Origin of the sequence: Paenibacillus sp. FSL R10-2788, from assembly GCF_038003885.1 — a bacterium.
Taxonomy (GTDB): Bacteria; Bacillota; Bacilli; order Paenibacillales; family Paenibacillaceae; genus Paenibacillus_AQ; species Paenibacillus_AQ odorifer.
Genome location: NZ_JBBOQA010000001.1, coordinates 5,304,215 through 5,419,557, shown reverse-complemented (window position 1 = coordinate 5,419,557; position 115,343 = coordinate 5,304,215). Strand labels below are relative to the sequence as shown.

The 115,343-nt window shown below is 45.7% G+C and carries 99 protein-coding genes and 1 other RNA gene (1 of these 100 cut by a window edge); 85 read left to right on the top strand and 15 right to left on the bottom strand.

The window, feature by feature from the left end; all coding sequences use genetic code 11:
• Positions 1-276: 276 nt before the first annotated feature.
• From NSQ50_RS24155 to NSQ50_RS24140, 4 genes are all read left to right on the top strand, one after another.
• Complete coding sequence (locus NSQ50_RS24155; RefSeq protein WP_256717081.1) at positions 277-2,340, top strand: glycosyl hydrolase 115 family protein; 2,064 nt, start codon at positions 277-279, stop codon at positions 2,338-2,340.
• A gap of 178 nt (positions 2,341-2,518) precedes the next feature.
• Positions 2,519-3,013, top strand: a complete 495-nt coding sequence (locus NSQ50_RS24150; protein ID WP_326058533.1) for an RNA polymerase sigma factor — start codon at positions 2,519-2,521, stop codon at positions 3,011-3,013.
• Positions 3,010-4,128 carry a hypothetical protein gene (locus tag NSQ50_RS24145; protein ID WP_076224573.1) on the top strand — a complete coding sequence of 373 codons (1,119 nt, stop codon included), beginning with the start codon at positions 3,010-3,012 and terminating at the stop codon, positions 4,126-4,128. The genes NSQ50_RS24150 and NSQ50_RS24145 overlap by 4 nt, the downstream gene beginning before the upstream one ends.
• Positions 4,129-4,200: 72 nt before the next feature.
• Entirely contained in the window at positions 4,201-5,217 is a 1,017-nt protein-coding gene (locus tag NSQ50_RS24140) for a LacI family DNA-binding transcriptional regulator (protein ID WP_038572957.1), read from the top strand.
• Positions 5,218-5,696: 479 nt separating this feature from the next.
• On the opposite strand, the gene NSQ50_RS24135 is transcribed toward NSQ50_RS24140, so the two are convergent.
• On the bottom strand, positions 5,697-6,647 hold the full coding sequence (locus tag NSQ50_RS24135) for a sugar kinase (RefSeq protein ID WP_036677538.1): 951 nt from the start codon (positions 6,645-6,647) through the stop codon (positions 5,697-5,699).
• Positions 6,648-6,993: 346 nt separating this feature from the next.
• Here NSQ50_RS24135 and NSQ50_RS24130 point away from each other — a divergent pair, with 346 nt between their 5' ends.
• The 6 genes from NSQ50_RS24130 (at position 6,994) to NSQ50_RS24105 (ending at position 12,071) form a co-directional block, all read left to right on the top strand.
• Positions 6,994-7,635 (top strand): bifunctional 2-keto-4-hydroxyglutarate aldolase/2-keto-3-deoxy-6-phosphogluconate aldolase, encoded by a 642-nt coding sequence (locus NSQ50_RS24130; protein WP_038572952.1) that lies wholly within the window; start codon positions 6,994-6,996, stop codon positions 7,633-7,635.
• Positions 7,636-7,873: 238 nt separating this feature from the next.
• The gene (locus tag NSQ50_RS24125) at positions 7,874-8,110 is read left to right on the top strand and encodes a hypothetical protein (protein ID WP_036677533.1); all 237 of its coding nucleotides are present in this window, start codon (positions 7,874-7,876) and stop codon (positions 8,108-8,110) included.
• A gap of 308 nt (positions 8,111-8,418) precedes the next feature.
• Entirely contained in the window at positions 8,419-8,967 is a 549-nt protein-coding gene (locus NSQ50_RS24120; protein WP_036677530.1) for an RNA polymerase sigma factor, read from the top strand.
• Positions 8,964-10,226 (top strand): anti-sigma factor family protein, encoded by a 1,263-nt coding sequence (locus NSQ50_RS24115; protein WP_076224571.1) that lies wholly within the window; start codon positions 8,964-8,966, stop codon positions 10,224-10,226. The genes NSQ50_RS24120 and NSQ50_RS24115 overlap by 4 nt, the downstream gene beginning before the upstream one ends.
• A gap of 276 nt (positions 10,227-10,502) precedes the next feature.
• Complete coding sequence (holA, locus tag NSQ50_RS24110; RefSeq protein WP_036677525.1) at positions 10,503-11,522, top strand: DNA polymerase III subunit delta; 1,020 nt, start codon at positions 10,503-10,505, stop codon at positions 11,520-11,522.
• Positions 11,523-11,558: 36 nt separating this feature from the next.
• The gene (locus NSQ50_RS24105; RefSeq protein WP_076214790.1) at positions 11,559-12,071 is read left to right on the top strand and encodes a hypothetical protein; all 513 of its coding nucleotides are present in this window, start codon (positions 11,559-11,561) and stop codon (positions 12,069-12,071) included.
• A gap of 159 nt (positions 12,072-12,230) precedes the next feature.
• Here NSQ50_RS24105 and rpsT read toward each other — a convergent pair whose 3' ends face one another.
• A complete protein-coding gene (rpsT, locus tag NSQ50_RS24100) occupies positions 12,231-12,503 on the bottom strand; it encodes a 30S ribosomal protein S20 (RefSeq protein ID WP_036677521.1) in 273 nt (90 codons plus the stop codon).
• Positions 12,504-12,806: 303 nt separating this feature from the next.
• On the opposite strand from rpsT, the gene gpr reads away from it, so the two are divergent.
• The 17 genes from gpr (at position 12,807) to dnaJ (ending at position 33,116) form a co-directional block, all read left to right on the top strand.
• The gene (gpr, locus tag NSQ50_RS24095) at positions 12,807-13,808 is read left to right on the top strand and encodes a GPR endopeptidase (RefSeq protein ID WP_036677518.1); all 1,002 of its coding nucleotides are present in this window, start codon (positions 12,807-12,809) and stop codon (positions 13,806-13,808) included.
• Between the two features lie 156 nt (positions 13,809-13,964).
• Positions 13,965-15,305, top strand: coding sequence for a stage II sporulation protein P (locus tag NSQ50_RS24090; RefSeq protein WP_076224569.1), 1,341 nt, complete (start codon positions 13,965-13,967; stop codon positions 15,303-15,305).
• 35 nt (positions 15,306-15,340) lie between these two features.
• Positions 15,341-15,826: a hypothetical protein gene (locus tag NSQ50_RS24085; protein ID WP_036677514.1), complete on the top strand. Its 486-nt coding sequence runs from the start codon at positions 15,341-15,343 to the stop codon at positions 15,824-15,826.
• 140 nt (positions 15,827-15,966) lie between these two features.
• Positions 15,967-17,781, top strand: a complete 1,815-nt coding sequence (gene lepA / locus NSQ50_RS24080) for a translation elongation factor 4 (RefSeq protein WP_036677511.1) — start codon at positions 15,967-15,969, stop codon at positions 17,779-17,781.
• A 105-nt stretch (positions 17,782-17,886) separates the two neighbouring features.
• Complete coding sequence (locus NSQ50_RS24075; RefSeq protein ID WP_256717080.1) at positions 17,887-18,525, top strand: hypothetical protein; 639 nt, start codon at positions 17,887-17,889, stop codon at positions 18,523-18,525.
• A 60-nt stretch (positions 18,526-18,585) separates the two neighbouring features.
• Positions 18,586-19,692: a sensor histidine kinase gene (locus NSQ50_RS24070; RefSeq protein ID WP_256717079.1), complete on the top strand. Its 1,107-nt coding sequence runs from the start codon at positions 18,586-18,588 to the stop codon at positions 19,690-19,692.
• On the top strand, positions 19,677-20,444 hold the full coding sequence (locus NSQ50_RS24065) for a response regulator transcription factor (RefSeq protein ID WP_036677509.1): 768 nt from the start codon (positions 19,677-19,679) through the stop codon (positions 20,442-20,444). Before NSQ50_RS24070 ends, NSQ50_RS24065 begins: the two co-directional genes overlap by 16 nt.
• A 95-nt stretch (positions 20,445-20,539) precedes the next feature.
• Positions 20,540-21,844: an ABC transporter substrate-binding protein gene (locus tag NSQ50_RS24060; protein WP_076224567.1), complete on the top strand. Its 1,305-nt coding sequence runs from the start codon at positions 20,540-20,542 to the stop codon at positions 21,842-21,844.
• A 91-nt stretch (positions 21,845-21,935) separates the two neighbouring features.
• Positions 21,936-22,820 (top strand): carbohydrate ABC transporter permease, encoded by an 885-nt coding sequence (locus NSQ50_RS24055; RefSeq protein ID WP_232061438.1) that lies wholly within the window; start codon positions 21,936-21,938, stop codon positions 22,818-22,820.
• A gap of 63 nt (positions 22,821-22,883) precedes the next feature.
• Positions 22,884-23,711, top strand: a complete 828-nt coding sequence (locus NSQ50_RS24050; RefSeq protein WP_076105906.1) for a carbohydrate ABC transporter permease — start codon at positions 22,884-22,886, stop codon at positions 23,709-23,711.
• A 19-nt stretch (positions 23,712-23,730) separates the two neighbouring features.
• A complete protein-coding gene (locus NSQ50_RS24045) occupies positions 23,731-26,007 on the top strand; it encodes an FAD-dependent oxidoreductase (RefSeq protein ID WP_076141558.1) in 2,277 nt (758 codons plus the stop codon).
• Between the two features lie 185 nt (positions 26,008-26,192).
• Positions 26,193-27,365 carry a radical SAM family heme chaperone HemW gene (gene hemW / locus NSQ50_RS24040; protein WP_076141559.1) on the top strand — a complete coding sequence of 391 codons (1,173 nt, stop codon included), beginning with the start codon at positions 26,193-26,195 and terminating at the stop codon, positions 27,363-27,365.
• Between the two features lie 93 nt (positions 27,366-27,458).
• A complete protein-coding gene (locus NSQ50_RS24035) occupies positions 27,459-27,950 on the top strand; it encodes an N-acetyltransferase (protein ID WP_051490987.1) in 492 nt (163 codons plus the stop codon).
• Positions 27,951-28,053: 103 nt separating this feature from the next.
• A complete protein-coding gene (gene hrcA / locus NSQ50_RS24030) occupies positions 28,054-29,085 on the top strand; it encodes a heat-inducible transcriptional repressor HrcA (RefSeq protein WP_036677493.1) in 1,032 nt (343 codons plus the stop codon).
• Positions 29,086-29,133: 48 nt separating this feature from the next.
• Positions 29,134-29,715: a nucleotide exchange factor GrpE gene (gene grpE / locus NSQ50_RS24025; protein ID WP_036677491.1), complete on the top strand. Its 582-nt coding sequence runs from the start codon at positions 29,134-29,136 to the stop codon at positions 29,713-29,715.
• Positions 29,716-29,890: 175 nt separating this feature from the next.
• Positions 29,891-31,738, top strand: a complete 1,848-nt coding sequence (dnaK, locus tag NSQ50_RS24020) for a molecular chaperone DnaK (protein WP_036677488.1) — start codon at positions 29,891-29,893, stop codon at positions 31,736-31,738.
• A gap of 253 nt (positions 31,739-31,991) precedes the next feature.
• Entirely contained in the window at positions 31,992-33,116 is a 1,125-nt protein-coding gene (dnaJ, locus tag NSQ50_RS24015; protein WP_038572930.1) for a molecular chaperone DnaJ, read from the top strand.
• Positions 33,117-33,303: 187 nt separating this feature from the next.
• Here the strand turns inward: dnaJ and NSQ50_RS24010 are convergent, their stop codons facing one another.
• The 4 genes from NSQ50_RS24010 to NSQ50_RS23995 form a co-directional block, all read right to left on the bottom strand.
• Positions 33,304-33,498, bottom strand: coding sequence for a hypothetical protein (locus NSQ50_RS24010; RefSeq protein ID WP_155288180.1), 195 nt, complete (start codon positions 33,496-33,498; stop codon positions 33,304-33,306).
• Between the two features lie 762 nt (positions 33,499-34,260).
• Positions 34,261-35,124 carry an IS3 family transposase gene (locus tag NSQ50_RS24005; protein ID WP_339279741.1) on the bottom strand — a complete coding sequence of 288 codons (864 nt, stop codon included), beginning with the start codon at positions 35,122-35,124 and terminating at the stop codon, positions 34,261-34,263.
• A gap of 11 nt (positions 35,125-35,135) precedes the next feature.
• Complete coding sequence (locus NSQ50_RS24000; RefSeq protein WP_036683594.1) at positions 35,136-35,453, bottom strand: transposase; 318 nt, start codon at positions 35,451-35,453, stop codon at positions 35,136-35,138.
• A 523-nt stretch (positions 35,454-35,976) separates the two neighbouring features.
• Positions 35,977-40,521: a S8 family serine peptidase gene (locus NSQ50_RS23995; RefSeq protein ID WP_081386859.1), complete on the bottom strand. Its 4,545-nt coding sequence runs from the start codon at positions 40,519-40,521 to the stop codon at positions 35,977-35,979.
• Between the two features lie 286 nt (positions 40,522-40,807).
• Here NSQ50_RS23995 and NSQ50_RS23990 point away from each other — a divergent pair, with 286 nt between their 5' ends.
• The 4 genes from NSQ50_RS23990 to NSQ50_RS23975 all read left to right on the top strand — a co-directional run bounded on the left by NSQ50_RS23990 (position 40,808) and on the right by NSQ50_RS23975 (position 43,522).
• Positions 40,808-41,167, top strand: a complete 360-nt coding sequence (locus NSQ50_RS23990; RefSeq protein ID WP_036683926.1) for a hypothetical protein — start codon at positions 40,808-40,810, stop codon at positions 41,165-41,167.
• A gap of 38 nt (positions 41,168-41,205) precedes the next feature.
• The gene (locus tag NSQ50_RS23985; RefSeq protein WP_036683923.1) at positions 41,206-41,385 is read left to right on the top strand and encodes a YfhD family protein; all 180 of its coding nucleotides are present in this window, start codon (positions 41,206-41,208) and stop codon (positions 41,383-41,385) included.
• 97 nt (positions 41,386-41,482) lie between these two features.
• A complete protein-coding gene (locus tag NSQ50_RS23980) occupies positions 41,483-41,854 on the top strand; it encodes a hypothetical protein (RefSeq protein WP_036683921.1) in 372 nt (123 codons plus the stop codon).
• 756 nt (positions 41,855-42,610) lie between these two features.
• Positions 42,611-43,522, top strand: a complete 912-nt coding sequence (locus tag NSQ50_RS23975) for a methyl-accepting chemotaxis protein (RefSeq protein ID WP_076222963.1) — start codon at positions 42,611-42,613, stop codon at positions 43,520-43,522.
• A gap of 87 nt (positions 43,523-43,609) precedes the next feature.
• Here NSQ50_RS23975 and NSQ50_RS23970 read toward each other — a convergent pair whose 3' ends face one another.
• Genes NSQ50_RS23970 through NSQ50_RS23960 form a run of 3 tightly spaced genes read right to left on the bottom strand, consistent with a single transcriptional unit; the run spans position 43,610 to position 44,189 of the window.
• The gene (locus NSQ50_RS23970) at positions 43,610-43,738 is read right to left on the bottom strand and encodes a hypothetical protein (protein WP_268748658.1); all 129 of its coding nucleotides are present in this window, start codon (positions 43,736-43,738) and stop codon (positions 43,610-43,612) included.
• On the bottom strand, positions 43,735-44,007 hold the full coding sequence (locus NSQ50_RS23965; protein WP_051491299.1) for a hypothetical protein: 273 nt from the start codon (positions 44,005-44,007) through the stop codon (positions 43,735-43,737). Before NSQ50_RS23965 ends, NSQ50_RS23970 begins: the two co-directional genes overlap by 4 nt.
• 5 nt (positions 44,008-44,012) lie before the next feature.
• Positions 44,013-44,189, bottom strand: coding sequence for a hypothetical protein (locus NSQ50_RS23960; protein WP_155986568.1), 177 nt, complete (start codon positions 44,187-44,189; stop codon positions 44,013-44,015).
• A gap of 154 nt (positions 44,190-44,343) precedes the next feature.
• Between NSQ50_RS23960 and NSQ50_RS23955 the strand changes: the two genes are divergently transcribed.
• The 7 genes from NSQ50_RS23955 to mtaB all read left to right on the top strand — a co-directional run bounded on the left by NSQ50_RS23955 (position 44,344) and on the right by mtaB (position 51,398).
• Positions 44,344-44,904 (top strand): RNA polymerase sigma factor, encoded by a 561-nt coding sequence (locus NSQ50_RS23955; protein WP_036683913.1) that lies wholly within the window; start codon positions 44,344-44,346, stop codon positions 44,902-44,904.
• Positions 44,864-46,540 (top strand): DUF4179 domain-containing protein, encoded by a 1,677-nt coding sequence (locus tag NSQ50_RS23950; protein WP_094902311.1) that lies wholly within the window; start codon positions 44,864-44,866, stop codon positions 46,538-46,540. Before NSQ50_RS23955 ends, NSQ50_RS23950 begins: the two co-directional genes overlap by 41 nt.
• A gap of 104 nt (positions 46,541-46,644) precedes the next feature.
• Positions 46,645-47,223 (top strand): DNA-3-methyladenine glycosylase I, encoded by a 579-nt coding sequence (locus NSQ50_RS23945; RefSeq protein ID WP_036683910.1) that lies wholly within the window; start codon positions 46,645-46,647, stop codon positions 47,221-47,223.
• A gap of 145 nt (positions 47,224-47,368) precedes the next feature.
• Positions 47,369-48,421: a 50S ribosomal protein L11 methyltransferase gene (prmA, locus tag NSQ50_RS23940; RefSeq protein ID WP_036683907.1), complete on the top strand. Its 1,053-nt coding sequence runs from the start codon at positions 47,369-47,371 to the stop codon at positions 48,419-48,421.
• Positions 48,422-48,423: 2 nt separating this feature from the next.
• Complete coding sequence (locus NSQ50_RS23935) at positions 48,424-49,107, top strand: site-2 protease family protein (protein WP_036683904.1); 684 nt, start codon at positions 48,424-48,426, stop codon at positions 49,105-49,107.
• A 179-nt stretch (positions 49,108-49,286) separates the two neighbouring features.
• Positions 49,287-50,051, top strand: a complete 765-nt coding sequence (locus tag NSQ50_RS23930) for an RsmE family RNA methyltransferase (protein WP_036683903.1) — start codon at positions 49,287-49,289, stop codon at positions 50,049-50,051.
• A 3-nt stretch (positions 50,052-50,054) separates the two neighbouring features.
• Positions 50,055-51,398 (top strand): tRNA (N(6)-L-threonylcarbamoyladenosine(37)-C(2))-methylthiotransferase MtaB, encoded by a 1,344-nt coding sequence (gene mtaB, locus NSQ50_RS23925; protein ID WP_036683901.1) that lies wholly within the window; start codon positions 50,055-50,057, stop codon positions 51,396-51,398.
• Positions 51,399-51,738: 340 nt separating this feature from the next.
• Here mtaB and NSQ50_RS23920 read toward each other — a convergent pair whose 3' ends face one another.
• Positions 51,739-52,065, bottom strand: coding sequence for an AzlD domain-containing protein (locus tag NSQ50_RS23920; RefSeq protein WP_036683900.1), 327 nt, complete (start codon positions 52,063-52,065; stop codon positions 51,739-51,741).
• Positions 52,056-52,790: an AzlC family ABC transporter permease gene (locus NSQ50_RS23915; RefSeq protein WP_076222960.1), complete on the bottom strand. Its 735-nt coding sequence runs from the start codon at positions 52,788-52,790 to the stop codon at positions 52,056-52,058. Before NSQ50_RS23915 ends, NSQ50_RS23920 begins: the two co-directional genes overlap by 10 nt.
• A 209-nt stretch (positions 52,791-52,999) precedes the next feature.
• Between NSQ50_RS23915 and NSQ50_RS23910 the strand changes: the two genes are divergently transcribed.
• The 4 genes from NSQ50_RS23910 to NSQ50_RS23895 all read left to right on the top strand — a co-directional run bounded on the left by NSQ50_RS23910 (position 53,000) and on the right by NSQ50_RS23895 (position 58,559).
• A complete protein-coding gene (locus NSQ50_RS23910) occupies positions 53,000-55,231 on the top strand; it encodes an Ig-like domain-containing protein (protein WP_076222958.1) in 2,232 nt (743 codons plus the stop codon).
• A 151-nt stretch (positions 55,232-55,382) separates the two neighbouring features.
• Positions 55,383-55,943, top strand: a complete 561-nt coding sequence (locus NSQ50_RS23905; protein WP_036683889.1) for an ECF-type riboflavin transporter substrate-binding protein — start codon at positions 55,383-55,385, stop codon at positions 55,941-55,943.
• An 82-nt stretch (positions 55,944-56,025) separates the two neighbouring features.
• A complete protein-coding gene (locus NSQ50_RS23900; RefSeq protein WP_076222956.1) occupies positions 56,026-57,732 on the top strand; it encodes an ABC transporter ATP-binding protein in 1,707 nt (568 codons plus the stop codon).
• A complete protein-coding gene (locus NSQ50_RS23895; protein ID WP_076222954.1) occupies positions 57,729-58,559 on the top strand; it encodes an energy-coupling factor transporter transmembrane component T family protein in 831 nt (276 codons plus the stop codon). Before NSQ50_RS23900 ends, NSQ50_RS23895 begins: the two co-directional genes overlap by 4 nt.
• A gap of 54 nt (positions 58,560-58,613) precedes the next feature.
• Here NSQ50_RS23895 and NSQ50_RS23890 read toward each other — a convergent pair whose 3' ends face one another.
• Positions 58,614-59,600, bottom strand: coding sequence for a Na/Pi cotransporter family protein (locus NSQ50_RS23890; protein WP_076222952.1), 987 nt, complete (start codon positions 59,598-59,600; stop codon positions 58,614-58,616).
• Positions 59,601-59,699: 99 nt separating this feature from the next.
• On the opposite strand from NSQ50_RS23890, the gene NSQ50_RS23885 reads away from it, so the two are divergent.
• The 30 genes from NSQ50_RS23885 to rnpB all read left to right on the top strand — a co-directional run bounded on the left by NSQ50_RS23885 (position 59,700) and on the right by rnpB (position 98,156).
• Positions 59,700-61,124, top strand: a complete 1,425-nt coding sequence (locus NSQ50_RS23885) for a class I SAM-dependent rRNA methyltransferase (RefSeq protein ID WP_076222949.1) — start codon at positions 59,700-59,702, stop codon at positions 61,122-61,124.
• A 731-nt stretch (positions 61,125-61,855) separates the two neighbouring features.
• Positions 61,856-65,368, top strand: a complete 3,513-nt coding sequence (gene addB / locus NSQ50_RS23880) for a helicase-exonuclease AddAB subunit AddB (protein ID WP_076222947.1) — start codon at positions 61,856-61,858, stop codon at positions 65,366-65,368.
• Between the two features lie 2 nt (positions 65,369-65,370).
• Entirely contained in the window at positions 65,371-69,414 is a 4,044-nt protein-coding gene (gene addA, locus NSQ50_RS23875; RefSeq protein ID WP_076222995.1) for a helicase-exonuclease AddAB subunit AddA, read from the top strand.
• A 40-nt stretch (positions 69,415-69,454) separates the two neighbouring features.
• Positions 69,455-70,636, top strand: coding sequence for an exonuclease SbcCD subunit D (locus NSQ50_RS23870; RefSeq protein WP_340949768.1), 1,182 nt, complete (start codon positions 69,455-69,457; stop codon positions 70,634-70,636).
• A 1-nt stretch (position 70,637) separates the two neighbouring features.
• Positions 70,638-74,054, top strand: coding sequence for an AAA family ATPase (locus NSQ50_RS23865; protein WP_076222943.1), 3,417 nt, complete (start codon positions 70,638-70,640; stop codon positions 74,052-74,054).
• A 354-nt stretch (positions 74,055-74,408) separates the two neighbouring features.
• Positions 74,409-74,768, top strand: a complete 360-nt coding sequence (locus NSQ50_RS23860) for a histidine triad nucleotide-binding protein (protein ID WP_036683863.1) — start codon at positions 74,409-74,411, stop codon at positions 74,766-74,768.
• Between the two features lie 139 nt (positions 74,769-74,907).
• On the top strand, positions 74,908-75,081 hold the full coding sequence (gene rpsU / locus NSQ50_RS23855; protein ID WP_036657994.1) for a 30S ribosomal protein S21: 174 nt from the start codon (positions 74,908-74,910) through the stop codon (positions 75,079-75,081).
• Positions 75,082-75,096: 15 nt separating this feature from the next.
• Positions 75,097-75,540: a GatB/YqeY domain-containing protein gene (locus NSQ50_RS23850; protein WP_036683862.1), complete on the top strand. Its 444-nt coding sequence runs from the start codon at positions 75,097-75,099 to the stop codon at positions 75,538-75,540.
• 118 nt (positions 75,541-75,658) lie between these two features.
• Complete coding sequence (locus NSQ50_RS23845) at positions 75,659-77,044, top strand: NfeD family protein (protein ID WP_076222940.1); 1,386 nt, start codon at positions 75,659-75,661, stop codon at positions 77,042-77,044.
• Between the two features lie 55 nt (positions 77,045-77,099).
• Positions 77,100-78,104 carry a flotillin-like protein FloA gene (floA, locus tag NSQ50_RS23840; protein WP_036683849.1) on the top strand — a complete coding sequence of 335 codons (1,005 nt, stop codon included), beginning with the start codon at positions 77,100-77,102 and terminating at the stop codon, positions 78,102-78,104.
• An 18-nt stretch (positions 78,105-78,122) separates the two neighbouring features.
• Positions 78,123-78,701 (top strand): hypothetical protein, encoded by a 579-nt coding sequence (locus NSQ50_RS23835; RefSeq protein ID WP_036683847.1) that lies wholly within the window; start codon positions 78,123-78,125, stop codon positions 78,699-78,701.
• Between the two features lie 172 nt (positions 78,702-78,873).
• Positions 78,874-79,167 carry a sporulation protein YqfC gene (gene yqfC / locus NSQ50_RS23830; RefSeq protein ID WP_036683844.1) on the top strand — a complete coding sequence of 98 codons (294 nt, stop codon included), beginning with the start codon at positions 78,874-78,876 and terminating at the stop codon, positions 79,165-79,167.
• The gene (yqfD, locus tag NSQ50_RS23825; protein WP_076222938.1) at positions 79,164-80,345 is read left to right on the top strand and encodes a sporulation protein YqfD; all 1,182 of its coding nucleotides are present in this window, start codon (positions 79,164-79,166) and stop codon (positions 80,343-80,345) included. The genes yqfC and yqfD overlap by 4 nt, the downstream gene beginning before the upstream one ends.
• Before the next feature lie 15 nt (positions 80,346-80,360).
• Complete coding sequence (locus NSQ50_RS23820) at positions 80,361-81,332, top strand: PhoH family protein (protein ID WP_036683834.1); 972 nt, start codon at positions 80,361-80,363, stop codon at positions 81,330-81,332.
• A 14-nt stretch (positions 81,333-81,346) separates the two neighbouring features.
• On the top strand, positions 81,347-83,602 hold the full coding sequence (locus NSQ50_RS23815) for an HD family phosphohydrolase (RefSeq protein WP_036683831.1): 2,256 nt from the start codon (positions 81,347-81,349) through the stop codon (positions 83,600-83,602).
• The gene (gene ybeY / locus NSQ50_RS23810; protein ID WP_036683829.1) at positions 83,599-84,096 is read left to right on the top strand and encodes an rRNA maturation RNase YbeY; all 498 of its coding nucleotides are present in this window, start codon (positions 83,599-83,601) and stop codon (positions 84,094-84,096) included. Before NSQ50_RS23815 ends, ybeY begins: the two co-directional genes overlap by 4 nt.
• Entirely contained in the window at positions 84,096-84,491 is a 396-nt protein-coding gene (locus NSQ50_RS23805; RefSeq protein ID WP_036683827.1) for a diacylglycerol kinase family protein, read from the top strand. Before ybeY ends, NSQ50_RS23805 begins: the two co-directional genes overlap by 1 nt.
• Before the next feature lie 307 nt (positions 84,492-84,798).
• Positions 84,799-85,218 (top strand): cytidine deaminase, encoded by a 420-nt coding sequence (locus tag NSQ50_RS23800; protein WP_076222936.1) that lies wholly within the window; start codon positions 84,799-84,801, stop codon positions 85,216-85,218.
• Positions 85,219-85,892: 674 nt separating this feature from the next.
• The gene (era, locus tag NSQ50_RS23795; protein ID WP_036683823.1) at positions 85,893-86,786 is read left to right on the top strand and encodes a GTPase Era; all 894 of its coding nucleotides are present in this window, start codon (positions 85,893-85,895) and stop codon (positions 86,784-86,786) included.
• Positions 86,787-86,899: 113 nt separating this feature from the next.
• Positions 86,900-87,043 carry a YqzL family protein gene (locus NSQ50_RS23790; protein ID WP_076098533.1) on the top strand — a complete coding sequence of 48 codons (144 nt, stop codon included), beginning with the start codon at positions 86,900-86,902 and terminating at the stop codon, positions 87,041-87,043.
• 36 nt (positions 87,044-87,079) lie between these two features.
• Positions 87,080-87,835, top strand: a complete 756-nt coding sequence (gene recO, locus NSQ50_RS23785) for a DNA repair protein RecO (protein WP_036683821.1) — start codon at positions 87,080-87,082, stop codon at positions 87,833-87,835.
• Positions 87,836-88,255: 420 nt separating this feature from the next.
• The gene (gene glyQ / locus NSQ50_RS23780) at positions 88,256-89,143 is read left to right on the top strand and encodes a glycine--tRNA ligase subunit alpha (RefSeq protein WP_076222934.1); all 888 of its coding nucleotides are present in this window, start codon (positions 88,256-88,258) and stop codon (positions 89,141-89,143) included.
• A complete protein-coding gene (gene glyS / locus NSQ50_RS23775) occupies positions 89,136-91,211 on the top strand; it encodes a glycine--tRNA ligase subunit beta (protein WP_076222932.1) in 2,076 nt (691 codons plus the stop codon). Before glyQ ends, glyS begins: the two co-directional genes overlap by 8 nt.
• Before the next feature lie 162 nt (positions 91,212-91,373).
• Positions 91,374-91,847: a YaiI/YqxD family protein gene (locus NSQ50_RS23770; protein ID WP_036683807.1), complete on the top strand. Its 474-nt coding sequence runs from the start codon at positions 91,374-91,376 to the stop codon at positions 91,845-91,847.
• A 30-nt stretch (positions 91,848-91,877) separates the two neighbouring features.
• On the top strand, positions 91,878-93,713 hold the full coding sequence (gene dnaG / locus NSQ50_RS23765) for a DNA primase (RefSeq protein ID WP_232061436.1): 1,836 nt from the start codon (positions 91,878-91,880) through the stop codon (positions 93,711-93,713).
• A gap of 40 nt (positions 93,714-93,753) precedes the next feature.
• A complete protein-coding gene (gene rpoD, locus NSQ50_RS23760) occupies positions 93,754-94,887 on the top strand; it encodes an RNA polymerase sigma factor RpoD (RefSeq protein WP_036683799.1) in 1,134 nt (377 codons plus the stop codon).
• 110 nt (positions 94,888-94,997) lie between these two features.
• Positions 94,998-95,822 carry a hypothetical protein gene (locus NSQ50_RS23755; protein ID WP_076222929.1) on the top strand — a complete coding sequence of 275 codons (825 nt, stop codon included), beginning with the start codon at positions 94,998-95,000 and terminating at the stop codon, positions 95,820-95,822.
• Complete coding sequence (locus NSQ50_RS23750) at positions 95,798-96,598, top strand: tRNA (adenine(22)-N(1))-methyltransferase (protein WP_244886381.1); 801 nt, start codon at positions 95,798-95,800, stop codon at positions 96,596-96,598. Before NSQ50_RS23755 ends, NSQ50_RS23750 begins: the two co-directional genes overlap by 25 nt.
• Positions 96,574-97,689, top strand: a complete 1,116-nt coding sequence (locus tag NSQ50_RS23745; RefSeq protein ID WP_076098536.1) for a Nif3-like dinuclear metal center hexameric protein — start codon at positions 96,574-96,576, stop codon at positions 97,687-97,689. The genes NSQ50_RS23750 and NSQ50_RS23745 overlap by 25 nt, the downstream gene beginning before the upstream one ends.
• 64 nt (positions 97,690-97,753) lie before the next feature.
• Positions 97,754-98,156, top strand: an RNA gene (gene rnpB, locus NSQ50_RS23740) — RNase P RNA component class A.
• A 1,208-nt stretch (positions 98,157-99,364) separates the two neighbouring features.
• On the opposite strand, the gene NSQ50_RS23735 is transcribed toward rnpB, so the two are convergent.
• Positions 99,365-100,585: an aminotransferase-like domain-containing protein gene (locus tag NSQ50_RS23735; RefSeq protein WP_038572889.1), complete on the bottom strand. Its 1,221-nt coding sequence runs from the start codon at positions 100,583-100,585 to the stop codon at positions 99,365-99,367.
• 93 nt (positions 100,586-100,678) lie between these two features.
• Here NSQ50_RS23735 and pdxR point away from each other — a divergent pair, with 93 nt between their 5' ends.
• Positions 100,679-102,109, top strand: a complete 1,431-nt coding sequence (pdxR, locus tag NSQ50_RS23730; protein ID WP_076222927.1) for a MocR-like pyridoxine biosynthesis transcription factor PdxR — start codon at positions 100,679-100,681, stop codon at positions 102,107-102,109.
• Between the two features lie 5 nt (positions 102,110-102,114).
• On the opposite strand, the gene NSQ50_RS23725 is transcribed toward pdxR, so the two are convergent.
• Positions 102,115-104,049 (bottom strand): S8 family peptidase, encoded by a 1,935-nt coding sequence (locus NSQ50_RS23725; RefSeq protein WP_076222925.1) that lies wholly within the window; start codon positions 104,047-104,049, stop codon positions 102,115-102,117.
• A gap of 316 nt (positions 104,050-104,365) precedes the next feature.
• Between NSQ50_RS23725 and NSQ50_RS23720 the strand changes: the two genes are divergently transcribed.
• The 6 genes from NSQ50_RS23720 to thiI all read left to right on the top strand — a co-directional run bounded on the left by NSQ50_RS23720 (position 104,366) and on the right by thiI (position 109,088).
• Complete coding sequence (locus NSQ50_RS23720) at positions 104,366-104,863, top strand: YpuI family protein (protein WP_036683764.1); 498 nt, start codon at positions 104,366-104,368, stop codon at positions 104,861-104,863.
• Between the two features lie 45 nt (positions 104,864-104,908).
• Positions 104,909-105,250, top strand: a complete 342-nt coding sequence (locus tag NSQ50_RS31660; protein WP_370510525.1) for a DUF1540 domain-containing protein — start codon at positions 104,909-104,911, stop codon at positions 105,248-105,250.
• Between the two features lie 12 nt (positions 105,251-105,262).
• On the top strand, positions 105,263-105,673 hold the full coding sequence (locus NSQ50_RS23710; protein ID WP_038572882.1) for a hypothetical protein: 411 nt from the start codon (positions 105,263-105,265) through the stop codon (positions 105,671-105,673).
• A gap of 186 nt (positions 105,674-105,859) precedes the next feature.
• Complete coding sequence (locus NSQ50_RS23705; RefSeq protein ID WP_076141832.1) at positions 105,860-106,564, top strand: lytic transglycosylase domain-containing protein; 705 nt, start codon at positions 105,860-105,862, stop codon at positions 106,562-106,564.
• Positions 106,565-106,646: 82 nt separating this feature from the next.
• On the top strand, positions 106,647-107,798 hold the full coding sequence (locus NSQ50_RS23700) for a cysteine desulfurase family protein (RefSeq protein WP_076222922.1): 1,152 nt from the start codon (positions 106,647-106,649) through the stop codon (positions 107,796-107,798).
• Between the two features lie 3 nt (positions 107,799-107,801).
• On the top strand, positions 107,802-109,088 hold the full coding sequence (gene thiI / locus NSQ50_RS23695) for a tRNA uracil 4-sulfurtransferase ThiI (RefSeq protein WP_081386858.1): 1,287 nt from the start codon (positions 107,802-107,804) through the stop codon (positions 109,086-109,088).
• Positions 109,089-109,155: 67 nt separating this feature from the next.
• On the opposite strand, the gene NSQ50_RS23690 is transcribed toward thiI, so the two are convergent.
• Positions 109,156-109,848: a TerC family protein gene (locus NSQ50_RS23690; RefSeq protein WP_076141834.1), complete on the bottom strand. Its 693-nt coding sequence runs from the start codon at positions 109,846-109,848 to the stop codon at positions 109,156-109,158.
• Positions 109,849-110,020: 172 nt separating this feature from the next.
• Here NSQ50_RS23690 and NSQ50_RS23685 point away from each other — a divergent pair, with 172 nt between their 5' ends.
• The 6 genes from NSQ50_RS23685 to NSQ50_RS23660 form a co-directional block, all read left to right on the top strand.
• Positions 110,021-110,680, top strand: a complete 660-nt coding sequence (locus tag NSQ50_RS23685; protein ID WP_036683728.1) for a TerC family protein — start codon at positions 110,021-110,023, stop codon at positions 110,678-110,680.
• A 220-nt stretch (positions 110,681-110,900) separates the two neighbouring features.
• Positions 110,901-111,410 carry a hypothetical protein gene (locus tag NSQ50_RS23680; RefSeq protein ID WP_036683726.1) on the top strand — a complete coding sequence of 170 codons (510 nt, stop codon included), beginning with the start codon at positions 110,901-110,903 and terminating at the stop codon, positions 111,408-111,410.
• Between the two features lie 205 nt (positions 111,411-111,615).
• The gene (typA, locus tag NSQ50_RS23675) at positions 111,616-113,457 is read left to right on the top strand and encodes a translational GTPase TypA (protein ID WP_076129029.1); all 1,842 of its coding nucleotides are present in this window, start codon (positions 111,616-111,618) and stop codon (positions 113,455-113,457) included.
• 129 nt (positions 113,458-113,586) lie between these two features.
• Positions 113,587-113,883 carry a YlaH-like family protein gene (locus NSQ50_RS23670; protein ID WP_036683721.1) on the top strand — a complete coding sequence of 99 codons (297 nt, stop codon included), beginning with the start codon at positions 113,587-113,589 and terminating at the stop codon, positions 113,881-113,883.
• A gap of 82 nt (positions 113,884-113,965) precedes the next feature.
• Entirely contained in the window at positions 113,966-115,066 is a 1,101-nt protein-coding gene (locus NSQ50_RS23665) for an LCP family protein (RefSeq protein ID WP_076222920.1), read from the top strand.
• Between the two features lie 101 nt (positions 115,067-115,167).
• On the top strand, positions 115,168-115,343 hold the start of the coding sequence (locus NSQ50_RS23660; protein WP_076222918.1) for a pyridoxamine 5'-phosphate oxidase family protein. It continues 277 nt past the right edge of the window; 176 of the gene's 453 nt are visible here — the first part of the coding sequence; it begins with the start codon at positions 115,168-115,170; the stop codon falls past the right edge of the window.

The window sequence follows — 115,343 nt, the reverse complement described above, 5'->3', positions numbered from 1 at the left end:
TGCAGTAACTGTAGTCCCTGTCTAGCACCAGCTGCTCTATTGCAGTAACTGTTGTAACTGTTGTCCTGTCTAGCACCAACTGCTCTAATACAGTAGCTCCAGCTCCAGTAACCGCCGTCCTATTATTACGCGTGCATGCACAATCTATGTAAACGCTTTATAATAGAGATAGAAGATTCTGGTAAACTCTATGCCTATTTAAACTATGTTTCAAAGCCCGGTGGTGAGAAGCTTATGTCCTCCGTGTTTTGTAGCGAATTAGGAGATGAAGCGATAGTGAATACATATGCAGAATTTAGAGTCACAGCGGAAAGTGTATACGATGTTCAAGTGGAATGTAGTAATCCAATTGGACATGCTTGGCGAATGATCGCCAGAGATCATGAGCAGGTGTTCGGAAAAGCTCCGTTACAAGGAGCAGCAGCTACTGTAATTATTCGTTATGCAACACAGGATGATGGCTGCCCGGAATGGGCAGAGGGTTTTTGTTTGCATTTTGCAGGTAGTGAAGAGGATCGGGTCCTGCATATTATCGGCCGTGATGAATTGGGCATTATTTATGGGATGCTTCATTACAGCCGCCACGTGCTTGGTGTCGATCCCTTCTGGTTCTGGGCGGAGCTTCCTCCTGCTAAGAAAGATGCGATCAATCTGCCTGTTTCTGACTACAACAGCATTCAGCCAAAGGTACGTTACCGAGGTTGGTTCGTGAATGATGAAGTGTGTCTTATTGGCTGGAAGGAGGATTATCCTCCGACGGCGGAGGTATGGGAGCCTGTTTTTGAAGCGCTGCTGCGCTGTGGTGGAAATATGGTAATCCCGGGGACGGATTTGCCGAGAGACGGAGTTCATCATCAGCTTGCGGTAGATATGGGACTGTGGATCACACATCATCATGCGGAGCCGCTTGGCGCGCAAATGTTCCTACGTGCTTTTCCGGGCAAGCTGGCTAGCTATAAAGAATATCCAGAATTGTTTGAACAGCTGTGGAGAGAAGCCATCGAGCGGCAAAAAGATGAAAAAACACTCTGGGTGCTCTCCTTCCGCGGACAGGGCGATAAACCATTTTGGGAGAATGACCCCTCTTTTGATACTCCGGAGAAACGGGGCGATTTGATCTCATTTGTGGTTCGCAAGCAATACGATATGATCTGTGAATATGTGGACCAGCCTGTGTGCTGTATGGCGATGTACGGAGAAATTGCGGAGCTGTATAAACAGGGAAAGATCGAAGTTCCAGAAGGTGTTATTAAAATATGGGCGGATAACGGATACGGCAAAATGGTGTCGCGACGACATGGCCATCTGAATCTGCGCGTACCTGCTCTACCCGAGGCAGGTGATCAAGGCAAAAACGGGGTATATTACCACGTCACCTTCCACGATTTGCAGGCCTCCAATCATCTAACACAATTCCCTACGGATCCGTCCTTTATAGTGGAGGAATTACAGGGTGCATTTGCGGCAGGGGCTAGTGAATATCTGCTGGTGAATTCAGGGAATATTTTGCCTCATCTCTATACATTAGATCTGACAGCAAAGTTGTGGATGGATGGAACAGCAGATGCTGATGAACAGCTTCAGACCTTCGTTAACCGTTTCTACACAGCGCAGCAGGGGCGAATTGCCCAATTGTACAAAAGCTACTTCAAAAACACCATAGTATATGGTCCTAATGCTGACGACCGCGCAGGCGATGAATTCTATCATCATCCGGCAAGGCAGATTATAGGGCATTGGCTGCAAAATAAGACGGAGAGCGATGAACGTCTGCGCTGGGCCGCAGGGGATGTTCCTTTTGTAGAGCAGGTTCGATGGTTCAGGGATCGAGCTGAGCGAGTTGTACTAGTCTGGTATCTGCTGCGAAAGCAGTGCCTAGAGGTGATGGGACTTTTACCCGAAAAAGAGCGAAACAGGCTGCATGTTCAACTGCTAGTTCAAATTGAGCTGCATTGGAGCGGGTGCAGAGGGTTAGCCTCTCTTTGCCAGGCGTATATGTGTTACCAAGAAGAGCGATTTCCAGAGGCGTTTATCGAAGCTTCTCATGCGGTTTGGGATTATAAGGAGGGCCAGCAGGCTCTTTTACGGGCAGAGATCGGTCAGTGGAAGCATTTTTATCGGGCTGATTGGTTGACCAATATTGCCAACACTATAGATCATGTAGAAACAGCCCGCAAATTTTTGCGGATTCAGGGGGATAGTCCGGATATGTTTTTATGGTATAAGGAATATTTGATGCCCGAGACTGAAAAGCATATCTATCTGGAAAATACGCATCGTAATCCGTTACCGGACGATGAGCTTGCACGGCGGCTGGAGGAGAAATTCAGCTCTCTTTAAAATATCCGCACACCACTAGTGAACGCTTAAAACGTTCATCGGTGGTGTTTTTTAATGAATGACCTATTTTTTTATTTTAGAGGGAACTTTTTCAAGTTTGGAAAGTCTTATTAGGCAAGGGGTGAGGCGAAACATGCTAAGCGAAGATATACCATATACAGCAGCGTACGCGCCCGCAATGAGTTTGCGGGAAATGATGGAGGCGCATGGCTCGGATGTGTGGAATTATGCTTTTTTCTTAACTAGAAGTCGAGAGCAGGCAAATGATATCAGCCAAGAAGTATTTTTGAAGGCGTATAAGAATGTTGGGAAATACCGGGGTCAATCTTCGATGAAAACCTGGCTGCTTACAATTACCAGAAATACGGCCTTCAGTTGGAGCAAAAATAGCTTTTGGCGCAGATTCATAGCTTTGGGCGATCAACCTACTACTGTTAATGCTCCTTCTGCGGAAAAAGAAGCTCTCGGCAATCAGTATGCGAACCGTATCTGGGAAATTATTATGACCCTTCCAGAGAAGAACAGAGAGGTGCTTGTGCTAGATATTCAACATGGATTATCCATTGCCGAAATGTCAGATTTGCTGAATGTAGCACAAGGAACCGTGAAATCTCGGCTCGCGCGGGCGAGAGAGAAGGTTAAAGAGGCTATCCAGAAGGAGGAGAGGGAATGAAACGCAACGCGGATGATAGTAATCCAGTGATGATCGGGCAGACGGATTGGTATGTGGAAGCAGGCAAAAGACCTTTCATTGAAGATGGTTTCACGCCTGAGTTAATGATGCGGATCGAACAGGCTGCTGTGAATAAAAATTCAGGTTACAAACGTTATTGGATGAATAAAAATGTGCTTCTAACCAGTCTGGCTACGGTTTTGTTGATAGGTGCGCTTACCTTGCCTATGGGTGTATGGAAAAACACAGGGCCAATCCATTCGCCATCCGTTCAGTCACAAGGCGCAGGCATACTGCCTTCTTCTAGTTCTGCAACTAATGATAAAGCGTTAGAGCCTCCGACAAGTCCAGTAGAATTTGAGATTAGCGGTAAGAAATACTACATGCCTTTGCCAATGAACAGAGATAAGAGCAAAGCGTATGCCGTTGAGACAACAGCGGGAATTCTTTGGTCGCCGCCACCCCCGATGGTTGACTACAAGAAGCCAAAGTACACACATCCTACAGAACCGTTCACTCTTTACCTGAGCTCTAAGGACCAGACGGAGCTATCGGCTTCTTCGGCTACTAGGATTTATACTTTTCCTCTTTATGGGGGAGGGGCAAGTACGTATCAATATTTGAGTGGATTTTTTGGGGCAGGCGATTACGTCCTGTTAATTTCCTTCAAAATGACTCTTGGTGTAGGAATGTATGAGGATGTTAAATTTTCAATGCTTAATGTTAAAAAAGCAGCGGCGGGAGAATCTGTAGTTCCAATAGCGCTTGCATCCTTCGATAATACACTTTTAGAATACAAGTCATTAATCGCTGTTGATAAGGAGCATGGACAACTCGTACTTAGTTACTTAGAATATGCAGGGGATAAAAAGTACAAAGAGAAAACCGTACTTTATGATATGGAGACCATGAGCATTCCAACACCTGCTACAGCAATTGGTTTTAAAGAGATTAAGGGAGAAACATTAATTATGGATTATAAAGTGGGTGGGGAACAACGTAAAGCGGATATTCTTACGAAAGCTGGATTGGGGTGGCTGGATGAGAATTGGGCTTTTTTATCCGAAGAGCAACAAAATAAGCTTTATATGGATTATATGAACAATACTCCCTAGTAGATAAATCACTAAATAAAAGCTATACTTTTTGATAAAGTATTTTCTTTTGAGAAGAGTGGAGCCGAAGCGATGAAGAAGTTAACGATTGATGATGTGGCTCAAAAAGCGGGAGTTTCGAAAAGTACGGTCTCCCAATTTTTGAACAAACGTTTTAAATATATGAGTGAAGCGACGAAAAACCGGATTGAGGCAGTAATTGAGGAGCTTAATTATCAGCCGAATGGTCTGGCGCGCAGTCTGAAGCAGAATCGGACGCATATGGTCGGGATCATCGTAGCCAATATTGACTATACGCTGTCAATCCAATGTATCCGGGCGATTGAGAATGAGCTGCAGCATCACGGAATCCAAGTGATCATATGCAACGCGGATGAGAATGCGGAGAAAGAAAGCAAGTATGTAGAAACCTTAATCGCACGTCAGGTGGACGGGCTGATTATTTTTCCTACAGGGAATAACCCGTCTGCCTATAGCAAGCTGATAGAGGCTGATTTTCCGCTAGTCTTTATGGATCGTCTGGTAGATGGAATCACCACGCAGAGTCTATTGCTGGACAATGAAATGGCGGCAAAGATAGGCGTAGGGCAGCTAATACAGCAAGGTCATGAGCGGATTGCTCTGGTGTCCCTCCCAATTGGGGAGCATGCGATTACCCCTCGGAAAGAGCGGATTAGTGGCTACAAAAAAGCGATGGAAGAAGCGGGCATAACGCTGCGTGAGGAGTATATTTGCAGTGTATCCAAAGAGGAATTAGCTTCGGGGCTGGAACACTTATTAGCACTGCCGGAGCCGCCGACCGCGTTGCTTGCTACGAACGACATCACGCTAGCGGAGATTCTGAAATATGCGAATCGAAATGCCATCTCTATTCCAGAACAGTTGTCGGTCATCGGGATAGATGATGCGGAATTCGCGCAAATATATAATCCGGTCATTACGACAATCCGACAGCCTGCTTACGAGATGGGGATGCAGGCTGCCAAGATTATACTCTCTTGTATCGAGGATAAGGGAGCTTCTGTTCCAATTACATATCGTTTTCCGCCGACCTTGCAGCAAGGGCAGTCGGTGAAGTCTTACAAATAAGTTCGAACTATAAAAAGGGGAGTGCCCAGCAGCTATTTCTTAGCTTGTTGAGCACTCCCCCTTTTATTGGACCTAACTTTATCTAAACACTAAACTTGGGTTTGATTGAGTAATATTTTCGAGCAGGAAGTCGCTATCAGACTCAGCTGATCTTATAAGCAGTATAATCCCATATTTGGAGTACTATCGGACCCCATCGCAGTTATCGGCATGGAAAACATGCTAAATGCCCTTTTTCATAAGGAATAGCGTCACTGGAGTCCGAGACTACGCCGCAAAGGTAAAAAAATCGCAAATAGCGTCTTCTGGGTCCGAAAGCCCCAGGGGTACGTGATTACACTGCTGAAGCATAGCAATAGCAATAGCAATAGCAATAGCATAGCCATAGCACCATAGTATAGCCATAGCAGCCAATCAGCGACCCAAAAAGCAGAGCAGCGCTCCTCCAATAACGGAGAATCGCTGCTCTTTTGCGATTATTAGACTTCTTGTTGCATAAACTTCGCAAGTTCCTCACGGGTGGGAAGTCCGTCCATATCGCCTGGCGACATGACGGCTAACGCACCGATCGCATTGCCGCGTTTGACGGCCTCAGCAATCGGAAGCTTTTCCAGCATCGCACTGATTACGCCAACCGCAAATCCATCACCTGCACCCACCGTATCAACAACCTGCTCCACCTTGAATCCGTCCACGTAACCTTCCCCAGCAGAGGATTTATAGTAAGCGCCTTCAGGGCCAAGCTTGATGACGACTAAGCTTACGCCACGCTCCAGGTAATAGTCAGCAATCTCTTCGGGTGTGCTCAGTCCGGTAAGGATTTTACCTTCACCGAGCCCCGGCAGGAACCAGTCGCAGCGTGTAGCCAGATCATTGATGGTACTCACCATTGTTTCTGTATCCGGCCATAAGCTAGGACGCAGATTAGGATCCAGAGAGATCGTCTTTCCTTTACTCTTCATAAATTCCATAGCGTGAATAGAAAATTCAAGACAGTTCTTGGACAAAGCGGCGGAGATACTTGTAACATGCAGATGTCCTGCGGAATTGAAGTAGGCCTCGTCAAAATCCTCCAAACTAAGCGTGGAGGCCGCGGAGTTTTTGCGGAAGTATTCGACCTTTGGATCGCCGGTAACCACTTTCGATTTGATAAGCATACCTGTTGAATACTCTTTAGTAAAAGTAATATTGTCCGTATTAATGTTCTCATTCTTCATCGCCTGAGCAATGAATGTGCCAAAGTTATCTTCGCCAAGCTTCGTAACATAACCTGTAGGATGATTCAAACGCGACAAGCCTGTAGCCACGTTGCTTTCTGCACCTGCTAATGCTTTGGAGAACGAAAATACTTCATGCAGAGGACCGGCCTCATTCGCATAAAACATCGCCATCGGCTCCCCGAAAGTGACGGCATCCAGCTGTTTACTCATTTTTAGTTCCTCCTAGGGTAATGATTTTATCCCAGTATAATGATTTGTAATTTGAAATTATCACATAAATCGGTTTTGTACAATAAAAGAATGATTTTTAACCAAAAAACTTTTTTCGTAAAAAGAAAATAATGTTTCCATAAACCCTTGTTTTATAAAGGTTTTTATTAGATTTTATTGATTATTTCCACCTGATGTAGTAAAAATGTATTGACTGTTAATCGTATTGTTATTACTATTTCCTTATAGAACAAAACGCAATAATTAGTAAATTTAATAAAAAAGTTTATCTAAAAAAGTATTTCCTGTTTATCTATGATCGTACCAAGAGAAAGGGAGTCTACTGATGAAGAAAATGAAAGTATTACAGAATGTGGCATCCGTCGGGGTTGTAGCGGTTATTCGAGCAGATAGTGCTGAGGAAGCTTTTAAGATGTCCGTTGCTTGTATAGAAGGCGGTCTAAATAATATTGAGGTAACTTTTACTACACCAGACGCGGACGTGGCGATTAAGAGATTGGTTGCAGAGTACGGGAGTCGTGCGGTGATTGGCGCCGGAACTGTCTTGGACCCATTAACAGCTAGAATAGCCATTCTTGCAGGTTCAGAGTTTGTCGTTAGTCCCTCTTTTGAAGTGGAGACAGCTAAGATGTGTAATCTTTACGGCATTCCCTATATGCCTGGTTGCATGACATTAAATGAAATGAAGGAAGCGTTGAAGTACGGCGTGGATGTGCTTAAACTGTTCCCTGGCAGTGCTTTCGGTCCGGATTATGTAAAAGCGGTTAAAGGTCCTATGCCACATGTGAATATTATGCCGACCGGTGGCGTGGATTTGAACAATATGGAGAAGTGGATTGCAAACGGCTGCATGGCTGTGGGCATTGGGGGGAATTTGACTGCACCGGCGAAGAATGGCCGATACGATCAGATTACCGATCTTGCTGCCCAATATGTGGCGAAGTTTAAAGAGATAAAAGGGATTTAATGTATAGTTCGAACGAAGATTGAAATCCAGATTCGCGTTTTTATTTATAGGCTGTGTGGCTGACAGATGTTGGCCATGCAGCCTTTTTATGTTGATTTTCTTTGAGCTGTCCATATTCCTTTTATTCTATGCTTTTTAGAAAGTATAGAATCGGGATAAAGATAATAAACTATATAATAGAAGAGTAGTGATACATGGACTGAACGTCAGGATCTATTATCCAGCCGGGAGTGAGTATATGCCTGCTTATAATGACAAAGCGCTGTATCAAGCAGCGGATGAAGATGATGCTGAGTACGTAGAAATTGAGTCGGCATTCCATGGTTGTAAGGTGACGGAAGGGCAGATCTACAGATTAGAGCGCAATTACAATAACCCTCAATTATTTGAGAATGGAGAAGCTTATGTGGTGGATGATGAGACTAGGGAAAACTACGCGGTCTTCATGCTCTGCAAAATTGCGCTCTATAAATAGAGTTTCTTGCCCGATTCCGGAGGGTAATATTTAAGACAGACGGCTTCATTTCCGACAAGGGGATAGGCCGTTTCTTTTGATGTCATTTTTGTTACTAAGATAGTGAAAAAGAGTATTTGAATGATTGTTGTTTCCCCTGTATGCTTAGTAGGAATTATTGGCTGTGCAATGCGGGATAGCGCGTTGTAACGGCTGGCTTAACATGACGTTCTAAGAAAAGTTTGGTATTCTAAAAATATTAATTACACGGTTGCAACAAATTCGCAGTCTTGCGCGTCAGTAAGATTGCATAGAGAGGGGGAACCTTCGTGGTGGAGCAGGGACTCATCAGAGCCGCTCAAGCGGGCGATCGCGACGCTCTAATCACCCTATTGCGAGAAATTGAAGGACATGTATATAAAACGGCCTTCTACATTTTGCATAATGAACAAGATGCGTTAGATGCATCTCAGGAAGCCTTGATCCGGGTTTATACAAAAATCGGCTCATATGAGGAGAAGGCCCAGTTCAAAACGTGGGTTCAGCGAATCGTCACTAACATTTGCATTGATAAATTCAGAAGAACTAAACCTACAGTTTCTATTGATGAACATGAAATGGTGTTTCAGGATAAACACAATGTGGAACGTGAGGTTCTATCCTCTTATTTAGCTGAGGATATACGTGAAGCAATTGATCAATTGCCCGAGCATCATCGGACAGTCATTGTCCTGCGCTATTTACAGGATTTTTCTTACAACGAGATTGCAGATTGTCTGGATTTGCCCTTGAATACAGTGAAATCATACTTATTTCGGGCTAGACAGCAACTGCAGAATAGACTTCAGGAGTACCAGAAAGGTGGTGTATCGGGATGAAATGCGCGGAGGTGATGGAATGGATGCACCGCTATTTAGACAAAGATTTGAGTCAAGATGAGATTGTTGAGATGTTCCGTCATATCGATAATTGTCCTTCCTGCGCGGAAGTCTTTGAGCGCCTGACACTTCTCTCCAATGAATTGGAGCAGTTGCCAGACGTGAAACCCCCGTTTAGTCTGGTTGACTCTATTTTACCTCAGCTTGCAGAATTGGATCGAAGCAGTCGTGAACAGAGTGCTGTGAGATCTGAGGAGCCGGTTGTTGTCCCATTTTCACGTGAAAGCTCCCGCGGTAAACCTGCCAAGGGAACCTCTATAGCAACACGGACAGGCATTGGAGCTATTGCAGCTGCCGTTCTATTAGGGATCGCAATATTTAATATGCCCGATAAAATGCCTGGGGCAGAAGTAGAACAAAGGATGCAGGATAGTGCTAAAACAGCCAGCGATGATACTAAGGATACAGCAATGGAATCGCAAGCTTCTATTACTGCTAACTCTGATGGAGCTTCTCCTGCCGCTGGTGGAGAGAACGAGGGCGCTGCGCAGTTTAAGACGGATGCACCGGAGATGAACGAAGATAACGCCGCTTTAGATAGAGCGACGGGACCAGTGGACCCTGCCTCGATGCCAAGTGCACCGGCGGATGCAGCTGATGCGGGAGCGGGAGCTGGAGGGCGGTCGATCACTGAACCGCCTCAAAGCGCAGATCCTAAGCCGACAGAGAAGATTGCTCCGCCAAGGCAGGATGTCGCCACGAAATCTCAAAATTCAGATTCTAGCAACGCCAGTAGCAATCAGCTAAAGGTGGATAATAAGGAGCAAACTGCTGATATGAATTCAGACAGCGCAGCCGATTCTGCTCCACCGATGGAGGATTCTTTAAAGTTTCCATATGACTACGGACGGGAAGTTATGAGCTTAAGCAGTTCTGAAGATCCTAATGTGCAGACCTGGACTTCTCCTGATGGTCAGTATGCTATAGAATTTGTTGGGTTGCAGCTTGTAATTTATAAGAAGTCGCCAGAGGGCTCAGCGGAAGAACGGTTAGCCGTAAACTCTTATCCGCTAGAAGGAAATTGGATTTCTGGTGAATGGTCCGCGGACAGCTCGAAGTTTACGTACGTGACAGAAAAAGATGGTGTGAATGTAACCAAGGTGTTCACTGTACAGGAAGCAGCTACTGCTTCTTCAAGTCCGGCTGCATCCCCTGGAGCGACCCCAACGAACACTCCAACCTCATCTTCAACAAATTAAAGTGGGGTTGGAACTTTTTTCGAAGTTTCTGAATATACTATATCAACAGGACAGGAACTAGAAAGTATAGGTTTTGCAGAACATCGGTATGACCGCCGGATGTGGAGTTTCTAGAGCTTCGCACTCCGTCGTTTATATAGATGCGCCGCTTAAACGGAGAGGCTTTGGCCATGGCTGCCAGAGTTTCTCCGTTTTTGCATGCATTTTTGTAGTTTTTTTTGCTACAATAGAACTCTGGACAAAATGGGCTAGATGAATGGAAAAGGAAGTGGCGGGATGGATGCCAAAACGGCGATAAAAGAAATCAAACAAGGGAAGATCTCACCGTTGTATGTTTTATATGGCAGTGAGAAATTTCGAATGAATGAATTCACGGCACTGCTGGAAGAACAGCTGATTGCTAAAGAGGATCGTGATTTCGCAGTTATTCCCTTTGATCTCTCTGAGACGCCGGTGCAGGCTGTGGTAGAAGAAGCGGAGACTGTGCCATTTATGGTAGAACGTAAACTATTGCTGGTGCGGGATGCCTCGTTATTTACAGCGGGCAAAGAAAATGCCAAACTGGAGCATCGTATAGATCTTTTAAGTGACTATTTGCAGCATCCTGTAGACTTCAGTGTAATCGTCTTTATGGTGAATAATGATAAGCTGGATGAGCGTAAAAAAATTGTGAAGACTGTCAAATCAGTGGGCACAGTGTTAGCCTTTAATCCGCTGGGAGCAGAAGAGCTGCTGCGCTGGGTGGAAAAAGGAATTCGTGAGCGGGGTTGTGTAATGGCACCTGGCACGGCAGAAATTCTTATAACGAATGCAGGTACAGGCTTGCAAGGTTTATCTGCAGAGATGGACAAGCTTTGTTTATTCGCTGGTAAGGGCGGCACTGTAGACGCGGGGGCCGTAGAGAGTCTGGTACACCGTGGAACAGAACAAAATGTGTTTACGCTTGTTGAGGATATCGCTAATCTGCGTCTTGATAAGGCGCTTGATACCTTGTATGAGCTGCTGAAGCAGCGTGAGGAACCGATCAAGATCGCAGCGCTGGTTGCGCGGCAGTTCCGCATTATTTTGCAGGTTAAGGATTTATCAGCACATAGTTATTCGCAGGGACAGATTGCGTCACAGATCGGATTGCATCCTTATGCGGTTAAGCTTGCTGGGGAGCAGGCCCATAAGTTCTCCAGTGAACGATTGCGGCAAATCTTAAGTGCATTGGCGGATCTGGATTATAAAATGAAAACAGGGGCTATAGACAAAGTGCTAGGGCTGGAACTGTTCATGCTGCGTTTAGGTGTCTGAGCTAAGAAGGGAAAAAGTATTGGAGATGATCTGACTATGAAAAGAATATTTCAATATTCGGCACTGCTTTTACTCGTTCTACTAATTAGTTCCTGTGGCAAAACGGATACTAATTCATCGTCAGGATCTGCCTCTGAGTCGCCTGCGAATACGAATACGAATACGAATACGAATACGAATACCTCTGCAGATGCACCTTCTTATTTTGGTGAATGGAGTGTACAAAGTATAGTAGGTTCTACACCTGTCTCGGCAGCGGAGGATGAAAAGCTTATTGGAATGCGGGTAACTTATTCGATAGAAAAGGCCTCTTTTGATAAAGATGAAATTATGAGCCCTGAATATAAGGAAGAGAACATCACTAAGGATGACTTTTTTAACGAATACAGAAATGAATTAAGTGACCTTGGGATCGAAACGGAATCGGTTAAGACGGTATCTATAAATAATTGGACGAATCCCGGCAGCAGTTTTATTGTTAAAGACGATCAAACGATGATTTTCTTATGGGATGGTAACTATTATGAAATGAAAAAAGAGAAAAAATAAATGAAAGAAGACCGCCTCTCTGAGGGGGTCTTCTTTCATTTAACAAAACATCTCTTAATAGTAACTAATACTACTTATTATTAATTAATAGACACAAAAAAACCTAACCGTATGAAGCATAGCGGTCAGGTTCTTCAATTGCTCATTATGAATGTCGTCTTAGGCTTGAGCCGTAAGAGCGTTCAATTTCTTCGCCAAGCGGGATTTTTTGCGGGCAGCCGCATTTTTATGAACCAGACCTTTACTTACGGCCTTGTCCAGCTTTTTGGAAGCAGCTAGGAAAGCAGCTTGAGCAGTTTCTACTTCCGTACCAGTCAGAGCTACATCAGCAGTTTTCACAGCTGTACGAAGCGCGGATTTTTGGGAAGCATTCAGTGCACGGCGTTTTTCGTTCGTGTTTACGCGTTTAACCGCGGATTTAATATTTGGCATTGCATTCACCTCCTGTAAGACATTCGAAATCATTATCAAATGATTCACAACTTAAAATAGTTTAGCATGACCGGTAGCAAAAAGCAATACTTAAAGCTTTCAAATTAAACCTCCGTATCCTGCATAAACATTGGCTTTCTCTCGCACACTATCGACAAAAGAGCATGGGCAGAAGCTTGCCAAATGAGGATGAACTCATGGAAGTGTATGCTTACAAAACTAAGCAGCTGCTTTCGAAGTGAGTTTTGTTCGAAGTAATTCATGGAAGTGTATGCTTACAAAACTTTTAGGAGGCTGGACACAATGGAACCGGATCTGCAGCTATATTCTGTGCGCACCGATTTGGCGTTAGAGGCAAAGGAAATGGCTCAAGGCCCACAACGAACGCCAATCCCTGGTGTGAACGAAGAAGTGGAAGAGTCTGATGGGATTAAAGTGACCCGTCTTGGTGTAGCTAATGCTGCCGGATCACAGGCAATAGGACGCGCAATTGGCAACTATGTAACCCTTGAGGTACCCGCTCTGCGTGGCGGAGATACAGGCTTGCAGCAAAAGGTGGCAGAAGTTTTTGCCCGCGAATTTGAGGACTTTTTGATCAGAATTGGGATTGGCAAGGATGCATCTGTGTTGATTGTTGGTCTTGGTAACTGGAATGTTACACCGGATTCACTGGGTCCTTTAGTGGTGGAGAACTCACTCATTACACGGCAGTTCTATGAGCTGGTTCCGGATCAGATCTCCCCTGGTTATCGTAAGGTGAGCGCTATTGCTCCTGGAGTGCTTGGGCTGACTGGAATTGAGTCGAGTGAGGTCGTGCAGGGAATCGTGGATCGCACGAAACCTGAGCTTATTATCGCCATAGATGCGTTGGCATCCCGGTCACTGGAGCGTATCAATACGACGATTCAAATTGCGGACATTGGGATCCATCCCGGTTCGGGGATTGGCAACAAGCGACGTGGATTAACCCAAGAAATTCTGGGTGTTCCTTGTATCGCAATCGGAGTGCCCACTGTCTGCTATGCATCAACTATTGTAAATAATGTGCTGGAGATGATGAAAAATCACTTCGGGCAAGGAGCAAACCATACTAAGGAAATCATGGGGATGCTGGACGATATCTCTGAGCAGGAACGCTTGTCATTAGTGAAGGAAGTGCTTGAACCCCTGGGGCACGATTTGATCGTCACTCCCAAGGAAATCGATGAATTTATTGAAGGGATCGCGAATATCGTGGCCAGTGGTCTGAATGCGGCTTTACATGATGCGGTTGATCCTGAGAATGTTGGCGCGTATACCCACTAACTGAATTATGGTTTGTTAAGCCCGGCGGGATGCTGAATTAAGGTATCCTGTACGGGCTTTATGTCTATTCTCTCATTTTCGGTTCTAGTATTGCTCTTGCACTCATAGATTTGGAGTATAAGAGATTACAGAGGGCTGGAGGAGGACATAACTACAATGAATAAAAAATGGTTTCAGCTTTGGAACATCGGCCGTTTAAGGGGAAAAATGCTGGATGTTTTATCGCTGGGGAGAACGATGCTGCTGTTGGCCGGAGGTTCACTAGTATTTTTTTTGCTGCTTGGAGCCGGTGGATTGGCCGGACAGAAGCTTAGCTCTTCACCCATTCCTTCAATGAAGGGGCTTGCCGCCTCCTTGTCTAGTGGTTTTTTCATGGAGCTGCTGGGGATGGAGGTGCCGCATTTACCGCAGGGTAAAGAGACATCCGCTTTTTCAGGTGAAAAGGTAACTTCTTTCGTATTTCAGTTGCTGACCAGCGTGAATCCAGGCGACCCTAAGAGTCTAGTCTCTCGTGAAGTGCCGGGGATGGCGGCGGATGATCCATTTCTTTTGCGGAAAGGTTCAGGTGGATCTACAGGAGCACCAGTGGATTATCATCCTGGGACTGATGAGCTGGCTGAGGGTAGTAGAGATGCGGAAACTTCTGTTCCGGACGAAGGGGACAAGCAAGAAGATGTTACAACACAGCAGCCTGAAGCGACGGTTGCACCATCTCCTGATCCATCAGCGGCGGAGGAAGGGACGGATAAGAGTAATCCGCAAAGCGGCACAGACAGCACTAAGGATACCTCGATCAAACGGATTCTAATCTATCATTCACATCCTAGAGAAGCCTACAATCCTCTGTTAGGGGCAGCAAATGAAAATCCCAGCTCCGGAGTTTCAACTAAAAATGTAATGCTGGTAGGATCATATATTACGAAAAGACTGGAACAGCTCGGGATTGGTACGGTTCATGCCAAAGAAGATTTTCCGACCAAAGTCACCGACTATAACTGGAACTTTTCCTATAAATATTCCCGGATCTTGGTTAAATCAGCACTCAGCGCAAATGAGGAAATGGATAGTTTTATCGACATTCACCGTGATTCGCAGCGTCATAGCAAAACAACAGCTGTTATTGACGGGAAAAGCTATGCACAGGTCTATTTTATCATTGGACATGCAAATAAAGACTGGAAGAAGAACGAAGAGTTTGCCAATAAGATTCATCAACAGCTTGAAAAGAATTACCCGGGAATATCTCGTGGGATATGGGGAAAAGCTGCGGGTAAAGGCAACAACGGAGAGTACAATCAGACCCTGTCTCCCAATAGTGTTTTGATTGAAGTGGGCGGAATTGATAACTCGGCTGAGGAATTAAAGCGGACGGCTGATATTTTGGCAGATGCTATCGCTGATGTGTACTGGAGCAGTCATGACGCTCAGAAGGTGAACGCACCTGAAAAAGTGGCGAATCCCACTACAACACCAAAGAAATCAAACGGAGCTTCGTAAAATAAATTACCAAGGATCAAAAAGGAGTGGTGTACATGTCGCGTTTTGGAAAAAAACTGGTTATGGTTGGGATTTGGGCAGGGATTGGCATCCTCTTAGGGATGCAGTTCGGCGGAAGCGGTGGGTCAACAGTCTCTAAGATTCTACCCGGCTGGAATGCCAGCCCGACTACGCAGACCAGTCAAGTAACAGGCATGCAGCCACAGCCACAACTGCAAAAGAATGGTGTGACACAGGGTGGGCAGACTTATGTATATGTGCCAATGGTAATCGATCCTGTCACAGGTGCATATACGGCTGTTTCTCCTTTGCCTCAAAATAGCAATACAACGCCAGCCGCAGATCCTCCTCAGCAAGTTGTGGATGATTATAGTACGAAATCTCCGGAGCAAATTTTAATTCCTGAGGAGCAAAAGCCTACAGTCGATGTTCTGGCAGATAAGACGGCAGGTCTCTTGCAGCAGGCTTCCCAGAAGGGAATCCGCTGGGTAGTTTCATTGTTCGCTTCGGCAGAAAATTAACAGCAAATTTAGAAGAAACGGTTATTTCACGGGATCGTGTATAGCTGTTTCTTTTGTTTTGGGCCAGCGCGGGATTGATGGAGTAAGCTTGTACTGTTATAATAAGTGGATTAATATCAGGCTGTCTGTGGGGGTAAGGAATGACTGACGTTCAGAAAAGACAACAACAAATTCGCAATTTCTCGATTATTGCACATATAGACCATGGTAAATCGACACTAGCTGACCGCATTTTGGAATACACGGGGGCACTAACCACGCGTGAAATGCAGGAACAGGTACTCGATCAGATGGATCTGGAGCGCGAACGTGGTATCACAATAAAGCTGCAAGCCGTGCGTTTAACCTATCGTGCAGACGATGGTGTAGAGTATTATCTCAACTTGATTGATACACCGGGGCACGTCGATTTCACCTATGAAGTTTCCCGCAGTCTTGCAGCATGTGAAGGCGCACTGCTGGTCGTGGATGCGGCTCAAGGAATTGAAGCACAGACGCTGGCCAATGTGTATTTAGCACTGGATAACAACTTGGAAATCCTACCTGTGCTCAACAAAATTGATTTGCCAAACGCTGACCCTGACCGGGTAAAGCAGGAGATTGAGGATGTTATCGGGCTGGATACCAGTGAAGCGGTTATGGCATCTGCCAAAGCCGGTATCGGAATCAAGGAAATTCTGGAGCAGGTGGTGAAGCAGGTTCCTGCGCCATCCGGTAATTCAGAAGAGCCGCTTAAAGCATTGATCTTTGACTCTCACTACGATCCTTACAAAGGCGTTATCGTCTATGTGCGCGTAATGGACGGGAAGATCCGTGCGGGTTCGAAGATTAAGATGATGGCAACTGAGAAGACCTTCGAGGTCATTGAAGTTGGCGCATTTATGCCGCGTATGACCATTGTCGATGAATTGAACATCGGTGATGTTGGCTTTATCGTAGCTGGGATCAAGCATGTTGGAGATACCCGTGTCGGTGATACTGTCACTGACGCAAAGAATCCTACTGCTGAGCCGCTTCCGGGTTACCGTAAGATCAACCCGATGGTATATTGCGGGTTGTATCCGATTGAGACCTCCGATTATAACGATCTTCGTGAGGCCTTGGAGAAGCTCCAGCTAAATGATGCTTCGCTAAGCTTTGAGCCGGAAAGCTCAAGCGCGCTTGGATTTGGTTTCCGTTGCGGTTTCCTTGGACTCTTGCATATGGAGATCATTCAAGAGCGGATTGAGCGCGAGTTCAATCTGCCGCTAATCACAACAGCGCCGAGTGTTATTTACCGAATTATGCTGACCAATGGCGAAATGATCCAAATCGACAACCCGTCACATTATCCGGAGATCGGTACGATTGACTATATTGAAGAGCCGTATGTTAAAGCAGCGATCATTGTGCCTAACGACTTCGTGGGTACTGTAATGGAGCTGTGCCAGAACAAACGCGGCGAGTTCGTAAATATGGAATATCTAGATACTAATCGTGTAACGATTACGTACGAGATTCCGCTGTCAGAGATCGTTTATGATTTCTTTGATCAGTTGAAATCCGGTACGAAAGGATATGCTTCTTACGACTATGAAATTTGCGGATACCGTCGTTCGAATCTGGTCAAGATGGATATCTTGCTTAACAATGAGCAGGTCGATGCCTTGTCCTTTATCGTTCACCGCGATCGTGCCTACAACCGCGGACGTATCATTTGTGAGAAATTACGTGGGATTATCCCTCGTCAAATGTTCGAAGTGCCGATTCAAGCCTCTGTGGGTACGAAGGTAGTTGCGCGTGAAACCGTTAAGGCGATGCGCAAAAACGTACTTGCTAAATGTTACGGCGGTGATATTTCCCGTAAACGGAAGCTGCTTGAGAAGCAAAAAGAAGGTAAGAAACGCATGAAGCAAGTGGGTAGTGTAGAAGTACCACAAGAAGCGTTTATGGCAGTACTGAAGATCGACGAGTAAAAAATAGGTAGAGCCGGGAGAGTATCCCGGCTCTATTTTTTTGAGCAGGAGCAGATTACAATAGGGGGAAGGATTGTAAGCACATACAAAGTGAGGGGAGTCCTCGTGAAGCGATTATATTTGAAACTTACGCCAAGTACCTTTAAGAATCGGATTTTATTAGCTTTCTTGCTGTTGGTACTAACACCCATTGCCATACTCGTTCTATATAACTTTAAAGAGACAGAACGAATGCTGCAGGATAATGCGGAAACGAAGAACATAGAGCAGCTTATTGGTATTAAGAATGGTTTTGTTGATCTCATGAGTCTCGTGATGAAAACAGGGTCATTACTCGAACAAGATACGACGATTTTATCGATAATGAAGAATCCCGAGCAATCTGATGAAATCACGAGAAAAAAGCTCGTTGAAAACAAGTTCGGAGCGATTGAAAATACATTCTTCATGAGTGGAGCGACGGTGTATTATACTTTAATCGACCTTCATGGAAACGCATACACTTCCTTTATGCCAAAGGAAACTTTGAGCTACGACGAAATCCAATCAGAGGATTGGGTTCAAGCATTGAAGCGAGAAGGAACGAATCGATATATATGGAATCCGAATGACAAGAATAATGTGGTCCGGGAAAGTACAACAAGTAAGAAAATGCTTAGTCTCTATGAGGTTATGCGTGATAATGATTTGAATATTTATGCCTATGCAAGATTAAGTATCGATTATGAGGAGTGGTTTACTTGATCAACGTTAGGGAGTAAACAGGAAGGGGCTTTATTTCTACTCGATGCCTTGGGGGGAGTGATGCTTAATCCCCTTAAGGATGAGGCTTTTTCCTCTGATATTGCGCAGAGTATTGTGAAGAGTGCCAACCAGCGGCAGACGGGGCGTGCTGCATCCATTGTCAACCCGAAGGAGGAAAGCTTATACACCTACAGCTACATCGAGGAGTTAAATGGCTATGTTGTTAAAAAGGTGCAGCTAGCACAGCTTTTTCTTGAAGTAGACAAGCAGAAACGACGGTTTTTTGGTGGATTTGGAATCATTCTGCTGCTATTTGTTCTATTAACTTATTTCATATCATCGACGATTACAGTACCGCTTAAGAAGCTACAGAAGAAGATGGAAATGACCGCTAAGACGAATCTCAAAATGAAATTACCCGAGCAAGGGCGGGGAGAGATTCTTGCCCTGACTCAGAGTTTCAATATAATGATTCATGATTTAAATGAGCTGTTGCAGCGTCTTCAGCTTGAAGAAAAACAGAAGCAATTCGTTCGGTTTCAGGTATTACTTTCGCAGATGAACCCGCATTTTCTACTAAATACATTGAATACGATAAAGAGCATTGCCTTAGATAAAGATGATGATGAAATTTATGGAATTTGTGTTGCACTAGGAAAAATATTGGAGACAACCTTAAATACTGAAGTGGATTTGATCCTGTTAAAGGATGAAATCGTACTAATAGAATCTTACATGGAGATACAGCGGCAACGTTTTGGACATGGGATTGAAATTCAATATGATATCAACGAGGAGCTGCAATACGCGTTAATCCCTAAATTTTGTCTGCAGCCCTTAATTGAAAATAGCTTGATTCACGGCTTCGGTCAGTCAGTAAAACAAGGGAGAATTGATATCTCCGCTAAGGTGACTGGACAACAGCTGTACCTGCAGGTTAGAGATAACGGCATGGGGATAGAAAGAGCACAGCTGAATAAGGCTACACGGAAACGTAAAGGAATCGGTGTTCAGAATATTAGGGAGAGCTTAGAGCTGTTGTTCAAGAATCAACGGACAGGTATGGACATTGTATCTTCGGATACAGGAACTGAAGTGATCATCCATTTTCCATTCCTTATTTCAAAACCTTACGATGGAGGTAAGCTCACATGTGGAGAACGTTAATTGTGGATGATGAACAACCTGCGGTTAAAAGTATACGGAAGCTATTCTTAAAGGCTGGAATCCCGTTTGAAATTATAGGTGAGGCGGAGAATGGAGAAGTAGGCTTGCAAATGATTCGTGAGCTTCAGCCTGATGTGGTAGTGACGGATATCAATATGCCGGTGATGGATGGGGTGAAGCTTCTTCAAATTGCGCGAGAGGAAGGCTTCGAATGCCGGTTTGTAATGTTGACCGCATTGAGTGAATTTGAATACGCCCGCCAGGCGCTCGTATTTGGGGCTTCGGATTACATTTTGAAGTTATCTTTAGATCTCCAAGGTTTGAAGCAGACCATGGGTAAGGTTCAGGCCGAGCTGGAGCGAATGGTGAAGATGAAGAAAGCCGATAAATGGTTTCCGGAGAAGCAACAAACGGGACCGACAGATCATGTGGAGATGAACAAAATTATAGCTTATATTGAAGAACATTATGCTGAGGACATCTCGCTCAAATCCATGTCAGAGTTGATCCGGATGGATGCCAGCTATATAAGTGACTTATTCAAGAAAAAGACAGGGAAAACGTTGACCAATTATATTCAAGAGCGTCGGATTCAGGCTGGGAAAATGCTGCTTGCAGAAACGAAGCTAACGATTAGCGAGATTGGGCAGCAGGTAGGCTTTGAGAACGATAATTATTTTATAAAAATCTTCAAAAAGTGGTGTGGTGTCACGCCAAATGAATTCCGTAAAGAACCAAAAAACGTTCTATAAGTTCCCAAATGTAGTTCATCCCCCAAAATCCGCTCTGATGATAAAGTTATAGATGTAGAGCACAACACATAATCCTTCCAAGGGGGAAGCTATCTATGAAGAAAAAGTGGTATCCTGCAGTGCTTTCTGTCTTATTAGCAGGTACGATGCTGGCTGGTTGTGGGAGTGGTGGAAGTAATGAGGCGCAGGGCAGTGCAAATGGAGAAACAGCAAAGGAGAAAATAAAGCTCACTATGTGGGGGGCAGTTCCTGCAGAAGCCGGGCCTCAAGCTGTAATTGATAACTGGAATAAAGATCATCCAGACATTCAGGTCGAGTATATCCGTAATGTAAATGACGATGCAGGCAACTTAAAGCTGGACACTGCCTTGATGACCAATCAAAACATAGACCTTTTCATGAACTACGATCTTGCTCATTTACAGAAACGTATGGATGCAGGCGTTGCCTTGGATCTAAGCAAGAAAACAGACTATGACATCGACAGCCAGATCGGCGAGGACGCAGCAATGTGGAAAATCAATGATAAGTACTATGGGATTCCTACAAAGAAAAACATGGCGTTTGTATGGTTGAACAAAGATATGCTGGATGCAGCAGGATTACCGATTCCTGCGGTGGACTGGACTTGGTCAGATCTTGAGGAGTATGCGAAGAAGCTAACGAAGCCTGGTGTGTACGGATTATTGCAGGCAGATTCCTCCTTCTCAACAACGATGGACGGTACGCTGGCTGGAATGGGTGTGAAACAGGCGGATGGTACCTCAAACTTTGGGAATGATCTCTGGAAACAACACCTGGAAATATTGCATAACATGATGTTCGTGGACAAATCCACACCGGAATATGGGGAGCAACTGACCAGTAAAATGCCGGTTGATACCATGTTCCTGCAAGGCAAAGCGGCAATGCTGGCAGCCGGTGAGTTTATTTTTAGAAATGCGAACAACTTGAAGGACTATCCGCATGATTTCAAAACCGCGTTCGCCGCTATTCCAAAAGTGAATAAGGATCAAAAGGATTATAAATATTCGGGCGGTGTGGGTGACATGCTTGCTCTTAATGCAAAGTCCAAGAACCTGGATGCAGCTTGGGAGTTCGCAAAATGGTATGCGGATGGCGGTATGCTGCCAATGGCAAGCGGGGGGCGTATTCCAGCCTCTAAGAGTGTAGACAGTAAGGAAGCGATGAGCCTTCTCTTGAATGGTGTAGAAGACAAATATGATACAGATTCAATGAATAATATTGTATTCGGCAAATTCCCATCCTTCCAGCTAAATGTACCTCAACAAGCCATTGATGCACGTAAAGAAGAGTATGAAAAATACTTCTTAAATAAGCAAGATATTGATACTACGATGAAAAATATGCAAACCCGTTCGCAAGAATTAATGAAATAATGAAATAGTTAGCACAAAAGAGAAGGAGGAAGAATTCTTCGTTCTTCTCTTTCGTGTACCCATTTTTCAGCATACGAAAGGCGGCGATACCGTGAAGCGGAGAAGCTGGATGGACAGACAAGGCTGGATCGGCATGACTTTTATTCTCCCGAATATGATTGGTATTCTCTTATTCTTTGTGATTCCTGCAATCTTTTCCTTTGTCCTGATGTTTACGAATTATCAATTTTCAAATCCAAATTGGCAATTTACCGGGCTGGATAATCTCAAACGGTTGTTCCATGACGATAATTTCTATGCCTCGATCAAATATACGGTGATATTCCTGATATCGGTTCCAGTATCGATGGTGCTCGCTTTTATTGTGGCGCTATTTCTAAACCGCAGTGTGTATCTTAAAGGCGTATTACGTGGAATGTTTTTCTTACCGTATATCTCTAGTGGAGTAGCCGTTGCATTTGTCTGGATGCTGCTATTTCAGCCTTCACAGGGACCCATCAATGAACTGCTTCGCTGGATTGGCATAACATCGCCGCCAGGATGGTTTGCAGATACGGAAACCGCAATGTATGCCATTGATATCGTACAGATCTGGCTGATGCTTGGCTACAATATGATCATATATTTAGCGGCACTACAGGAAATCTCGACAGAACAACTAGAAGCTGCCCGGATCGATGGTGCAAGCACATTCAAAACAACATGGAAAATTGTATGGCCTCTTGTTAGTCCAACAACTTTTTTATTAATGATTACCGGATTAATTATGACGATGAAATCGTTCTCGATTATTCAAGCCATTACGGCTGGAGGACCTAGCGGAAGTACGACGGTCTTATCACTATTCGTTTATAAAACAGCATTCAGTTATTACGATATGGGATACGCTTCAGTTATTTCATGGTTCTTGTTCGCCGTCATTCTCGTTATTACAGTCATTCAGTGGATCGGCCAAAAGCGCTGGGTTCATTACTAAATGAATCCACAAAGTGGAGCTTTGCGGGAGGCCCCGAAACCATAAATTAAAGGAGCAGGCGGTATGAATGAAAAAGCAGGAAACATGAAGGTGAAGCTGCCAGTAACGATCATCATGTTTGTTCTAGGACTATTTATGATTGTGCCTTTTCTATGGATGCTCAGCACATCTTTTCAGACACCTGCCGAGGTGTTTAACGAATGGCTGCCTTCATCTCTCAACTGGAGCAATCATATTCGGGTGTGGACAGGAAGTTATGATTTTGTTCCGTATTATTTAAATTCACTTAAGATATCGATTATTGGAACTGCGGGAGCTGTGTTTCTATCTGCCCTTGCCGCTTACGGATTTTCACGTACTTCGTTTAAAGGGCGTGATGGCCTATTCGTCATATATCTATCCATGATGATGATTCCACCGCAGGTGCTTTTTGTTCCTAAGTTTATCATGTTTAACTGGGTTGGGATTTACAATACGCACTTGGCCCTAATCCTTCCAGCCATGTTCTCGATCTTCGGTGTATTTATGCTTCGGCAGTTCTTCATGGGCATTCCTAAGGAAATTACGGAATCTGCTTTTCTGGATGGAGCCGGGCATTACAAAATATTTTTCCGCTTAATTCTGCCATTAGCGAAGCCGGCAATCGCTACATTTGCTATTCTTGATTTCTCCTGGCAATGGAATGATTATGAGAATGCGCTTGTATTTTTGCAAAGCCCTAAGCTATATACCATTCCGCTTGGATTGCAGAATTTTATTCTTGAGAACAATGTGGATTACAACGGGATGATGGCCGCTTCGTCGGCTGCGATCATTCCAATGATTGTTATCTTCTTCATAGGTCAGAAATATATTATTCAGGGGATTTCTAGCTCGGCTGTGAAAGGCTAACTATAGGAGGGATACTGACATGAGAACAGAAACGGTTAAATCCGATGTGACAGTGGTCGGGGGTGGACTTGCAGGGATGAACGCGGCGATTGCTGCAGCACGTCTTGGGTTAAAGGTAGCACTGGTACAGAATCGTCCTGTACTTGGTGGTAACTCGAGTTCAGAAGTTCGGGTTTGGGTATGTGGTGCAACAGGACATGGTGTAAATCGCTATGCACGTGAGACAGGCATTATGGGTGAGCTATTCATCGAGAATCAATACCGGAACCCGGAAGGGAATCCATATCTATGGGATCTAACCTTGCTCGAAGCGGTGAAGGCAGAATCGAATATCAGCTTGTTCCTAAATACCGATGTACGTGAAGTGGAAGCGGAAGGTGAGGCAGAGGAGCGTACGATTCAGAGTGTGACCGGCTGGATGATGGGATCTGAGCGGTTAATCACGTTCGAGAGCGATGCTTTCATCGATTGTACGGGTGATGGTTTAGTTGGCTTCCTAGCAGGAGCGGATTTCCGATTAGGACGTGAAGCCCGTCATGAATTTAATGAGGAATGGGCACCAGAAGTGCCTGATAATATTACATTAGGCAGTACATTATTATTCTATACACAGGATACTGGAAAACCGGTACGTTATGTTGCACCCTCATTCGCGAAGGATATTACAACAACGTCTATCCCGATCCGCCGGGTCATTCGGAGTGGGGATTCAGGCTGTCACTACTGGTGGATTGAGTGGGGCGGCGAGCTTGATACGGTGGATGAGAATGAACGTATACGTGATGAACTATCCTCTGTTATTTATGGGATTTGGGATTACATTAAAAACTCAGGTCATTTTGATGCCGAAAATATGACGCTGGAGTGGGTTGGCTCAATTCCGGGTAAACGTGAATACAGACGGTTTGTTGGCGATACGATCTTAACGCAAAATGATATTCTTGCGCAGCGTGAATTTGCAGACCGGATTGGATTCGGAGGATGGTCGATTGATCTGCATCCACCGCAAGGGATGTACGCAGAAGAGAGTGGCTCCAAGCATCTGCATGCGGACGGGATCTACCATATTCCATTTGGTTCGCTATATTCGAAGAATGTGCGGAATCTATTCTTCGCGGGTCGTAATATCAGTGCATCTCATGTGGCTTTTGGAACCACACGTGTTATGGCAACCTGTGCGATCATGGGTGAAGCAGCTGGAGCAGGTGCCGCTTTATCCGTCATCAAAGGTGTGACTCCACGTGTAATTCGCGAGCATCATATGCATGAATTACAACAGGTGATGTTGAAGCAAGATGCTTCGATTATTGGATTACGTAACGAAGATCCACTGGACCTCGCCAGAAAAAGCGAGATTCATGCATCCAGCACGTTGAATGGTATCCTGCTGGATCGTCCAGCCGAAGCTTATGAGCTTTCTCATGATGTAGGGATTTTGTTTCCGGTTGAAGGAAGTATCCGTGGGTTAAGGCTGCTTGTGTCAGCAACTATTCAGACGCAGCTGACCGTGGAGATCTGGACGACTGGACGCGCGGAAAATTACGTGCCGGCGGAGTGCAAACAGGTTGATTTTATAACAGTAAAGGCTGGAGAGCAGCAATGGATTGAAGTTCCGATACAAGAGGAGAAATGTAGTCTTATCGGCGAATGTAATATCTTCGCTATTATTCGAGCTAATGAACACCTTCAATTGCATATTTCAGAAACCCCAATCACAGGTGTCATTACATTTGAGCGCGGTGCTAAATCCGTTGTTGATTCAGCGCTGGAAGATCATCAGCCAGATCAGCCGGTGATAGAGTGGAGCATGAAACAACTTGTACGCAGGCATTTCTGCTTTGCAGTAGAAACATCGGCATATGCTGCATCTAAAGTCATTGATGGGTATGTTCGACCTTTCGCGGGACCGCATAGCTGGGTTTCTGAGCCGATGACCGCGGGTAGATCGGAGTGGGTAGAGGCGCGTCTCCCGGATGCTGTTCCAGTCTCCGAAATCCATTTCACCTTTAATGATGATGTCAATGAAGATCTCATCAACTTACATCACCATGAAACGCCATTTCTAGTGATTCCTGAACTGGTAAAGAACTATGATGTAGAGCTGCTCATTGATGGCGCGTGGCAAGTCATGCTCCGTGTCAAAGATAACCATCGCCGGAAAAATGTTCATCGATTAGAGAAGCCTGTCCTTACAGATGCTGTCCGGATCGTTATTCATGAAACTAACGGTGGAGTACATGCCGAACTTGTGGAAATGCGGATTTATCAAGAAGCAACGGCTTTGCCGTCCTTATAGGGACGGTATCCGTTTCTGCGGGAAATACAAAATATATAGGATAACGTAAAACTTATACTTTCTTATATTATAAAATAGAGTTCATTTATAAATGAACGCCCTCGGAGGGAAGCCGTCAGGCTTCCCTTTTCTTGTTTTTTAGATTACACTATTCAAACGATATTTTTATATAAAGGAGACAGCTAATGACAACGAAGACTAATGGCCGTCCCCCTGAGGCTGTATACATTCATATCCCTTTTTGTACCAATAAGTGCTTTTATTGTGATTTTAATTCCTATGTACTCAAGGATCAGCCAGTTATGGATTATCTCGAAGCTTTGGATCGAGAGATGGAGCAGACCGTCAAGAACACCCCTCCGGGTGTTATCAAAACGATCTTCGTCGGCGGAGGCACACCCACTGTTTTAAAACCTGATGAAATGGCTTATTTCTTAAAGTCTGTTCGTACGCATTTCCCAAACTGGGATAAAGATATTGAGTTCTCTATGGAAGCTAACCCTGGAACAACGGATCTGGACAAGCTGACGGTTATGAAAGAAGGTGGCGTGAACCGGGTGAGCTTTGGCGTTCAAGCATTTCAAAACGAGCTGCTCACAGGCATCGGCCGGATTCATAATGTAGATGATGTATACCGGAGCTTAGAGAATGCACGTGCAGTTGGACTAAATAATCTTTCGGTTGACCTGATGTTTGGGCTGCCTAATCAAACTGTTGAGATGTTGGGCGAAAGTATCACCAAGGCGTTGGAGCTGGATCTACCCCACTATTCTATTTACAGCTTGAAGGTGGAGGAGAATACTCTTTTTCACACGCTGTTTAATAAGAACAAACTTCCTCTTCCTAATGAAGAAGATGAATTGCAAATGTACCTCCTGTTGATGTCCTCTATGAAGGAAGCGGGTTACAATCAATACGAGATCAGTAACTTCGCGAAACCAGGAATGGAGAGCCGCCATAATATCACCTACTGGCGTAATGAAGATTATTATGGTCTAGGAGCAGGAGCGCATGGATATGTGGGACGTCAGCGGCATATTAATGTTAAGGGCGTAAATCCATATGTAGAAGCCACACGTAAAGGGCTGCCACGACTGGATGCATACCCAATCTCAGAAGCAGAAGCGATGGAAGACTTTATGATGGTCGGCTTGCGTATGCATGAGGGCGTCTCTAATGAAGCTTTTCAGGCGCAATTCGGGCGTTCAATAGAGGAAGTATTCGAGAAATCCTTGCATAAAATGCTGCATGCAGGGCTGTTGGAACAAGAAGCAGGGGTTTACCGACTCAGCAAGCAAGGAATCTTGTTTGGGAACGATGTTTTTGCTGAATTTGTAGGCGCCCTGACAGAAGTTTAATTTTAAAATACCCCTTGAATTGTAATTCACTCTGTTGTATATTTATTCATATTATCAACAGAGGGGTGAACCAAAGTGCTTGCCAAGACGGAAATGATTCGCCATTCGTCTCCAGCGGGAGACGCACAGGTGATTTGTAGAAATGCTGTGGTAGAAGACGTTGAGCCATTGTATCTAATGATAGAAGAGTATGCCCAGCGCGGCATCATGTTGCCCCGTTCCCGGCAGGCGCTGACACGCCAGATCGATCAATTCGTAGTTGCCGAAATCGAAGGCAGATTCGTAGGCTGTGGTTCACTTTTCAAGCTCGGGAATGATCTCGTAGAGATTCGTTCAATTGGATTGAATGATGAAGGTAAGGGTAAAGGCGTAGGCTCCATGATATTGGCGAAGCTGGTCGAGGAAGCTAGGAACCAGAAAATCCCAAAGGTTATGGCACTAACCTATGCTGTTGATTTTTTTCTTAGAAATGGATTTGAAGTCGTCCAGAAAGAGATTTTCCCCGAAAAAGTATGGACAGATTGCGTGAATTGTAAAAAGCAGCATGCCTGCGATGAAATAGCAGTGCTTAAGATACTGAACTGACTTGACAACGTCAATGTCAGTTTGGTATTTTTGTATTAGTGGTTAGCACTCATCTGAGTCGAGTGCTAACGAATCGGAGCCACAGCCGATAGGAGGGAATAACATGTTAACTGATCGCCAGAGAATGATACTAAATGCAATTGTGGATGATTATATTTCATCGGCAGAGCCAGTAGGATCTCGCAGCATTTCTAAACGGGGAGATGTAGGATACAGTCCGGCTACGATTCGAAATGAAATGGCTGACCTGGAGGATTTAGGTTATCTCGAGCAGCCTCATACATCGGCGGGAAGAATTCCTTCCCATAAAGGATACCGATATTATGTGGATCATTTGGTACCGTGGAATTCCGCCGAAACGGCAGAAATGGGCACGATCCGCGCTTTTTTTGCCGAGAAGCTAAATGCAATGGAGCAGGTAATCCAACATGCGGCGATGATTCTTTCCAATATGACGAATTATACTTCCATCCTGCTGGGACCGGAGGTTTTTCATACTTCATTGCGTCATTTTCAGTTGTTACCACTAGATGATACAACCGCTGTGGCCATTATCGTCACAAGTACGGGGCAAGTTGAGAATCGTACGGTGAACATTCCGCCGGAGATTTCTGTTTCCGAGATGGAGAAAGTGGTTAACCTACTGAATAGTAAACTGGTCAATGTACCACTCTATAAGCTGAAGACTCGGCTCTATTCCGAGCTTGGCGAAGAAATGCAGCGTCACATCTCACATTATGAAGAATTAATGCAGGTGCTGGACACCGCGCTGGAAAGCGATCAAGAGCAGCGCATCTATCTCAGCGGAGCAACGAATATGCTGACACAGCCTGAGTTCAAAGACGTAGACAAGGTGAAGAGTATTCTTGATCTGCTGGAAGAGACACCGACACTGCTCAAAATGCTGGCCCCTACAGTGGGTGGCACAGGTATTCAAGTACGAATAGGAACAGAAAACAATCACGAAGCGTTCGCTAACTGTAGTCTGATCACCGCCACTTATTCACTTGATGGGCAGGCACTAGGAAGCATTGGAATCCTTGGGCCGACCCGTATGGAATATGCAAGAGTGATGGGGATCTTGGGCATTTTATCCCGAGATTTGACAGCGATGCTGGCGCACTGGTATAAGTGAACAGAGTCAACATGATTTCGTGAATGATTTTAAGGAGGTGAAGACAACTTGAAAAAGGAACAAGTTCAAGATTCTAATGAATTCAAAGAGGAATTGATCAATGAGGAGCCTGTGGCTGAAGTAGTCTCAGATGCCGACTCATTTACAGCTGAAAACGTTAGTGAAGGTGCTTCAGATACAGGTGCTGAGGTGAAACGCCTACAGGATCTTGCTGATGAATATCAAGGTCGTGCACTTCGTGCACAAGCTGATTTTGATAACTTCCGTCGTCGTACCCAGAAGGAAAAAGAAGAGTTGGCTCAATATGCTACCTCCAAGCTCCTGACGGAATTGCTTTCCGTGCTGGACAATTTCGAGCGTGCGTTAGTCACTACTCCAGCTAATCCTGAATCCGAAGCTTTCGCGAAGGGCGTTAATATGATTTTCCGTCAGCTGGATGGGGTATTGAAGGCTGAGGGGCTTACAGCTATGGAAACAGTAGGACAGCCTTTTAATCCTGAATACCATCAGGCTATTATGCAGGTTGAGAGCGAGGAGTACGAAGAGGGTATCGTTACAGAAGAGGTTCAAAAAGGATATCTTCTGAAAGATAGAGTTCTTCGTCCGGCCATGGTCAAAGTCAGCATGTAGTCTGTCTATATAGGACGGGCAGTTTCTGCTCGCCATAAAGCAGCAGTGCTTTTGCCTACTATTTATCCGATTGCAGGCTGTTGCCCGGATAGTTTATTATCAATCGAATTTTTTTGATATTTTTATAAATTTATTGAGCTTAGGCTCCATATAACTTTAGAGGAGGCAAATTATTGTGAGTAAAGTTATCGGTATTGACTTAGGAACCACGAACTCTTGCGTTGCCGTTATGGAAGGCGGCGAAGCCGTAGTAATTCCAAACCCAGAAGGCGCGCGTACAACCCCTTCGGTTGTAGGCTTTAAGAAAGACGGCGAGCGTATCGTCGGTGAAACGGCTAAACGCCAAGCGATTACTAACCCTGATCGTACGATCAGCTCTGTTAAACGTCACATGGGTACTAACCACAAAGAAAGCATTGATGGTAAAGACTACTCCCCACAAGAAATTTCGGCAATGATTCTGCAAAAACTGAAATCCGATGCAGAGGCTTATCTTGGCCAAACTGTTACTCAAGCGGTTATCACTGTTCCTGCTTATTTTAATGACAGCCAACGTCAAGCTACCAAAGATGCAGGTAAAATTGCAGGTTTGGAAGTTCTGCGTATTGTGAACGAGCCAACAGCAGCAGCTTTGGCATATGGTCTGGAGAAATCCGAAGATCAAACCATTCTAGTCTATGACCTTGGTGGCGGTACTTTTGACGTATCCATCCTTGAACTTGGTGATGGCTTCTTCGAAGTAAAAGCTACAAGCGGCGACAACAAGCTGGGTGGCGACGACTTTGACCAAGTGGTTATGGATTACCTGGTATCCGAATTCAAAAAAGAGCAAGGCATTGATCTGAGCAAAGATAAATCTGCTGTACAACGTTTGAAAGATGCAGCTGAAAAAGCGAAAAAAGAATTGTCAGGCGTACTGACAACAACTGTATCGCTTCCGTTCATCACTGTGGTTGACGGCGTACCTCAGCACTTAGAGATCAACTTGACTCGGGCGAAATTTGATGAACTGACTGCTGGTCTGGTAGAACGTACTTTGGGACCAACTCGTCAAGCATTGTCTGATGCTGGTATGACACCTGCAGACCTTACTAGAATCGTTCTGGTTGGTGGTTCTACACGTATCCCAGCTGTACAAGATGCTATCAAAAAGCTTACTGGCAAAGAACCACACAAAGGTGTGAATCCGGATGAAGTAGTAGCTCTTGGTGCTGCTGTTCAAGCGGGTGTATTGACTGGTGATGTTAAAGACGTTGTATTGCTTGACGTAACTCCGCTTTCCCTGGGTATTGAAACTGCAGGTGGCGTGTTCACGAAGATGATCGAGCGTAATACTACGATTCCTACAAGCAAATCCCAAGTATTCTCAACCTTTGCTGACAATCAACCTAGCGTAGAGATTCACGTGCTGCAAGGTGAGCGTCAAATGGCAAATGGCAACAAGACACTGGGACGCTTCATGCTGAACGAGATTCCACCAGCACCACGTGGCGTGCCACAAATCGAAGTTTCTTTCGATATTGATGCCAACGGTATCGTAAATGTATCTGCAACAGATAAAGGCACGAACAAGAGCCAAAAAATCACTATCACTTCTTCCAGCGGCCTGAGCGACGCAGAAGTAGAACAAATGATGAAGGATGCCGAGCTTCACGCTGAGGAAGACCGTAAGCGTAAAGAACTGGTAGAAGCGAAGAACGGTGCTGACCAACTCGTGTATTCTACTGAAAAAGTAATTAAAGATCTTGGTGATAAAGCTGATGCTTCTGATGTTGAAAAAGCAAATGAAGCTAAAGATAAAGTTAAAGCAGCACTTGAAACTGACAATCTTGAAGAAATCAATGCAGCTACAGAAGCATTGACTGAGATTGTACAACAGTTGTCCATGAAGCTGTACGAACAAGCTGCTCAAGCTGAGCAAGGTGCTGAAGGTGGCGCTGGAGCCGCTGAAGGCGCTCCTAAAAAAGATAATGTAGTTGACGCTGACTATGAGGTTGTTGACGAAGATAAGAATCAAGGGTAACCTTATACGATAAGTGTAATAGGAAACTGATAAATTCTTATATAGTTAAGAAGGGAAGGTCAAAACCGGGTCATCCCGTGTTTTGACTTTCCTTTTGTAATATCAGATTGCACACTCTTTGCGAATGCGCCTTCTGATATTGTAAGAATAAACATCGCTGAATCTGGATGGTCAGATCCTGAGGTTTTATCGTATAATGGTTTGTTTGACAGGTAATAAGGAATTTGAGTATGTATGCACGGAGGTGAAAGCAGTGGCAGATAAACGCGATTATTATGAAGTGCTTGGCCTAAGTAGAGATGCTTCAGACGATGAGGTGAAAAAAGCGTACCGGAAATTGGCGCGCCAATATCACCCAGACGTGAATAAAGCAGATGACGCTGAAGCTAAGTTTAAGGAAGTAAAAGAAGCTTATGATGTTCTTAGTGATGGACAACAGCGAGCTAGATATGACCAATATGGCCATATTGACCCTAACCAAGGTATGGGCGGCTTCGGAGGCGGCGGTGGTGGCGACTTCGGAGGACTTGGTGATATCTTTGATATGTTCTTCGGAGGCGGCGGACGCCGTGATCCTAACGCACCGCAGCGCGGTGGGGATTTGCAGTATACCATGACCATTGAATTCAAGGAAGCGGTATTCGGCAAAGAAACCGATATTACTATTCCACGTACAGAAACTTGCGATACCTGCTACGGCTCCGGGGCTAAACCGGGCACTAAACCAGAGACTTGTTCCGTATGTCATGGTAGTGGACAACAGGAATTCGTACAGAATACACCGCTTGGACAGATGCGTAATCGTCGTCCTTGTTCACATTGCAGTGGTACAGGTAAGATTATTAAGGAAAAATGTACAACTTGCAGCGGACAGGGTAAAGTTAAAAAGCAACGCAAGATCCATGTGCGTATCCCTGCCGGTGTTGATGACGGTGCACAGCTGCGCATGACTGGCGAAGGTGAAGGCGGCTTACGCGGCGGTCCTGCTGGAGACTTGTATATTGTTATCCGTGTTAAATCGCATGATTTCTTCGTGCGTGAGAACGATGATATTATGTGCGAGGTTCCACTTACGTTTGCACAGGCAGCACTTGGTGATGAGATTGAAATTCCAACCTTAACCGAAAAAGTGAAGCTGAAGATTCCTGCCGGAACGCAAACAGGCACTTTCTTCCGCCTCAAAGGTAAAGGTGTTCCACGTCTGCGTGGATCTGGCCAAGGTGATCAGCATGTACGAGTAATTGTTGTGACACCTAGCAAGCTCAATGAAGAGCAAAAAGAATTGCTACGCCAGTTCGCTTCTCTGAACGGAGAAAACACACATGAACACGAACAGTCCTTCTTTGATCGTGTGAAACGTGCGTTTCGCGGGGACTGATATCCTAACTCATTCATTCAGTAAATGAATAGAAAAAAGACAGCAGAGCAGCGGTCCTCCCGTTATTGGGGGATCGCTGCTCTGTGTTTTTGTTTAGCATGAGATTATAGCAGGGCCAGTTAACTGACCCCATGCAATTCTTTGGTTGAGCTGTAATGCTGGAACCTGGGGAATTTTGCGAGCTTGGCTAACTCGGAAAACCCGGAAAAGCCTGGCAGCTCGTGGTGAACTCGGCAAGCCCGGTAACTCCGGTAACTCCGGTAACTCCGGTAACTCCGGTAAACCCCGCCGAACCTCTGAACCCGAATCCCGTCCCCGAACCCTGAACCGCGAACCCTGAACTGCGAACCGCGAACCCCGAATCCCGAACCCCGAACCGCAAACCGCGAACCGCGAACCGCGAACCGCGAACCCCGAACCCCGAACCCCGAACCCCGAACCCCGAACCCCGAACCCCGAACCCCGAACCCCGAACCCCGAACCCCGAACCCCGAACCCCGAACCCCGAACCCCGAACCGCGAACCGCGAACCGCGAACCGCGAACCGCGAACCGCGAACCGCGAACCGCGAACCCCGAACCCCGAACCCCGAACCGCGAACCCCGAACCCCGAACCCCGAACCCCGAACCCCGAACCCCGAACCCCGAACCCTGTAACCTTGAAACCCCCGACTGGTCTTCATCTTTTTTTAACACACTATCTGTTTTGAATTATCTACGTGGGCATGGTAAATGTCGCATAATCCAGCATTTAAGTGCAACTGCGTCCGATAGCGCCGAGAATAATCATCTGAGTGGATAGGACCCAAAAGATGCTGGAGGCATACGGACCCAGTTGACGCTATTTGCAAATTTATCGCCTTTTGAGCGAAGTTTCGGACTCGAGTGCAGCTATTGCCCAGAAAAGTGCTCATATTTGGTGCTTTTCGTGCTAATAGTGACTATGGGGTCCGTTGGTATGGCAAATGTCGCATAATTCAGCGTTTAAGTGCAACTGTGTCCGATAGCGCTGAGAATAATCATCTGAGTGGATAGGACCCAGAAGACGCTGGAGGCTTGCGGACCCAGATGACGCTATTTGCACATTTTTCTCCTTTTGAGCGAAGTTTCGGACTCCATGGACCTCTGTCAAGAAAGTGGACAGTCACGCAACAGACATTCTAGTCAATTGCTCAGCAAAACGAACTGGAGAAAGATACCCCAGCGCGCCATGCATTCGCTTGCGGTTATAATAAAACTCAATATATTGAAAAAGTGTCTGGTAGGCTTGCTCCTTAGTTTTGAATCGTGGATTACAATAAATGAGCTCCTTTTTCAAAATGCTGTGCCACGACTCGATACAGGCGTTATCATAACAGTTACCTCTGCGGCTCATGCTGGACTCCATGCCATACGCTTTCAACTGCTTCGTGTATTCATGAGAAGTATATTGAGAACCTCTATCGGAGTGATGTAATAGACCCTTTTCCGGTTGTTTAGCTTCGTAAGCATCTTGTAAGGCGCCCGAAATTAAGCTAGTTTCCATATGGTTCTCCAAGCGCCACCCCACGATTTCGCGCGTGCAAAGGTCCATTACACTAGCCAGGTACAAGCGCCCTCCCCGGCAAGGAATGTACGTAATATCGGTAACCCATACTGAATTGGGTTTGAGTGTTTTAAATTGCTGGTTCAGCGTATTTGGGGCAATCGGATGGTCATGATTGGAGTCGGTGGTCTGTACGCGATACGTTTTGGAGACAATGGAGCGAAGCTTCATATGTCGCATGTACACACTCACCGTGCGTTCGGTAACGGTATAACCTTCTTGATGTAGCAGGCGGGTGATCTTCGGACTCCCATACCGCTTTTGATGGTCTGCAAAATGATACTGAATTCGCTTCATTATCGCAGCCTTACGAAGCATATGCGTACTGTTTTTTTCTGTCCGCCACTTGTAGTACCCGCTCCGTGACACATGTAGGGTCATGCACATCTTCTCCAAGAGAAACTCGGAGCGATGTTTTTCAATAAACTGGAATCTCAGTTCCTTGGTTTGCTGAAGATGTGCACTGCTTTTTTTACGATCGCTAATTCCTCTTCCACATCAGCAATCTTGTTATCTTTTTCTTGAAGTTGACGGCTCATTTCTTTCAACTGTGCCTCGAGTTCCCGTACTCGATCCACGCTAGCTGCCGGTTCATTCTTTAGTTCTCGATACTGGCTCATCCATTGATGCAGGGTACTTTTTGGGATGTTGAGCTCTTCCGCCAAGTCGCCCACTGTCTTTGTTTGCTCTTGAATGAACTGCACTGTCTGTTTTTTAAATTCTTCGTTATACCGTTGTCGATGTTCTCCCATGTAAACACACCTCCGTGGACTCATTATCGCCAGTCTGTTAACTACTGTCCACTTTTTATTCTAGCTTCACCAGTGCAGCTATTGCCTAGAAAAGTGCTCATATTTGGTGTTTTTCGTGCTAATAGCGACTATGAGGTCCGTTGGTATGGCAAATGTCGCATAATTCAGCGTTTAAGTGCAACTGTGTCCGATAGCGCTGAGAATAATCATCTGAGTGGATAGGACCCAGAAGACGCTGGAGGCATACGGACCCAGTTGGCGCTATTTGCACATTTTTCTCCTTTTGAGCGAAGTTTCGGACTCCAGTGCAGCTATTGCCCAGAAAAGCGCTTATATTTGGTGTTTTTCGTGCTAATAGCGACTATGGGGTCCGTTAGCATGGCAAATGTCGCATAATCCAGCATTTAAGTGCAACTGTGTCCGATAGTTGCCTCGTATGCGCCGCAGATGTGACCTAAAGCGAGAAAGCCCCAGCAGCCATCTGGCTGCTGGGGCTTTCTTTGAGAGTTCAACTAGATACTGTTTAAGAACGTAGGTCCTCGAACACGCGGCTCAGAATCGTTGCTGCCTGTGCCCGAGTCAGAGTACCTTGTGGATTGAAGTTGTCCGCGCCAACGCCCTTGAGATAACCTTTGCTTACCGCATAGGCTACGGCGTTACGTGCTTCTGCAGCGATGTTGTCGGCATCCTTAAAGCTCAAAGGAGTCTTAGCTACTGTAAGATCAGCACCTAGAGCTTCAGCAATGATAAGAGCTGCTTCTTCGCGAGTCAGCACATCACGTGAACCACTTTGTTTGATACGAGTATTCCAAGTGTCACCTTTTCCAAGTAGACGGTCGAAGAGCGTTAGTAGCTCCGCTTGATTTAAGGTGTCAGTAGGCTTGAAGCTGCCATCGGTTCCTTTGCCGGCAATGATACCATGAGCAGCAAGAACTTCGATATCGCCTTTAGCCCAGTGAGTGCCGATATCCTTGAAGCTTACATTACGGAATGCAACGCTATAAGAGCCGTCGCCAGTAACTGTAAACTGTAGAATACCTTCTTTAGAGAAAGATCCGGGTTGCAGATAGGACCACTTATGATCCTTTGTTTCTGCATAGGCGGCAGTTTTTCGAGCATCACGTAGACTGCTGTCTTTTAGATTAAGCTGAAGGGTAATCGGCTTTCCGGTTGTCCAACCATTTTTAATGGTCAGAATGGAAGAACCAATATTGATCGCAGCTGAGCTTCCTGATAAGACTGCTGTATCGCTAGCATCAGCCAGACTTATCGTAAGCAACAAACCACTGCTGCTAATGAAATCCGGAAGGGTTGCCGCTGGAATAAGAACATTGAACCCACTACCGTTAAGGCTGAGTGCATTCTCCGATTTCTTCAACTGTTCGGCTTGCGCCGGGGTAAGAGTAATAACGACTTGGCTATACTTATTGAAATTCACATCGCTAAGATCAAGTACAGAAGTCTTATCTTTTGCATTCTGGATCGAATTTGTTAATGCAGCATCTAAGATGTTAAACACCGTTGAAGGTTTACCACCAGCTGGATCAGCTGTCTCTACTAGCTTCCCGGATTTCAAAGAAGGTCCAGGAGTGGGAGTGCTGGTTGCTGTAGATACATAGGTCTCAGAAGATGGAGAAGACGTAGGTGATGGTGTCGGTGTTGGCGTTTCTGTTGGATCTGGCGTTGCTGATGGTGTTGGTGTCGGTGTCGGTGTTGGCGTTGGTGTAGGTTTTTCAGGTGTGCTTACAGTTACACTTACTGTTCTCAAACCAGATGGGATAGTTGATGTTGTGGCATCATTCCAAATCTGGACATCATATAGCTCAAAGGAATAATCTCCTGCTGTTGCTGGTTCGAAGGTTATTTGGGCTAGTGAGCCAGAGCCGTGATAAGCACCTCCTGACAGATTGACACTATATTGTGTCAGTTTGTGGCCGTCTCCAAGGTCATACGTTTGTGAATATTCTGTAAGTGGAACACTAGAGAAATGCTCCTCTTGATACGTAACCAGCTGTACGCTTGGCTGGATTACCGGTGTTTCAAGGGAATTATCGTATATGACACCGAATGAAGCCCCATAGACGCCATAAACCTCGTCTGTCACGGAATAATCTAAATCAACGGTCACAGATTGTCCTACTTCAATGGTGGATGCAGAAAGAGCCGGAGTTACTGTGAAAGTACCATCCCCTGTGCTATAAAGCAGCCGCTGAACGTAATCATCGTCGTCTGCACCATTCCCCACTTTATCGACCACATGGACTTTGTACTCATTTAGCCCCTCGTTAACAGGAACATCAATGGTAAAGGCACCGTTATTTGCAATCACACCGCCAAATTTATAAGCATTCCCATCATAATGTTTGCCTTCGGCATATACGGTAAACCAGTTTCCAATAGGGTTTGTATTAGAAATATAATAGGCCATTAGGTCATCATCAATAAAACCACTAATTTGTGCCACGCCAGGATCGGTTGGCGCTTCGCGTTCATACTCCTCAATGGTGATGCCGGAAACTAGCGGCTTCTCGGTATCAATTGTGAACTCGGCCTTTTGTTTCTCGAGCAGTTGCCCATTGGGAAGCACGGGAATGATGTAGTAGTGACCATCTGCTAAAGTAGACTTGGCGGAGGTCTCCAGGTCTGTTAATGTTCCATCCCAATTTGGAACTTCGTATACGCCACGATAGATCTTCTCGTCGATTGCATAAACTTCACCTAAAACTGTTGCAGGAGCATCTTTTGAAGAGGTAACGAAACTTATGCTTTCCAGCTCTTCATTGACAGAAAAGGTAAAGGTGGTGTCGTCTGAGCGACCATCCCCATTAGGTGAAATTTGTGGACTTTCAAAAGAGAGCTGATTAATAGGTGCTACATTATATTGGTCACCTACGACAACGTTAAATGGCAGACGAAGGGTTTCCGTATCAGAGGTAAGTAACAGGATGCCTTCATATGCGCCCTCTTTTGCTGTTTTAGATACATTGAGTGCAAATTGTGCATATTGATCTACACCTGAGGTAACGCTGTGTGGTGCAAAATCAATACTAATATCACTAGGCACTTCTGTCAGCCATTTGGTGGACAGGGTGTATGTTTCTCCATTCCCTTTAAAGTCCTCTACATAGACAGCTTTCGTTACGGTAACACCCTTTGGCTGTAAGCCGAAGGACAAGGAACCTGTGTAATAAGGGATTTCAACAGTACCGGGAAGTCCACTATTAAGGATTTCTCCGACTTTAGCAATGGATTTAGCGTTTATCGACTTCTCCAGATTAATTAAACCTGCACCTTGTTGGTACAAGGAGTAAGAATTCCCATCACGTTTAAAAATAGGATCAGCATTGTTCATCAGCAGGGCTTTAATTTCATTTGGCTTCAGATCAGAGTTTTTACTCAGTAACAAAGCCACAGCTCCTACAACATGTGGGGTTGCCATGCTAGTGCCATTTTTTAAGCCGAAAGCATGGTCATAGTTCCCATCCCAGCTAGGGACTGTCGAGTTGATATTGACTCCGGGCGCTACAACATCAGGTTTTATTAGATAATCTGGCATCCCCGGACCCATAGAACTGAAGTTTGCTAACTGATTTACTTCAAGCGCTATATAGTAACTGATTATATCTTTAGCCGCAGCCATCTGAGTTTTTATTTTTTTGCCATCGGCTTGACTGATTCCGTAGGTAGGAATGTAATCCCCAGGCGCACCAAGGGTGGGGCTGATTTCACCAGGCTCATTATTGGCAATCAGCAAAAGCTTCGCACCAGCAACTTTGGCATTAAGAGATTTGTCTGAGAAGCTCAGCGAGCCCCGATCAACAAGCACTACCTTATCTTTGACATCCAGATTTTTGTAATCGGAAGGACTCCCAAGACCAGCGAAAACGATCTTACTGCCAGCAATATTATCGATTAAATCTGGGGAGTAACTGGCTAATGTCCCGGGAATCTTTTTAACATCGCCAATATCAAAGAAAGGGGTATTTATCGGAGTAGTAGAAGCTCCAACACTAAGCGCGAGTTGGGCACCAGCGGGTTCGCCCAGTGTTCCTGCATCCGGTCCAGCGTTACCGGCGGCAACAATAACATTCACGCCCGATTTTACGGTATTGTCTATCGCGATTGAACTCGCGGAATAGCTTTGGTTGACACTAGAGCCTAGAGAAAGGTTAATAACATCTGCTCCGTCATCGACCGCTTTCTCAATACCCGCAATTACATCTGCTGTGGAACCAGATCCATAGGGACCAAGTACGCGATATGCATACAATTCTACCTCAGGTGCCACATCTAAAATTGTCCCGGCAACGTGTGTACCATGCGAGGTTTCGTAAGGAGTACCTGCTCTTGGAGGGAAGTTAGCATCAGGGGCTGTTTCAGCCGGATCGTCATCCTGATCATATACATCATAGCCGCCTTTATAATTATCTTTTAGCAAAGGGTGATTCTTATCAATACCAGTATCGACAACCGCTACCTGTACATCTTTGCCTGTGTAACCTAAATCATGTAGTTTGTCCGCGCCTATTAGCTTACCGCTGTCTGAATAGGAACGTGTAGCAGGTAATGTCGCCACTTCAACACTGTCTTCTAGTGCATGTACTTCTTCATTCGGATAAATAGCCGCAACGCCTGGAAGCTCTAACAGCTTGTTTACTTGATTGGCTGGCAGCGTAATGGAATACCCGTTAAAAATCTCACTGTATTCAAAACCGATATCGGCATCGATTTTCTGTGTTGAGGAAATAAAGCTTTTATGCTCTGAGATAATTTTACTGCGTTGTGAGGAGACTGAGGATCGTAAAGAATAAGTTTTTGCCTCATTTACATACACGCTGACTGGTTTATTAGTCAATTCCACAATCACTGAAACTGGTGCTGAACCTTTGAGTACTCCAGCATAGTTATGAGGGGTCACACTTTGAGACTGTACATCCGTAACCAGGGTTGAAGATTCAAGGGATGAGTTCGCAAATGCAGCTGATGGAAAAAGAACAGACACAGCCAGTCCGAAGCTTGCCGCTCCAATACCAAATCTTTGAATAGAGTGTTTAAAGGTACGTTTCAAATAAGTTCATCCTCCCAAATGAATTTTTTTGTATTGCATTGTGTGTCTGTGGTTCTCCTCCTCCATATAAAATGTAAAAAATTATGAAAATTAAATTTATTCTACAGCTATAACTTCAAATCGAATATACAACTTTAGTACCATATTGCAGCGAAGCGTTGAGGAAAATGTCGAATTCCCAGTAGATAAGTGGAATATAAGAAAATCAGAGCATAAAACAAGTGAAATTAAGACAATATAAATGAATGCAACAGATATCTGAATTTCAAGCGAGAGCGGGGATAAGATGTCGGAAAGATATATTTTGGCATATTTTAAAAGTCCAGAGGAAGCCGAAGGTGTCGCGCGCAAGCTTCGAGCACTTCGGGCCATTGAAGTTTCCATTGATCGCTTCAGTAGATATGGAGGTACCAGCTTTAGCTCAGGGGTAAATCCGGTGACAGGCAATGTGGCCAGAATGGACTCCATGACTGCTGAGCACGCACACACAGGCATACTTGCAGCTGCGGACACCAGCTCTAGCGGAATGAGTCATGGTGGTAACGGAGGTCCAACGGGGAGAGATATTTTGCTTACGGTTATTGTGCATACGGAGTCCTACGATCAGGCTCTGCGCTTAATTGAAGAAGCAGGCGGGATGGTCTGATCAGGCACTTCATTAAGTAAGAAGAAAGGAGACGAACAATGGATAGAGAAAACTCACAAATCTTCTCCAAGACGGAGAAATTGAAAATGTTATATGAAGCTAAAGCGGAGGATGTAGAATTCTCGGCGGCGGAAGCCGATCTTGATGATATTGAAGCTCAGGATCGCGCACAAGAAGCGGACAAACGTCAGCTGAATGAGATTATGAAGAAAGAATAGCAGCTAAAAAAGCTAAGGCGGATACCTCACTTTGTGGGGTATTTTTGTGTTTGGGCATGTATAATTAGGGCGAAGAGCTTAAGTGTGGGGGGAGAAGATGGATAACGTTATTTTGTGGACAGGATTAGCCTTATTGATCGCACTATTAACCTATTTGAACCAGAAGCAGTTGTACTCTCCAAAAGTAAAACGGGCCTATCGTGAGTTGCGGGAGCTGACAGAGAAGGTTCGTATGGAGCGCTCTGAGGCGAGCGATTTGTATCGATGGGAAGCAGAATTAACCGAACTAGAGAATCATCCGAACGAACTGAATAAATTGGATGCCGAAATTAGGTTTCATCACGCATTTTTGTTATATCTTGAACGTCACTACCCTTCAGACCCAAGGATTATTGGTTTGAAGCAAGCTGACGCATATCAGAAGGATATGGTTTTGGGGATTAAAATAAAAGATTATAAATCCAATTAATAAGATACTTTTGACTGTACGTACAATGGGAGAAGGAATATATTCGCACAGGTCGCAGACAACTGCTGCATGAAGCGAAGGTAGACGTAGCTTGCTGCACCGCAGCCTGGCTGGAGTGCATTTGATTCGGATGAACTGCCATATTTTGCTGCGTGCTCGTAACGAGGGAACGACTGAAATAGTGGTAAAATAAAGTTGATTTGTGGTTGGAATCTGAAAATTGAAATTAGTAACGGGATTGAGAATGATAGAATTTGAAAATGAAATTGAGAGTTGAACCCTAGCTGATATTTGCAGCTGGGTTTTTTTGTTATGAGATCAGAAAAATGAACTAAATTAGGGCAAGCTTTTAGCTTATAAGTAAGGCTACCGCTAAGAAGAATTTGGGCGTCTCATAGTCGACGTAGCTGTAGATGCATTTCTGTTGGAATTGGATATAATTTTCGGCATGATTGAGGTTGGAAAATGATTAATTAGGGAAAACCTCCCTGAAAAACGCTCGAAAAGATAGAAAAAGCCTGATTTCATGAGTTTTTGGGGAGTATTTCCCTAAAAGATAGATCATCCTTCGAATCTTGCACATCATTAGGGAAGTTTTCCCTAATTATCATTATTTTCAATTATATTAACGTCTGCAGATGTTATAAATATTTTAAGTAAAATAGCTAATATCACACTACAAATTAAGGATGTATAATTATTCGAATATACTAACTACGACCAATCAAGTATTGAATTTTTTCAGGGGGAATTAGAATGGGGCTGGTACACTCTCAAGGAGTTACTGATGGGCTTGTTGTTAGATCTTTAGAAAGAAATTTAGCTATTATCCGGTTTGACCTTGATCGCCGAGTTGCTTATGTGAATGAGGTTTTTGCAAATTCCATGGGATATAAAAAAGATGAAATGTACGGAATGCATCATAAAGAGTTCTGTTTTCCACATTTCGCAGATAGCCCAGGTTACGAACGGTTTTGGCAGGATCTTTTTACAGGGAAGAGTTTTCAGGATAAGATCGAACGAATGGATTCGAAAGGAAATGCGGTTTGGCTTGAAGCCACCTACATGCCAGTGTTTGATGAAAGCAATGAACAAGTCATCGGAGTATCTAAAATAGCAACTAATATCACCCAAAGACAAAGCAACATGAGTAATGTTGTACTACGGATGCAAGAGATGGCAGATAGCTTGAATCAAAGAGCAGATTTAGGTATTGAGCGCAGTCAAGAATTATTACGAAGCATCAACAAAATCGCCGAAGTATCGATAGAAAATACACATACTCTAGCTAATCTTGAAAAGCAAGCTGTATCGATTCATAGCATCGTGCAAACGATTCGTGATATTGCTTCGCAAACGCAATTATTAGCCCTAAATGCTGCTATTGAGGCAGCGCATGCCGGGGAGTATGGCCGAGGTTTTGACGTGGTGGCAAAAGAAGTAAGAAAGTTATCTTCCATGGTACAAGATTCGATCATAAAGGTACGGGATAGTGTGGATGCGATCACGCTGGAAATTGGAAAGATCTCTATAGGTACAAATCAAGTGCAAGAAAATATAGAAGATAGTCAGCAGCAGGTTCTGGTGGCGTTGGAGGATTTTTCGAAGATTGCTTCATCTGCACAAAATCTCGACACACAAGCGCGTGAAGTTATGGATATTCTCTAGCAGCAGTATGTATGTTGATAGATTGAATATCAGCAAAAAAGGGTCGGTCTCCTACTTGCGAGAGATAGACCCTTTTAATTGTTGGTATTATCCGATTTTGTTAACAATCAAGGTAGGAATCATATATCTATGATTTATGATGACTCCGTTAACTCCGGTGTTACCAGAAGCACCAGTCGTGCCAGTGACTCCAGTCGCGCCCGTAGCTCCCGTCACTCCAGTAACTCCCGTGTCCCCAATCGCCCCATCAGAGCCAGTCCCACCTTTAGCCCCATCACCCCAGTAGCGCCTGTCGCGCCAGTTGCCCCATCATACCCAAGTAATTCTGCTGTAACTAATCGATGCGGGGCTACTAATCTTTCTGCACTGTCTTTACCCCAAAATGAGAGTTGAATTGGATGATCTGGCAAACTAGCAGTTGTGAAAAAAAATTCGAAAGTATCAAAATCCGCAAAATAATTTTTAGTTATTACTTGATTTGGCATCACATCTAGCAGATCGCATACATATTGAATTCTTTCTCATTCATGTAGTAGCCTTCGATCAGAACTGTGGAAGCAATCTGACCGCTACCATTAGCAATTTTGACCGTGACCTGTTGTGTAAGTCTTGTGTTGTTTTCTGAGTTAACATTGTTTTCTATCGGACCAGTAGTTAAAAGAGTCATTGTCCTTCCTCCATTTGCTTCATTCAGATTATTAAGCCCGTTTGATTTTCCCTATGTCTTTAAGAGTAGCGATAGTTTATGCTCAGAAAAACGAACCTTTTCCAAGGATTGGTTGTCATATAGATATCTCAGTCAAGAAAGGAGGGCGCAAGATTTGGAGAGTAACCGGGAGTTATTTGAAACCTACAATAAAGATGTATACCGGACTTGCTACTATATGGTGCATGACGCGGCGGATGCAGAGGATTTGACTCAGGATGTCTTTATTACAGTATTTCGCAGCAATCGTGAGCACGTGGAGCATATCAAGGCTTGGATTATGAAAATAACGGTCAACCATTGCCTCAATCATTTGAAACGAAAACGAACCTTGCAACAGAAGATAACGGACAACCTTCATTTCTTTAATAAAACGGCAGAAACAGCTGTGGAGCAGCAGATTGAGCAGCGTGAGACGGAGGTCGAGTGGGCGCAATATATGAGCCAGGTCCCTATCAAACTTAGGATGGTGCTCACACTTAGGTATATGCATGATTTCAGTCTGGCTGAAATTTCGGATCTGCTGTCCATTCCACTTGGAACGACCAAATCTAGGCTGCATAAAGGACTAACGGTAATGAGGAGAATCCTGCAGGAGGCTGGGGTTCAAATTGAACTAAAGGAGGGCGAAGCTTTTGAAAAAGTTAGAAAATATGCTGGAGCATCGTTTAAATGAAGATAAAGGCGTGCCTTATCCAGATTTTGAACGCATGTGGGGACGTTTAGAGCAAGAAAACAGTACAATGACTCCCCTACAACTTCGTATGGCCAATGGTAGCGGGAACAGAGGGAGAAACTGGAGTAAAATAGCTGTGGTTGCTTCATTTTCAGTACTTATTGCAGCGGCACCCGTATATGCGGCAGTGCATTATGATTGGGATAATTTGCTCCATGGGAGAGGAGGCGTTCAAGCAGCGCTGGCCCAAAATCTCGGACAACAACTGAACCAGTCGGTGACACAGGATGGAGTAACTCTGAAGCTACATACAGCGATTGTGGATGAGAATCGGACGGTTATCTTATTCACTTTGGATGTAGGAAAACGCTTGGAAAATGAAAATTGGAATGTTAAAGGAATGACTTTGAAGGGCGCAGATGGGGCGAATGGTCCCAGTGAGTTCAGTTATGTGTTATGGGATGAGAAAAATCAACATTACAACGGATATTTCGAGAGTGATTGGACACCGAAAAAGGATACTGTGAATGTGCAATTAGTTGCAGATAATCTGCAAGCCTTTAGCACACAGGAGTTAGATTTACCGCTGGATATCCAATCGCAGGAGACACAAAAGTTTCCTATTGGACAGGAAGGCATGCGCAGCATAGAGGTGAAACCTTTTACCCAAGGACAAGAAAAAATATTATTCTCTTCAGCGATCATTTTTGATCAGCCAGAAACAAAAGAATGGGCCTTTCCAAATATAGTCGCTTACAAAAACGGAACGCTCATAAATTCGCTGGCAGGAGGTGCTTTCGGTACACCGGGAGAAAACGGGGAATATACGTCCCAGCAATATTTTAAGGCGGCTGATATTTCCAGCGGAGAAGTGAATTACAAGCTGCAGTACATGAAACAAGAGAAAAAGGTTGAGGGGCCACTAGCTTTTGATCTTCAATTAAGCAAAAAGCAGATGGAGAGCGGAACCATAAATACTTCATTGAATCTGCCGCTAGAAGAGGGCGAACCTAATTACACGCTGGAGAAAATGGTAGTGACGCCTACTCAAATTCGAATCGCCATTAGAAGTAAAGAGAAAGGCAACAATTTCCCGTATCAAAAGTCTACTCTTGAAGTAGCAGGCAAGACGCTGGAGGGCAATTTCTGGAGATCTCCAGAAGGTGAGCCGGAATTAACAGTGCTTCGTTTTGAGCGGCCAGTTGACCTTGAAATCACAGAAGAGACGCCAATTACCTTTGTTGCTAAATACAAGGTGACTCAGCACGGCAGCTATAAAATTAACAAGGACGAAAAAACACCACTTCTGTTGACGAATATATCTGATAAGAAACAGACGCTTATCCAGCAGCTTAGCGGTTATCCGGTAAAATGGACGTACTATATGCAGGGTGCCGATCTTTATGTAGAGACTGAAAGTGAAGATGCTCGCTTCGGTGGAATTAACCAGACCCATATCGGACTGGGGAAAGAGCGTATTTTAGGTAAACCTCTGACCGTTAATTTCACGGGGGATGGAAACAATAAGGCCATTGATGTTTACAAGGGTTTCAAAGGTACAGAAGCTTCTATTTATATATTCTTCTATACGACTGACGATCCGGATAAAGAAACAAGAGTGCAGCTGCGGCCATAGAAATTTTTTTTTAGGGAGGAACCTTGTGTTCTTCCCTTTTTTTCGTTTACAGTGAGTAGATGCTGAGTGGACTCAGGGAGGATTAGCGTAAAGGAGAGAAAAGGATGGAAATCACTCGCTGTGCTTGGGTTAATGAGGATCCTTTATATATCGCATACCATGATGAAGAGTGGGGTAAACCTCTGTATGATGACCGGAAGCTGTTTGAATTACTTATGCTCGAAGGCATGCAGGCAGGATTAAGCTGGTACACCGTCTTAAAAAAGCGGGCACATTACAGAGAGGTATTTGATGGATTTGATCCGGAAAAGATTGTGCATTATGATGAGCCGAAAATTGCTGAGCTGATGAACGATCCCGGGATTATTAGAAATCGCTTAAAGATTGATTCTATCATTCGTAATGCAAGCGTATATTTGCAAATTAGTGCGGAAACAGGCAGCTTTGCAGATTATCTCTGGAGTTTTGTGGGGGGTGCACCTTCGATTAACCATTGGAAGACACGTGCGGATGTCCCTGCTTCGACGGCTCAGTCTGACGCAATGAGTAAAGCATTAAAAAAGCGAGGCATGAAGTTTGTCGGCTCTACCATATGTTATGCTTTTATACAGGCATCGGGGATGGTAGATGATCATTCGCTCGATTGCTTTTGCAGGAGTAGCACGGGCATGGCAGAGCGTTGATCTGTAGTTTGGCGTTACCCCAAGAAGAAATGTTATACTATGAAGCGAATGCTCACAAAACTAAGTCTATGCTTACGAAGTCAGTTTTGCACGAAGTCAATCAATGAAGCTAACGCTCACAAAACTTTAGGAGGATCACATAAAGATGTTATGGCATGAAGTGACGATACATACAACAGAAGATGCACAAGAAATGATTTCGAATTTTTTATATGAAGCAGGAGCGGGTGGGGTTTCTATTGAAGAATCCGGAACACTCAGTAAAGAGCGGAATACGCGTTACGGTGAATTATACGACCAACCCTTGAATGATATCCCAGAAGGGGAAGCGGTAATCAAAGGTTATTATGCCGATTCCACGGATATGGATGCTGTTATAGAAGAACTGACTCCACGGGTAGCAGAATTGCGTGAGTACGGTATTGATCCGGGCAAATCGCTGATTTCTTGGAAAACCGTAGATGAAGACGAATGGGCGCATGCTTGGAAGCAATATTTTAAACCGCTCAGGGTATCGGAGCGTCTCACGATTAAACCAACTTGGGAGGAATATACGCCTGAGAGCCCCGATGAGGCAATCATTGAGCTGGACCCTGGTATGGCATTTGGTACAGGGACTCACCCTACAACAGCTTTGTGCCTGCGTGCGCTCGAGAAGAATATTAGCGGCGGTGAAGAAGTAATCGATGTTGGTACGGGTTCAGGAATATTGGCTGTAGGTGCGATGCTGCTTGGTGCGAAATCCGTGCTGGCGTTAGATTTGGACCCTGTAGCTGTTGAAAGTGCGCGCGAGAATGTAGCACTGAACAAACTTGAGAAGTTCATTACGGTAAAAGAAAGCGACCTGCTCTCCTTGCTAGGCGGTGAAGGCGTAGCTGACACAGCTGCTGGAGAAATGTGGCCATCCGCTAGACCGGGTCACACTCTTGAGGGAACACCTGCTGAGCAAGTAACAGAGGATAGTCTTGGCGTTACACTCCCAGTGAAGATTGTAGTTGCGAATATTTTGGCAGAAATCATCGTATTGTTTACGGATGACGTGTATCGTGCACTTCAGCCAGGAGGCTTGTATATTACCTCTGGTATTTACAAGGATAAAGAAGGACTTGTGGCTAACGCACTACAAGAGTCCGGCTTTGAGATTATGGAAGTATCCCGTGAAGAAGATTGGGTGGCATTTACAGCCGGAAAGAGGTAAAAATGGATATATTGCAAAGTATAATACGTGTAGATCTGGATCAGCTTCCTTTTCTGCTCATTACGATTTTAATTGCTTTTACAGTACATGAATTCAGTCATGCTTATTTCGCCAATAAGTTCGGTGACCCTACCGCTAGATTATTAGGACGCATGACGCTTAACCCTGCTGTACACTTCGATTTTTTTGGTATTTTACTGCTGCTGGTTGCTGGTTTCGGGTGGGCGCGTCCGGTTCCTGTAAACCGCGATAACTTTAGCCGCCCCCGTCTGATGGGAGTCATTGTGTCTGCTGCGGGCCCAATCAGTAACCTGTTACTAGGGATTATTGGTGCTTTAATATATGGGGTGCTTGCGGCAACTGGTGTATTAGAGTCGATCTCCAATGACCGCGTATTAGAGGCAGTGTATTTGTTCTTTGGCACCTTTATTCAATGGAACTTCTTTCTATTCTTATTCAATCTGATTCCATTGCCTCCGCTGGATGGCTACCGGATTGTGGAGGATATTGCCCCTCGCTCTATTCGGGGCAAATTACAGCAATTTGAGCAATGGGCTGTATTTATCTTTTTATTAATTCTGTTTATTCCAGGGTTACGAACCTATACCATTGATCCTCTTGGCCACTGGGCTAGTGAAATGTCGAGAACATTTGTGCAGCTATTCCTAAGAATGTTTGGCAGCTAAGGTAGGGACTGAAGTCTGGTCAACCCTGCTTAAACATTGTATTATGTAATTTGTTGAAAAATAGGATAGTTAAATTTCGCCTGATCCATAGTTATATTTCTCTAAGAAACGGGTGACGTCTTAATTAAGGCGTCTTTACCGTTTCTTCTTACTGAATTCATGAACAGGATGATGAAGAGATGCAGCGATATTTTGTTACACCGGAGCAGTTTGGTACGGATAACGTTAGAATTGACGGAGAAGATGCAAGGCATATTGCCAAAGTGATGCGCGGTAAGGCTGGGGACAAGCTTATTGTCAGCGATGGCGTCTCCCGTGAAGCGTTAGTGGAGATTGCTCAGATCGAAATAGGAGAAGTGACAGTGAACATCCTGGAAACCCTGGAGATGACGCATGAACCGCGGATAAAAATCACAGTGGCTCAGAGCTTACCCAAGGCTGATAAGATGGAAACTGTCATTCAAAAGTGTACAGAAATTGGAGCCGTTGGTTTTATTCCTTTTCTGTCGGAGCGCACGATTGTACAATACGATGAACGCAAGGAAAGTAAGCGGCTGGACCGCTGGCGTAAAATTTGTAAAGAAGCTGCCGAGCAGGCACACCGGAACATCGTTCCGGCTGTAGGCTCACCGTTATCCTGGAAGCAGCTGCTACAGACTTTTAGTGAGTATGATGCAATTTATTTCTGTTATGAAAAAGAAGAAGGCTTGCAGCTTCGCAGCAGTGTTGCCCCTTGGTTATCCTCGCTTTCACCGCAGGCTGGTGGGAAGGTATTGATTGTGGTAGGTCCTGAAGGGGGCTTTACACCAGAGGAATGCCAAAAGGCAGAAGAAGCTGGTGCAGTTTCCGTAGGACTAGGACGGCGTATTCTGCGCTGTGAGACAGCGGGCATGGTTGCCGCTGCTTGTATTTTATATGAATCTGGAGAAATGGGAGGAGCTTAAGAGATGCCATCCGTAGCATTTTATACTTTAGGTTGTAAAGTGAATTTTTATGACACCGAAGCCATCTGGCAGCTATTCAAAAATGAAGGTTACGAGCAGGTCGATTTCGAGGGACCTGCCGATGTATATCTGATTAATACTTGTACTGTAACTAATACAGGTGACAAAAAAAGCCGTCAAATGATTCGTCGTGCCGTTCGCCGCAATCCGGAGGCTATCGTGGCGGTTACTGGCTGCTATGCACAGACCTCTCCTGGTGAGATTCTTGATATTCCTGGTGTCGATCTTGTTATTGGTAACCAGGACCGCGATCAGATCATGACGCATGTGAAGAACATTGAAGCCTCACGTCAGCCAGTCAACGCTGTTCGTAATATTATGAAGACACGTGAATTCGAAGAGATGGATGTACCTGGCTTTGCGGATCGGACGCGTGCTTTTATGAAGATTCAGGATGGCTGCAACAACTTCTGCACATTCTGCATCATTCCATGGTCACGTGGACTTTCCCGCAGTCGTGATCCCAAAAGCATCGTAACCCAGGCGCATCAATTAGTAGAAGCAGGGTATAAAGAATTTGTTCTCACGGGTATTCATACCGGTGGTTACGGTGATGATCTTGATAATTACCGTCTAGCCGATTTGCTGTGGGATCTAGATAAGGTGGATGGACTGGAGCGGGTACGTATCAGTTCTATCGAAGCCAGCCAGATCGATGAGAAGCTGCTGGAGGTGCTGAACCGTTCCTCTAAAATGTGCCGTCATCTGCATATCCCGCTGCAAGCCGGACATAATGATGTGCTGAAAGCAATGCGCCGTAAATATACGACAGAAGAATATTACGCCAAAATGCAGCTGATCCGTCAGGCGATGCCAGATGTCGGGATTACTACGGATGTTATCGTTGGATTCCCGGGGGAGACCGATGAAATGTTCCGTGCCGGCTACGATTTCATGAAGGCTATTAATTACTCTGAGATGCATGTATTCCCTTACTCCAAGCGGACGGGCACTCCAGCAGCGCGGATGGAGAATCAGATCGACGAAGAAATCAAAAATGTACGCGTGCAGGAACTGATTGATCTTTCAGAAGAAATGCAAATAGCTTATGCTCGTAAATTTGTAGGCCAGACATTAAGTGTTATTCCGGAAAGAGCCGTAAAAGGGGCTCCGGGCCGCAATATCCAGCATGGGTTTAGCGACAACTATTTGCAGGTGTTCTTCGATGGTGAAGATTCACTCCAAGGAGAACTTTGTCAGGTGAAGATAACGGAAGCTGGCGTGAACGAATGCCGCGGCGAGTTGATCGGGGTTAGTCAGACTGGGCTTCAGCAGGCTGTTCGTTAAGCAATAAATATCCGTTAAATAGATATTAGTAAAAAGAAAACAGAGCAGTCATTTTCCCGTTAATGGGGAAGGGCTGCTCTGTTTTTTAGTTGCTGCTGCCTAGACCACCAATTCATAACAATCTCCTGATGCTTTCGGACCCAGATGGCGTTATTTGCAATTTTTTTGCCTTTTATGCTTAGTTTCGGACCCCAGTGCAGCTATTCCTCAGAAAGTGGTTCATAATAGGTGTTTTTCATGACAATAGCGACAATGGTGTCCGTTAGTGTTCCAAAAGTGGGATAAAGCTGTGAATAAGGTCAACTGGGTCCGATAGCGACTTCATACGCGTAGAAGTGGATCAAAAAAACATCCGTAGGATCATGATTGAAACAATCCCCGCCAGTACAGTGCCTAGCAAGCTCCGGGTTTTTATCGCAACCAAAAAAGTAGGCAATGCCGCAAAAAGCTCAATGTTATTAGCTAAAGACGAAAATTTTCCATCATTCAAAAATATCTCCTGACCTATTAATGCCGCCATAACAGAGATAGGAACATAATTTAACCAGCGCATTCCCCATTCTGGCAATTCAAACCGGCTAAGGATCATAAGCGGAACCACCCTGGGAATAAAGGTCACAAAAGCTGCTCCTAGAATGATCAGAAATACATCCCATCTCACTTCCATTTTTCAAACACCATCCCTATCGTTGACGCAATAACTGTAGCGATAATCACTCCAACATTACTGGAGAATAGGAAAGAGCTTCCTACTGCTATGATTACGGCAAGGATTGCGACAACCAAATCTAGTTTGATTTTATTACGGTCAATCATGGAAATTACAAGAATGCCAATAAACATCGCAGGTAAGGCAAACTGCAAACCGAATTGATCAGGGTCTGAGATCCACTGGGCTAAAAAAGCTCCCGCTACATTCGCAAGAAACCAATTTAAATATGCTGTGAGATTTAGACCGTGCATCCATTTTTCACTGATTTGCTGCTTATTCAAAGCTTGATTGATGGCAACTCCAAAGGTCTCATCAGTCAATAAAGAACCAACCAGCATATTTCTCAGTGGGGAAAGATGGCGGAAATAAGGAGAAAGAGCTGCACTAAGCAAAATATGGCGAAGATTCACGATAAATATCGTAATGATAATGGCCGCAGGCGAGCTGCTAACGGCTATCATTCCAGCAGCTATAAACTGAGCGGAGCCCGCGTAAAGAATCAAGCTGATTAAGGCAATCTCAGCAATGCTGAGTCCGGCTGTCTTTTGAACAACGCCTGCTGCAAGTCCGATGCTTAAGTAGCCTAGTAGTGTGGGAATACAATCTTTTACCCCTTTAAGGAAGCTATCTTCCTGTTTAGGAGACGGGATTGCTTCTAGTTGGACGTTCTCTGCACTCATCGTAGCCCCCTTGTTTCAAGAAAGAATTTAGTAGTTAGCATATTACTTCCTAATATTTTGATCAACCTTTACCGTATTATCTAGTCTGAAAGTCCCGAATTTCGCTTTATAGAGCCAGGGGGTAAACACTTAGGGTACAATTGTCGATATAAGTAAAAGAGTGTGGGGATAAACCACCGAACGACATTATAGCCTAAGGGAGAGAACAAATGACTGTGTACAGGAAAATGACGAAAATGCTCCTCATCATGATATTGTTAGCTACTGCGGTTTTTCCGGTAAGTGTCTTTGCAGCGACCGGCGATATCAACTCGATTGAATTCGAAAGCTCAGCTAAAGTAGAGCTTACGGTTGGACAAACGCCAAAGCAACTTAAGGTATATGCGAATGTGGAAGGGTCCTCATCTAAAAGAGATGTGACAGGTGCAGTGGTATGGAATTCTTCTAACACAAACGCTGTAAAGGTAGTAAATGGCCTGCTGACTCCGATAGACAGTGGAAAAGCTATTATTACAGCGACTTATAATCATGCACTTGCTACCATTGAAGTTGAGGTAGCACATCCTGTTAAAGAACTGAAGCTCGAATATAGTTCTGAAGGGAACTACAAATTGGGTGATGATGAGGATAAACTGCTGGTCAAAGCCAATGCGATTGGTGGAGAAACAGCGACTTCTGCTAAGGATGTAACGGCTGATACTACTTGGAGCAGCTCCAACACAAGCGTATTGACCATTGCAGAAGGTAAGATCACTTTGGCTGGTGAAGGTACAGCAACGATCACTGCCAAATACAAGACCTTAACAGCAACCTTTAAGGCTGTAGTGAAATTGCCTTATTCTGAAATTGAGCTTAAACATGACGACAAAATCGTTAAAGAACTAGAGATGCTAGTTGGAGATGCACCTTTGAAATTGGTTGCAGAGACTAAAGAAACTACAAAATCCAGCGCAAATGATATTTCAGCGAAAGCGGAATGGTCCTCTTCTAGTGCTAGTGTAGCTACAGTAGACAAAGGCGAGATCAAAGTGTTGTCTGCTGGTAAAGCTGTAATTACAGTATCCTATCTGGGGATTACACAAACTGTAGACGTATATGTACGTGCTCCTTATGAAGCGCTACTACTTACTCCTACAGGAGATCAATTCCTGTTTATGGGTGAAACCCTGAACGTTAAGGCTGAGGTTCGCGATGCTGCGAATTCTACTCCGAATATTTCAGGCAGCGCAGTATGGACTTCGGATAACCAATTGGCGGCAACCGTTACGCCTGGTAGCGATACCGCGGCAGTGACTGCTAAAGCAGTGGGAACTTCGGTTATTAAAGCAGAGTACAGAGGAATTAATAAAAGCTTTAAGCTGACAGTTTATCCTACGATTACAGAACTGGAAGCCGACAAGACGGAACTGGAGCTTTACACAGATGACACCGTAAGCCTTCCAAAAGTAAACGGTACAAAGCTTGACGGAACAAAGCTAGATCTTAGCAGTGATATCGAGTGGACCTCTGCGGATGATGAGATTGCCACCATTAAAGACGGTAAAATTGTAGCTGAATCGGCAGGTATTGTGAAGGTTATCGGTAAAATAAAATCAGAAAACCCAACGACTTCAAAAACAGCTGTAAGAGAAAAAAGTGTTGAAGTAAAGGTTACAGTGAAAGATAAAGTCCTTGTCTTGCTTGGACCAGAAGAAAATCTGGTGATTGTTACTGGTGAAGAGAAGGCTGTTCCTGAAGTGAAAGCTGTGATGGAAAACGGCAGTGAACTTGATGCTACTGGAACTATGGAATGGGAGCTTACCGGTACGAATGCAATTATCAAGACAACAACTTCCGGTAAGGTAATCAAAGGACTGGTGAAGGGTTCTGCTACTTTAAAGGGAACTTACGCCAATAAAACCATCAGTATCCCAGTTACCATTGAACAAAAGGTTACTAAGCTTGTTGTAGAACCTACTGCTATCGAAATGAACATTAAAGGCTCTAAAGCGATAAAGGTAACGGCTTATTATTCTAATGGTAAAACGGGGAATGTCTCCAGCAGTATGAATTGGCAGTCCTCGAATGAGGCGGTTGCTACGGTTAAAGCTACATCCGTTAAAGCAGTAACAGAAGGTACTGCTACGCTGACAGGATCTTACCAAGGGATTGCTGCTAGTGTCAAAATTACTGTAGTTCCTAAACTGACAAAGCTAACCGTTAATGAAAGCAGACTGAAAATGGCTCCGGGAGCCGTTCAGAATGTAGTCGTGACTGCACAGTATGATACTGGTAAGACTGCTGTTGTTACTGGAAGTGCGGTATGGACCAGCTCCAAGCCTTCTGTAGCGAGAGTATCTGCTAGCGGTCAGATTGTAGCTGTGAGTAAAGGAACGACATCCATTAAAGGAAAGCTAGGCGGCAAGACAGTTACGGTATCAGTGACAGTGACAGTGAAGTAATAGAAAATAGGATCTGAATAATCAACTATGAATCTGCAAAGCCAACATTATGTTGCTTTGCAGATTTTTTTATTTGGATTCTATAGTAATTCCGACTATTCCGATGTATAATCACATAAAACATAATAGATGCGTTGGGGGAGATGAGAACATGGCAAAACAAAAGGTGTTGTCGATCAAGACGATTGTAGCGATTGGTATTGGTTCTGCTTTATTCGTTATATTGGGGAGATTCGGCTCGATTCCTTCGGGTATTCCAAACACTAACATCGAGACTACATACGCATTACTGGCATTGTTCTCCCTATTGTACGGTCCGTTTGCCGGATTATTTATAGGCCTGATCGGGCATACCCTGAAGGATACGATATCTTATGGATCGCCATGGTTCAGTTGGGTCATATCATCTGGCATTGTAGGGCTGGTTATTGGCTTGTTAGTAGCTAGAATCGCTATTCATGACGGGGAATTCGGACGAAAGGAAATAATACGCTTTAATCTGGCTCAGATTGCAGCGAATGCTGTAGCATGGTTCCTTGTAGCCCCGGTGTTGGATATTCTGATCTATGCAGAACCCGTAAATAAAGTATTTACGCAAGGACTGACCGCAGGTGCATTAAATATAGCTTCGGTGGCAGTGATCGGATCTTTACTAGCCATTGCGTATGCTAAGACAAGAACAAAACAGGGCAGCTTAACTAGAGAAGCTTGAGTGGAATACAAATCCAAGCTAAAAAAGCCGGTGGAAATCACCGGCTTTTTTCTCTTCACATTAACCCAGAGGAAGGTCTCGGATGAAAAAAGTAATGATTGAATTTAAGGATTTCAGCTTTCAATATCGGGCGCAGCAGGAACCCACACTGCAGGGGATCAACTTAACGATTATTGAAGGGGAAAAGGTGCTTATCGTGGGGCCTTCAGGTTCTGGGAAAAGTACACTTGCTCATTGTATTAATGGTCTCATTCCTTTTGCTTACAGTGGGGAAATATCAGGTTCATTACGGATTATGGGCCAGGAGCAGAAGGATCTGAGTATTGCAGAGCTGTCCAATCAGCTGGGTACCGTATTGCAGGACCCGGATGGACAATTTGTAGGATTAACGGTTGGTGAGGATATCGCCTTCAGTCTAGAGAACCATGTGGTTCAGCAGACAGAAATGAAGAGTAAAGTGGCGGCTGCCGCAAGAGCGGTGGATATCCATGAATTTCTGGCTTCTTCTCCTCAGGAGTTATCGGGTGGACAAAAGCAAAAAACGACCTTGGCAGGTGTTCTGGTAGGTGATGTGGACATCCTGCTCTTTGATGAACCGCTGGCAAGCTTAGATCCTTATACCGGTATAAAAGCGATTGAGCTTATTGATCGAGTGCATAAAGAGACAGGTAAAACCGTTATTATGATCGAGCATCGTCTTGAAGAGGTGCTGCATCGGGCAGTGGATCGTATTATTGTGATCCATGAAGGACGTATTGTGTCGGATATGCCGGCTGCAGAACTGTTGAGCACAACCCTACTTTCAGAAGTTGGCATTCGGGAACCTCTCTATTTAACGGCTTTAAAGTATGCCGGATGTTCGATTACAGCAAATATGAATCCGCAGCATGTGAACGATATAGAGTTGGAGGCGTGTTCTAATAAACTAAAGATCTGGTATGAGTGCAATCAGTCACGCCAGGATAAGCTGGATAGCCCACCCATCCTTGAGCTTAGCGATATTTCTTTTGGATACGAAAAAAATCAGCAGGTGCTAGATAAGCTCAATCTCTGTGTTCATAAAGGAGAGATGGTCTGTATAGCGGGGCGAAATGGAGCTGGAAAATCTACAGTTTCCAAGCTTATTTGTGGCTTCTATAAACCTACTTCCGGATCGATACGGATGCATGGGCGCGATATTGCTCAGGACACGATTAAGGAGCGGGCAGAGCGGATCGGTTTTGTCATGCAAAATCCCAACCATATGATTTCTAAGACACTTTTATATGACGAGGTCGCTCTAGGACTTAGACTCCGAGGTTGCTCTGAGGAGCTAGTTCGTGAACGTGTCCATCAACTCTTGAAGGTGTGCGGACTTTATGTTTTTCGCAGCTGGCCTATCTCGGCGCTTAGTTATGGCCAGAAGAAACGGGTCACGATTGCCGCCATTCTGGTACTGGAGCCGGAAGTGATCATTTTGGATGAGCCGACTGCTGCTCAGGATTACAGGCATTATAACGAAATGATGGAATTTCTCTTGATGCTGCGGGGGCAGGGGATGACGGTCATTATGATCACGCATGATATGCACTTGATGCTGGAATATGCCGATAGAGCTATAGTGTTAGCTGATGGCGTGAAGCTTGCGGATGATAGCCCTGAGCGAATATTAACGAATACTGATGTGGTAAAAAAAGCGAACTTGAAAGAAACCTCGCTTTTTGCCCTAGCTGTAAAAGCTGAACTGAAACAACCTGAGGAGTTCGTTAGAAGGTTCATTGCGTATGATAGGAGGAGCCGAGGCGGATGAAGGCCAAAATGTTAACATTTACGAAGCAGGATTCACCTATTCACCGTCTTACCGGCGCTACTAAGTTGATTTTATTTGTAGTGTGGTCTGTGACGGGGATGATTACATATGATACAAGATGTCTAATTGTGATGCTGTTATTTAGTTTGCTTGCCTTTAGAATTTCCAAAGTCCAATTTCAGGATTATGCTTTCGTATTATATTTCATCTTGATTTTCTTTTTGCTTAATCATATAGCTATCTTTATCTTTTCTCCTTTGGAGGGCGTACGTGTTTACGGTACACGTCATGATATTATGCACATTGCAGGCCGGTATACGGTAACTTGGGAGCAGCTATTTTATCAATTCAATATTGCCCTCAAATATGCAGTGGTCATTCCAATGGCACTATTGTTTCTTCTAACGACCCATCCCAGTGAATTTGCAGCATCCTTAAACAGAGTTGGAGTGAACTATAAAATTGCATATTCTGTATCGCTGGCTCTGCGGTACATTCCGGATATTCAACGAGATTATGAGAATATATCGTTTTCTGCTCAAGCAAGGGGAATAGATCTTTCCAGAAAAGAAAAGCTGCCTAAGCGGCTAAAAAATATCATTTCGATTCTGATGCCCCTAATTTTGACTAGTATCGAGCGAATTGAAAATATCAGTACCGCTATGGAGCTGCGCGGCTTTGGCACTGAGACAAAACGAACTTGGTATAGCAGTCGCCCGTTCACGAGAGACGATTATTTTGCATTGGCTTTGTTTGCGCTGATTGGAATTTTCTCGACGGTGATCACTTTTTACGACGGTTCGCGGTTTTATAATATTTTCGATTGAAGTATAATAGTACAGTTGTGGAAAGCTGGGGTATAAAAAAACGGTACCTTTAAGCTAAGACTGAAGACGTTTTTCCAGTTTTGTCCATATAGGCAGGTAACATAATGGCAGTGCTAGAAGTGAGCAGACTACGTTGAAAATGGTCTGGGCGTGGGCGATTTGTGAAGCAGGGCCTCCACCAATCCATGCTGCACTTGCTTGTAGCAGCCCGATCATGGGCAAGAATAGTAGTGCACCGCCTACATTAAGCGCAACATGGGACCAAGCGACGAAGACGCCGGATGGCGTGCCGCCGATGGAAGCGATGACCGCTGTGACACAGGTGCCTACGTTGGCGCCTAGCACTATGGCTATACCTAGCTCAGGCGGCATGGCACCCGAGGCGGCAATGCTCATAGCCATAGCTATGACAGCAGCGCTGCTATGGAGCAGGGCTGTTAGGCACGCTCCAGCGGCGAGCCCCCATAGGGCACTTGTAGCGGCATGGTTTAGGAACCAGAGGAATAAGCCACTTTCCTGAAGTATTCCGCCGATAGACTGCATGACAGCGATCCCCCATAGGACGAGGGCGAAGCCTGATATAGCCAGACTGATAAATTGCAGTGGCGGGGATATTTTGTGGCAGAGCTCTGCCACTCGCGATGTAGGCGGCAGTTCGCCTGCAATAACTGCCGCTGCCCACAGACTGAGCGAGGCTGCCAGCAAGGGGGTGGCCATGGTATTGATCTGAAGTCCGATCAATTCTGTAGTTAATGTGGTGCCGATGTTGCTGCCCAAGATAATGCCAAGTGTGCGGGCATAGGTGAGCAGGCCGGCATTGACCATGCCGATAGTCAACACCGTTACAGCAGTACTGCTCTGGAGTAAGGCAGACAACAGGCTGCTGGCAATCATTCCTTTAATAGGTGTTGAGGTAGCTCTATTTAGACTTGTAGTTAATAGAGGGCCTGCTAGCTTGGACAACGCCGTTTCCATCAGCTTCATGCCGGCTAGAAAGATAACAAGACCATATATGATAGGGAACAGCAAATCACTGAACATAGGGCATACTCCTTTGGACGAGGGTTGTACACCAATATATGAATGTATTGCATGGGACATGTATAAAAACATTTTTAGAAAAACAGGGAGTTGAAGTCATTGCCATCGGTTATTTTAGAACGCAATCGCAAAAAAAGACTGGAACAGGGCCATCCATGGGTCTATGCAGGTGAAGTCGCATCGGTAGAAGGAAATCCGGAAGCGGGGGGATTAGTAGATGTCCTTAATCATCAGGGCCGATTTTTGGCCGTGGGATATTACAATCCAGCGTCACAGATTCGGGTAAGAATTGTATCACAGGGACCCCTTGCGATCATGGATACAGCCTTTTTTGCAGAACGTTTTGCGAATTGTCTGCAACACAGAAATCGGTTCCTTCCGGGTGCGGATGCTTATCGCTTGGTTTATGGTGAAGCGGACTTTTTGCCGGGGCTTATTGTAGATCGATTCGGAGATATTTTGGTTGTGCAGCTGCTTACGCTCGGAATGAACAAGCGGCGTGCAGAAATCGTCGAAGCATTGGTGCAGGTTATGGCACCGCGCGGAATCTATGAGCGCAGTGATGTTAGTGTGCGCGAGCTTGAAGGTATGGAGCAGACAACGGGTTTGCTGTATGGGGAGTGTCCACGGCATGTAACTGTGAGTGAGAATGGCCTGAAGCTGGTCGTTGATATTGAAGAAGGCCAGAAGACTGGCTACTTCTTTGACCAACGTGAGAATAGAGCTTCCATTGCTCCGCTCATGAAAGGCTGGGGAGGACGAAGCGGCATTACGCTGCAGGAAATCGAAACTGAGGAGGGTTCGCTACAGACCTTGCCAGTTAATAAGAGCGGTAAACATGTAACGTTCCCTTATTGGGACGGTGCGACAGTGCTGGAATGCTTCTCACATACGGGCAGCTTCACGCTGCATGCCTGCAAGTATGGCGCGAAAAAAGTAACCTGCCTCGATGTTTCAGCGCATGCCATTGAGAGTGCCAAAGTGAATGTGGAGCTGAACGGCTTTAGCGATCGTGTTGAATTCGTAGTGGATGATGCTTTTGCATATCTACGGAATCAGGTTAAAGGACTAGAGGAACGTTCTGAACGGGCGACAGTTGCAAGTGGAACAGAGACGGCAGCAGCTGCTACAAATCCTAAATCCGGAGGCAAAACAGCCAAAACCGACACATCCAAGCCGATGACGGCAGGTGGAGGAAGAACTTGGGATGTAGTCATCCTGGACCCTCCGGCGTTTGCCAAAACCAAAAGTGCAGTAGCTGGCGCTTGCCGTGGTTACAAGGATATCAATCTGCACGGCATGAAGCTGGTGAACGAAGGCGGCTATTTGGTTACCGCAAGCTGTTCTTACCATATGCAGCCAGATCTGTTCCTCGAAACGATTGCCGATGCAGCTAAAGATGCTGGCAAGGTGTTGAGACTTGTGGAATGGCGGGCCGCAGGCAAAGACCACCCACAAATACTTGGCGTTAACGAAGGACACTATCTGAAGTTTGCGATTTTTGAAGTGCGGAGTAAAAAATAAGCCTGAAGGTCAAAAAGGTTTACAGTGCCAAGTAACAAATAGGATAAAAGGGCTGGACGTAGGGTGGCCGTGAGTCGACTGTAAGGCAAGTAGTTGCCAACGGACTCAGATGACTCTATTTAGCGTAAACAGCCTATTATTGAATTCTTACGGACCCCAAAGGCGCTATTGCTCTTAAAACACCCGTAATGCAACACATTTTCGAAGAATAGCGTCAATGGGGTCCGAAAAGTTGCCAAAACAGCACTGAATCCACGAATAACGGCTCCTGGGTCCGTAAGTAATTAATGAAACAAGCCTAGCCGAAAATGTGCAATTTGAACGCTGAATGCCGAATGCCGAACGCTGGATGCTGGATGCTGGACGCTGGACGCTGAATGCCGAACGCTGGATGCTGAACGCTGAACACCGAACAGTCTAACATTGACCCTATGCTCCGACATTGGCAGCTCTAATCTAACGTTGCACATCTGGCATTAAAAACAAACTAAACACTCTAAAAAGCAAGCCGCCAAAATCCGGAGGTTTGCTTTTTTTTATTTGTACTCGTAGCTGTTATCCTTTGTAAAACATTAGAAAATACTAGCAAACACATGTTCCGATTAGTGTGGTTATGATATACTGAAGGGACGAGGAATCACTGAACTTTTTTAATTGGAGTGTAATCAATAGGTGGATATTTCACCTTGTAATTTATATATTTTCTCCGCTACGGAAGGAGTCTATCATTTATGTCGGTAACCTTTTTACTAGGCCGCTCGGGCAGTGGCAAGACAACAAAAATATGGGAATCTATCTCTTCTTCCTTAGAGAAGGAACCGCTTGGTGCGCCGATTATTATTCTTGTGCCAGAGCAAGGTTCTTTTGGAGCAGAACGGGGGCTTTTGACCGTAGGGAATGTGAAGGGAAGCCTTCGGGCGCAGACACTGAGTTTTTCGCGGCTTGCCTATCGTGTGAAGCAGGAAACTGGTGGCAGTGCAAGTCTGCCAATCAGTGATGAAGGTAAGAAAATGTTAATTTACAAAATCATCAGTCGTCGCAAAGAGGAACTGAAATTGTTCGGTGCCTCAGCAGACAGACCGGGTTTTGTGGAACGTCTGAACCAACTGCACACGGAGATGAAGCGTTGCTGTTTGGGTTCCACTGATTTAGAAGAGCAGTTGTCCGTTATGCGAGGAGCTATTGCAAGAAGTCCTATTCTTGAGGGTAAGCTGGATGATTTGCAGCTGGTATTCAGCGATTTAGAGAAGGAAATGTCACGTCTCTATATCGATAAAGAGGATCGTTTAGCAGAACTGGCTGAGCATATTCCTGATTCCTCCTATATTCGCGGGGCGGAGATTTGGGTAGATGGATTCCATGGATTTACTCCGCAGGAATTCGTAGTGCTTCGAGAATTGATGCAGCAAGCTTCGAAGCTGACCGTTTCGCTTACAATTGATCGTCCTTACCCATATGGAGATCAGTTGAATGAGCTTGAATTGTTTCACCCCACTGCGGTTACTTACATTAAACTGCGTGGAATAGCTGAAGAGCTGGGCATTGATGTGTGGGACGAGCTGCTGGAGCCAACGGTTCTTCCGCGTTTTGAAGAAAGTCCAGTACTTGCTCACCTTGAACGGGGATATGATCGCCGGAAGGCCTGGATAGGTGCGGATGAACTGGCAAGAGAGGCTATATCCATAGGCGCCGCAGTTTCGCACAGAGCAGAGGTTGAGGGAGCACTGCGCGAAATGACTAGACTGGCGCGTGATGAAGGTGCAAAATATGGCGAAATGGCTGTATTGATGCGCAATATTGGCGATTACGAGCAGCTGATCCAACCGTTGTTCCAAGATTACGGAGTGCCATTTTTTCTGGACCAGAAGGTAAATGAGCTGCATCATCCGCTAGTGGAATTTATACGTTCCGCGCTGGATGTAGTGCGTCGTCGCTGGCGTTACGAGGATGTATTCCGTTGCGTAAAGACGGAGCTTTTGCTTCCGCTAGACGGTAGTATTACACGTGAGGATATGGATGCTTTAGAAAACTATGTGCTGGCTTGTGGGATTCAAGGGTATCGCTGGACGGATGGCCGCTCATGGAAAGGTATTCCTAGCTTGTCGCTGGAAGGCGGCAGACAGATGGATGATGAACTGCTTGCTACTATGGAACGATGCCGTGCTAGTATAACAGGTCCATTATTTGCTTTTGAGAAACGAATCCAGAAAAGCCGAAGCGGCCTTGAACTATGTACGGCAATGTACAAGCTGCTTGAAGAGACGGATGTTGCACAAAAGCTGGAGAAACTCAGTGTTAAGTCTATGGAGAAGGGCCAACCCGAGAAGGCTAGGGAACATAGCCAGTTGTGGGGTGCGGTACTTGATCTGCTAGATCAGATAGTAGAAATGATGGGCAATGAAAGACTTGAGTTTGAAGTGTTCACCGGAGTTCTAGAGACAGGACTTGCTGAGCTTAAAATGGGACTAGTTCCGCCCGCACTGGATCAAGTATTGGTCGGCAATATGGATCGGACTCGCCCAACAGGGGTTAAATACGCTTTTTTGCTTGGATTTAATGAAGGTGTTGTGCCTGCGCAGTTTAAGGAAGATGGAATTCTCTCGGAAGGTGAACGCTCCGTACTAGAGAATGCTGGAATGGAGCTTGCTCCCGGCGCTTCTCGTAAACTGCTGGACGAGCGGTTTCTGATCTATAATGCGCTAACGACAGGAAGTCGAAAGCTCTGGATTAGCTACGCTACAGCGGATGATGAGGGCAAAGCTCTCCTTCCCTCTGAGGTTATCCGGCATTTGCATAGAATGTTCCCAAGGGTTCAAGAGCATAGTTTGTCAGCACTTCCCCCTGCGGGACTACCGGCAGAAGTCGGAAATCCCATTCATCTCGGTTTCATTGGTCAACCAGAACAGAGTCTTCGCGCATTGATTATGCAGCTGCGGCAGTGGCGCCAGGGGACAGAAATTCCGGAGCTATGGTGGGATGTGTATAACTGGTTTACTAAGAACGAAAATCGTAAATTTCAACTGGAACGTTTGCTAAGCTCACTGTTCTATCGTAATGAGGGAACGAAGCTAAAGCGTGGCACAAGCCTCAGATTGTATGGTGGCTCAACACTGCGGGGCAGTGTGTCCCGGATGGAGAAATTTGTTGCGTGCTCATTTTCCCATTTTGCGTCCTACGGACTAAGACTGAAGGAGCGTCAGCTATATAAGCTGCAAGCACCTGATATTGGACAGCTGTTCCATGCTGCGTTAAGTGATATGGCGATAAGACTGAAACAAGAGGGACGGGGCTGGGGCAGCTTGTCTCCGGATGAATGTCGGCGTGAGGCCAGTGAGACAGTAGAGCGGCTATCTCCGATGTTGCAGGGTGAAATCCTAATGAGCTCCAAACGTTACGGGTACATCTCCCGTAAACTTAAGAATATTGTTGGACGTGCTTCTGTGATTCTGGGCGAGCACGCCCGCCGGGGCAGCTTTGAGCCAGTAGGGCTGGAGCTGGACTTTGGACCGGATAAGGAGTTGCCGCCTTTAAGGATTACGCTGCCAAATGGCTGCGTGATGGAGGTTGTTGGCCGGATTGACCGTGTAGATATGGCCCGTGGAGAGAACGGAATTCTTCTGCGGGTAATTGATTATAAATCGAGCCAAAAGGATCTCAAGCTGCATGAGGTGTATTATGGATTATCGCTGCAAATGCTGACTTATTTGGATGTGCTGCTAACATATTCGGAGCAATGGCTGGGGCAGCCGGCACTTCCAGCCGGCACACTTTATTTCCATGTGCATGATCCGTTGTTGACCTCATCCAATGGGATGAACAAGGAACAGGCTGAGCAAGAGCTGTTGAAACGCTTCAAGATGAAAGGACTACTTACAGCAGATCGTGAGGTTGTCTCCCTGATGGATACCACTTTAGACAAAGGGTATTCTTCTATCGTGCCTGTAGCAGTAAAAGCTGACGGCAGCTTTTATAGCAGTGCTTCAGTAGCTACACCAGAGCAGTGGGGTCATCTATTATCCTCCGTTAGAGGGACAATTTCGGATATCGGGACACGGATTACAGAAGGTGATGTGGCGATTGAGCCGTACCGAATTGGGCAGGAGACCGCCTGCACATTCTGTTCCTTTAGACCTGTCTGCCAGTTCGATGAAGCTGTGGAAGGCAACAGCTATAACAATCTGGGTAAGCCAGGGAAGGACGTTATATGGGATCTGCTGTCCCGCAAAGGAGGAACTACACCTTGAGTATGAAGGCTGAAATAGAAGCGAAACCGGAAGGAAGTATATGGAGTGATGACCAGTGGCGCGCCATTGCGGAGAGCGGTGATGACATCCTCGTTGCTGCGGCAGCAGGTTCCGGTAAGACGGCGGTGCTGGTAGAACGGATTATTCGAAAAATCAGTAAGGAAGAGAACGGCTTCAGTGTAGACAGGCTATTAGTAGCTACGTTTACCAAAGCTGCGGCTGCCGAAATGCGGCAGCGGATCAGGGAAGCCCTTGATCGGGAGCTGGAGGAGAATGGGGAGAAAGACCATTTGCGCCGTCAGCTATCCCTGCTGGGCAAAGCTTCGATTACAACGTTACACTCCTTCTGTCTGGAAGTGATCCGGCGTTATTATCAAATGATTCCGATTGATCCGGGTTTCCGCATATTAAATGAGCATGAAGCGGAGATGATGCGGCAGGAGCTGCTCGAAGAGTTGCTGGAGGAAAAGTACGGTGAAGCAGGTGCGGATGGCGAGGATAGTATATTTGTGCAGCTCGCTGATTGGTTCAGTGGTGAACGCAGTGATGATGCAGTGCATGCGCTCATACAGCGATTGCATGATTATGCCCGCAGCCATCCTTGGCCTGCGCAATGGCTCCGTGATACTGCAGCTGATTTCTCATTGCCAGACACCGAAAGTCTGGGTGGAACGCCATGGGTGCTGAGCATTCTTGAAGAAGCGAAGCTGACACTTGCGGGCGCAGCCAGTCAGCTGATTCAAGGCCGGGAGATTGCACTGCAGCCGGGCGGTCCGGCACCCTATGCTGAGAATTTAACCGCTGATCTTGAGATGGTAAATGCACTGCAGGATGCCGTAAACGAACGACCTTGGGCAGAATTATATGATATTTTCATGGAAGTATATTTTGGGAAATTAAAGGCTTGTAAGAAGGATTCGACAGATCCTGGACTGCAGGAGATGGTGAAGGAACTGCGCGACAGTGTGAAGAAGAGTATTTTAGATCTTCAGAAAGCATTGTTTGGCCGTCCGCCTGAGGTTTTTTTGAAAGAGCTGAACGAAGCGGCTCCACTGATGGCAGAGCTTGCAGAGACAGTGATAGCATTCGGTGAACGTTATAGAATTGAAAAAGCAGGAAGAGGTCTAGTCGACTTCAGTGATTTGGAGCATTATTGTCTGCAAATTCTACGCCATCCGGACTCTACGCCCGGTCATTCCCTGCCTTCTGATGCAGCTATGGAATACCGCGCTCAATTCGATGAGGTTCTGCTGGATGAGTATCAGGATACGAATAGTGTGCAAGAGGAGATTGTGCGGCTAATATCCCGTGAAACACCCGGTAACCGGTTTATGGTCGGAGATATGAAGCAAAGTATCTATCGATTCCGTCTGGCGGAGCCGGGGCTATTCCTGGATAAATACCGCAGCTTTGGCTCACACCCAATCGATGATCTATCTGAAATTACTAATGAATCATCTAGCGGTTCGGTCATCGATCTGGCCCGTAATTTTCGCAGTCGCATGGAGGTTGTAAATGCCGTGAATATGATCTTCCGGCAGATTATGAATGAGACGGTAGCGGAGATTAATTATGATGAACGCGCTGAGCTTGTTTACGGAGCGAATTTCCCAGGTGCAGCAGAGAAGGGTCCTGATACCTTTTTTGCACCGGAGTTATTATTGATTGATCGTGGTTCGGCAGCAGGGAAGTCAGAAGAGACCTCTGAAGACGGTGAGGCGCCACTTCAGGAGAGTGAAGCCATTGAGAGCGAGACGGCGCAGCTGGAAGCGCGGGCAATTGCCCGGCGTATTTCACAAATGACGGGGATGACCGGTGGATCGCCACTGCTTATCTACGATAAAGGACTCAAGATTATGCGTCCGGTTATTTACGGTGATATCGTGATCCTGCTTCGCTCGGCAAGAATCTGGACCCCTCTAATCATCGAAGAGCTTCGGATGGAAGGAATCCCTGCTTATGGTGATCTGAATAAAGGTTATTTTGAAGCTACAGAAGTGGAAATTGCACTTTCCCTCTTAAAAATAGTTGATAATCCTCAGCAGGACATTCCGCTGGCTGGCGTACTTCGTTCACCTGTGGTCGGATTAACGGAAGAAGAATTGGCTACGGTGCGTATGTGTAGTCAGGGTCCTTTTTTTCAAGCAGTACAGATGGCGGTGGATATGCAAGATGCAAAAGAGGCTGAAGAAGAGTATGACCTCTTCTCGGCTCATGTGATTGAATCCGCAAGCACCGTCGAAAATAATGTTTTACCTGATAAAGATCTGCCGCAGATCAGTCCAGAACTGAAGCGCAAGCTTAGACATTTCCTAGAACAGCTGGAAAGCTGGAGAAATGCGGCTAGACAAGGTAGTCTCAGTGAGCTGATCTGGCGTATCTATGGGGAGAGCGGCTATCTGGAATGGGTTGGAGGACTGCCTGGAGGCTCGCAGCGCCAGAACAATCTTAAAGCTTTGTATGATCGGGCTGTGCAATTTGAGAATGACACCGCAGCACGCGGATTGTTCCGTTTTCTGGTGTTCATTTCACGGCTTCGTGAGAATGGCGGAGATCTGGGTGTAGCTGGCGGTGGCGGTGAAGAAGGCAATGGCGTCAGAATCATGACCATCCATAAATCCAAAGGTCTGGAGTTCCCTGTTGTTTTTGTAGCCGGGATGGCAAAACAGTTCAATCGACAAGATTTGCATTCGCCATTTCTTATGCACAAAGAGCTTGGCTTTGGGCCACGTTTTGTGGAACGGGAAACGCGAGTTAGTTACCCAACACTTCCTTATCTGGCTATTAACCGGCGTACACGGCTTGAGTTATTAGCTGAGGAAATGCGTGTATTATATGTGGCGTTAACTCGTCCGAGAGATAAAATGATTCTAGTGGGCACCGTAAGAGATTTGCCACGCAAAATCGCTAGCTGGAGCAGCGTACAGAACCGGGATGAGCTGCTGCTTGCAGACCATCTGCTGGCCCGAGGGCGCAGCTATTTGGATTGGGTTGGACCGGCATTGATCCGGCACCCTGCTGCGGCGATTCTTCGTAAGCTGGGCGGTTCAGAAGGTACCGTCTCCACGGTGCTGCACAACGATGTGTCCAACTGGAGCATCAGTGTGCAAAATGCTTCCGAACTTAATTCTGGGGCGTTCCTGCCAACGGATCAGACTGAAGATAAGGTAGAGGAACGGCAAGCTGTACTCGAAGCACTGCATAAGGGTGAATCTGTAAATATATATGAAACAGAGACTAGCGATGAAATTGCTAGAAGACTGGAATGGAATTATCCGTATGCGGCAGCCTCAGGTATTCCGGCTAAAACTTCTGTTACGGAGTTAAAAGCGTTGTTGTCATTACAGGAGCAGCCCTCTTTTGATCTGCTGGAAGAAGGCAATTCTACAACCTCAATAGAAAACGATAAACGTCCAAGTGTTGCAGGTGCGGACAGTCTTCATTTGCGGCGTCCGAAATTTATGGAAAAACGCAGTCTGACCCCAGCGGAACGCGGGACAGCATACCATACAGTCATGCAGCATATTCCGCTGGAGGGTTCAGTTGATCCTATGGTTGTGGAAGAAACCTTAGCCCGGCTTCAGAGAGTGGCTATTCTAACTGCTGAGCAGGTGGAGGCTGTAGCTCCCGATCAGATAGAAGCTTTTTATAATAATGAACTTGGACGTAGATTAATAGCTTCTTCTTGGAAGCTTAGAGAAATGCCATTCAGTTATATGGTTCCCGCAGGTGAGGCTTATCGAGGGCTCGATTATATGAATGAAGCCGTCTCGGAGCTTACCCCTGAGAACAATAAGGAAGGCTTTAGTGAGGCTGTGCTAATTCAAGGGGTCATTGACTGCCTGTTCCGAGAAGAGGACCGGATTATTCTGCTAGACTATAAGACGGACTCTGTATTAGAACATCAGGGCGGCCTAGAAGCACTTAAGGAAAAATATCGTTTTCAGCTAGAGTTATACAGCAAGGCATTACATGATATTTTGGGAGAACCGATCAGCGAGATTTGGCTGTACTTTTTTGACGGCGATCATGCTGTGAAATTATAAATTATTCATTGCCGCATAGGAGCGGGGAAAGAGGACGAAGATGCGGATATTGCATACGGGGGATTGGCACTTGGGCCGTACGCTGGAGGGAAGAAGCCGCCAGAAGGAGCAAGAGCAGTTCATAGATGAATTGGTGGAGATCGCTGATTTTCATAAGGTGGATTTGATTATGATGGCGGGAGATGTGTACGATTCCGTTAATCCACCAGCGGCTTCGGAGCAATTATTCTATGAGGCTGCTGCCAGGCTATCTTCAGGGGGCAGGCCCCTTGTGGTGATTGCCGGCAATCATGACCAACCGGAGCGCGTATCTTCAGTCTCCCCGCTTGTATTAAGGCAGGGGATTACCTTGGTAGGACTTCCAACCTCAGAGCCAGTGACAGTTCATGCTGCGCGCACGGGTGAGATTGCCAAAATCGCAGCCCTTCCCTATCCCTCAGAGGCACGTCTTGGTGAGCTGCTTGCTGGGGACAGCGGGGAAGAGGAGCTTCGACTGGCTTACAGCGCACGGGTAGGCAAACTCATGCAGCTGTTGGGAAGGGAATTTACCCGACAAACCGTAAATTTGGCGATGAGCCATATTTATGTGCTGGGTGGTGTAGAGAGTGATTCGGAACGCCCGATTCAAGTGGGCGGGGCTTACACTGTAGATCCTTCTGCTTTATCCTGTGGAGCGCAATATACTGCCCTAGGCCATCTTCATCGCGCTCAGCGTGTTAAAGGGGAAGGGATGATCCGTTATAGCGGATCCCCGTTGGCATATAGCTTTTCTGAAGCAGGACAAGCCAAGTCGGTGACGCTGATTGATGTTGCGCCGGGCGGTGAGCCGACCTTCGAAGAAATCTATCTTCGCTGTGGGCGCCCACTTGTAAGATGGAGCTCTACGGGTGGATTGCAAGAGGTATATAACTGGTTGGATGAAGGTAGAGATGCTTCTGCTTTTATAGATTTGGAGATTCGGCTCAGTGAAGCTATGTCGATGAATGATATTCAGCGCCTGCGTAAATCACGTGAGGGGATCATTCATATTCGTCCGATTTATCCGCAAATGGAGCTGGAGCTTGAACAGACTTCCCGTTCACGTATGCCTGTACAGGAATTGTTCCGTAAATTCTATCAGCGCCAGACGGGCGGGGCGGAGCCGGAGGATCGTTTGATTGAGCTGTTCTTACAGCTAACCGAAGAAGAACGGCAGCAGCCGGAGGAAGGAGAGGAGAACTAAGGTGAAGCCTATTTTATTAAAAGTAGCAGGATTGCAGAGTTATAGAGAAATGCAGGAAATAGATTTTGAAAGTCTGTGTGAGACTGGGCTGTTTGGGATTTTTGGACCTACGGGCAGCGGCAAGTCCAGTTTGCTGGATGCTATTACTTTGGCGATGTACGGGAAAGTAGAGCGCGCCGTTAACGGGACACAGGGGATTATGAATCACTCTGAGGATTCACTCAGCGTGGCGTTTACCTTTGAGCTCACTTCTTCCGCTGGGGTACATCGTTATCGTGTTGAACGTAAGTTCAAGCGGACTGGTGAGCAAACAGTCAGCAACACCATTAGCCGTTTCATTGAAGTCACACCTGACGGGGATAACGTTATGGCGGATAAACTCGCAGATGTTACACGTTGTGTGGAAGAGCATATTGGACTCAAAATGGATGACTTCACGCGAGCAGTTGTATTGCCGCAGGGGAAATTCGCCGAATTCTTATCGCTTCGGGGCGTAGACCGCCGACAAATGCTGCAGCGCCTGTTCCATTTGGAACAGTATGGCGATCAGCTTGCGTTGAAGCTTAGCCGGCGGGTGAAGGAGAATGAGGCTGCGCTCCGCGCGCTCGAAGCGGAGCAGCAGGGGCTTGGCAGCGCAGGCAAAGAGGATGTAGAGGCAGCGGCAGAGCGCCTCGAACAAGCAGCCCAACATGCTGCGGAATGCCGCCGCAAGCTGGAGGCGGCGCTGCAGGTCGCGGAGCGTTTCACGCGCATTCGCGAGCTGCAAGAGGAACGGACCCGCCGCGAATTGCAGCGGCAGGGACTGCTTTCCAAGGAGGAGGAGATTCTCCTCCTTGAACGGAAGCTCGGCCAAGCTGATGAGGCCGAGGCTAGGCTTCCCGCGCTGAAAGCATGGCGAAGCGCGGAAGAAGCCTTCAAGAGCCGATTGACCCGCGCGGAGGGTCAAGAGGTGCTGGCCGCCGCTGCCGAGCAGGAGGCGGCGCGTGCCGCTGCGGCCGCGGCTGCTGCGCAGGCCGCGCTTGCGGCGGAAGAGCCGGCCCTCCGGCAGGGGGCCGACACCTACCGCCGCGCGCTCGAGCTCGAGTCCGAGCTCGGCGCCCTGCGGCGCGAACTCGCGGCTCTGCGCGAGCGCCGCGAAGAGGCCTCCCGCAAGCTAGCGGAGCTGCGGGAGGGCATGGCCCGGGAGCGTGAGCTTTTGGCCAAGGGCCAAAAGCGCCAGCAAGAGCTGCAGCAGAGCTTGCAGCCGCTCGGTGTCCGCTCCCAGGAGCGGCAGTCTCTGCAAGAAGCGATGCAGAGACTGCAAGGGCTGCACTCCGCCGAATCCCAGTGGGATAAGGCGGAAAAGGAGCGCCGCGAGCGTGCCGCTGCACTCGCGGCTGCGCAGGCGCGACTCGCGGAGGCCGAGGGCCGTCGCGAGCAGCAGGAAGCTTCTCGCGGGCAGCTGATCCGCGAGGCGGCGCTGCATCAAGAGAAGCTGCTGGCGACAGAAGAAGCTGCGCGCACCGCAGCAGAAAGCCTGGAGCAACATATCAGTTCTTTGGAAGCAGCCCTCAAGGGGCATGAGTTGCACAGACTGTCGCTTGGATTGGCTATAGAATTGGAAGCAGGACAACCTTGCCCTGTATGTGGCAGCGAACACCACCCGGCCCCTGCTGTATTGCAGGATAACCTAGAGCAACAGGAACTGGAGTCAAAGCTTCAACAGGCTCGGGTGTTGTCTAGACGTGCTTTGGAAGCACGCCATATGTTCCGTGGTTTAAGGGAGCAGGACCTGGTTTGGCTGGAGCAGGTGTTTGGTGATGGAGCTTTTGATACGGTAAATCATCCTGCAGCTGCAGGTTCAGAAGTCAGTACTACAGAGGTTTCCTCTACCGATATGTCCATCCCAGATGAAAAAGCTTTGGCAGAACTTGATGCTGCATTTTTAGCATTAAAAAGCCAGTCTGGAGAACTGCGTCGTACAGCGATACAGTGGCAGCAATCGATGCAGGAAGTTCAGCAGCTATGCCTCAAAGAAGCAGCAGGTGCCGAAGGTGAGCGAAGCTGGGTAGAAGGTCTTACCGCCAAAGCCAAGGAACTGAGTGGCCAACTAACCGCTTTGCGGCAGAACTGGGTACAGCAGTTCCCTGATTTGGCACCGGAAGAGGTAGAAAAAGCTTATCGTGAGCTGTTAGCCAAGGATGCTCAAGCTGAGGAAATTAGATCCCGACTGGAAATCAGTGTCAAGTTTCTGGATGAGAAAAGCGCTTCGGTACAGAATCTTCAGGAAACCATCACCGGACTCGATAAAGAGCTTACTCAGTGGAATACACAGATGGAAGGCAAAGAAGAATTGCAGCGTGAAAAAGAACGGCGTCTTCTAGAGTGGACTAATGGCCGCGCTGCTGCCCCACTTCTAGCAGAGTGTGAGCGTCGTCTGCAGGAATTGTTAGCAGCTGTGGAGACCAGCCAACGATTACATCTCACGGCAGCGGAAAAAGCGCAGCATGAGATCAAGGAGGCAGCGATTACCCGCCAGGCTGCAGAATCTGCTCGAGAGCATTATGTGACTTCAAGCCATCTGTGGGAGCAAAGCTTAACCTCTTCACCGTTTAGTTCGGCCGCTGAGGTTGAAGGAGCAGCTCTCGCACCTGAAGAGCGGGAAATTTCATCTTCTCGGGTACGTGCCCATCGTGCTGAAGAAGCTGAAGTCTCATTGCAGCTGCGCAATATTGAAGAGAAGCTTGATGGAGCCAGCTTAAGTGAAGAGGAATGGCAAGTTAGCCAGGAGAGCTTAAGCGCGTGTAAGTCAGAGGATGAAATGTCTCTGCAAGCAAGAGCGCGTGCAGAGCGAGATCTAGAGGATCTGCGGCATCGGCATATTCGCTGGATGGAGCTTGAAGCCCAGCGGCTAGAACATGCTTCCCTACAGGATCATTTGTCCAAATTGCAGACGGTTTTACGTGGAAATGCTTTTGTTGAGTATATTGCGGAGGAACAATTGATGCAGGTGTGCCAGTCTGCTTCTCAGCGGCTTCATTTCCTGAGCAAACAGCGTTATGCGCTGGAGGTTGATTCGGGCGGTGGCTTTGTAATCCGTGATGATGGAAACGGTGGTGTAAGAAGACCGGTCTCCACGCTTTCCGGCGGAGAGACGTTCTTAACTTCCTTGTCACTTGCACTTGCTCTTTCGGCACAGATTCAGCTGCGGGGGCAGTATCCATTGCAATTTTTCTTTTTGGACGAAGGTTTTGGTACGCTGGATCCGGAATTGCTCGATACGGTAATTACCTCACTGGAAAGACTGCATAACGACCAACTGTCTGTCGGCATTATCAGCCATGTTCCAGAGCTTCGGGCACGACTGCCACGCAAGCTGGTAGTAGTACCTGCTGAACAGGGTGGAGGGGGATCTCGGATCCTTTTGGAAAAAATGTGAAGATCTACAATGTGTGTGATTCTTATCACAGATACAGTATCAACGCGCTGTTATAATACAGCTAAGCCGACATTACTTTAGAAACACCTCGGCGGACGTATGGCAGGGAATGAACTCCTTTTCATACGTCCGCCGCCGAATCAGCTTTATAAGCTGTGAAGGGTGTTTCTCTTTTTTTTGTCTTTTTTAGGCCTAACGGTGTTGATATATTTATTTAATGGTTCATTCTGTAACAGATACAGTTTGGTGCTGATTATACTGAGTTTGCTTGCTGCTTTCGTAATTGATGATTATCCTGTATGATTATCTTATGATGAAGTGGAATTTCACCAATTTTTAGGAGGCAAGCACTCTATGGAGACCGTGTTTAGCAAAATTATTGAGGGTACTATTCCTTCCAAAAAAGTATTTGAGAATGAACGTATTCTTGCATTTTACGACATCGAGCCGGCTGCACCGGTACATGTGTTGATCATTCCCAAGAAGTTCATTGCTTCAATGAATGATGTTACACCTGAGGATCTTCCGCTAATTGCTGAAATCCACAGTGTGGCCCAACAGATCGCCAAAGACCTTGGGATTGCTGAGTCTGGTTATCGTTTAATCAATAATTGCGGGCCTGATAGTGGACAAGCTGTGCCTCATCTTCATTATCACCTGCTGGGTGGAGCCAAGCTGGGTGCGCTCACTGGAAACTCAGCTTCCCACGCATAGCATAATCATTTAATGTTGAAGAACTTGCCAGAAAAAAGAATAGCACGAAGGTTGACACGTTATTTCCGTTTGACCTATAATGGAGTTTGATAAACCGTGTTATGCTCTTGGACGGTATGGTCGGAGGGAGGGGAAACCTGTGTCTGAAACGAAAGTTCGCAAAAACGAGACAATTGATGCTGCACTTCGTCGCTTTAAACGTTCCATCGCAAAAGATGGTGTCTTGGCTGAGGTGAAGAAACGCAAACATTACGAAAAGCCGAGCGTTAAGAAAAAGCTGAAGTCTGAGGCTGCTCGTAAGAGAAAGTTTTAGGAGGATTACCCACGCATGAATCTTAGCGAGAGATTGAACGAAGATATGAAGCAAGCGATGAAGAGTAAGGACAAGTTCACGCTCTCCACGATTCGAATGGTTCGTTCTACAATAAAGTATCTTGAAATAGATCTGAAGAGAACATTGGACGACAACGAAGTGCTTGATATCCTTAGTCGTGAAATCAAACAGCGCAAAGATGCCCTCCAAGAATTTGAATCAGCGGGTCGCGACGAGCTTGCCGCGAGTACAAAAGCAGAAATCGAGATTATTATTAAATATCTTCCCGAGCAACTTTCCGAAGAAGAAATTAAAGTAATTGTACAGCAGACCATCCAGGAAACCGGTGCTTCTTCGAAGAGCGAAATGGGGAAGGTCATGAGCGCACTGATGCCTAAGGTCAAAGGTCGCGCTGATGGTAAACTCGTGAACCAGGCGGTTCTGCAATTTCTGCAATAATATAGCACTAGCACCCCTTGTAAAAGGGGTGCTTTTCTATGTTATGAAACGTAAATCCAATTTCAGCGTATTAAGGGTTATGAGTTCTGGGTCAAGCTAAAGAAGGGAGGTAAAATCATTGAGAAGATTACGGAAAATACTGTTAGCTAGCATTCCTGTGGTCCTGCTGTTACTCCTCCTGACACCCTTTGCAACGAATGTAAGCGCTGACGGGACAGCCCCGAAAACACCGGGGGTTACGAACAGTGAGCTGAAAAAAGGTCCCGTGTTTATTATTCCGGTAGATCAAAAGATTGAACGGGGTTTGCAAAGCTTTTTGGAAAGAGGATTTGAAGAAGCCGCTAATTATGGAGCAGTCCTTATTCTACTAGAGGTCGATACACCTGGAGGGCTGGTGAAATCGGCAGAAGAGATTGGGACGATGGTAAGAGAGAGTGAAATACCAACAGCTGCCTATATTAAAGGTGATGCCGCTTCTGCAGGCAGTTACATAGCACTTAATGCAGGTGCAATAATCATGAAGCCGGGCAGTATGATCGGTTCTGCTTCTTTGGTAGACATGAATGGTCAAAAAGTCGATGATGCCAAAATGATATCCTACTGGAGATCTAAAATGATTGGCGCTGCTGCTCTGAATGATCGTGATCCAGACATTGCCGCTGGTATGGTGGATAGTAATTTGGTCGTGGATAAGCCAGAGCTTGGTGTGACTAAGACACAGGGAGAAATCATTGCCTTGTCTAGTGAAGAAGCTTTAAAAGCTGGTTACGCTGATCAAATTACAGATACCCCTGAAGAAGCAATTCATTGGCTTGGATATACTACAGACGACATCTTTCGCGTAGAGCATACCGGTGCGGAAAAAATGTCGCAATTTCTGACCAATCCGATTATTATGACGATTCTGCTGTTCATTGGGATTACAGGCGTTGTAATTGAACTGATTGTTCCAGGCTTTGGTGCGCCAGGAATTATCGGGACATTGGCTTTTGTGTTATATTTCTTCGGCAACTATGTTGCAGGATTCGCCGGAGCGGAAACTTGGCTCTTGTTTATCATTGGGCTTGTCATGCTTGTGCTGGAGCTCTTTGTGCCTAGCTTCGGAATATTGGGGCTGCTCGGCTCTGTTAGCCTTGTAGCGGGTGTCGTACGAGCTGCTTACAGCTATAAGCATGCACTTCTCAGTCTAGGTATCTCTTTCGTAGCTGCGACTATAGTTGTAGTAATTGTTGCGGTCATTTTTAAAGAACGAGGGATCTGGAACAGATTTATTTTGAAGGAAAGCCTTACTAAAGATCAGGGATTTGTGCCCGTAGAAGAGAAGCTTAGCTTGTTAGGCGCTACAGGAACCAGTATTACTCCGCTTCGTCCATCTGGAACGGCTATGATAGGCGGCGAACGTGTGGATGTTGTTACAGAAGGTAGTTTTATTAGTGCTGATGCACCGGTCTCTATTATTAAAGTAGAGGGCGGACGGATTGTTGTGAAAGAAATTAAGGAATAAGGTAAACACTGGAACCAATAACAGTTCTAGAATAAATTTACGGAGGTTATATAGTATGGGTGAAGCATCTTTGATTCCTATTCTGTTTATCGCGGTAGTGGTGATTATTGTATTAAGCGTGTTTTTAAGTTTCTTCCCGGTTATGCTCTGGATTTCTGCATTAGCGTCGGGCGTTAGAATCAGTATTATTACACTGGTGGCGATGAGACTGCGTCGTGTAACCCCAAGTCGTATCGTTAACCCAATGATTAAAGCGACCAAGGCAGGTCTTGGACTGAACATTAATCAACTGGAGAGTCACTATCTCGCAGGTGGTAACGTAGACCGGGTGGTTAATGCGCTTATTGCAGCACAACGTGCAGATATTCCTCTGGAATTTACTCGCGCAGCAGCTATTGATCTTGCAGGACGTGATGTGCTGCAGGCTGTGCAAATGAGCGTTAACCCTCGTGTAATTGAGACACCGGTTGTTGCGGCTGTTGCTAAGAACGGGATTGAAGTTAAGGTAAAAGCGCGCGTAACCGTTCGTGCCAATATCGACCGTCTCGTGGGTGGTGCGGGTGAAGAAACGATTATTGCCCGTGTTGGTGAAGGGATTGTAACGACAGTAGGTTCGAGTGATTCCCACAAAGATGTCCTTGAGAACCCGGATTTGATTTCGCGGACGGTATTGTCCAAAGGTCTGGATTCAGGTACTGCTTTTGAGATCCTCTCCATTGATATTGCGGATATCGATGTAGGCAAGAACATCGGTGCTTATCTACAAACTGAGCAAGCAGAAGCGGACAAACGTATTGCCCAAGCCAAGGCGGAAGAACGCAGAGCGATGGCTGTCGCTCACGAGCAAGAGATGAAGGCGCGCGTAGTAGAGATGAAGGCTCTTGTTGTAGAAGCTGAATCTCAGGTGCCTATGGCGATGGCTGAGGCGCTCAGAAATGGCCAAATCGGCGTGATGGATTATATGAATATCAAAAACATCGAGGCAGATACCCAAATGCGGGGATCTCTCGGCAAAATGAATGATCAGGACGACAATAACCGTCCTAACAATAATAAATAAAAGGGGATGTGAATCTCCATGAGCTGGATCTATATTATTGCGGTTATTATATTCGCGATCGTATCCAATGTGAATAAAGCAACTAAAAACAAGCCCAAAGGAGCTCCTCGCGGGGGGATGCCCACTTTTGGGGGCGGAGAGGATTCTCCGCTCCGCCGGGTAAAGCGCCCGGATATCGATGGAGGGCGCCAAGCGGAGTCTGGCAGTGGATTTCCTGCTCCTGTTAACACCTCTTCCCGGCAGTCGATGTCAGAGGATAACCGGGAGTATGATGCCTCTCCTGCCTTTCCAGAACCTGCGTATATACCAACTCCAGATTATTCTACTGGAGAAGGAATGTCTTTGGAGCATGCCGATGACGGAGTTGAATTACGCACACAAAGAATGCAAGAAGAGGTGCGGCGTCTTCAATCTGCTTTTGACGGGATAGCGGGTGCAGATTCCAAAAGGTCAAATAAGACTAAGAACACAAACTCACCCTCTGCGGCAGACCAGACACATGGAACAGGGAGTCATGACGACCTGCGCAATGGTGTAGTCTGGGCAGAGATTCTGGGACCACCGCGTTCTCGCCAGCCGCATTCCACCCGAAGATAATATTTACGGATCATAGTAACAATAAAGCCTCGGTTTCCTATCTTTACGATAGGTTGCCGGGGCTTTTTTTGCTTTTTTCACACTAGAAGGGTCCTCCTTTGTTACTTCTTCTCATAAAAAAAAGCGTTGCCGCATAAGGTGTACAGAAGGCAGGAAGGGGGAACGTCTACTTATGACCCGTATTGGCCGCAGGCTGCGGGGATGGACAAACGGGGTACTGGATCTACCACAGGACTTATTACAGGAAATGCCCCGGATCACCCTGATCGGCAATAAGGAACTGCATATTGAGAACCATCGCGGCGTGCTGCATTTTTCCTCTGGTCAGCTTAAGCTCGCGTTAGCTAAAGGATCGCTTGAAATCACAGGCGAGGGACTTGTCATCCGAAATATTCTAGGCCAGGAATTGGCTGTAGAAGGCGTTATCGGGGAGATCAGATATAACGAAAGCGAGGAGAGATCATGAAGGAGCCACCTCTGTCATCACTGCGGGGGTTCGTTACACTGCATGTGACGGGACCTCAGGTGGAGCGATTTATTAATTTCATTTCTGAAGCAGGAATCATGATTTGGGATGTGAGGCCCGCTGAGGGCGGCGCTTCCCTTAAGCTGCTTCTGGATGATTTTTATGTCCTCCGGCCGATTTTAAAAAAGACAGGCTGTCGTATGCACGTTACCGGTAGAAGCGGACTTCCATTTCTTATGGCACGGCTGTGGAAAAGGAAATTTTTTGGCATAGGTATTTTAATGTTTGGAATTACACTTTTTATGTTATCTACGATGGTATGGAGTATTAGAGTCGAAGGAAATGAAAAGATTGCCTCTGAGGATATATTGGCTGCTGCTCGCCAGGAGGGGGTGTACCCTTTTCAGTGGATATGGCGTCTGGAGGAGCCGGACAAGCTCTCTAAGGGGCTGCTGGCCCATTTACCGGGTGTTTCTTGGATAGGGCTGCAACGGACGGGGACGAGCATCAAAATTCAGGTTGTAGAGGCTAAACAGCCCGACATCAAACCTTTGCTTAGCCAGCGCCATTTAATTAGCCGAACAGATGCGGTGGTAACAGAAATATATGCGGAACAGGGCAGACCGGTAGTTGCGCGTAATTCGCGTGTGAAAAAAGGAGATATCCTGATTTCCGGTGCTCTTGGAGACGAAGAAAATGTAGAGTATGTGGTAGCCAAGGGTGAGGTTAAGGGCTTGGTTTGGCATGAGTACAATATCGAGGTCCCTCTTAAAACAACAAATAGCACCTATACTGGGGAGCGTAAGGATCGCACTTATCTTGTGTTGGGGAAATGGGCTATTCAGCTGTGGGGTTATGGCAAATCCGCCTTTGAGAATTCAAAGACGCTCACAGAGCATGATCCGCTGTCTTGGCGCTCTATTGAGCTGCCGCTGGGCCTGATGACTGAGAAAGAAATGGAGATCAATGAAACAAAGGATATGATAACTCCAGAAGCCGGAGTTGCGAGGGGAATTGAGCGGGCTAAGAATGATATTTTAGCTCGATATGGTGTTGATAGCGTCATCAAAAGTCAAAAAGTTTTGCATGAGAAGAAAGAGAATGGTAAAGTTTATATGAAAGTGATCTTTGAAGTAGAAGAAAAAATTTCCGAAGAACTGCCAATAGTAAACAATTGAGGAGAATGAGGCTACTTGTCAGAACAGACTGCAAGCATTCGTATATCTTTGCAAAATGCGGGAGAAGCGCAATCGCTGTTTGGCCCGCAGGATGGATTCTTAAAAATCATCGAGAGTGAAATTCCCGCCATTATTGATTCGCGTGAAGCTGAGCTAACGATTCGTGGAGCTGAGCGGGAAGTAGACATGCTGGGGCAATTGTTTAATGTGCTACTGTCCCTCATTCGTAGCGGTTACATACTTACTGAACGTGATGTGCAGTACGCTGTGGAACTGGCGAAAGATTTTCGTGCTGATCAATTGCTCGATTTGTTCAAAGGAGAAATTACTACAACTTTTCGCGGAAAGCCTATCCGTGTCAAAACGGTCGGCCAGAAGCATTATGTGACAACGATCAAGAAGCGTGATATTGTATTCGGAATCGGTCCTGCAGGAACGGGGAAGACCTACTTGGCAGTGGTGCTTGCAGTTACGGCACTGAAAGAGGGTTCGGTTAAGCGTATTGTTCTTACGCGTCCCGCAGTAGAAGCAGGAGAGAGTCTAGGATTCCTTCCAGGGGATTTGCAAGAAAAGGTAGATCCATATCTGCGTCCGCTTTATGATGCGTTATACGACGTTATGGGACCCGATCAGGTGGCTAAGGCGCTTGAACGGGGATTGATTGAGATTGCTCCGCTGGCTTATATGCGCGGACGTACACTGGATGATTCATTTATCATCCTGGATGAAGCACAGAATACCACACCTGAGCAAATGAAAATGTTCCTGACTCGACTCGGCTTCGGGTCCAAAATGGTGATTACAGGTGACGTTACCCAGATTGACCTGCCCCGCGGCAAGAAATCCGGTTTGATTGAAGCCAAAGCGATTTTATCCGGCATAGAAGAACTTGGCTTTGTCTACTTCGCGGAACAGGATGTTGTACGGCATTCCCTGGTGCAGAAAATTATCGTTGCCTATGACCGCTCTGCCGAAAACCTCCAATAAAGGGGATTGTCTTCATGGCTTCAAAGCAACCATCTAAATTAAGCGGATTTGTATATACGAACAACGGATGGAAGTATAGCGCAGTGACACGCTATGCTCTTTTCCTGTTACTCGGACTAGTGTTCTACTTCAGCTTGTCGCCAGAATTGCTACCTAAGAAATATGATATTAAAGAGAATACTTACAGTGCAAAGGAAATAACGGCACCGAAACAAATTAAGGACACCAAAGCTACGTTAAAGGCGGCTGAGGAAGCGGCTGAAAGCGTATCTCCCAAGTACAAAATTATCCCGATGAGGGCGGACAACCTTGTGACCTCACTGCTGGACCGGATAGATCGCCTCAATCAGGATGATCTGATTTCGCAAAGCGATAAGACGGGGATTTATCGTGATGAGATTCCGCAGAGAGCCAGCGACTTCATCTTGAATTTCGTAGCTTCCAATCGAGGCAGCGCTACTTATTCAGATCACCTTCTGGATGAAATGCAATCTGTCATCAAAGAGCAGACCTATGTCATTCCGGAAGAGACTTACATTAAGATTCCGCGCCTGACCTCTCAGGACATTATCGAGATGAAGCCTGTCGCCCGAGATATTGTAACTAGGCTGATGAATGATCAGATTACGGATGCGCAGACTGCTCGCGCCAAGGTAGCGGAACAGGTCAGTATTAGTTCTCTAAGCCAGCGTACAGCGCGTGAGGTTGTTCAGGAGCTTGTACGTCTTGTGATCACAAGTAACAAGTTCTACGATGAGGATGCTACCAAGGAAGCGAAGGTACAAGCTCGGGAGAACACACCCGATGTATTCATCGAGCAAGGGGACACGCTTGTTGCTAAGGGGCAGCTAATTACTCCAGAGCTCTACACTCTTTTGGATGAGAATGGTCTACTAAGCAATGAGGTGAATTACTGGCCCCAATTAGGCCTATTGATACTCTCTGCGATGCTTTCCGTCGGTTTGCTTGCGTTCATTCGTTATTCTGGCGGTACCTCAGGCTTTAAGTACAACAATTCTCAGCTATTGATGCTGGTGCTTGTATTTGTTATAACTATTATCTCTATGCGGTTGGCCGCTGTTTTGCAGACCGATGTCCGATCTTATATCGGATTCCTGGCACCGGTGGCGATTGGCGCAATGTTAATTGCAATGCTTCTGGACATGCCCTTGGCCTATTTCTGCTCCATTCTATTCAGTGTACTGGCAAGTGTTATTTTGAATGTGCAGCAGAACTCAATCTTTGATTTTAACTTTGGTTTCTTTGCCATTGTGGTTTCTTACGTGGCTATCTTTGCGACTCACCGTGCGGGTCAACGCTCCACGCTCCTTAAAGGCGGGATTATGGTATCGCTTTTTGGCTGTCTGACAGTTTTTATGCAGATACTGCTAGGTGGAGGGGCATGGAAAGAGGTAGGTACCTTGTATTCGGTTGGTTTTGCTTTTGCAGGGGGGCTATTGACGGCTGTGCTTGTGATTGGGCTAATGCCTTTCTTCGAAGCAACCTTTGGTATTCTATCAGCATTGAAGCTGGTAGAATTGTCTAATCCAAACCACCCGCTGCTGCGCAAGCTGCTTACCGAAACCCCGGGAACCTATCACCATAGTGTAATGGTAGGTAACCTGTCGGAGGCTGCCGCGGAAGCGATTGGAGCAGATGGTTTATTGTGCCGGGTAGGATCGTATTATCATGATATCGGCAAAACAAAACGTCCGTTTTATTTTATCGAGAATCAGAATAATATGGAAAACCCACATGACTCTATTGAACCGAAGCTTAGTAAATCTATCATCGTTGCCCACGCCCGTGACGGGGTGGAAATGCAACGAGAATATAAGCTGCCAAAACCAATCCGTGACATTGCGGAGCAGCATCATGGAACAACGTTCCTGCATTATTTTTACCATAAGGCACTGAAGCTGGCTGAAGAAAAAGGTGTCGAGGCTGATTTTACCGAGGAAGATTTCCGTTATCCTGGACCGAAAGCCCAGTCGAAGGAAGCAGCCGTTGTGGGGATTGCCGACAGTGTCGAGGCTGCAGTGAGATCATTGCGTAAGCCAACTGTTCTGCAGGTGGAAACGATGATTGAGAAGATTATTAAAAGTCGACTGGATGATCATCAGTTTGACGAATGTGATTTGACGATTAAAGAATTGGATATTATTGCACGGACTCTGAAGGAGACGGTTATGGGAATTTTCCATTCACGGATCGAATACCCAGAAGATGTGCGTAAGCCGAAAAAAGAGGAAGGGGCACCTAACCCATGAGTTTGGAGATCGTTTGGGATAACGAGCAAGAAGAATACGAGATAAAGGACGATCTCATTACGCTGCTGGAGAGTATTTTGCAAAAAGCAGGTGAAGCGGAAGGGATCGATCGGGGCGAGGTAGCTCTTACTTTTGTCGATAACGCTCGTATACATGAGTTGAATTTAGAATATCGGGGAATTGACCGTCCGACGGACGTGCTTTCTTTTGCTATGAATGAAAGCGGAGAGGACGAGCTGGACATTATATACGAGGTAGAGGAAGGCGAGGCGCTGGAAGATGTTCCAGACGTACTTGGGGATATAATCATTTCCGTAACTCGTGCGCAGGAGCAGGCGCTGGAATACGGTCATTCACTGGAACGAGAGCTTGGTTTTCTTTTTGTTCACGGATTTCTGCATTTGTTAGGATATGATCATCAGGATGAAGCCTCAGAAGCAGAAATGATGTCCAAGCAAGAAAAAGTACTATCTCAGGTTGGGTTGACGCGCTAATGGTGAAGAACACGGCGGTAGGGCACAAGAAGTTCTGGCACTCTTTTCGGTTTGCATCGCAAGGCTTAGTGTCGGCATTCAAATCCGAGCTTAACATGAAGGTGCATTGCTGTTTAGCGGTGGTTGTGCTAGTTGCCGCTGCCGTGTTCAGACTTCCGCTGGCCAGTTGGATGTTGCTGCTGTTCTCGATCACGCTTGTCCTAACTGCCGAACTGCTCAATACGGCAATTGAAGCGACGGTTGATCTGATCTCGCCAGAGATTCATCCACTGGCTAAGAGAGCAAAAGATACCGCCGCAGGAGCTGTGCTTCTCACGGCGGTGTTTGCTGTCTTAGTCGGGATCTATGTTTTTTACCAGCCTGTGATGGACTGGATTAGCGGACTTATGTCATAATCAGGATACAAAATCAATTCAGGGGAGAGGCGGACCCGCGTTTTGCGATTCCGCCTCTTTCGTTACTGAATAATTTTGAAGTGAGTTATGTACCCGAATATATCTCATGAAGTACGCTGATAAAATTTAGTGCATGCTGAGAAAATAACGATAAACGAAACTAATTAGATGCTTACGAAGTGAGTTTTGTTGAAGTAATAACAGGAAGTAACGCTAAACAAAACAGAGCGTATATGCTTACGAATTGAGTTTTGTGCGAAGAAAAATCAACGAAGTCAATACTCACACAACTTTAGGAGGACAAAATATGGATTCTACTCTTCTTATGCAAGAGGCGATTAAAGCACGAGCTAAAGCTTACACTCCATATTCCCGATTCGGAGTAGGAGCTGCCCTTCTTGATCAGGATGGTCATATTCACCACGGCTGTAATGTGGAAAATGCTGCTTTTGGCCCAACCAACTGTGCGGAACGGACAGCATTATTCCGTGCGATTGCGGATGGACATGCTGTTGGTTCTTTTAAAGCAATTGCCGTAGTAGCTGACTCTGACGGCCCCGTTTCACCTTGCGGTGTGTGCCGGCAAGTAATGATTGAGTTGTGTTCACCGGATATGAAGGTTATTCTTGGAAACATGAAGGGTGATGTCGTTGAGACTACGGTGGGAGAATTGCTTCCAGGCGCTTTTGGTCCCGTAGATCTAAAGCAAGGACAAGCTTCAGAATAAAATGAGGTTTTGATTTAATGCCTGTGCCCGTATAAAGGCAAATTAGGCATAGTTAGACGAAGGTTGCTACTTTAATTGCACAATGTACAGTTAAATTGCTACTCTTTCCCACAAAAATGAATTTAGTTGCAGATAGTACAATTAAATTTATGATAAAGTCCATATTAGGCTCTTAAGACAGGATTTAATTGCACAGAATACAACTAAAGCACCAAAACATAAACTCAAACTAAAATTAGTTGTACAAAATACAATTAAAAGTGTTCTAGTTCTACCAAGTTAGGCTAAACTGGTGCAAACTATGTGTTATTAGAGTAATATTACGAGGTAAGCGCCGCGGCAAAAGCCGCCAGCGATTCTTTGCCCATCGTAACTTGAAACCCTGCCTGTAAGCTGCATCTCAGTAATTTTTCTCCATGGAGAGCTTAATGCGAACCGTGTTAATAAGCGACAGTGAAGCGTGTCCCCAACAGGGGACAAAAGCGCTCATGCACAACCGTCCCTCTAATCCCGTCGAACGTTGCAGGTACGCCTATTTTCGGGTGTCCAGAGGGTCGGGGCCCTTGGGGTCCCCCTTGGCTGAGGGAGATTCAGGGGGAGCGAAAAAGCTTTTAAAAAAAGATTGAATGATTGAAAAAGATTGAACTAGAAGGTAAGTATGGAAGGAAGATAATATGAAATTCAAATCAGGCTTTGTCGCAATTATCGGCAGACCAAACGTAGGTAAATCAACACTCATGAATCAGGTCATTGGCCAGAAGATTGCCATCATGTCGGATAAGCCACAGACAACCAGAAACAAAATTCATGGTGTTTACACAACAAACACTTCACAAATCGTATTCCTGGACACACCGGGGATTCATAAAAGACAGTCCAAGCTAGGCGACTACATGAACCAGACTGCAATGAGTACACTGGGTGAAGTAGAAGCTGTGTTATTCCTTGTGGATGCGTCAGAGGGCTTGGGCGGTGGAGACCGTTACATTGCCGAGCAATTAAATGGTCTGAAGACACCGGTGATTCTGGTGCTCAACAAGATCGATAAAATAGAGCCGGAAGCTCTGCTCCCGCTTATGGCTCAATATAACAAGCTGCATGATTTTGCCGAAATTATTCCGATTTCTGCGAAGATGGGCAGCAATGTTAATACGCTGTTAGAGCAGGTTGCCAAGTACTTGCCGGAAGGCCCTCAGTATTATCCGGAAGATCAAATCACGGATCACCCCGAGCAATTTGTCTGCGCGGAATTAATCCGGGAGAAAATTCTGCATTTGACTCGTGAAGAAGTGCCGCACTCTATTGCTGTAGCCATCGAAGATATGAAGGTTGAGCCTAATGGAGTAGTACATGTTTCAGCTGTTATTTTTGTTGAGCGTGATTCGCAAAAGGGAATTATTATCGGCAAGCAAGGGGCAATGCTGAAAGAGGTCGGCAGACGGGCTCGGACAGATATTGAGAACCTGCTGGGTTCGAAGATTTTTCTGGAGCTATGGGTAAAAGTGAAAAAAGATTGGCGCAATCAGGACCGCGTTCTGCGGGATTTGGGCTTCCATAAAGACCTTTAAGTTAATTCCGTTATTCCTCGTTTGGTAGGAATTGCAAGGATAGAACCTGCTCCATCGCACCATCCTAATTCTTGATAAGAGACATCGTCTTTCCCAAGAAAGGATGAATACGAATGCGAAACTTTTCGTGGAAGTATTTTGCAATGACAGGAGACGTCGATGCTTACCTGCTGTATAAGGAAGCTGGCCATCCGCTTGAAGATAGTGGATTACAGCTAGTGGAGGAAGAGAAGGCCTGTGATGAAGAAGCGCAATAAGGACTGGTTGCTTGCCGAATGGTTGGGGGAAGAGGCATGCTACACAGGGTGGAAGGGATCGTCATCCGCAGCATGGACTACGGCGAGGGGAACGCAATTATTACGCTTTGCACCGAGAACGCGGGAAAAGTAGGGGTTCTGGTGCGTGGCGCAAAGAAGGTCAAAAGCCGCCATGCTGCATTGATCCAACTGTTCACCGTTGGGGAATTTGTTTTTTTTAGAAATAATGGAGGACTTGGGACACTGAATTCTGGCGAAATTACGAAGTCTCACCATCCGCTGCGTGAGGATTTGATCAAAGCTGCTTATGCGTCTTATGCGTGTGAACTGCTTGATCGTGTTCTGCATGATGAGGAAACGGGAAGCTTCTGGTTTCGCCAGCTTACGGCCTGTCTTAATGCACTTGAAGAGGACAAGGAACCCGGCGTTATCATAAATGTCTTTGAAATGAAAATCTTACAGGCAGCCGGTTATGGTCCTGAATTCGATTCTTGTGTAATTTGTGGTGCCGAGAAGCCGGATGATCAACTGCTGGTCAGCCCTCGCCTTGGTGGAGCACTGTGCCGCAGTTGTAAACATAATGACCCTCCAGCCATGGAGGTCTCTGCTCGTGCGTTGAAGCTGCTGCGATTATTCGCCAGACTTGACCTAACTAGACTAGGCAATGTGGATGTAAAGGAAAGCAGCCGGGATGAGCTGAAAAAAATTATGCGCGCCTTTATGGATGTGCAACTCGGATTAAAGCTGAAGTCACAAAGTTTCCTAGACCAGCTCGACAAGTACAAGATTTGACGAAAGCTGATTTTTCCGTTACTATAGGATCAGTTTATTATATGATCGTCGTTATGCTCCAATTGGGGAGAGGCGTGCATTGATCGGGAAAGTAGTGGACTTTATTGTCGTTATTCAGCGAGCTGGGGGCAGTGGAAGCCTGGCGGGACAACGTTCATGAACATGGCACCCGGGAGTACGGATGCGGCGAATGAAAGTGGATTTCGTTCTTGTCTTGGCAGCAAACTTGCTCATACAAGGTATGAAATCAAGTAGGGTGGAACCGCGGGAGAATAAGTTAAGCTCTCGTCCCTATGTCTGTTAATCAGGCATGGGGGCGGGGGCTTTTTGTTGCTGTCAGGAGCTAAAAGTGCCGCCTCCATGGTAGAAAGTTTTAGGCAAGCTGTTGTAAAAAACTTGTAAAGCGAAGGAGACGGTATTATGAACTTCCAGCAGATGATTTTGACACTGCAGCAGTTCTGGGCTGAACAGAACTGTATCATCGTACAGCCTTATGACACAGAAAAAGGCGCCGGCACGATGAACCCTATGACTTTTTTACGCTCGCTAGGTCCTGAGCCTTGGAGAGTGGCTTACGTAGAGCCTTCACGTCGTCCCTCCGATGGTCGTTATGGAGAGAACCCGAACCGTCTGTATCAGCATCACCAGTTCCAAGTAATCATCAAACCCTCACCAGATAACATTCAAGAGATCTATTTGGATAGCTTGAAAGCACTCGGTATTGATCCGCTCTTGCATGACATCCGTTTTGTAGAGGATAACTGGGAGAATCCGTCACTGGGCTGTGCAGGTCTGGGATGGGAAGTATGGCTGGACGGTATGGAGATCACTCAGTTTACTTACTTCCAGCAGGTAGGTGGCATCGAAGCGAATCCTGTTGCTGTAGAAATCACTTACGGTATGGAGCGCTTAGCCTCTTACATTCAGGATAAAGAAAATGTGTTCGATCTTGAATGGGTAAGCGGTATAACTTATGGTGATGTTTTTCATCAGCCGGAGTTTGAACATTCTACCTACACTTTTGAAGTATCGGATGTAAAAATGTTATTCTCGCTGTTCAACATGTATGAAGAGGAAGCGCGTAGAGCGATGGAGAAACATCTTGTGTTTCCAGCCTACGATTATGTGTTGAAATGCTCACATAGCTTTAATCTACTCGATGCACGTGGAGCAATTAGTGTAACTGAACGGACTGGATTTATTACCCGAGTGCGTAATCTTGCCCGCTCCGTAGCGGCAACATATCTTGAGGAACGCGAGAAGCTTGGCTTCCCACTGCTGAAGAAAGAAGGTGCTGACCGTGTCTAAAGATATCCTGTTTGAGATCGGTCTGGAGGAAATTCCTGCACGTTTTATCCGTGCTGCGATGGAACAGCTGCAGGATAGAATGTCCAAGTGGTTGGATTCTACACGTATAAACCATGCTGGAGTTACTGCATATGCTACGCCGCGTCGTCTCGCTGTATTTGTTAAGGATGCGGCTGAGAAGCAAGAGGATATTAGTGAAGAGGTCAAAGGACCTTCACGCAAAATCGCGCTGGATGCTAACGGCGACTGGAGTAAAGCTGCACTAGGATTTGCCCGCAGTCAGGGTGTATCTCCAGAGCAATTTACGTTTAAAGAGCTAGCTGGCGTGGAATATATTTATGCCACAAAAAATAGTGCGGGTGTAGAGACTGCTTCTTTGCTCACAGAAGGACTTCTGGGTATTGTAAATGCGATGACTTTCCCGAAAAACATGCGCTGGGGAGCTTACGATTTTAAATTCGTTCGTCCGATTCGCTGGATGGTTGCTCTTTTTGGTAAAGAGATCATTGATTTGGAGATTACGGATGTAAAAGCGGGTAATGTGAGCCGTGGACATCGTTTTCTGGGTACAGAGACTGTAATCTCGGAGCCTGCACAATATGTGGAGAGCATGCGTGCGCAGCATGTACTTGTGGATGTGAAGGAACGGGAAACGCTTATCCTGGATCAAATCAACAAATTGGCTGAAGAGAAAAGCTGGACGATTGCGATTAAAGAAGATCTTTTGGAAGAAGTACTGTTCTTGGTAGAAACACCAACCGTGCTCTTTGGAACCTTTGATCCATCTTTCTTAGAGATTCCTCAGGATGTGCTGATTACCTCGATGCGTGAGCATCAGCGTTATTTCCCTGTTTTTGATGCAGCTGGCAAGCTACTGCCATTCTTTGTAACTGTACGAAACGGGAATGCAGAATCCTTGGATGTTATCGCTAAGGGAAATGAAAAAGTGCTTCGTGCTCGTCTATCAGATGCCAAATTCTTCTATCAAGAAGATCAAAAGATGAAGATTGACGATGCGTTAGCCAAGCTTGAGAACATTGTTTACCATGAAGATTTGGGCAGCGTAGGGGATAAGGTGCGCCGTATTCGCCAAATCTCTGATCGTCTGGCTGTGAAGCTTGGATTGTCAGCTACTGCTGTGTCCGAAGTAAGTCGCACTGCGGATATTTGTAAATTTGATCTTGTCACACAAATGGTTTATGAATTTCCTGAGCTGCAAGGAACAATGGGTGAAGATTATGCACGTAAAGCAGGCGAGCCTGAAACTGTGGCAAAAGCGATCTTCGAGCATTATCAGCCACGATTTGCAGGAGATGCTGTACCTTCAACAGAAGCAGGTTCAGTTGTCAGCATAGCGGACAAAATCGATACGATTGTTGGCTGCTTCTCCATCGGCATCATCCCGACAGGATCTCAGGATCCATATGCGCTGCGCCGTCAGGCTGCAGGAATTGTCCAAATTGTGCTTGAGCATAAATTGCCAATTACGCTGCGCGAAATTTTTGAAGCGGCGATTGAAATTCATGAAAATTCAGGAAATACGAAACATTCTGGAGATGAACTACGTATAAACCTGTACGAGTTCTTCGGTCTGCGTGTAAAACGTCTTTTATCTGACAATGTACGCTATGATGTTGTGGACGCTGTTACAGCGGCTGGTTTTGACGACGTAGTAGATGTTGTGGGCAGAAGTCGTGCTCTTATGGCTGCTGTGTCCGACCAAGCAGATTTCAAGATTACCGTGGATTCGCTTACTCGTGTCAGTAATTTGGCAAGTAAAGCAACTAGTGAAGTGATTGATCCTGCTTTACTTAAAGAAGATGCCGAAATGCAGCTTTTCAATACATGGCAGGAGCTTCACACACCTTACCTGAAAGCTATGGCGGCAAAAAATGCCGAAGAAGCACTTCGGATTCTTTCGGGTCTAAAAGACGCCGTTACAACATTTTTTGATTCCGTTATGGTTATGGCTGAGGACGAGCAAGTGCGTGCTAACCGTTTGGCTCTGCTTGCTGGTATTGATGCTGACTCCAAGTCGTTCGCTGATTTCGCGAAGCTTGTCTGGTAATTTTAATCAAGAAAATTTGAATCTTATGGTATAGAATGTTGGTTTGGGGTATAAATATACGGAACGGTGCCAATGCGTCATTTGACATCCGTTCCGTATTTATGCTTAGAAAGAAGGATTTCTTGCGGAGAGGGCGTATATATATTACACGGGAAATTGGTGATGATCATGGAGAAGTCCCAGTCTAGAACGATAGTGGTGGATGGGGATGCTTGTCCGGTCAAAAAAGAGATCGCTGAGGTAGGTCGCACCTTTGGTGTTCCGGTACTTATGGTATCTTCTTATGACCATGCACTGAAAGCTGAAGAGGGTGTAACGGTTGTGCAGGTGGATCGAGGAGATCAGAGTGCCGATCTATATATTGCCAATCATATTACTGCAGGAGATGTGGTACTGACTCAAGATTATGGTCTTGCGGCACTTGCACTAGGTAAACGATGCAGTGTGCTTTCATTTCGTGGTCAGGAATACGACAATTCCAAGATGGATTTTATGTTGGAGGGAAGACATGCCAGGGCCGTGGAACGAAGACGGGGACATTATTCCAAGGGTCCAAAACCCATAACGGCAGAAGAAAAAACTTATTTTCAACATAAACTGACAAAACTTTTAATACTTTTGCAGGAGAATGTGTAGCAATAGCGAATTATATTTATTTGTTAAGAGATGAAGGTGGTTGAAGTGGCTAGCGGACACGGCAATATTCCGGAAGAGGTTATCGAAAGCGTGCTTGCGCGTCATGATATAGTCGATACAGTCGGTAAGGTTGTTCATTTGTCCAAGCAGGGGAAATATTTATGGGGCCTCTGCCCGTTCCATTCGGAGAAAACCCCTTCCTTTACTGTTACCCCCGACCGGGGAGTATTTCATTGCTTTGGCTGCGGTATGGGTGGAAATGCCATCAAATTTAGGATGGAAATCGAAGGATTAACCTTCCCCGAAGCTGTCAGAATAATGGCTGAAGAAAGTGATATTCCCGTTCCAGAAGGTAAGGGAGGTATGATGTCTCCCCCTGATCCGGAACGCGACCGGTTGATTCAAGCTTATGAATGGTCGGCAAAGTTCTATCATTACTTGCTGAAGAATACGGAACACGGCAAAGCCGCTATGGACTATTTAAGAGGCCGGAACTTCAGTGATAAAATGATTGACCAGTTTCAGATCGGATATGCTCCGGACCGCTGGGATACTTTGCTGCAGTTTTTGGAGAAACGAAATTTTGACCTTGCGGAAATGGAGAAAGGCGGACTTCTGTCAGCCCGCGGTGAGGGCAAAGGCTATTTGGATCGTTTCCGTGGCCGGATTATTTTTCCGATTGCCAACCGTACAGGCAAGGTAATCGCATTCGCCGGAAGAATACTTGGAGAGGGTCAACCTAAGTATTTAAATTCTCCGGAGAGTAGATTGTTTAACAAAAGCCGGATATTGTACAATTTGCACCAGTCCAAAGCATCCATTCGCAAAACTCGACAAATCGTCCTGTTTGAAGGATACGGAGATGTCATCTCATCCTGGGAAGCGGGTGTGCATAACGGCGTAGCAACGATGGGAACGTCCTTGACGGAGGGTCATGTGGCACTTATGAAGAGCCTGGCTGATGAAATTATACTGTCTTACGACGGTGACCGGGCGGGACAAGCAGCAGCCATGAAGGCCATTCCGATGCTTGAAGGCAGCGGCCTGCGTGTAAAGATCGCCTTACTGCCAAGCGGGGTGGATCCGGATGAATTTATCTCCAAGCATGGAGGAGAAAGATTTAAAGATCAGGTTATTGATTCAGCAGTTTCATCCATAAAATTTAAGCTTATATATCTGAAAAAAAACCATATACTCCTAGAGGAAGATGGCAAAATCGCCTATGTCAAGGAAGCCTTAGAAGTTATTGCTTCACTGCATTCCTCAACAGAGCGAGAGGTTTATCTGAAGGAAATCGCTGCTGAACTCGAACTTTCATATGATAGTTTGAAGCAGGATTGTAATTTACTTAGGGCATCGATGCAAAAAAACATCCCTGAAGGGGATAATAACGACAAAAGGTGGAATAATGGTAGGCATAAAAAAGGGCAGGTGCAGACACCGACCTTACTACCCGCTTATCATGTCGCGGAACGGCGTCTATTGTCCTTTATGATTCAGGACCCGGAAGCCGCCACGTATGTGGGCGAACGCCTCGGAGAAGATTTCAACATCGTTGATCATGCGGCAATTGCTGCTTATCTATATGCCTATTACGCGCAAGGCAAACCACCCGGCATTAGTCGGTTTCTATCATCACTTCAGGATGATCGTCTGGAGAAAACTGCGACATCAATATCCATGATGGATACCCCTCCGGACTGGAATATGCAGGTTCTAGATGATTGTATCCGTGAAGTGCGGAAATACCCACTGCAACGCAAAATGGAACAGAAGCGTGAAGAGATGATTCAGGCTGAAAAGTCAGGTGACTTTTTGCGTGCGGCACAAATAGCAAGTGAGATTATAGCCCTAGAGAGACAATGACATGTTGACAGGATGTACCTAGGGAGGAGGGAGTCGAATTATGGCGAACGATCAGCATACTGAATTGGAAGCAGAATTTACTTTGGATCAGGTGAAGGATCAGCTCATTGAGCAAGGTAAGAAAAGATCATCATTAAATTACAAAGATATTATGGAGAAATTATCGCCGTTTGATCAAGACCCCGAGCAAATGGAGGAGTTCTACGAGCAACTCAGTGATTTGGGAATTGAGGTTGTAAACGAGAACGATGAAGAGGTTAACAGCCTCCGACCAAGCGAGGATAATGAGGATAAAGACAGCGATGATTTCAGCTTTGATGACGATCTGTCACTGCCACCAGGGATCAAGATTAATGACCCTGTCCGTATGTATCTAAAAGAAATCGGACGCGTTCCTTTGTTGTCGGCTGACGATGAAGTTGAGCTTGCTATGCGGATTAAGAATGGCGATGAAGAAGCTAAACGCCGTCTTGCAGAAGCGAACCTGCGTCTCGTAGTAAGTATCGCGAAACGTTATGTCGGACGCGGTATGCTGTTCCTGGATCTGATTCAGGAAGGTAATATGGGTCTGATCAAAGCAGTAGAGAAATTTGACCATAATAAGGGATTCAAATTTAGTACGTATGCTACTTGGTGGATTCGCCAGGCCATCACTCGTGCGATTGCGGATCAGGCGCGTACCATTCGTATTCCTGTACACATGGTGGAAACGATCAACAAGCTGATTCGGGTTTCTCGCCAATTGCTGCAAGAACTGGGACGCGAACCTTCCCCAGAGGAAATTGCGGCTGAGATGGAACTGACGGTTGAGAAAGTTAGAGAGATCATGAAGATTGCCCAAGAACCTGTATCCTTGGAAACACCAATTGGTGAAGAAGATGACTCTCATCTGGGAGATTTCATTGAGGATCAGGAAGCATTGGCTCCTGCGGATGCAGCGGCTTATGAACTCCTGAAGGAACAACTGGAGGATGTGCTGGACACGCTCACGGAGCGTGAAGAGAATGTACTTCGCCTGCGTTTTGGCCTTGATGATGGACGGACAAGAACGCTTGAAGAAGTCGGCAAGGTGTTTGGTGTTACCCGGGAACGGATTCGCCAGATCGAAGCCAAAGCATTGCGCAAACTTCGTCACCCTAGCCGCAGTAAACGGCTTAAGGATTTCCTTGAATAGTATTTCATGAACTGGACCTTCTGCTGCTCAGTGGCAGGAGGTTCTTTTATTTGAATTTACGCTGGTAAAAAATGTGTTGACCTTGTGTATCTGGAAAGAAGGATGAACCAGTGAATTTGGAAAAACGCGACATCATTATAAAAGAGATTCAGTATTGGAGAAAAAGCCGGTTGCTGCCAGAGCAGTATTGCGATTTCTTAACCAATCTGTATGACGATGAGGATGCGAATAAGGATAACAATCCAATTTCGCTGAGAAATTTACAGCAGGGAAGCATCAAAATTTGGCTGTTTTCTTTTGGAATTATTTCCTTGATTTTCTTGATTAGTCTTTATTTTAGCGTTTTTCCTTGGCCTTTGCAACTTGCAACCGCACTATCTGTATTAATTATTTGTTATGGATACTCCGCCGTTTATAAGGACCGGAACAATGTTATCAGTCTTATCCTAGCGGGGCTGGGCAGTGTTTTAACGCTTGGTTTTGGGCTATGGCTGATTGATTTGCATGATCTGGATCCTCAGCTCTGGAGGCCTATTCTAATTGGGTGCTGCGGCTTGTTATGGTGTATTTTGGGATTTTTACTCCGGATAGGTTTGTTGCAGTACTGTGGTTTTGCTTTTTGGGCATTACTGTATGCAGGGTTCTTCGGTGGAAGAAGCCCGGAGGCCTCTATATTTAAACTGGAGTTCCTATGGCTGCCATTGTGTGTGCTGATGGTATGGTTAAGCTGGCTTTTGCATCATAAGGTAAGCGGTGTTGCCAGTGTTTATTTTGCAGTGGGAGTATCGCTTTGGATCATGCCAGAGCTTGACGCTCTTTTATTAAGACAGATTTATCCGCAGTGGATTTCATTGATGCTGATCCTAAAGATTGCAGCAGGGTTAGCTTTGTTGTTTGGGTTTCGAAAAAAATGGATAACGTGGGTGGCAACATGAACAATGTGAAATTATCAGATCGGCTTCAGCAATTGCTGGAGCAAATTCCGCAAGGAAGCAGATTAGCAGATATCGGTTCCGATCATGCCTTGCTTCCTGTGGCCGCTGTCGAAAGCGGTAAGGCTGTGTTTGCAATTGCAGGTGAAGTAAACCCGGGTCCCTTTGATGCTGCTTGTAAGGGCGTTGCAGAGGCTGGACTAGGGAAGGTGATCTCGGTGCGCCGAGGAGACGGCCTTGAGGTTCTGGAACCTGGTGAAGTCAATTGTATCACGATTGCTGGCATGGGAGGCGCATTAATTGCCGCGATTCTGGACCGGGGTCAAAGCCAAGGTAAGCTAAAGGATGTTACAACCCTTTTGCTTCAGCCGAATGTAGGCGAGGATATTTTGCGCCGCTGGTTATTAAATAATAAATGGGTACTCGTAGCTGAGAGAATTTTGGAAGAAGACGGGAAGTTATATGAAGTATTGACGGCTGTACCAGAAAATACGGACGCTGGAATTACAAATGAAAGTGTATATCGTGACTTAACCCTGGGGGATTCCACTAAGGTCCTTGGGCAAGAGGCCTTGCTGCAAATGGGACCATGGCTGCTTCAAGCGCCAAATGCTGTGTTTTTTGCTAAGTGGCAGGGTGAGATTCAGAAATTGGAAGGCATTTTAACATCGTTGTCACGTTCAGAACTAGAATCTGCTGAGAATAAACGGAAACAGATTCAAGGTCAGATCAGGGAAATTACGGAGGTGCTACAATGTTTGCCAAGGGACAAACAGTAATTCAGTATATGGAGCAACTGGCTCCTAAGCATTTAGCTGAGGATTGGGACAAAATTGGCCTTCAACTGGGCACGCTGCAAAAAGAAATAACTAATGTATTAGTTGCTTTAGATGTGAATGATGAGGTAGTTGAAGAAGCGATTCGTCTAGGCTGCAATTTGATTATTGCGCATCATGCGATTATTTTCCGTCCATTGCAAGGAATCCAGACAGACACACCGGCGGGCAAAATGTATGAAAAATTAATCAAGAATGACATTGCGGTGTACATCAGCCACACGAATCTGGATGTTACCGAGGGTGGAATGAATGATTGGATGGCTGAAGCTCTTGGCATAGAAAACGGAGTACCCATCAAAGACATTCATTCAGAGCAATTATCAAAGCTGGTAGTATTTGTGCCGAAGGATCATCATCAGAAGGTTCTGGATGCTATCCTGAATGCTGGAGCAGGGGCAATTGGCAACTATAGTCATTGCAGCTTCAATATCGAGGGATACGGTACTTTTATTCCAGGAGAAGGCACGGATCCTTATATCGGGGAAAAAGGTAAGATGGAACGTGCCGAGGAAATTCGTATTGAGACGATCGTCCCGCACTCCATCCGCAATAAAGTGGTGCAGGCTATGCTTAAGGCCCATCCTTATGAAGAGGTTGCCTATGATTTATATTCAATGGATCTTAAGGGCCGCAGCTTAGGACTTGGGCGGGTAGGAAAGCTCAAAGAGCCTACAACCCTTGGACAATTCGTGGAGACGGTAAAAAAAGGTCTGAAGGTAGACCATGTACGGGTTGTTGGTGATTTGGACCGTCCGATTCGTAAAGCCGCTGTTCTCGGTGGCTCGGGTGGAAAGTATTATAACAGTGCTATTTTCCGCGGTGCGGATGTTCTGGTTACTGGGGATCTGGATTATCATACAGTACAGGATGCTGCGCTCGCCGGAATCACTCTGATTGATCCGGGACATAATGCGGAGAAGATCATGAAAGAGAAAGTAGCGGAGTGGATGGCTGGAAAATTGGCCGAGCATAAGTATGATACAGCTGTACATGCTTCGCAGGTGAATACGGAGCCATTTAAGTTCCTATAAAATTGCCATTTAATAATGCTTGTGCCAGACATGTGATGTCTGTATAATATATAATGTTGTTCGGAAAGTTTGACAGACAATCGCCGGTGACGTGAAGACGTCACGGGAGGAAAGTCCGGGCTCCATAAGGCAGGATGCTGGATAACGTCCAGTCGGCGCGAGCTGAAGGATAGTGCCACAGAAATGGACCGCCGATGGCCGCCTTAGGGCGGCACAGGCAAGGATGGAACCGAGGTGTAAGAGACCCCGAGGAACGCTGGTGACTTCGTTCCTGGTAAACCCCATCTGGAGCAAGACCTAATGAGACGCAGCTGAATAAGCAGCCTTAGCCTGAGGCGCGTCTAGGTTGGTCGCTGGAGCTGTGCAGTAATGTATGGCCTAGATAGATGATTGTCGCTTATGGTGGGAGGGTAGTTCCCGATCGAACCACGACGAGCACAGAACCCGGCTTACGGCAAACTTTCCTAACTGCAACGTTATAATAACAACACCATACAAACGGCGACGTATCCCGGTAACCCGGCTACGCCGCCTTTTTTGTTGCAAACAAATGCGGATAAGGCAAATATATAAAGCAGTGAATGCGTGAAAATGCAGGTGTTTAGTAACGTGATATGCAGAAATTGGATTTTTTAAAAGAATTGCTAGCGGCTGATGGGCTGATGACTGGTGGTTGATGAGCTGATGGCTGATGGTTGATGGTTGATGGTTGATGACTGATGGCAGATGGTTGATGGGCTGATGAGCTGATATGCTAACGGACCGAGATGCAGCTATTTGTGTATTTTATGCCTTTTTGGAGGAGTTTCGGACTGGAGAGCCGTTATTCGGCATAAACAGGGTGGATATCGGGCGTTTTGAATCCAATAGTGACTATGGAGTCCGATAGCAAACTAAATGAGCGGAATTGATGCAAATAAGAGCGCTGGGGTCCGATACGAACCTCCCGAACTCCCGAATTCAGAACTCCAGAACTCCAGAACTCCAGAACTCCAGAACTCCAGAACTCCAGAACTCCAGAACTCCAGAACTCCATAGTTACTTTGACGCCAGAATTAGATTAGTAGCTAGCAAACTGCGCAATGCGGAGCTTGGCTAATCTTCTGCGGGAAGATTGGAGTTAGTAGCAAAATATCAATTGTAACCTCTGGCTGTAACTTCGCTGTGAAATCGGATTAGTTGAATGGCAGATGTGTTGAGTAACTAAAGGATGTTTGGTGATGCCGACGGCGAAATGTGGGAATGCGATATGTGATGTGTAAAAATTGCTGAATGGGGAAATACGAAAATGAGATGTGTAGAGAGGCTGAAATGTGGAATGCGATATATGACGAGCAAAAATTGCTGAATGTGGAAATAGGAAAATGTGATCTGTAGAGGCGCTGAAATGTGGAAATCAGAAATATGACGTGTGAAAATCGCTGAATGTGAAATGTGAAGATACGAAATAAGCTGAGCAGAAACGCTCAATGTGGAATTGCGAAATGAGATTTGCAAAAATGCTAAAAGTAGAAATGCGAAAATTTGATTTGCAGAAATGCGTAAAGGTAACATTCTGCAAATGCGCAAAAGTGAAAACGCAGAAATCTGCTCACAAAAAATGGCTTCTCCGTCCAATAAAGGATGGAGAAGCCGTTTTAATTAGCTATCGTGGCTATTGATTATGAGCAGTTATTCACGACCGAACGATGTTTTGATTTTGCTGCCATTGAACCAATGCTTTCTCTAGACGTTGAACAGCAACAGGAACTAGTTCGGGTGGCGTATGCGTGAAGTTAAGGCGCATTTTGCTTTTGTGAGGCTCCGCTGAATAGAATACCTCTCCTGGAACAAACGCTACTCCGTTTTCCACTGCCAGCGGGAGTAATTCCTTAGTGTTAATCTCTTCGGAAAGTGTAAGCCATAGGAACATGCCGCCTCTTGGTTCAAGGAAATATGCTCCTTCCCAGTTATGTGATCTGAGCTCCGCGGACAGGAGCTTCATACGCGAATGATACTCTCTTGAGATGAGGCGGATATGCTGCTCAATATCAAAATGTAACAGCAGTTCATCTAAAGCACGCTGGTCGATGGTGCTGGAATGCAGATCGGCTGCTTGCTTCGCCTTGGCGATGGTCTTGATAAGTTCGGAATCGCCGATAATCCAACCCGTGCGCAGGGCAGGGGCGACGATTTTGGAGAAGGTCCCTGTGTAGACTACACAATAATCCCCGCCGAAGCTTCTATCGATGGAGGCTAGTGAGGGGGGATATAGAGTTTTATCTTCATCAAAGGTTATTTCTCCATAGGGATTGTCCTCTAGAATAAGAACACTGTAACGGCGGCAGATTTCAACCACCTGCTCGCGGCGCTCTTTACTCCAGGTTGCTCCAGACGGATTGTTGAAGGTCGGAACTGCGTAGAGCAGTTTTGGCCGATGTACCCGAATCTGCTCCTCCAATTGATCTGGCAGAATGCCATGTTCGTCGTTTGGTATCGTATGAATAGCAGCCCGGTAAGAACCGAGTACCTGTAGTGCTGCCAGATAGGTGGGCGCTTCCACAAAAACTGCATCGCCGGGATCCAGCAATATTTTGCATAACAGATCTATAGCTTGCTGTGAGCCTGTAGTCAGCACCATCTCAGAGGATGTAACCGGGATACCTTGACGGGTAAGCCTTTCAGCGATTTTGTCACGTAGTGGAGTAAAACCCTCAGTAAGCCCATATTGAAGCGCTGAGGTGTCGCTGGAGAGCACGCGATTATAGGCATCACGTACGGCCTCCAAGGGAAACAAATCCTCCCCAGGCAGCCCGCCTGCAAGTGAAATGATGTCATTGCCCTGTGTAACTTTTAGAATCTCCCGAACTGCTGATGACCCTAGATGATTGGCTGCCGTTGAGTATTTGATATCCATAAATTAGTTCTCCACCTTTCGATTTGATGCTATCATAATAGGAGTGCTGTATAACAGTAAAGCGTTGAATATAACAGTGGAGGTGAAGGGTTCATGCATATCGATTTGAATCGCAGCGGCAGTAAAACTCTGCCCCATCAAATCAGTGAAACCCTCAGTCAGCGGATCTCATCAGGACTGCTTCAGCAAGGTGTCCTGCTGCCCTCCGTTAGAAGTCTAGCTATAACATTGAACGTGAGTCAGGTTACAGTAAGCAAGGCTTACGATATGCTTGAGAAACGAGGACTTATTTACTGCAGACAGGGCAAAGGCTGCTTTGTAGCCGATCCAACCCATAATAGACGTCACGAAGAGGGTTGCTGGCAGGATTTATATGATGATTATTTGCCGCGGGCTCAGCTTTGGCGGAATTTTGATGTTTCGGAAGTGAAATATCCCTTTCATTTAGCCGCCATCCACAGTGAGCTGCTGCCGCTTCACGATATCGGTGACACCTACACCTCCTTGGTCAAAGAGCAACCGGAGCTTATGGCAACCTACGGGAATTTTCAGGGAGATCTTGAGCTGCGGAATGTCATGAGAGAACATTTGAAATCGCGTGGGGTTTCACTCACTTCTTCCGATTTGATGATAACCAGCGGGACCCAGCAAGGCATTGATCTGGTGGCTCGTACATTTGTTGGTCCTGGAGATACAGTCTATCTTGAGGCGCCTAGCTATACTGGTGCTATTGATGTATTTGCGGGACGAGGTGCAGAGATGATTTTTGTACCTACGGATAGTGAAGGGATGCGGGTGGATGTTCTTACAAAAATGTGTGATCAAAGACCCCCAAAGCTAATTTATACCATCCCTACTTTTCAAAATCCAAGCGGCGTAACTATGAGCATCACAAGAAGACAACGACTGCTGGAATTAGCGCGCAGCTACCGTTGCCTCATTGTTGAGGATGACCCATTTAGTGATTTATATTTCCATGAACCTCCACCTAGGGCGATTAAATCAATGGATCCCGATGGACATGTAGTCTATATGAAAAGCTTTAGCAAAGTACTTGCTCCTGGTTGCCGAATCGCCTGTGTAGCAGCAGAAGGAAATATTCTGTCCCGGCTGATCGCCGCTAAATCTGCGAGTGACCTAGGAAGTCCCTTGCTGACACAGAAGGCCGTATTACCCTTCATCGCTGAAAAATACGACGCCTACGCAGCACAGCTACGAATTACACTGCGTGGTCGTATGGAAAAGGCGGCGAAGCTTCTGAAGCTGTACGCGCCGCCTGGAGTGAACTATATGCTACCAGAGGGAGGACTTAATCTCTGGCTGGAGCTGCCCCCTTCTCCTGATATCGCAAGCCTGCATGACTTGGCGGAACAGGAGAGCATTTCTTTTTTACCCGGTGATGTCTGTTACTCTGCGGAAACGCCTTCCCGCCACATCCGTCTTTGCTATTCTCAAATGAAGGAACCGGAGATGGAGGAAGGGTTGCAGCGGTTTCTTCACTTACTTGGCCGGTTTTTGCAATGACACGGTTAAGGGGTGTTATTTGTTCTTTGTTTTAATTGATTCATTTGCTGGCGTACATGTTGAGGGAAAAGCTGCAATGGGACTTGATTGCCGCTTGCCGCTTGTAGCGTTTTATAAATATCGACCTGACCCCAGCCAAAATATTTATCATGGCCGGAAGTTCCCAGATCCACAGCGTTTTTGGTCATAAGGTCCATAACTTCCTTATTCGTCAGATTAGGATTTAGTGAACGTACCAGACCCGCCAGCGCAGCGACATGGGGACTGGCCATTGACGTGCCGGATAAAGCGGCATATTGACTGTCCGGATAGGTGCTTGCGATGCTTTCTCCGGGTGCAGCGACATCAATATAATCGCCGTAGTTGGAGAAGGAGGCTTTTTCCCCTGAAGCATTTGTAGCAGCCACTGCAATCACTTCGGGATAAGCTGCAGGGTATCCAGGCCGCTCTGTATTATCATTGCCTGCTGCAGACACAAGCACGATGTCCCGGTCATAGGCGTATTTAATCGCATCATGAAGGAACTGAGAGTCGGCATAATTCCCTAAACTTAAGTTAATAACCTTTGCACCATTGTCAGCTGCCCATATGATACCTTCTGCTACGGAATAAGTCGTTCCGGCACCTGAGTTATCTAGCGCTTTTACAGGGAGGATCTTATTGTACCAGCTGATGCCAGCTACACCTTCCCCGTTGTTAACAAGTGCGCCAATGATTCCAGATACATGTGTACCGTGACCTACATCATCCTCGGGTGTGGAACCATTGGTAATGGCATTATAACCAGTCAAAAGCTTACCTTGTAAATCAGGATGATTAATCTGTACTCCCGTATCCACCACGGCCACAACCACTTCTTTGCTGCCTTTGGAAAGATTCCACCCTAGCTCGGTTTCAATCGCCGGGAGGTTCCATTGGTAAGTGGAGAATAACATGTCGTTAGGAGTGACAGTTCCTTCAGCGTTTTTAGTGATGGTATCATTGGTTAAATACATATAGTGAGGTTCCGTATATTCGGGATGCCATTTGTTGGTGAAATAGGATTTGAGCTGATAGTAGGTCATCTTCTCAGAGCGAAAGATATAGGCATATCCCAGCTTGCGTGGCTGCTTGCAGTGGATATCGGCGGTTATCGTCTGGAGCTGTCCTTGAGTCGGAGTATTTCCCTGAAAACGGACTACAATTTCATTCTCATAAAAATGGCTGGCATTTTCGTTATCATGGCCGGTCTTGACCGTAATGTCCTTTAAGTTATCGGTATGGACTGATTCCACATGGTATTTGCCTTCCTTAGGATACGGAATGAGACGCAGGTTCTTCAGCTGATGGTCTGCCACACGCCCAAGCACCTTTTGGTTGATAAGAGCAATAATCCCTACATTTTTCTGTTTGTTCCGCTGAGCGATAAAGTAATATTTTTCTTTACCGATTGTAAACGTTGGAGATTCATAGGATTGATGACCGTGGATTGCTGATTTTGCCGTTTTGAGATATTTTAGAAGCTGCTTGTTCTCCTGTTCGGTTCCTTTTGGAAAAGATGACTTAAAGGTCTCAGTCTTTTGTGTGCGAAAATCGATCCACATCAGCATGGAGATAAACCCGTGGTCTTGCTGCAATCGTTTCGCATACACTGATTTATCATGAATCGAAGACATCCCGTCTGTTTCAGACAGGAGTTTAGTTAAATGTCTACTGACATCGACTCTATTCAGATGATCTGTCGCCTCCACATCCTGGCTTAAGGAGGTTTTCTTTAATGTTTTTTCCTGAGAGGGATTTGGAGGTGAATGCAAAGCTGAAGTTGGAGCCGGATTCTGAACAGCGACTTTAGCGGCATCTCTGGTCGTCCCATTAGTGGCAGGCCGCAGGGCAAAGGTAAGTAACCCAACTGTAAAAGCTGCTGTAACCAAACCTGCAACTGTTAGATTTTTTCGTGACATGATTTCCGCTCCTCTATGCAATGTAATGTCTATAGGTTTAGAAGAGAGCGTATCTTTTATGCATCTTAGAAAAGGATACCTTCCTAACGTTTTTTATGATAATATCAGAGAGAATAAGTATCTCGAATTGTCTTCTTGATTGTGTAAGAGATACCTCATTAGATGTTGTTCTTAATAATTGTTCAGAAGGTTAGACTTCTCTGTGTTCACATCCTGATATTGCAAGAATAAAGAGATACGTCCTTAGGGCGGTTTCTTTCAGAGGATTAACTTTATTGACTACAAGAGCAGGGAATAATAAGGAGGAGCAACCGCTATGTCAGCAGCCAATGTGCAGAAATTATGTGAATCGACGAGAGATAAACTTAAAGTGGTAATCGACAAAATGGAAGTATTTCTAAATGAGCATGCATTGCCTCAGCTTGTAGTTGAGGGAGATGAGGAAACTGTACAATTTTACCAAGGTTTTCTGTCCGATCTTCGTCATCTATTAGTGTTCTCGGAAATGTCATATGAGAAATTAGGCGTTGCGCTGCGTCGTGCGACATTCGATGAATCTTTTGCACAGAAAGCGCTTTATAATGTATATCACTATGGCGTGAACAACTTCTTTTATCCGAAAAATGAAAGCTATTCTGAAGATGGACGTTACGCTTATACAGGTCAGGATGCAATCCGTTTCCGCAAAAAGCCAGTACGTCCCGCACGTGATATCATCCTGGAAATCACCAAAACGTATGAAGATCTTCGCGATGATCTCATTTATTATGAGAACGACTATTTGACCGAGAAACGTATGCAAAATCAGGTTTAACTTCTAAATAGTGATCTAAAGGGATCAGCATTTTGTCATTTTGTAATGACGATGAGCTGGTCCTTTTTTGCGTGGATTGAAAGCCTGTCTCGATACATCAACTGGAAACCACTCTGTCGAATAGCGGGTAAATGGAGCGGACATAATGAAGCCGAGGTGATAATTATGTCGAGTGAAAAACCATTAGTAAAATGTAGCGTGAGCAATTGTCATTATTGGGGCGAGCATAATTTATGCCGGGCTGAAGAAATTGTAATTGAGATCGATAAGCACGTAGGCAATGGTTATAAGGAAGAATATGCTGAAGAAATGACGAATGAAGGTCACCGCGATCATGCCAGTACATCATCTGCAACATGTTGTCTGACGTTTAAGCCGAACGCTTAGGAGGCCGCCAGAATGGACACAGAAAAGGATAATGAATCAAGCTCATCACGGGAACAATCCGGTCCGAGAAAAGTCATTCTTCGTCCGCGGAGAGTGGACTATCCTCGTCGGGACAGAGAGCATCGCGAAGAATACGCTGCTGAGGTAAATCCGGTTCCAATGCAGGTACGGGATGCCCCGCGTATAGTGGAAGAGCGCAAGGACAGTGAAGCGGAATATAGTGGAAGCCGGGTAATGGGGTATGTTGGACTGGGGATGGGAATCGCCTCATTGTTCATCTGGTCCTTTATTCTCGGACCCATCGCTGCCGTAGTTGGTTATTATTCCTATGTCAAAGAGCAAAAAACGCTTGGGGCATGGGCAATGGGCTTAGGGATTGTTGCGACACTAAGCTACTTCGTGATGATTCCCTTTGCGCGCTAAAAAGAACTGAATGGCTTTGATCTAAACAGGCTTTTAGACCTAAATATCAGGGTCTGAAGTCTGTTTTTTCATTCCAACATATAGCAATAATCTCAGATAAAATGTAAGATTAAGCCGTAATTCATCGAAATTTCAACGCGAAACCTTATATATGATTCGAGTAGGACAAAAAAGGAGTGCGCCAGCATGCAGATCAATCCCGCTGTAACCGACGGGTTAGGGCAGCTTAAATGGATCAACCTTAAGGCTACAACCGAAAAAACTAGCTCCGCGAATGGAAATGAACGGTCAACGGGAGTTTCAGCTTCTGGATTTGCGACAATGCTTCAGGCAATGTCAACGAGTAGTGAAAGTTCAAGCTATTTGACTTCTCTCCCGGATGCAACTTCAGTCAGCAGCTTGTTATGGCAGCAGATAGGTGGGACAACAAAAATCTTCAATAACATAATTTCCGGGGAAATAACGGGTTCCACACCTACGAGCTATGATGATCTCATCCAGAAGGCGAGTGCTAAATATGGCGTGCCGATTGATCTGATCAAAGCAGTGATTGATACTGAATCTTCGTTTAATCCTAATGTGGTCTCTTCGGCAGGGGCTAAAGGTTTGATGCAGCTTATGGATGGGACCGCGAGCGGCTTAGGGGTTACTGATTCGTTCGATCCGGCGCAAAACATTGATGGCGGCGTACGTTATTTATCTTATCAACTGAAACGCTTTGGCGGAGAGGAAAAGATGGCACTTGCAGCGTACAACGCAGGGCCGGGACGGGTAACAGATCTTGGAGTAACCAATGATCAGGAATTATTGGAGAAACTTAGCCTGCTTCCAAAAGAGACACAATCTTATATCTTTAAAATAGAACGCGCTCGCGCTCAATACGCGGTATAATAAAAAGGATCAAACGGGAAACACCGTTTGATCCTTTTTCGATAATAAGTTCACTCAACGAAGTAAAGGAGACATTTGACATATGCTTTACTGGGATTATGCCGCCGCTACACCGCCCTATGTAGAAGTGGTGCAGACGATGGAACAAATTATGAAGCTGCATTATGCGAACCCTTCCTCTTTGCACCGTGCGGGCAGTGAAGCGGGTAAGCTGATCAGACGGTCGCGTGAAGTATGCGCTGCTGCTTTATCTGTACAACCGCAGGAGATTCTATTTACTTCTGGTGCAACGGAAAGCAATAATTTGGCGATAAAAGGCGCTGCTCTGCAATATCAGACTAGAGGCCGCCATTTGGTAACTACAGAAATAGAGCATCCCTCTGTATATGAGAGTTTCCTGCAATTGCAGCGAATGGGCTGGGAGGTTACTTTTGTAGCACCCGATAGCACTGGCGTTGTTGATCCTGAGCGCGTAGCTGCTGCTGTCCGGCGCGACACAGTGCTTGTTAGTGTGATGCATGTCAATAACGAGATTGGAACGATACAACCGCTTAAAGAGATGGGGAAGCTGATTAAAGCTGTGAATCCGCGAACCTTATTTCATGTAGATGGTGTTCAGGGATATGGTAAGCTTGCAGTTGACTTAAAGGATTGGCAGGTGGATCTTTATAGCCTGTCTCCTCATAAGCTTCGAGGCCCACGTGGAGTGGGATTACTGTATATCAAAGAGGGAATTAAGCTATTCCCATTGCTTACAGGGGGCTCTCATGAAGAAGGACAACGCGCTGGAACTGAAAATGTACCTGCGATTGTCGCATCCTCCAAAGCTATCCGCATGAGTGGTGAGCAGCGCGAAACCTTCGTTGCCCAGTTGGTTCCACTCCGAGATCGATTATTACGCTTCTTGCGCACCGTTCCTGAATTTGTTATAAACAGCAGAGAGGATGGAGCTCCCCATATTGTGCATTTCTCTTACCCTGGCATGAAGGGAGAGGTATTCGCCCGCAAGCTAGAGGAACTGGGGATGGCTGTCTCCACCCGTTCGGCCTGCTCCTCACGACTGGCTGAGCCTAGTCGTGTATTATTGTCTATGGGTAAAGATGTCTCCAGTGCTTCAGGTGGGATTCGTATTAGTCTTGGCGACAGTCATACAGATGAGGATGTCGCTGCGCTTGAGCAAGCATTAACCACTGCGGTACAAGCTTTAAAGATTGCTGAAGGAGGAATGAAGTAACAAATGAGCATGATGAACAAGGAATCTGCAGAAGGCAGAGCCCATAGTATAGAATACGCTGATATGCTGCTCCTGCGTTTTGGAGAGTTTACTTTAAAGGGCAAAAATCGTACCCGATTTGAAAAAACCGTACTGCGTCATGTGAAGGAATTGATTAAGCCTTATCCAAACGTAGTTCTGAGCAAGGAATTCGGAAGAATTTACGTGGAATTGAACGGGGAATCTGCGATTGAATTGGTACAAGCACTGAAGAATGTATTTGGCATTGCTTCAGTTAGTCCAGTGAAGGTTTCTAAGTCAGAGCTTGAGGATATTGTAGCGGTCAGCCGTCAATTTTTGGAGATAATCGCGCCTGCTCCGGGCACCAGATTTAAGGTTAATGCTCGGCGGGTATGGAAAGAGTTCCCTTACGGCTCCATTGAGATGAATAAACGGATCGCGACACCACTATTGCAAGGATATCCTGGCCTCACCGTAGACGTTAAATCGCCTGAATTAGAGCTGAGGGTCGAAATTCGTCAGGGACATACTTATATTTTCTGTGAAAATATTGCCGGTGTAGGTGGATTTCCATTAGGCACTAACGGAAAAGCGATGTTATTGCTGTCCGGTGGCATTGATAGTCCCGTAGCAGGCTGGTCATCCATGCGGCGCGGACTTGAAGTGGAGTGCGTGCACTTCTACAGTTATCCTTATACAAGCGAGCTTGCTAGACAAAAGGTTGTGGATCTTGCGCGGGTATTGTCACGTTATGCGGGTGTAATCAAGCTGCATCTGGTACCCTTTACTGAAGTGCAGACTTCCTTTACCGGCATCGGCCAGGATAATCTGATTATTACACTGATGCGGCGGGCAATGCTGAGAATTACTACCCAGCTTGCTGAGCGGGAAGGTGCATTGGCGATTGTAACCGGGGATAGTCTGGGACAAGTCGCTAGCCAGACCTTGCCAAGCATGAACGTGATTGGCCGTGCGACAACCCTCCCCCTTCTGCGTCCGCTGGTAATGATGGACAAAAGTGATATTGTGGACCTGTCGAAGAACATCGGTACCTATGATTTGTCTATCCTTCCTTATGAGGATTGCTGTACTTTATTTGTTCCAAAATCACCTACAACAAATCCGAATTTACGGATTGTGGATAAGATAGAGGCTACGCTTCCGGGATATTCTGAACTTCTGGAAGCGGCGATTGAAGCCACAGAGACCGTGTTAATCACTCCCTATGGAGATGAGAAGCCTAGTGATGTTGTAAGTGTCGAGGCTGGATTACAGGAAGAATGGTTCTAAAATAATAAACCAAAAAACTGCCTTGGAGCGTAGTGAAATCTACGTTCTGAGGCAGTTTTTTTGTGGTTTAGACGATTGTGCCCTCCTGAGGCTCTTCTGGTTTTGATTGGCGTTTCCAATGTCCCGCTGCCAAAATACCTATAATGATCACGATTATAAACAGATATTTGAGCAGCGGATGATGATTAAAAAATGGCGCAAGCTGATGTTCATCCGTAATCATACTTGAAGCAGTGAAACCTAAGACAGCAGAACCAATATAAATGATCCATGGATATTTGTTGATTAATTTAATAAAAAGGGTACTTCCCCACACAACGATGGGGACACTGATCAGCAGTCCTATGATAACCAGTGAGATATTATGCTTGGCAGCTCCGGCAATGGCGATCACATTATCAAGGCCCATGGCAGCATCAGCTAAAATGATTGTCCCTACAGCGGACCACAAGCTTTGACCTGCCTTGATATCTGTTGAAGTGTTCTCACTGGTTAACAGCTTATAGGCAATCAGAATGAGTAAAATCCCTCCGGCAAGCAGTAACCAGGGGATTTTCAACAACCATACGACCAGAATCGTTGCGAAGATCCGCAACACTACAGCACCTGCTGTTCCAAATACGATAGCCTTTTTTTGCGTGTCGGACGGTAAATTACGCGCTGCAAGTCCGATCACAATGGCATTATCTCCCGCCAGAATAAGATCTAGAAAAATAATGTTGAGCAGCGATAATATAAACTCCCAGATGGATGTATTCAAAGCGAAGTCACTCCCAAGTTTTGTTAGATTGAGCTTCAAAATATGCTTAGTTTTGTATACGCAAAAAAAGGAGCCAACATGCGTTCACGCTCAAAAAAAGTTGGACAGGAAGCATAGCTTGTCATTTCCGAACATACAAGTAGTTACATGTGACTCGGGGAGGTAAGTGCGAATGGATTCATTATTGCTCCTTGGTGAAATATTGATGATCAATCTGGTGCTGAGCGGAGATAATGCAATGGTTATCGCAATGGCCAGCAAGGATCTTTCGGCGAAGCACCGAAAGACTGCGGTATGGTGGGGCTCAGCAGGCGCAGTTGTTCTGCGGTGTTTGCTTACTTTTGTTGCGGTATTGCTATTAAAAATCCCTTATATTCAGGCTGGAGGGGGGATGCTGCTGCTATGGATAGCGTTCAAGCTACTGTTGGAGGAAGAGGAGGATCTCAGAGTAAGGGAATCTTCCTCAGTCTGGAAAGCAATCCGAACGATTCTTGTAGCGGACTTTATTATGAGCCTGGATAATGTACTAGCCATTGCGGGAGTAGCTAAAGGAGATTTAGCTTTAATTGTCATCGGGATTGCTCTCAGCATTCCGATAGTAGTGTGGGGAAGCGGCATCATTGTAGGCTGGCTGCACCGGTTTCCAGTGCTCGTATTTATCGGTGCTTATATACTGGCGTTTACAGCAGGGGATATGTTGCTTCAGGATGCAAAATTAGGGACAATGCTCTCCTTTTTATTCCCCTCCTTACATTCCTTTTTGCCCATTGCCTTAGGCATATTAGTTGTGGTTACGGGAGCAATTAAACGCAGAAAAACATCTGCAGGTTAATAAATTGCAATAAAAGGCAATACTAAACGGACATCTCCATAAATTGGAATTGTCCGTTTTTTTTGCGCGATCAGAAGCGCTTATAGACACTGATTAATCACAGGGAGTGATGGCATTTTGTGTATGTTTCGGATAAGATATGAGTAAGAATCCTGTCGCTTTCAGGCTATAAGGTGACGTGGAAATGAGGTAGACGTGAAATTGAAGGGATGGGTGAAGGATGTCTTCAAAGAAAGATATACAGCTAGGAATTTTCATTGTTGCTGCTGGCATAGTGATTTTATTAGGTAAGCTGGGCGTCTTCGGATTTTTGGGCCGCGCGCTTTGGCCTCTAGTGATTTTAATTCCAGGAATAGTGCTGCATATGTTATTTTTCAGCCGTCGTGCTTCGGCCTCAGTATTGGTTCCTGCTGGGATATTAACGGTGTACGGATTGTTGTTTGGCCTTTGCAATATTTGGGGATGGGGGCTTATGAGTAACTTATGGCCTGTGCTGTTGCTTGGTCTTGCCGTGGGCTTGTATGAATATTCTATCTATGAACCAAGACGGACGGGTGGACTGTCAGCAATTGCTGTAACATTAGGCTTACTAAGCCTTGCACTTTGTATTTTCAGCCTTATGGGCACCGGCGCGATCTACCTGATCGGGATTGTATTAATAGCTGTAGGAATTTGGCTGATTACAGGTCGAGGCAGAGCACGTGGCCGGAATAGATGGTATCGAAGCTAATTGCTGTAGGATCTTGTGAAAAAAAACGGAAATTGGTAACTGTTTTTTCATAAAAAGACTTGCTTTTCATGGTACTTTCACTATAATATTAATGTTATGTTGAAGCGTCGGCTTTCTGCCTGGCGCTTCTTTTGTGAGACTGCCGTGACATGCTATGAATTTTAACTGTTTTAATTTGATAAATGAGAGGATTTGGATACAAATCATGCATTCAAGAAAAGATATTCGCAACATTGCGATCATTGCCCACGTTGACCATGGCAAAACAACACTCGTCGATCAGCTCCTTCAACAATCGGGGATCTTCAGCGCCCATGAGCACTTGCAAGAACGTGCTATGGACTCTAATGATATCGAGCGGGAACGTGGAATTACAATCCTAGCTAAAAATACAGCAATTACTTATAAAGAGTTTTTGATCAACATTGTGGATACACCTGGACATGCTGACTTTGGTGGCGAAGTAGAACGGATCATGAAAATGGTTGACGGTGTATTGCTGGTTGTTGATGCTTATGAAGGCTGCATGCCGCAAACGAAATTCGTTCTGCGTAAAGCATTGGAACAAAAACTTACACCGATCGTTGTCGTGAACAAGATTGACCGTCCAGCTGCTCGTCCTAAGGAAGTTATTGATGAAGTGCTCGATTTGTTCATCGAACTTGAAGCAAATGACGAACAATTGGAATTCCCTGTTGTTTATGCATCTGCTCTTAATGGTACATCAAGCATGGTTCCTGAGAAACAAGATGAAACGATGCTTTCGCTCTACGAAACCATTGTTGAACATATTCCAGCTCCAACCGAAAGTGTTGAAGAACCGCTTCAATTCCTCGTAACGTTGATGGATTATAACGAATACTTGGGTCGTATTGCGATTGGACGTGTTAACCGCGGTGTGATCAAACAAGGTCAATCTGTAACAGTTATTATGCGTGATGGTAAGAGCAAAACTGCACGTATCGAGAAATTGTTCGGCTTCCAAGGTTTGAAACGTATTGAAACAGAGCAAGCGGGCGCAGGGGATATCGTTGCTATTGCAGGGATCAAGGACATCAACATTGGTGAGACCATTGCTGATCCTGCAAACCCTGAAGCACTTCCAGTTCTGAAGATTGACGAGCCAACCATGCAAATGACATTCCTAGTGAATAACAGTCCTTTTGCTGGTAAAGAGGGTAAATGGGTAACTTCCCGTAAACTACGTGAGCGTCTCTTTAAAGAACTTGAAACAGATGTGAGCTTGCGAGTGGAAGAAACTGATAGTCCTGACGCATTTATCGTTTCTGGACGCGGTGAGCTTCACCTTGGTATTCTGATCGAGAATATGCGTCGTGAAGGTTACGAAATGCAAGTTTCTAAACCACAAGTAATCATTAAAGAAATCGACGGTGTCAAAATGGAGCCGCTTGAGCGTCTAATGATTGATATTCCAGAAGAAAGCATGGGCTCTGTTATGGAGAGTCTGGGTACTCGTAAAGCCGAAATGGTCAATATGATTAACAACGGTACGGGTCAAGTACGTCTGGAGTTCCTGATTCCTGCACGTGGTTTGATTGGTTACAACACTTACTTCTTGACTTTGACACGCGGTTACGGCGTTATGAACCATGCTTTTGACAGCTACGCTCCACTGGTTGCTGGTCAAGTTGGCGGACGTCATCAAGGTGTGCTTGTAGCAAGTGAGACTGGATCAACAACTCAATACGGAATCGTGGGTGTTGAGGATCGTGGTATTCTCTTCTTGGATGCAGGTACAGAAATTTATGAAGGTATGATCGTAGGCGAGCATACCCGTGATAACGATATTATCGTTAACATCTGTAAGGAAAAAGCACTTACCAACATGCGTACCTCAGGCAAAGATGATACTGTAAAAATGAAGACACCACGCACCTTCTCTTTGGAAGGCGCACTTGAATATTTGAACGATGATGAATATTGTGAAATTACACCTAAATCCATTCGTTTGCGTAAAAAGATTCTGAACAAAGGCGAACGCGAACGTGTAGAGAAACAACGTAAAACAGCACAAGCCAACGCGTAAACACATGCTTATGAATAAGACCGCCGGATTATTGCATCCGGCGGCTTTTTTTAATATAAGAAACAAAAAATTCCCCTACTGATGATATAATGTAAACGTATCTTAAATTTGGGAGGAGTGCGGTTATCTATGCAGGTGTGGTTCGCTGAGCATCCAATCGTCGCTTATATTGTTATCTTTATATTGCTTACTTTTGTTTATAATCAAGTCTTTCGTGTGAATCAAAAGTTATCGATTGGCAAGGAAATCATGCTCTACATAATGATGGCGATTGGCTCTGGCATGCTCCTAATTTTCCAACATGATAAGCTTCCGATTATCCAATGTCTGTTGGTTGCTGTCGGATTAATGCTGATGGTACGGATACGTTATATAGTAGAAGCTCGACAGAAGAGAAAGGCTGCAGCAGCAGCGAAGAGATCGTAATCGCAACTTTTGTACCTTAAGGATCGTCTAATTAATGTAGCAATTCTAATTCTAAATGAAATGAAAAGGACTTTATTCTATTATGAGTACAAGAAACAACGGTTTACCTCCAAGAGCAAACGGGCAACAACCTACTAATAGAAAACAGCCTGTGAAGGGTGTTTCTAAGAAAAAAACGAAAAAGAAAGTGAAAAAGAGAGGTTTTTTTGGCAGATTAGTTAGAGTATTGTTAACTTTGCTAATTATTGCGATCCTCGGCGTGCTGGGTTATGGCGGTTATCTGTATTGGAAGCTTGAGCATGGCGTATTTAATGCAGGGGTTGAGGGTACGGTTGCCCCAGGGCAATCCGCTTCAGAAAAGCCACTGACGATGCTTATACTGGGAACGGATAACAGACCTAAACACGAGTCTTATTTGACTGACGTAATCATGGTTGCAGCACTTAATCCTAAGACCAAATCAGCGACCATAGTTTCGCTTCCTCGTGATACCTATGTGGAGCTAAGCGGCTATAAGAAAACGAAGATTAATGAATTTTATGCTCGCTTCAAGGGTAAGGAGAAATCCTCCGGACTACTGGCTGAAGACGAGATGAAGACGATGATGGGTAAGTATTTGGACATTGATGTAGATTATACAACGATTCTTGATTTTCAGGGCTTCCGGGATGTGGTGGACGAGCTTGGGGGAGTCGAAGTAAATATTAGTGAAAATATGTGTTATACAGACACTGTGGACGGCACGAATATCAATCTGAAAAAGGGTCCGGCAGAGCTGGATGGAAAAAATGCATTGGACTATGTGCGGTATCGTAAATCCAATTGCAAGCCTAAGACTAACGCTTCAGATGATTTTGATCGCAACAAACGCCAGAACGAAGTCCTGAACAGTCTGGTGGATCAGATGCAATCGCTTGGTGGCGTATTGAAAATCGGCAAGGTGCTTGATGCAGTGGACAGTAACATGAAGACAGATATCGAAAATTCGCAAATCAAAGATATGATTGCGACGTATTGGAAGATTTCCAAAGAGAATATCGAATTCAAGCCGGTTACTGGAACGTGGCGAAGTCCATATGTATATATTAATGATGAGGAGTTGGAGGCCGCTAAGAAAAGCTTGCAGGACCGAATTGCAGGAATTTCCACTGGAGCTGATTCGACAACTGCTGAGACGCCTTGAGGACCTTAATATCTTCCATAGCTAAAATTGAATGCAAGTTTCAGCCTGTGCTATAATATAATAAATCGAATGAATTAACGTCGCATAGGGGGCCAGTACTTATGTCCGAAGCCGTTGCTCAGCTGAATGAAACTTTGCTATCGATGCTGCAATCGGAAACCTTTGTTCTTCTAAACACAGTTGATGCGGAGACAGGCGGTCCTACATCCACAGCTATTTCGTGGCTTTATGCTGTTAGTGCTAGTACTGTGCGTTTGGCTATTGATCATCGTTCAAG

Coding starts and splice junctions, on each gene's coding strand:
- NSQ50_RS24115 (WP_076224571.1), top strand. CDS start 8,964: ATGAAATGCGCGGAGGTGATGGAATGGATGCACCGCTATTTAGACAAA.
- floA (WP_036683849.1), top strand. CDS start 77,100: ATGGGTGAAGCATCTTTGATTCCTATTCTGTTTATCGCGGTAGTGGTG.
- NSQ50_RS23750 (WP_244886381.1), top strand. CDS start 95,798: ATGGATAACGTGGGTGGCAACATGAACAATGTGAAATTATCAGATCGG.
- holA (WP_036677525.1), top strand. CDS start 10,503: ATGGATGCCAAAACGGCGATAAAAGAAATCAAACAAGGGAAGATCTCA.
- NSQ50_RS23870 (WP_340949768.1), top strand. CDS start 69,455: ATGCGGATATTGCATACGGGGGATTGGCACTTGGGCCGTACGCTGGAG.
- NSQ50_RS23860 (WP_036683863.1), top strand. CDS start 74,409: ATGGAGACCGTGTTTAGCAAAATTATTGAGGGTACTATTCCTTCCAAA.
- era (WP_036683823.1), top strand. CDS start 85,893: ATGAAATTCAAATCAGGCTTTGTCGCAATTATCGGCAGACCAAACGTA.
- NSQ50_RS24145 (WP_076224573.1), top strand. CDS start 3,010: ATGAAACGCAACGCGGATGATAGTAATCCAGTGATGATCGGGCAGACG.
- glyQ (WP_076222934.1), top strand. CDS start 88,256: ATGAACTTCCAGCAGATGATTTTGACACTGCAGCAGTTCTGGGCTGAA.
- NSQ50_RS23700 (WP_076222922.1), top strand. CDS start 106,647: ATGCTTTACTGGGATTATGCCGCCGCTACACCGCCCTATGTAGAAGTG.
- recO (WP_036683821.1), top strand. CDS start 87,080: ATGCTACACAGGGTGGAAGGGATCGTCATCCGCAGCATGGACTACGGC.
- NSQ50_RS23960 (WP_155986568.1), bottom strand. CDS start 44,189: ATGACTCTTTTAACTACTGGTCCGATAGAAAACAATGTTAACTCAGAA.
- NSQ50_RS24150 (WP_326058533.1), top strand. CDS start 2,519: ATGAGTTTGCGGGAAATGATGGAGGCGCATGGCTCGGATGTGTGGAAT.
- ybeY (WP_036683829.1), top strand. CDS start 83,599: ATGAGTTTGGAGATCGTTTGGGATAACGAGCAAGAAGAATACGAGATA.
- hemW (WP_076141559.1), top strand. CDS start 26,193: ATGACAACGAAGACTAATGGCCGTCCCCCTGAGGCTGTATACATTCAT.
- yqfC (WP_036683844.1), top strand. CDS start 78,874: ATGACCCGTATTGGCCGCAGGCTGCGGGGATGGACAAACGGGGTACTG.
- hrcA (WP_036677493.1), top strand. CDS start 28,054: ATGTTAACTGATCGCCAGAGAATGATACTAAATGCAATTGTGGATGAT.
- NSQ50_RS24125 (WP_036677533.1), top strand. CDS start 7,874: ATGCCTGCTTATAATGACAAAGCGCTGTATCAAGCAGCGGATGAAGAT.
- NSQ50_RS23975 (WP_076222963.1), top strand. CDS start 42,611: ATGGGGCTGGTACACTCTCAAGGAGTTACTGATGGGCTTGTTGTTAGA.
- yqfD (WP_076222938.1), top strand. CDS start 79,164: ATGAAGGAGCCACCTCTGTCATCACTGCGGGGGTTCGTTACACTGCAT.
- NSQ50_RS23745 (WP_076098536.1), top strand. CDS start 96,574: ATGTTTGCCAAGGGACAAACAGTAATTCAGTATATGGAGCAACTGGCT.
- addB (WP_076222947.1), top strand. CDS start 61,856: ATGTCGGTAACCTTTTTACTAGGCCGCTCGGGCAGTGGCAAGACAACA.
- NSQ50_RS23800 (WP_076222936.1), top strand. CDS start 84,799: ATGGATTCTACTCTTCTTATGCAAGAGGCGATTAAAGCACGAGCTAAA.
- NSQ50_RS23680 (WP_036683726.1), top strand. CDS start 110,901: ATGTCTTCAAAGAAAGATATACAGCTAGGAATTTTCATTGTTGCTGCT.
- NSQ50_RS23900 (WP_076222956.1), top strand. CDS start 56,026: ATGAAAAAAGTAATGATTGAATTTAAGGATTTCAGCTTTCAATATCGG.
- NSQ50_RS23985 (WP_036683923.1), top strand. CDS start 41,206: ATGGATAGAGAAAACTCACAAATCTTCTCCAAGACGGAGAAATTGAAA.
- NSQ50_RS23805 (WP_036683827.1), top strand. CDS start 84,096: ATGGTGAAGAACACGGCGGTAGGGCACAAGAAGTTCTGGCACTCTTTT.
- typA (WP_076129029.1), top strand. CDS start 111,616: ATGCATTCAAGAAAAGATATTCGCAACATTGCGATCATTGCCCACGTT.
- gpr (WP_036677518.1), top strand. CDS start 12,807: ATGGAACCGGATCTGCAGCTATATTCTGTGCGCACCGATTTGGCGTTA.
- NSQ50_RS24045 (WP_076141558.1), top strand. CDS start 23,731: ATGAGAACAGAAACGGTTAAATCCGATGTGACAGTGGTCGGGGGTGGA.
- NSQ50_RS23935 (WP_036683904.1), top strand. CDS start 48,424: ATGGATATATTGCAAAGTATAATACGTGTAGATCTGGATCAGCTTCCT.
- NSQ50_RS23920 (WP_036683900.1), bottom strand. CDS start 52,065: ATGGAAGTGAGATGGGATGTATTTCTGATCATTCTAGGAGCAGCTTTT.
- NSQ50_RS23705 (WP_076141832.1), top strand. CDS start 105,860: ATGCAGATCAATCCCGCTGTAACCGACGGGTTAGGGCAGCTTAAATGG.
- NSQ50_RS23725 (WP_076222925.1), bottom strand. CDS start 104,049: ATGTCACGAAAAAATCTAACAGTTGCAGGTTTGGTTACAGCAGCTTTT.
- NSQ50_RS23735 (WP_038572889.1), bottom strand. CDS start 100,585: ATGGATATCAAATACTCAACGGCAGCCAATCATCTAGGGTCATCAGCA.
- NSQ50_RS24065 (WP_036677509.1), top strand. CDS start 19,677: ATGTGGAGAACGTTAATTGTGGATGATGAACAACCTGCGGTTAAAAGT.
- NSQ50_RS24050 (WP_076105906.1), top strand. CDS start 22,884: ATGAATGAAAAAGCAGGAAACATGAAGGTGAAGCTGCCAGTAACGATC.
- rpsT (WP_036677521.1), bottom strand. CDS start 12,503: ATGCCAAATATTAAATCCGCGGTTAAACGCGTAAACACGAACGAAAAA.
- NSQ50_RS23815 (WP_036683831.1), top strand. CDS start 81,347: ATGGCTTCAAAGCAACCATCTAAATTAAGCGGATTTGTATATACGAAC.
- rpoD (WP_036683799.1), top strand. CDS start 93,754: ATGGCGAACGATCAGCATACTGAATTGGAAGCAGAATTTACTTTGGAT.
- NSQ50_RS23670 (WP_036683721.1), top strand. CDS start 113,587: ATGCAGGTGTGGTTCGCTGAGCATCCAATCGTCGCTTATATTGTTATC.
- NSQ50_RS24135 (WP_036677538.1), bottom strand. CDS start 6,647: ATGAGTAAACAGCTGGATGCCGTCACTTTCGGGGAGCCGATGGCGATG.
- NSQ50_RS23835 (WP_036683847.1), top strand. CDS start 78,123: ATGAGCTGGATCTATATTATTGCGGTTATTATATTCGCGATCGTATCC.
- NSQ50_RS24000 (WP_036683594.1), bottom strand. CDS start 35,453: ATGGGAGAACATCGACAACGGTATAACGAAGAATTTAAAAAACAGACA.
- NSQ50_RS23910 (WP_076222958.1), top strand. CDS start 53,000: ATGACTGTGTACAGGAAAATGACGAAAATGCTCCTCATCATGATATTG.
- NSQ50_RS24070 (WP_256717079.1), top strand. CDS start 18,586: ATGCTTAATCCCCTTAAGGATGAGGCTTTTTCCTCTGATATTGCGCAG.
- thiI (WP_081386858.1), top strand. CDS start 107,802: ATGAGCATGATGAACAAGGAATCTGCAGAAGGCAGAGCCCATAGTATA.
- NSQ50_RS24085 (WP_036677514.1), top strand. CDS start 15,341: ATGTCGCGTTTTGGAAAAAAACTGGTTATGGTTGGGATTTGGGCAGGG.
- NSQ50_RS23915 (WP_076222960.1), bottom strand. CDS start 52,790: ATGAGTGCAGAGAACGTCCAACTAGAAGCAATCCCGTCTCCTAAACAG.
- NSQ50_RS23930 (WP_036683903.1), top strand. CDS start 49,287: ATGCAGCGATATTTTGTTACACCGGAGCAGTTTGGTACGGATAACGTT.
- addA (WP_076222995.1), top strand. CDS start 65,371: ATGAAGGCTGAAATAGAAGCGAAACCGGAAGGAAGTATATGGAGTGAT.
- NSQ50_RS23905 (WP_036683889.1), top strand. CDS start 55,383: ATGGCAAAACAAAAGGTGTTGTCGATCAAGACGATTGTAGCGATTGGT.
- NSQ50_RS24105 (WP_076214790.1), top strand. CDS start 11,559: ATGAAAAGAATATTTCAATATTCGGCACTGCTTTTACTCGTTCTACTA.
- NSQ50_RS23890 (WP_076222952.1), bottom strand. CDS start 59,600: ATGTTCAGTGATTTGCTGTTCCCTATCATATATGGTCTTGTTATCTTT.
- pdxR (WP_076222927.1), top strand. CDS start 100,679: ATGCATATCGATTTGAATCGCAGCGGCAGTAAAACTCTGCCCCATCAA.
- NSQ50_RS23770 (WP_036683807.1), top strand. CDS start 91,374: ATGATCATGGAGAAGTCCCAGTCTAGAACGATAGTGGTGGATGGGGAT.
- dnaG (WP_232061436.1), top strand. CDS start 91,878: ATGAAGGTGGTTGAAGTGGCTAGCGGACACGGCAATATTCCGGAAGAG.
- NSQ50_RS24140 (WP_038572957.1), top strand. CDS start 4,201: ATGAAGAAGTTAACGATTGATGATGTGGCTCAAAAAGCGGGAGTTTCG.
- lepA (WP_036677511.1), top strand. CDS start 15,967: ATGACTGACGTTCAGAAAAGACAACAACAAATTCGCAATTTCTCGATT.
- NSQ50_RS23945 (WP_036683910.1), top strand. CDS start 46,645: ATGGAAATCACTCGCTGTGCTTGGGTTAATGAGGATCCTTTATATATC.
- NSQ50_RS23990 (WP_036683926.1), top strand. CDS start 40,808: ATGTCGGAAAGATATATTTTGGCATATTTTAAAAGTCCAGAGGAAGCC.
- prmA (WP_036683907.1), top strand. CDS start 47,369: ATGTTATGGCATGAAGTGACGATACATACAACAGAAGATGCACAAGAA.
- NSQ50_RS23685 (WP_036683728.1), top strand. CDS start 110,021: ATGGATTCATTATTGCTCCTTGGTGAAATATTGATGATCAATCTGGTG.
- NSQ50_RS24060 (WP_076224567.1), top strand. CDS start 20,540: ATGAAGAAAAAGTGGTATCCTGCAGTGCTTTCTGTCTTATTAGCAGGT.
- mtaB (WP_036683901.1), top strand. CDS start 50,055: ATGCCATCCGTAGCATTTTATACTTTAGGTTGTAAAGTGAATTTTTAT.
- NSQ50_RS24130 (WP_038572952.1), top strand. CDS start 6,994: ATGAAGAAAATGAAAGTATTACAGAATGTGGCATCCGTCGGGGTTGTA.
- NSQ50_RS23895 (WP_076222954.1), top strand. CDS start 57,729: ATGAAGGCCAAAATGTTAACATTTACGAAGCAGGATTCACCTATTCAC.
- NSQ50_RS23710 (WP_038572882.1), top strand. CDS start 105,263: ATGGACACAGAAAAGGATAATGAATCAAGCTCATCACGGGAACAATCC.
- NSQ50_RS23980 (WP_036683921.1), top strand. CDS start 41,483: ATGGATAACGTTATTTTGTGGACAGGATTAGCCTTATTGATCGCACTA.
- NSQ50_RS23720 (WP_036683764.1), top strand. CDS start 104,366: ATGTCAGCAGCCAATGTGCAGAAATTATGTGAATCGACGAGAGATAAA.
- NSQ50_RS23790 (WP_076098533.1), top strand. CDS start 86,900: ATGCGAAACTTTTCGTGGAAGTATTTTGCAATGACAGGAGACGTCGAT.
- NSQ50_RS24035 (WP_051490987.1), top strand. CDS start 27,459: ATGATTCGCCATTCGTCTCCAGCGGGAGACGCACAGGTGATTTGTAGA.
- NSQ50_RS23665 (WP_076222920.1), top strand. CDS start 113,966: ATGAGTACAAGAAACAACGGTTTACCTCCAAGAGCAAACGGGCAACAA.
- NSQ50_RS23850 (WP_036683862.1), top strand. CDS start 75,097: ATGAATCTTAGCGAGAGATTGAACGAAGATATGAAGCAAGCGATGAAG.
- NSQ50_RS23965 (WP_051491299.1), bottom strand. CDS start 44,007: ATGCCAAATCAAGTAATAACTAAAAATTATTTTGCGGATTTTGATACT.
- NSQ50_RS31660 (WP_370510525.1), top strand. CDS start 104,909: ATGACGATGAGCTGGTCCTTTTTTGCGTGGATTGAAAGCCTGTCTCGA.
- NSQ50_RS24090 (WP_076224569.1), top strand. CDS start 13,965: ATGAATAAAAAATGGTTTCAGCTTTGGAACATCGGCCGTTTAAGGGGA.